General features: G+C 70.7%; 102 protein-coding genes, 1 tRNA gene, 8 pseudogenes and 1 riboswitch (1 of these 112 cut by a window edge). Of the genes and pseudogenes, 49 read left to right on the forward strand and 62 right to left on the reverse strand.

The window, feature by feature from the left end:
- Window positions 1-178: 178 nt before the first annotated feature.
- The 8 genes from shc (at window position 179) to ACGFZF_RS12160 (ending at window position 9326) form a co-directional block, all read left to right on the forward strand.
- Entirely contained in the window at window positions 179-2167 is a 1989-nt protein-coding gene (gene shc / locus ACGFZF_RS12125; protein ID WP_393553562.1) for a squalene--hopene cyclase, read from the forward strand.
- Window positions 2164-2829, forward strand: a complete 666-nt coding sequence (locus ACGFZF_RS12130; RefSeq protein ID WP_393553564.1) for a 1-hydroxy-2-methyl-2-butenyl 4-diphosphate reductase — start codon at window positions 2164-2166, stop codon at window positions 2827-2829. Before shc ends, ACGFZF_RS12130 begins: the two co-directional genes overlap by 4 nt.
- Before the next feature lie 7 nt (window positions 2830-2836).
- Complete coding sequence (gene hpnH, locus ACGFZF_RS12135) at window positions 2837-3859, forward strand: adenosyl-hopene transferase HpnH (protein WP_393553566.1); 1023 nt, start codon at window positions 2837-2839, stop codon at window positions 3857-3859.
- 4 nt (window positions 3860-3863) lie between these two features.
- Window positions 3864-5042, forward strand: a complete 1179-nt coding sequence (ispG, locus tag ACGFZF_RS12140) for a flavodoxin-dependent (E)-4-hydroxy-3-methylbut-2-enyl-diphosphate synthase (protein ID WP_393553568.1) — start codon at window positions 3864-3866, stop codon at window positions 5040-5042.
- 51 nt (window positions 5043-5093) lie between these two features.
- On the forward strand, window positions 5094-6974 hold the full coding sequence (dxs, locus tag ACGFZF_RS12145) for a 1-deoxy-D-xylulose-5-phosphate synthase (RefSeq protein WP_393553571.1): 1881 nt from the start codon (window positions 5094-5096) through the stop codon (window positions 6972-6974).
- A 13-nt stretch (window positions 6975-6987) separates the two neighbouring features.
- Window positions 6988-8421 (forward strand): aspartate aminotransferase family protein, encoded by a 1434-nt coding sequence (locus ACGFZF_RS12150; RefSeq protein ID WP_393553573.1) that lies wholly within the window; start codon window positions 6988-6990, stop codon window positions 8419-8421.
- Window positions 8422-8493: 72 nt separating this feature from the next.
- Complete coding sequence (locus tag ACGFZF_RS12155) at window positions 8494-9153, forward strand: helix-turn-helix domain-containing protein (protein ID WP_393553575.1); 660 nt, start codon at window positions 8494-8496, stop codon at window positions 9151-9153.
- A 20-nt stretch (window positions 9154-9173) separates the two neighbouring features.
- Entirely contained in the window at window positions 9174-9326 is a 153-nt protein-coding gene (locus tag ACGFZF_RS12160) for a DUF6126 family protein (protein ID WP_393553577.1), read from the forward strand.
- 30 nt (window positions 9327-9356) lie between these two features.
- Here the strand turns inward: ACGFZF_RS12160 and ACGFZF_RS12165 are convergent, their stop codons facing one another.
- Complete coding sequence (locus ACGFZF_RS12165; RefSeq protein ID WP_393553579.1) at window positions 9357-10169, reverse strand: tyrosine-protein phosphatase; 813 nt, start codon at window positions 10167-10169, stop codon at window positions 9357-9359.
- A 357-nt stretch (window positions 10170-10526) separates the two neighbouring features.
- A riboswitch (cyclic di-AMP (ydaO/yuaA leader) is annotated at window positions 10527-10714 on the forward strand.
- Window positions 10715-10718: 4 nt separating this feature from the next.
- Between ACGFZF_RS12165 and ACGFZF_RS12170 the strand changes: the two genes are divergently transcribed.
- Together ACGFZF_RS12170 and ACGFZF_RS12175 are read left to right on the forward strand one after the other, a co-directional pair.
- A complete protein-coding gene (locus ACGFZF_RS12170) occupies window positions 10719-11663 on the forward strand; it encodes a peptidoglycan DD-metalloendopeptidase family protein (protein WP_393553581.1) in 945 nt (314 codons plus the stop codon).
- 180 nt (window positions 11664-11843) lie between these two features.
- Complete coding sequence (locus ACGFZF_RS12175; protein ID WP_393553583.1) at window positions 11844-12638, forward strand: SGNH/GDSL hydrolase family protein; 795 nt, start codon at window positions 11844-11846, stop codon at window positions 12636-12638.
- Here the strand turns inward: ACGFZF_RS12175 and ACGFZF_RS12180 are convergent.
- The 7 genes from ACGFZF_RS12180 to ACGFZF_RS12210 form a co-directional block, all read right to left on the reverse strand.
- Window positions 12625-13530 (reverse strand): STM4011 family radical SAM protein, encoded by a 906-nt coding sequence (locus ACGFZF_RS12180; RefSeq protein ID WP_393553585.1) that lies wholly within the window; start codon window positions 13528-13530, stop codon window positions 12625-12627. The two genes, ACGFZF_RS12175 and ACGFZF_RS12180, sit on opposite strands and share 14 nt — an antisense overlap.
- 9 nt (window positions 13531-13539) lie before the next feature.
- Window positions 13540-14877, reverse strand: a complete 1338-nt coding sequence (locus ACGFZF_RS12185; protein ID WP_393553587.1) for an STM4012 family radical SAM protein — start codon at window positions 14875-14877, stop codon at window positions 13540-13542.
- Window positions 14874-15779, reverse strand: coding sequence for an STM4013/SEN3800 family hydrolase (locus ACGFZF_RS12190; protein ID WP_393553748.1), 906 nt, complete (start codon window positions 15777-15779; stop codon window positions 14874-14876). The genes ACGFZF_RS12185 and ACGFZF_RS12190 overlap by 4 nt, the downstream gene beginning before the upstream one ends.
- Window positions 15780-15907: 128 nt before the next feature.
- Window positions 15908-17035 carry an STM4014 family protein gene (locus ACGFZF_RS12195; protein WP_393553589.1) on the reverse strand — a complete coding sequence of 376 codons (1128 nt, stop codon included), beginning with the start codon at window positions 17033-17035 and terminating at the stop codon, window positions 15908-15910.
- Window positions 17032-17991, reverse strand: a complete 960-nt coding sequence (locus ACGFZF_RS12200; RefSeq protein ID WP_393553591.1) for an STM4015 family protein — start codon at window positions 17989-17991, stop codon at window positions 17032-17034. Before ACGFZF_RS12200 ends, ACGFZF_RS12195 begins: the two co-directional genes overlap by 4 nt.
- A gap of 661 nt (window positions 17992-18652) precedes the next feature.
- A complete protein-coding gene (locus tag ACGFZF_RS12205; protein ID WP_393553593.1) occupies window positions 18653-19309 on the reverse strand; it encodes a TetR/AcrR family transcriptional regulator in 657 nt (218 codons plus the stop codon).
- Window positions 19310-19401: 92 nt separating this feature from the next.
- Complete coding sequence (locus ACGFZF_RS12210) at window positions 19402-20580, reverse strand: Glu/Leu/Phe/Val dehydrogenase dimerization domain-containing protein (protein WP_393553595.1); 1179 nt, start codon at window positions 20578-20580, stop codon at window positions 19402-19404.
- A 92-nt stretch (window positions 20581-20672) separates the two neighbouring features.
- Between ACGFZF_RS12210 and ACGFZF_RS12215 the strand changes: the two genes are divergently transcribed.
- Window positions 20673-21905 carry an MBL fold metallo-hydrolase gene (locus ACGFZF_RS12215; RefSeq protein ID WP_393553597.1) on the forward strand — a complete coding sequence of 411 codons (1233 nt, stop codon included), beginning with the start codon at window positions 20673-20675 and terminating at the stop codon, window positions 21903-21905.
- 61 nt (window positions 21906-21966) lie between these two features.
- On the opposite strand, the gene ACGFZF_RS12220 is transcribed toward ACGFZF_RS12215, so the two are convergent.
- The 4 genes from ACGFZF_RS12220 to ACGFZF_RS12235 form a co-directional block, all read right to left on the reverse strand.
- Window positions 21967-25311, reverse strand: coding sequence for a hypothetical protein (locus ACGFZF_RS12220; protein WP_393553599.1), 3345 nt, complete (start codon window positions 25309-25311; stop codon window positions 21967-21969).
- Window positions 25308-26597 carry a hypothetical protein gene (locus ACGFZF_RS12225; protein WP_393553601.1) on the reverse strand — a complete coding sequence of 430 codons (1290 nt, stop codon included), beginning with the start codon at window positions 26595-26597 and terminating at the stop codon, window positions 25308-25310. Before ACGFZF_RS12225 ends, ACGFZF_RS12220 begins: the two co-directional genes overlap by 4 nt.
- The gene (locus ACGFZF_RS12230; RefSeq protein ID WP_393553603.1) at window positions 26594-27649 is read right to left on the reverse strand and encodes a hypothetical protein; all 1056 of its coding nucleotides are present in this window, start codon (window positions 27647-27649) and stop codon (window positions 26594-26596) included. The genes ACGFZF_RS12225 and ACGFZF_RS12230 overlap by 4 nt, the downstream gene beginning before the upstream one ends.
- 410 nt (window positions 27650-28059) lie before the next feature.
- Entirely contained in the window at window positions 28060-30456 is a 2397-nt protein-coding gene (locus ACGFZF_RS12235; protein ID WP_393553605.1) for a protein kinase, read from the reverse strand.
- A 608-nt stretch (window positions 30457-31064) separates the two neighbouring features.
- Between ACGFZF_RS12235 and ACGFZF_RS12240 the strand changes: the two genes are divergently transcribed.
- From ACGFZF_RS12240 to ACGFZF_RS12260, 5 genes are read left to right on the forward strand one after another with little or no spacing between them, the layout of a single operon-like run.
- On the forward strand, window positions 31065-32933 hold the full coding sequence (locus ACGFZF_RS12240) for a sensor histidine kinase (protein WP_393553607.1): 1869 nt from the start codon (window positions 31065-31067) through the stop codon (window positions 32931-32933).
- Between the two features lie 7 nt (window positions 32934-32940).
- Window positions 32941-33375 carry a roadblock/LC7 domain-containing protein gene (locus ACGFZF_RS12245; RefSeq protein ID WP_147976497.1) on the forward strand — a complete coding sequence of 145 codons (435 nt, stop codon included), beginning with the start codon at window positions 32941-32943 and terminating at the stop codon, window positions 33373-33375.
- A 5-nt stretch (window positions 33376-33380) separates the two neighbouring features.
- Window positions 33381-33746, forward strand: coding sequence for a DUF742 domain-containing protein (locus ACGFZF_RS12250; protein ID WP_147976650.1), 366 nt, complete (start codon window positions 33381-33383; stop codon window positions 33744-33746).
- On the forward strand, window positions 33724-34347 hold the full coding sequence (locus ACGFZF_RS12255; RefSeq protein ID WP_393553609.1) for an ATP/GTP-binding protein: 624 nt from the start codon (window positions 33724-33726) through the stop codon (window positions 34345-34347). The genes ACGFZF_RS12250 and ACGFZF_RS12255 overlap by 23 nt, the downstream gene beginning before the upstream one ends.
- Window positions 34344-34913: a GAF domain-containing protein gene (locus ACGFZF_RS12260; protein WP_356600292.1), complete on the forward strand. Its 570-nt coding sequence runs from the start codon at window positions 34344-34346 to the stop codon at window positions 34911-34913. Before ACGFZF_RS12255 ends, ACGFZF_RS12260 begins: the two co-directional genes overlap by 4 nt.
- Window positions 34914-35083: 170 nt before the next feature.
- Here the strand turns inward: ACGFZF_RS12260 and ACGFZF_RS12265 are convergent, their stop codons facing one another.
- Window positions 35084-36283, reverse strand: a complete 1200-nt coding sequence (locus ACGFZF_RS12265) for an acyl-CoA dehydrogenase family protein (RefSeq protein ID WP_393553611.1) — start codon at window positions 36281-36283, stop codon at window positions 35084-35086.
- 520 nt (window positions 36284-36803) lie between these two features.
- On the opposite strand from ACGFZF_RS12265, the gene ACGFZF_RS12270 reads away from it, so the two are divergent.
- The gene (locus ACGFZF_RS12270; RefSeq protein ID WP_393553613.1) at window positions 36804-37175 is read left to right on the forward strand and encodes an MmcQ/YjbR family DNA-binding protein; all 372 of its coding nucleotides are present in this window, start codon (window positions 36804-36806) and stop codon (window positions 37173-37175) included.
- Window positions 37176-37310: 135 nt separating this feature from the next.
- On the opposite strand, the gene ACGFZF_RS12275 is transcribed toward ACGFZF_RS12270, so the two are convergent.
- Window positions 37311-38204 carry a transketolase family protein gene (locus ACGFZF_RS12275; RefSeq protein WP_393553615.1) on the reverse strand — a complete coding sequence of 298 codons (894 nt, stop codon included), beginning with the start codon at window positions 38202-38204 and terminating at the stop codon, window positions 37311-37313.
- Window positions 38205-38238: 34 nt separating this feature from the next.
- On the reverse strand, window positions 38239-38958 hold the full coding sequence (locus ACGFZF_RS12280; protein ID WP_393553617.1) for a transketolase: 720 nt from the start codon (window positions 38956-38958) through the stop codon (window positions 38239-38241).
- A 127-nt stretch (window positions 38959-39085) separates the two neighbouring features.
- On the opposite strand from ACGFZF_RS12280, the gene ACGFZF_RS12285 reads away from it, so the two are divergent.
- Window positions 39086-39159, forward strand: a tRNA-Pro gene (locus ACGFZF_RS12285).
- Window positions 39160-39258: 99 nt separating this feature from the next.
- On the opposite strand, the gene ACGFZF_RS12290 is transcribed toward ACGFZF_RS12285, so the two are convergent.
- The gene (locus ACGFZF_RS12290) at window positions 39259-40494 is read right to left on the reverse strand and encodes a site-specific integrase (RefSeq protein WP_323183558.1); all 1236 of its coding nucleotides are present in this window, start codon (window positions 40492-40494) and stop codon (window positions 39259-39261) included.
- A gap of 1 nt (window position 40495) precedes the next feature.
- Entirely contained in the window at window positions 40496-40810 is a 315-nt protein-coding gene (locus ACGFZF_RS12295; protein WP_393553620.1) for a helix-turn-helix domain-containing protein, read from the reverse strand.
- Window positions 40811-41806: 996 nt separating this feature from the next.
- On the opposite strand from ACGFZF_RS12295, the gene ACGFZF_RS12300 reads away from it, so the two are divergent.
- Both ACGFZF_RS12300 and ACGFZF_RS12305 read left to right on the forward strand, forming a co-directional pair.
- Window positions 41807-43006 (forward strand): NAD(P)/FAD-dependent oxidoreductase, encoded by a 1200-nt coding sequence (locus ACGFZF_RS12300; protein ID WP_266353966.1) that lies wholly within the window; start codon window positions 41807-41809, stop codon window positions 43004-43006.
- A 19-nt stretch (window positions 43007-43025) separates the two neighbouring features.
- Window positions 43026-43976: a sigma-70 family RNA polymerase sigma factor gene (locus ACGFZF_RS12305; protein ID WP_252310199.1), complete on the forward strand. Its 951-nt coding sequence runs from the start codon at window positions 43026-43028 to the stop codon at window positions 43974-43976.
- 76 nt (window positions 43977-44052) lie between these two features.
- Here ACGFZF_RS12305 and ACGFZF_RS12310 read toward each other — a convergent pair whose 3' ends face one another.
- Complete coding sequence (locus ACGFZF_RS12310) at window positions 44053-45492, reverse strand: glycosyltransferase family 87 protein (protein ID WP_252310200.1); 1440 nt, start codon at window positions 45490-45492, stop codon at window positions 44053-44055.
- Between the two features lie 114 nt (window positions 45493-45606).
- Between ACGFZF_RS12310 and ACGFZF_RS12315 the strand changes: the two genes are divergently transcribed.
- The 4 genes from ACGFZF_RS12315 to ACGFZF_RS12330 all read left to right on the forward strand — a co-directional run bounded on the left by ACGFZF_RS12315 (window position 45607) and on the right by ACGFZF_RS12330 (window position 48884).
- On the forward strand, window positions 45607-46749 hold the full coding sequence (locus ACGFZF_RS12315) for a molybdopterin-dependent oxidoreductase (RefSeq protein WP_252310201.1): 1143 nt from the start codon (window positions 45607-45609) through the stop codon (window positions 46747-46749).
- Window positions 46749-47162, forward strand: coding sequence for a hypothetical protein (locus ACGFZF_RS12320; RefSeq protein ID WP_252310202.1), 414 nt, complete (start codon window positions 46749-46751; stop codon window positions 47160-47162). Before ACGFZF_RS12315 ends, ACGFZF_RS12320 begins: the two co-directional genes overlap by 1 nt.
- Before the next feature lie 72 nt (window positions 47163-47234).
- Window positions 47235-47819, forward strand: a complete 585-nt coding sequence (locus ACGFZF_RS12325; RefSeq protein WP_252310203.1) for a TetR/AcrR family transcriptional regulator — start codon at window positions 47235-47237, stop codon at window positions 47817-47819.
- Window positions 47820-47903: 84 nt separating this feature from the next.
- Entirely contained in the window at window positions 47904-48884 is a 981-nt protein-coding gene (locus ACGFZF_RS12330) for a zinc-binding dehydrogenase (protein ID WP_393553624.1), read from the forward strand.
- Window positions 48885-48997: 113 nt separating this feature from the next.
- On the opposite strand, the gene ACGFZF_RS12335 is transcribed toward ACGFZF_RS12330, so the two are convergent.
- From ACGFZF_RS12335 to ACGFZF_RS12345, 3 genes are read right to left on the reverse strand one after another with little or no spacing between them, the layout of a single operon-like run.
- Window positions 48998-49657 carry a class I SAM-dependent methyltransferase gene (locus ACGFZF_RS12335; RefSeq protein WP_393553626.1) on the reverse strand — a complete coding sequence of 220 codons (660 nt, stop codon included), beginning with the start codon at window positions 49655-49657 and terminating at the stop codon, window positions 48998-49000.
- On the reverse strand, window positions 49654-50274 hold the full coding sequence (locus ACGFZF_RS12340; protein ID WP_393553628.1) for a DUF2064 domain-containing protein: 621 nt from the start codon (window positions 50272-50274) through the stop codon (window positions 49654-49656). The genes ACGFZF_RS12335 and ACGFZF_RS12340 overlap by 4 nt, the downstream gene beginning before the upstream one ends.
- A complete protein-coding gene (locus tag ACGFZF_RS12345; RefSeq protein WP_393553630.1) occupies window positions 50271-50987 on the reverse strand; it encodes a glycosyltransferase family 2 protein in 717 nt (238 codons plus the stop codon). The genes ACGFZF_RS12340 and ACGFZF_RS12345 overlap by 4 nt, the downstream gene beginning before the upstream one ends.
- Before the next feature lie 167 nt (window positions 50988-51154).
- Between ACGFZF_RS12345 and ACGFZF_RS12350 the strand changes: the two are divergent.
- A pseudogene (locus ACGFZF_RS12350) lies at window positions 51155-51304 on the forward strand (ATP-binding protein); the annotation flags it as partial.
- A gap of 161 nt (window positions 51305-51465) precedes the next feature.
- Window positions 51466-52038, forward strand: a complete 573-nt coding sequence (locus ACGFZF_RS12355) for a dihydrofolate reductase family protein (RefSeq protein ID WP_266606521.1) — start codon at window positions 51466-51468, stop codon at window positions 52036-52038.
- 61 nt (window positions 52039-52099) lie between these two features.
- Here ACGFZF_RS12355 and ACGFZF_RS12360 read toward each other — a convergent pair whose 3' ends face one another.
- The 4 genes from ACGFZF_RS12360 to ACGFZF_RS12375 form a co-directional block, all read right to left on the reverse strand.
- A complete protein-coding gene (locus ACGFZF_RS12360) occupies window positions 52100-53164 on the reverse strand; it encodes an NAD-dependent epimerase/dehydratase family protein (protein ID WP_393553632.1) in 1065 nt (354 codons plus the stop codon).
- 125 nt (window positions 53165-53289) lie between these two features.
- Complete coding sequence (locus tag ACGFZF_RS12365) at window positions 53290-53700, reverse strand: hypothetical protein (RefSeq protein WP_328960465.1); 411 nt, start codon at window positions 53698-53700, stop codon at window positions 53290-53292.
- Window positions 53701-53705: 5 nt separating this feature from the next.
- Window positions 53706-54638, reverse strand: coding sequence for a pyridoxamine 5'-phosphate oxidase family protein (locus tag ACGFZF_RS12370; RefSeq protein ID WP_393553634.1), 933 nt, complete (start codon window positions 54636-54638; stop codon window positions 53706-53708).
- Between the two features lie 94 nt (window positions 54639-54732).
- Complete coding sequence (locus ACGFZF_RS12375) at window positions 54733-55284, reverse strand: carboxymuconolactone decarboxylase family protein (RefSeq protein ID WP_393553636.1); 552 nt, start codon at window positions 55282-55284, stop codon at window positions 54733-54735.
- Between the two features lie 155 nt (window positions 55285-55439).
- On the opposite strand from ACGFZF_RS12375, the gene ACGFZF_RS12380 reads away from it, so the two are divergent.
- Together ACGFZF_RS12380 and ACGFZF_RS12385 are read left to right on the forward strand one after the other, a co-directional pair.
- Window positions 55440-56096: an ABATE domain-containing protein gene (locus ACGFZF_RS12380; RefSeq protein ID WP_266444421.1), complete on the forward strand. Its 657-nt coding sequence runs from the start codon at window positions 55440-55442 to the stop codon at window positions 56094-56096.
- Between the two features lie 14 nt (window positions 56097-56110).
- The gene (locus ACGFZF_RS12385) at window positions 56111-56554 is read left to right on the forward strand and encodes an SRPBCC family protein (protein WP_393553639.1); all 444 of its coding nucleotides are present in this window, start codon (window positions 56111-56113) and stop codon (window positions 56552-56554) included.
- Window positions 56555-56563: 9 nt separating this feature from the next.
- On the opposite strand, the gene ACGFZF_RS12390 is transcribed toward ACGFZF_RS12385, so the two are convergent.
- The 5 genes and pseudogenes from ACGFZF_RS12390 to ACGFZF_RS12410 form a co-directional block, all read right to left on the reverse strand.
- Window positions 56564-56893: a TfoX/Sxy family protein gene (locus ACGFZF_RS12390; RefSeq protein WP_393553641.1), complete on the reverse strand. Its 330-nt coding sequence runs from the start codon at window positions 56891-56893 to the stop codon at window positions 56564-56566.
- 104 nt (window positions 56894-56997) lie between these two features.
- Complete coding sequence (locus ACGFZF_RS12395) at window positions 56998-57219, reverse strand: hypothetical protein (protein WP_266444431.1); 222 nt, start codon at window positions 57217-57219, stop codon at window positions 56998-57000.
- Between the two features lie 549 nt (window positions 57220-57768).
- The gene (locus ACGFZF_RS12400; protein WP_393553750.1) at window positions 57769-59628 is read right to left on the reverse strand and encodes a potassium channel family protein; all 1860 of its coding nucleotides are present in this window, start codon (window positions 59626-59628) and stop codon (window positions 57769-57771) included.
- A 152-nt stretch (window positions 59629-59780) separates the two neighbouring features.
- Window positions 59781-60193: pseudogene (locus ACGFZF_RS12405) on the reverse strand (flotillin family protein); the annotation flags it as partial.
- Window positions 60194-60394: 201 nt separating this feature from the next.
- On the reverse strand, window positions 60395-60691 hold the full coding sequence (locus ACGFZF_RS12410) for a hypothetical protein (RefSeq protein ID WP_266444433.1): 297 nt from the start codon (window positions 60689-60691) through the stop codon (window positions 60395-60397).
- A gap of 205 nt (window positions 60692-60896) precedes the next feature.
- On the opposite strand from ACGFZF_RS12410, the gene ACGFZF_RS12415 reads away from it, so the two are divergent.
- The 4 genes from ACGFZF_RS12415 to ACGFZF_RS12430 are packed head-to-tail and all read left to right on the forward strand — an operon-like array spanning window position 60897 to window position 64182.
- The gene (locus ACGFZF_RS12415) at window positions 60897-62171 is read left to right on the forward strand and encodes a sodium:proton antiporter (protein WP_266444435.1); all 1275 of its coding nucleotides are present in this window, start codon (window positions 60897-60899) and stop codon (window positions 62169-62171) included.
- Window positions 62158-62625, forward strand: coding sequence for a CBS domain-containing protein (locus ACGFZF_RS12420; RefSeq protein WP_266444438.1), 468 nt, complete (start codon window positions 62158-62160; stop codon window positions 62623-62625). Before ACGFZF_RS12415 ends, ACGFZF_RS12420 begins: the two co-directional genes overlap by 14 nt.
- Complete coding sequence (locus tag ACGFZF_RS12425; protein WP_393553645.1) at window positions 62622-63920, forward strand: SLC13 family permease; 1299 nt, start codon at window positions 62622-62624, stop codon at window positions 63918-63920. The genes ACGFZF_RS12420 and ACGFZF_RS12425 overlap by 4 nt, the downstream gene beginning before the upstream one ends.
- A 49-nt stretch (window positions 63921-63969) precedes the next feature.
- On the forward strand, window positions 63970-64182 hold the full coding sequence (locus ACGFZF_RS12430; RefSeq protein ID WP_327382195.1) for a hypothetical protein: 213 nt from the start codon (window positions 63970-63972) through the stop codon (window positions 64180-64182).
- Window positions 64183-64300: 118 nt separating this feature from the next.
- Here ACGFZF_RS12430 and ACGFZF_RS12435 read toward each other — a convergent pair whose 3' ends face one another.
- A complete protein-coding gene (locus ACGFZF_RS12435; RefSeq protein WP_266354108.1) occupies window positions 64301-64450 on the reverse strand; it encodes a hypothetical protein in 150 nt (49 codons plus the stop codon).
- A gap of 163 nt (window positions 64451-64613) precedes the next feature.
- On the opposite strand from ACGFZF_RS12435, the gene ACGFZF_RS12440 reads away from it, so the two are divergent.
- Window positions 64614-64997 carry a hypothetical protein gene (locus tag ACGFZF_RS12440; protein ID WP_327265437.1) on the forward strand — a complete coding sequence of 128 codons (384 nt, stop codon included), beginning with the start codon at window positions 64614-64616 and terminating at the stop codon, window positions 64995-64997.
- A gap of 77 nt (window positions 64998-65074) precedes the next feature.
- Here the strand turns inward: ACGFZF_RS12440 and ACGFZF_RS12445 are convergent.
- Window positions 65075-65224 (reverse strand): annotated as a pseudogene (locus ACGFZF_RS12445) (IS701 family transposase); the annotation flags it as partial.
- A 149-nt stretch (window positions 65225-65373) separates the two neighbouring features.
- Between ACGFZF_RS12445 and ACGFZF_RS12450 the strand changes: the two are divergent.
- Entirely contained in the window at window positions 65374-66162 is a 789-nt protein-coding gene (locus ACGFZF_RS12450; protein ID WP_024756398.1) for a class I SAM-dependent methyltransferase, read from the forward strand.
- A 145-nt stretch (window positions 66163-66307) separates the two neighbouring features.
- Window positions 66308-67563, forward strand: a pseudogene (locus ACGFZF_RS12455) (IS701 family transposase).
- A 224-nt stretch (window positions 67564-67787) separates the two neighbouring features.
- On the opposite strand, the gene ACGFZF_RS12460 reads toward ACGFZF_RS12455, so the two are convergent.
- The gene (locus ACGFZF_RS12460; protein ID WP_371593843.1) at window positions 67788-68222 is read right to left on the reverse strand and encodes a hypothetical protein; all 435 of its coding nucleotides are present in this window, start codon (window positions 68220-68222) and stop codon (window positions 67788-67790) included.
- A gap of 332 nt (window positions 68223-68554) precedes the next feature.
- Here ACGFZF_RS12460 and ACGFZF_RS12465 point away from each other — a divergent pair, with 332 nt between their 5' ends.
- Window positions 68555-69232 carry a hypothetical protein gene (locus tag ACGFZF_RS12465; RefSeq protein ID WP_371593844.1) on the forward strand — a complete coding sequence of 226 codons (678 nt, stop codon included), beginning with the start codon at window positions 68555-68557 and terminating at the stop codon, window positions 69230-69232.
- 75 nt (window positions 69233-69307) lie between these two features.
- Here the strand turns inward: ACGFZF_RS12465 and ehuA are convergent, their stop codons facing one another.
- The 8 genes from ehuA to ectA all read right to left on the reverse strand — a co-directional run bounded on the left by ehuA (window position 69308) and on the right by ectA (window position 75639).
- Window positions 69308-70069: an ectoine/hydroxyectoine ABC transporter ATP-binding protein EhuA gene (gene ehuA, locus ACGFZF_RS12470; RefSeq protein ID WP_371594664.1), complete on the reverse strand. Its 762-nt coding sequence runs from the start codon at window positions 70067-70069 to the stop codon at window positions 69308-69310.
- A 22-nt stretch (window positions 70070-70091) separates the two neighbouring features.
- Entirely contained in the window at window positions 70092-70727 is a 636-nt protein-coding gene (gene ehuD, locus ACGFZF_RS12475) for an ectoine/hydroxyectoine ABC transporter permease subunit EhuD (RefSeq protein ID WP_371593845.1), read from the reverse strand.
- Window positions 70727-71404, reverse strand: coding sequence for an ectoine/hydroxyectoine ABC transporter permease subunit EhuC (ehuC, locus tag ACGFZF_RS12480; protein ID WP_252310224.1), 678 nt, complete (start codon window positions 71402-71404; stop codon window positions 70727-70729). The genes ehuD and ehuC overlap by 1 nt, the downstream gene beginning before the upstream one ends.
- A gap of 12 nt (window positions 71405-71416) precedes the next feature.
- Window positions 71417-72334 carry an ectoine/hydroxyectoine ABC transporter substrate-binding protein EhuB gene (ehuB, locus tag ACGFZF_RS12485; RefSeq protein WP_252310225.1) on the reverse strand — a complete coding sequence of 306 codons (918 nt, stop codon included), beginning with the start codon at window positions 72332-72334 and terminating at the stop codon, window positions 71417-71419.
- 88 nt (window positions 72335-72422) lie between these two features.
- Window positions 72423-73325, reverse strand: coding sequence for an ectoine hydroxylase (gene thpD / locus ACGFZF_RS12490; RefSeq protein WP_252310226.1), 903 nt, complete (start codon window positions 73323-73325; stop codon window positions 72423-72425).
- A 29-nt stretch (window positions 73326-73354) separates the two neighbouring features.
- Window positions 73355-73759 carry an ectoine synthase gene (locus ACGFZF_RS12495; RefSeq protein ID WP_393553651.1) on the reverse strand — a complete coding sequence of 135 codons (405 nt, stop codon included), beginning with the start codon at window positions 73757-73759 and terminating at the stop codon, window positions 73355-73357.
- Window positions 73760-73805: 46 nt separating this feature from the next.
- Window positions 73806-75074 carry a diaminobutyrate--2-oxoglutarate transaminase gene (gene ectB, locus ACGFZF_RS12500; RefSeq protein ID WP_371593846.1) on the reverse strand — a complete coding sequence of 423 codons (1269 nt, stop codon included), beginning with the start codon at window positions 75072-75074 and terminating at the stop codon, window positions 73806-73808.
- Between the two features lie 79 nt (window positions 75075-75153).
- Window positions 75154-75639, reverse strand: a complete 486-nt coding sequence (gene ectA, locus ACGFZF_RS12505) for a diaminobutyrate acetyltransferase (RefSeq protein ID WP_252310642.1) — start codon at window positions 75637-75639, stop codon at window positions 75154-75156.
- A gap of 332 nt (window positions 75640-75971) precedes the next feature.
- On the opposite strand from ectA, the pseudogene ACGFZF_RS12510 reads away from it, so the two are divergent.
- Window positions 75972-76153, forward strand: a pseudogene (locus ACGFZF_RS12510) (chloride channel protein); the annotation flags it as partial.
- A gap of 153 nt (window positions 76154-76306) precedes the next feature.
- Window positions 76307-76858, forward strand: coding sequence for a MarR family winged helix-turn-helix transcriptional regulator (locus tag ACGFZF_RS12515; protein ID WP_266444465.1), 552 nt, complete (start codon window positions 76307-76309; stop codon window positions 76856-76858).
- Window positions 76859-76898: 40 nt separating this feature from the next.
- On the opposite strand, the gene ACGFZF_RS12520 is transcribed toward ACGFZF_RS12515, so the two are convergent.
- Together ACGFZF_RS12520 and ACGFZF_RS12525 are read right to left on the reverse strand one after the other, a co-directional pair.
- Window positions 76899-77147 (reverse strand): hypothetical protein, encoded by a 249-nt coding sequence (locus ACGFZF_RS12520; RefSeq protein ID WP_266444468.1) that lies wholly within the window; start codon window positions 77145-77147, stop codon window positions 76899-76901.
- A gap of 207 nt (window positions 77148-77354) precedes the next feature.
- The gene (locus ACGFZF_RS12525; RefSeq protein WP_266445569.1) at window positions 77355-78494 is read right to left on the reverse strand and encodes a PP2C family protein-serine/threonine phosphatase; all 1140 of its coding nucleotides are present in this window, start codon (window positions 78492-78494) and stop codon (window positions 77355-77357) included.
- Between the two features lie 268 nt (window positions 78495-78762).
- Between ACGFZF_RS12525 and ACGFZF_RS12530 the strand changes: the two genes are divergently transcribed.
- Complete coding sequence (locus ACGFZF_RS12530; RefSeq protein WP_327266992.1) at window positions 78763-79263, forward strand: nitroreductase family deazaflavin-dependent oxidoreductase; 501 nt, start codon at window positions 78763-78765, stop codon at window positions 79261-79263.
- A gap of 4 nt (window positions 79264-79267) precedes the next feature.
- On the opposite strand, the gene ACGFZF_RS12535 is transcribed toward ACGFZF_RS12530, so the two are convergent.
- The 3 genes and pseudogenes from ACGFZF_RS12535 to ACGFZF_RS12545 all read right to left on the reverse strand — a co-directional run bounded on the left by ACGFZF_RS12535 (window position 79268) and on the right by ACGFZF_RS12545 (window position 81374).
- Window positions 79268-79477 (reverse strand): hypothetical protein, encoded by a 210-nt coding sequence (locus ACGFZF_RS12535; RefSeq protein WP_266444474.1) that lies wholly within the window; start codon window positions 79475-79477, stop codon window positions 79268-79270.
- 477 nt (window positions 79478-79954) lie between these two features.
- A pseudogene (locus tag ACGFZF_RS12540) lies at window positions 79955-80880 on the reverse strand (PucR family transcriptional regulator); the annotation flags it as partial.
- Between the two features lie 314 nt (window positions 80881-81194).
- Window positions 81195-81374: a hypothetical protein gene (locus ACGFZF_RS12545; protein WP_266444477.1), complete on the reverse strand. Its 180-nt coding sequence runs from the start codon at window positions 81372-81374 to the stop codon at window positions 81195-81197.
- A gap of 473 nt (window positions 81375-81847) precedes the next feature.
- On the opposite strand from ACGFZF_RS12545, the gene ACGFZF_RS12550 reads away from it, so the two are divergent.
- The gene (locus ACGFZF_RS12550; RefSeq protein ID WP_252310234.1) at window positions 81848-82504 is read left to right on the forward strand and encodes a bifunctional 2-polyprenyl-6-hydroxyphenol methylase/3-demethylubiquinol 3-O-methyltransferase UbiG; all 657 of its coding nucleotides are present in this window, start codon (window positions 81848-81850) and stop codon (window positions 82502-82504) included.
- Here the strand turns inward: ACGFZF_RS12550 and ACGFZF_RS12555 are convergent.
- From ACGFZF_RS12555 to ACGFZF_RS12565, 3 genes are all read right to left on the reverse strand, one after another.
- The gene (locus tag ACGFZF_RS12555) at window positions 82474-82971 is read right to left on the reverse strand and encodes a hypothetical protein (protein WP_266444480.1); all 498 of its coding nucleotides are present in this window, start codon (window positions 82969-82971) and stop codon (window positions 82474-82476) included. The genes ACGFZF_RS12550 and ACGFZF_RS12555 overlap by 31 nt on opposite strands.
- Window positions 82968-84233 (reverse strand): molybdopterin-dependent oxidoreductase, encoded by a 1266-nt coding sequence (locus ACGFZF_RS12560; RefSeq protein ID WP_393553753.1) that lies wholly within the window; start codon window positions 84231-84233, stop codon window positions 82968-82970. Before ACGFZF_RS12560 ends, ACGFZF_RS12555 begins: the two co-directional genes overlap by 4 nt.
- Window positions 84234-84837: 604 nt before the next feature.
- Window positions 84838-85665: a DUF4142 domain-containing protein gene (locus tag ACGFZF_RS12565; RefSeq protein ID WP_327265439.1), complete on the reverse strand. Its 828-nt coding sequence runs from the start codon at window positions 85663-85665 to the stop codon at window positions 84838-84840.
- A gap of 136 nt (window positions 85666-85801) precedes the next feature.
- On the opposite strand from ACGFZF_RS12565, the gene ACGFZF_RS12570 reads away from it, so the two are divergent.
- Window positions 85802-86788, forward strand: coding sequence for a hypothetical protein (locus tag ACGFZF_RS12570; protein WP_266444485.1), 987 nt, complete (start codon window positions 85802-85804; stop codon window positions 86786-86788).
- 282 nt (window positions 86789-87070) lie between these two features.
- Here the strand turns inward: ACGFZF_RS12570 and ACGFZF_RS12575 are convergent, their stop codons facing one another.
- From ACGFZF_RS12575 to ACGFZF_RS12585, 3 genes are all read right to left on the reverse strand, one after another.
- Entirely contained in the window at window positions 87071-87580 is a 510-nt protein-coding gene (locus tag ACGFZF_RS12575) for a hypothetical protein (RefSeq protein ID WP_393553656.1), read from the reverse strand.
- The gene (locus ACGFZF_RS12580; protein WP_371593848.1) at window positions 87577-88041 is read right to left on the reverse strand and encodes a hypothetical protein; all 465 of its coding nucleotides are present in this window, start codon (window positions 88039-88041) and stop codon (window positions 87577-87579) included. Before ACGFZF_RS12580 ends, ACGFZF_RS12575 begins: the two co-directional genes overlap by 4 nt.
- 193 nt (window positions 88042-88234) lie before the next feature.
- On the reverse strand, window positions 88235-88486 hold the full coding sequence (locus ACGFZF_RS12585) for a hypothetical protein (RefSeq protein ID WP_266444494.1): 252 nt from the start codon (window positions 88484-88486) through the stop codon (window positions 88235-88237).
- A 374-nt stretch (window positions 88487-88860) separates the two neighbouring features.
- On the opposite strand from ACGFZF_RS12585, the gene ACGFZF_RS12590 reads away from it, so the two are divergent.
- Window positions 88861-89922, forward strand: a complete 1062-nt coding sequence (locus ACGFZF_RS12590) for a CdaR family transcriptional regulator (RefSeq protein WP_266444497.1) — start codon at window positions 88861-88863, stop codon at window positions 89920-89922.
- Window positions 89923-90127: 205 nt separating this feature from the next.
- On the opposite strand, the gene ACGFZF_RS12595 is transcribed toward ACGFZF_RS12590, so the two are convergent.
- Together ACGFZF_RS12595 and ACGFZF_RS12600 are read right to left on the reverse strand one after the other, a co-directional pair.
- Window positions 90128-90718: a TetR/AcrR family transcriptional regulator gene (locus ACGFZF_RS12595; RefSeq protein WP_266444499.1), complete on the reverse strand. Its 591-nt coding sequence runs from the start codon at window positions 90716-90718 to the stop codon at window positions 90128-90130.
- A gap of 34 nt (window positions 90719-90752) precedes the next feature.
- Entirely contained in the window at window positions 90753-92237 is a 1485-nt protein-coding gene (locus ACGFZF_RS12600; RefSeq protein ID WP_393553659.1) for an FAD-dependent monooxygenase, read from the reverse strand.
- A 212-nt stretch (window positions 92238-92449) separates the two neighbouring features.
- Between ACGFZF_RS12600 and ACGFZF_RS12605 the strand changes: the two genes are divergently transcribed.
- The 3 genes from ACGFZF_RS12605 to ACGFZF_RS12615 all read left to right on the forward strand — a co-directional run bounded on the left by ACGFZF_RS12605 (window position 92450) and on the right by ACGFZF_RS12615 (window position 100129).
- On the forward strand, window positions 92450-93055 hold the full coding sequence (locus tag ACGFZF_RS12605; RefSeq protein ID WP_327382182.1) for a hypothetical protein: 606 nt from the start codon (window positions 92450-92452) through the stop codon (window positions 93053-93055).
- 63 nt (window positions 93056-93118) lie between these two features.
- Window positions 93119-95164, forward strand: coding sequence for a flotillin family protein (locus tag ACGFZF_RS12610; protein WP_266444503.1), 2046 nt, complete (start codon window positions 93119-93121; stop codon window positions 95162-95164).
- Window positions 95165-95257: 93 nt separating this feature from the next.
- On the forward strand, window positions 95258-100129 hold the full coding sequence (locus ACGFZF_RS12615) for a DNA repair ATPase (protein WP_371593849.1): 4872 nt from the start codon (window positions 95258-95260) through the stop codon (window positions 100127-100129).
- 6 nt (window positions 100130-100135) lie between these two features.
- Here ACGFZF_RS12615 and ACGFZF_RS12620 read toward each other — a convergent pair whose 3' ends face one another.
- Window positions 100136-100261 (reverse strand): hypothetical protein, encoded by a 126-nt coding sequence (locus ACGFZF_RS12620; RefSeq protein ID WP_266354109.1) that lies wholly within the window; start codon window positions 100259-100261, stop codon window positions 100136-100138.
- A 191-nt stretch (window positions 100262-100452) separates the two neighbouring features.
- Window positions 100453-100845 (reverse strand): annotated as a pseudogene (locus ACGFZF_RS12625) (ion channel); the annotation flags it as partial.
- A gap of 410 nt (window positions 100846-101255) precedes the next feature.
- On the opposite strand from ACGFZF_RS12625, the gene ACGFZF_RS12630 reads away from it, so the two are divergent.
- Window positions 101256-102797, forward strand: a complete 1542-nt coding sequence (locus tag ACGFZF_RS12630; protein ID WP_371593850.1) for an alanine/glycine:cation symporter family protein — start codon at window positions 101256-101258, stop codon at window positions 102795-102797.
- A 250-nt stretch (window positions 102798-103047) separates the two neighbouring features.
- Entirely contained in the window at window positions 103048-104346 is a 1299-nt protein-coding gene (gene nhaA, locus ACGFZF_RS12635) for a Na+/H+ antiporter NhaA (protein WP_371593851.1), read from the forward strand.
- A 633-nt stretch (window positions 104347-104979) separates the two neighbouring features.
- Here nhaA and ACGFZF_RS12640 read toward each other — a convergent pair.
- From ACGFZF_RS12640 to ACGFZF_RS12665, 6 genes and pseudogenes are all read right to left on the reverse strand, one after another.
- Window positions 104980-105300 carry a hypothetical protein gene (locus tag ACGFZF_RS12640; RefSeq protein WP_266353991.1) on the reverse strand — a complete coding sequence of 107 codons (321 nt, stop codon included), beginning with the start codon at window positions 105298-105300 and terminating at the stop codon, window positions 104980-104982.
- Window positions 105301-106035: 735 nt separating this feature from the next.
- Window positions 106036-107118, reverse strand: coding sequence for an SPFH domain-containing protein (locus ACGFZF_RS12645; RefSeq protein ID WP_252310255.1), 1083 nt, complete (start codon window positions 107116-107118; stop codon window positions 106036-106038).
- A gap of 3 nt (window positions 107119-107121) precedes the next feature.
- Entirely contained in the window at window positions 107122-107553 is a 432-nt protein-coding gene (locus ACGFZF_RS12650) for an NfeD family protein (protein WP_252310256.1), read from the reverse strand.
- A 268-nt stretch (window positions 107554-107821) separates the two neighbouring features.
- Window positions 107822-108346, reverse strand: a complete 525-nt coding sequence (locus tag ACGFZF_RS12655) for an ATP-binding protein (RefSeq protein ID WP_266444519.1) — start codon at window positions 108344-108346, stop codon at window positions 107822-107824.
- 51 nt (window positions 108347-108397) lie between these two features.
- Window positions 108398-108868, reverse strand: coding sequence for a PGPGW domain-containing protein (locus tag ACGFZF_RS12660; RefSeq protein WP_371593852.1), 471 nt, complete (start codon window positions 108866-108868; stop codon window positions 108398-108400).
- 479 nt (window positions 108869-109347) lie between these two features.
- Window positions 109348-110400: pseudogene (locus ACGFZF_RS12665) on the reverse strand (HAD-IC family P-type ATPase); the annotation flags it as partial.
- Window positions 110401-110821: 421 nt separating this feature from the next.
- On the opposite strand from ACGFZF_RS12665, the gene kdpF reads away from it, so the two are divergent.
- Both kdpF and ACGFZF_RS12675 read left to right on the forward strand, forming a co-directional pair.
- Window positions 110822-110911 carry a K(+)-transporting ATPase subunit F gene (gene kdpF / locus ACGFZF_RS12670; RefSeq protein ID WP_252310259.1) on the forward strand — a complete coding sequence of 30 codons (90 nt, stop codon included), beginning with the start codon at window positions 110822-110824 and terminating at the stop codon, window positions 110909-110911.
- Between the two features lie 122 nt (window positions 110912-111033).
- Window positions 111034-111116, forward strand: partial view of a hypothetical protein gene (locus ACGFZF_RS12675; protein ID WP_266444522.1) — the start only. The gene runs 382 nt beyond the window's last position; 83 of the gene's 465 nt are visible here — the first part of the coding sequence; it begins with the start codon at window positions 111034-111036; its stop codon lies beyond the right edge, outside the window.

Genomic DNA, 111116 nt, shown 5'->3' on the forward strand with positions numbered 1-111116 from the left:
TGGTGTACTGGCCCGGGGGGGTCTGGCCCCAGCTCACCGCACTCGCCTACTTGGTCGGCGGACGCATTATATGACCCCCAACACCCTTATTTGAGTCCGCCGGCGCCGGCCGGCCCCCCCGGGCGCCGCCCGACGGCAGACCCGAAGAAGCAGAATCCGACTGCACGAAGGGGAAGCCATGACAGCGACGACCGACGGAAGCGCCGGGGCCGTGGGCCCCCGGGCGGCCTCGGCCAGCGAAACATCCGGTACCGCGCCCGCGCGGAGCGGCCTCGACGAGGCCGCGGCACGGGCCGCCGAGCGCTCCATCGCACATCTGCTCGACCGTCAGGACGCCGAAGGCTGGTGGAAGGGCGACCTGGAGACCAACGTCACCATGGACGCCGAGGACCTGCTGCTCCGCCAGTTCCTGGGCATCCTCGACGCCGAGACCACCCGCGCCGCCGCCCTGCACATCCGCGGGCGGCAGCACGAGGACGGCACCTGGTCCACGTTCCACGGCGGGCCCGGCGAGCTCTCCGCCACCGTCGAGGCCTACGTCGCGCTGCGGCTCGCCGGGGACCTCCCCGACGCCCCGCACATGGCGCGCGCCTCCGCCTGGGTCCGCGACCGCGGCGGGATCGCCTCCGCCCGGGTCTTCACCCGGATCTGGCTCGCCCTGTTCGGCTGGTGGCGCTGGGAGGACCTGCCCGAGCTGCCGCCCGAGCTGGTCTACCTGCCCAAGTGGTTCCCGCTCAACATCTACGACTTCGGCTGCTGGGCCCGGCAGACCATCGTCCCCCTCACGGTGGTCTCCGCCAAGCGGCCGGTGCGGCCCGCGCCCTTTCCGCTGGACGAGCTGCACACCGACCCGGCCCGGCCCAACCCGCCCAGGCCGCCGGCTCCCGCGACCAGCTGGGACGGCCTCTTCCAGCGCCTCGACAAGGCGATGCACCTCTACCACCGGGTCGCGCCCCGGCGGCTGCGCGAGGCCGCCATGAAGGTCGCCGCCCGCTGGATCGTCGAACGCCAGGAGAACGACGGCTGCTGGGGCGGCATCCAGCCCCCGGCCGTCTACTCGGTCATCGCCCTCCACCTGCTCGGCTACGACCTGGACCACCCGGTCATGCGCGCCGGACTGGAGTCCCTCGACCGCTTCGCCGTCTGGCGCGAGGACGGCTCCCGCATGATCGAGGCGTGTCAGTCGCCGGTCTGGGACACCTGTCTGGCCACGATCGCCCTCGCCGACGCGGGCCTGCCGCCGGACCATCCGGCCCTGGTCAAGGCAGCCGACTGGATGCTCGGCGAGGAGATCGTCAAGCGCGGCGACTGGGCCGTGCGCCGGCCCGGACTCCCGCCGGGCGGCTGGGCGTTCGAGTTCCACAACGACAACTACCCGGACATCGACGACACCGCCGAGGTGATCCTGGCGCTGCGCCGGGTGAAGCACCCCGACCCCGCCCGGGTCGAGGCCGCGATCGCCCGCGGGGGCCGCTGGAGCCTCGGCATGCAGTCGAGGAACGGGGCCTGGGGCGCCTTCGACGCCGACAACACCAGCCCCTTCCCCAACCGGCTGCCGTTCTGCGACTTCGGCGAGGTGATCGACCCGCCCTCCGCCGACGTCACCGCCCACATGGTCGAGATGCTCGCCTACGAGGGCAGGGCCCGGCACCCCCGTACCCGCAGGGGAGTCGAGTGGCTGCTCGCCGAACAGGAGCCGAACGGCGCCTGGTTCGGCCGCTGGGGCGTCAACTACGTCTACGGCACGGGCTCGGTGGTCCCGGCCCTCACCGCGGCCGGCCTGCCCGGATCGCACCCGGCGATCCGCCGGGCCGTCGCCTGGCTGGAGTCCGTGCAGAACGACGACGGAGGCTGGGGCGAGGACCTGCGCTCGTACCACGAACGGCCCTGGATCGGCCACGGGACCTCCACCGCCTCGCAGACCGCCTGGGCACTCCTCGCCCTGCTCGCGGCAGGCGAGCGCGAGTCGAAGACCGTCGAACGGGGCGTCGCCTGGCTCACCGACACCCAGCGCGAGGACGGCTCCTGGGACGAGCCCTGGTTCACGGGCACCGGATTCCCCTGGGACTTCTCCATCAACTACCACCTCTACCGGCTGGTGTTCCCGCTCACGGCGCTGGGCCGCTACGTGAACGGCGAGCCGGCCGTCTCCCGGGAGGGCGGATGAGCCGGGAGCCGGAGGCCGCGCTCTCCGCGCCGCCGCTGCTGATCGCCTGCGCGCTCGGCATCGAGCAGCTCGCCCTGCGCAGCGGCGGCCGCTCCGGGGCCTCCGGCCCGTACACCGTGGTGCGCACGGGCATGGGCCCGGACCGCGCCCGCCGGGCCGTCTCCCGGGCACTCGCCGCGGAGCCCTGGCGGGACGCCGTCGTCATCGCCTCCGGCTTCTGCGCCGGCCTCGCGCCCGGGATGCACCCCGGCGACCTCGTCGTGGCGGAGGAGACCCGCGGCGACGCGGCGGGTCCCGACGGCACCACCGTGTGCACCGGCTCGGAGCTCCTGGTCAAGGCGCTGACCCGGGCGGTCCCCGGGCGCACCGTCCACACCGGTCCGCTGGCCGGGTCCGACCACGTCGTGCGCGGTCACGAGCGGTCCGAGCTGCTGGCCACCGGCGCCCTCGCGGTCGACATGGAGTCGGCCGCCACGCTGCGCACCGCGCTGGTGACCGGACCCCGCCCGGTTGCGGCCGTCCGGGTGGTCGTGGACGCTCCAGAACATGAACTGGTCCGGATCGGCACGGTACGCGGTGGAATATCGGCTTTCCGTGTTCTTCGTGCCGTCCTTCCCGCATTCTTCGAATGGCACCGTTCTTTGCTGCTCCCCAGGAGGTGAGCGAGTTATGGCCATGCCGCTCCGTCAGTCCATCCGGGTCGGGACCTACCTCTTCGAACAGAAGCTCCGCAAGCGGGAAAAGTTCCCGTTGATCGTCGAGCTGGAGCCGCTGTTCGCCTGCAACCTCAAGTGCGAGGGCTGCGGCAAGATCCAGCACCCGGCGGGTGTGCTCAAGCAGCGCATGCCCGTCGCCCAGGCGGTCGGCGCGGTCCTGGAGTCAGGGGCGCCGATGGTCTCCATCGCGGGTGGCGAGCCCCTGATGCACCCTCAGATCCACGAGATCGTCCGGCAGTTGGTGGCCAAGCGCAAGTACGTGTTCCTCTGCACCAACGCCATGCTGCTGCGCAAGAAGCTGGAGGACTTCACCCCCTCGCCCTATTTCGCCTTCGCCGTGCACATCGACGGGCTGCGGGAGCGGCACGACGAGTCCGTCGCCAAGGAGGGCGTCTTCGACGAGGCGGTGGCCGCCATCAAGGAGGCCAAGCGGCGCGGCTTCCGGGTCACCACCAACTCGACCTTCTTCAACACCGACACCCCGCAGACCATCATCGAGGTGCTCAACTACCTCAACGACGACCTCCAGGTCGACGAGATGATGATCTCGCCCGCGTACGCCTACGAGAAGGCGCCCGACCAGGAGCACTTCCTCGGCGTCGAGCAGACCCGGGAGCTCTTCAGGAAGGCCTTCGCGGGTGGCAACCGGCGCCGCTGGCGGCTGAACCACTCGCCGCTCTTCCTGGACTTCCTGGAAGGCAAGGCCGACTTCCCGTGCACGGCGTGGGCGATCCCGAACTACTCGCTCTTCGGCTGGCAGCGCCCCTGCTATCTGATGAGCGACGGGTACGTGCCCACGTACCGCGAGCTGATCGAGGAGACCGACTGGGACAAGTACGGCCGGGGCAAGGACCCGCGCTGCGCCAACTGCATGGCGCACTGCGGCTACGAGCCCACCGCCGTCCTCGCCACGATGGGCTCGCTCAAGGAGTCCCTCCGGGCGGTCCGCGAGACCGTCTCCGGCAGCAACGGGTGACGTGATGCCCACGGGAGAACCCGCGGCCCCGGTCGCGCTGGGGCTCCCCGGGCTGCCGCCCCGGCCCGTCTCGGTGCGCCGTGTCTCACGGCGCATCCAGGTCGGGTCGGTGGCGGTGGGCGGGGACGCGCCCGTCTCGGTGCAGTCGATGACGACGACGCGTACGTCCGACATCGGTGCGACGTTGCAGCAGATCGCGGAGCTGACGGCTTCGGGGTGTCAGATCGTGCGGGTGGCGTGCCCGACGCAGGACGACGCCGACGCGTTGGCGGTGATCGCGAGGAAGTCGCAGATCCCCGTGATCGCGGACATCCACTTCCAGCCGAAGTACGTGTTCGCGGCGATCGACGCGGGGTGTGCGGCGGTGCGGGTGAATCCGGGCAACATCAAGCAGTTCGACGACAAGGTGAAGGAGATCGCGAAGGCGGCCTCCGAGGCGGGTACGCCGATCCGGATCGGTGTGAACGCCGGTTCGCTGGACGCGCGGCTGCTGAAGAAGTACGGGAAGGCGACGCCGGAGGCGCTGGTGGAGTCGGCGCTGTGGGAGGCGTCGTTGTTCGAGGAGCACGGGTTCCGTGACATCAAGATCTCGGTGAAGCACAACGATCCGGTCGTGATGGTGAACGCCTACCGTCAGCTGGCGGTGCGGTGTGATTACCCGCTGCATCTGGGTGTGACGGAGGCGGGTCCGGCGTTCCAGGGGACGATCAAGTCGGCGGTGGCGTTCGGTGCGCTGCTGGCGGAGGGGATCGGGGACACGATCCGGGTGTCGCTGTCGGCTCCGCCGGCGGAGGAGATCAAGGTCGGTATCCAGATCCTGGAGTCGTTGAACCTGCGTCAGCGGCGGTTGGAGATCGTGTCGTGTCCGTCGTGCGGGCGGGCGCAGGTGGATGTGTACAAGCTGGCCGAGGAGGTCACGGCGGGTCTCGAGGGCATGGAGGTGCCGTTGCGGGTCGCGGTGATGGGCTGTGTCGTGAACGGTCCGGGTGAGGCGCGTGAGGCGGACCTGGGTGTCGCGTCGGGCAATGGCAAGGGTCAGATCTTCGTGAAGGGCGAGGTGATCAAGACGGTTCCGGAGTCGAAGATCGTCGAGACCCTGATCGAGGAGGCGATGAAGATCGCCGAGCAGATGGAGAAGGACGGCGTGCCCTCCGGGGCGCCCGCCGTCACCGTGGGCGGCTGACGCAGCGCGCCGCCCACCGTACGCGTCCGACCGACCGAAAGGGGGCCGAGCATGACGATTCTGGAGAACATCCGGGGGCCGCGCGACCTCCGGCCGCTGTGCGGCACGGAGCTCGTCGAACTGGCCGAGGAGATCCGGCAGTTCCTGATCCACGCCGTCGCCAGGACCGGTGGCCACCTCGGCCCCAACCTCGGCGTGGTGGAACTCTCCCTCGCGCTGCACCGGGTGTTCGAGTCGCCCGCGGACCGGATCCTGTGGGACACCGGCCACCAGAGCTACGTGCACAAGCTGCTGACCGGCCGGCAGGACTTCTCCAAGCTCCGCAGCAAGGGCGGGCTCTCCGGCTACCCCTCTCAGGCGGAGTCCGAGCACGACGTCATCGAGAACTCGCACGCCTCGACCGTCCTGGGCTGGGCCGACGGCCTCGCCAAGGCCAACGAGGTCCTGCGGAAGGACGACCACGTCGTCGCGGTCATCGGCGACGGCGCGCTGACCGGCGGCATGGCCTGGGAGGCGCTGAACAACATCGCCGCGGCCAAGGACCGCCCGCTCGTCATCGTCGTCAACGACAACGAGCGCTCCTACGCCCCGACCATCGGCGGCCTCGCGGACCACCTGGCGGCCCTGCGCACCACGGACGGCTACGAGCGCGTCCTGACCTGGGGCAAGGACGTCCTGGAGCGCACCCCCGTCGTCGGCAGGCCCCTGTACGAGTCGCTGCACGGGGCGAAGAAGGGATTCAAGGACGCCTTCGCGCCGCAGGGCATGTTCGAGGACCTGGGGCTGAAGTACGTCGGCCCGATCGACGGTCACGACATCGAGGCGCTGGAGTCCGCGCTGACCCGGGCCAAGCGGTTCGGCGGCCCGGTGATCGTCCACTGCCTGACCGAGAAGGGCCGCGGCTACCAGCCCGCCCTCGCCGACGAGGCCGACCGCTTCCACGCCGTCGGTGCGATGGACCCGCTGACCTGCGAGCCGCTCGCCCCGGCCCCGGGCCCGTCCTGGACGTCCGTGTTCGGCGAGGCGATGGCCGAGATCGGGGCGGAGCGGCCCGACGTCGTCGCGATCACGGCCGCCATGCTGCACCCCGTCGGCCTCACCGCGTTCGCCGAACGCTTCCCCGACCGGGTGTGGGACGTCGGCATCGCCGAACAGCACGCCACCGTCTCGGCGGCCGGTCTGGCCACCGGCGGACTCCACCCGGTCGTCGCCGTCTACGCCACCTTCCTCAACCGCGCCTTCGACCAGCTGCTCATGGACGTGGCACTGCACCGGTGCGGCGTCACCTTCGTCCTGGACCGTGCCGGTGTCACCGGCACGGACGGCGCCTCCCACAACGGCATGTGGGACCTGTCGATCCTCCAGGTCGTCCCCGGCCTGCGGATCGCCGCCCCGCGCGACGCGGACCAGTTGCGGGCCCAGCTGCGCGAGGCCCTGGACGTGCACGACGCGCCGACCCTGCTGCGCTTCCCCAAGGAGACCGCGGGGGCGCCCGTGCCGGCCCTCGACCGGATCGGCGGCATGGACGTCCTGCTCCGCGACGAGGACCCCGCGGTCCTGCTCGTCGCCGTCGGCGTGATGGCGGACGTCTGCCTCCAGGCCGCGGACCTGCTGGCCGGCCGGGGGATCCGCTGCACCGTCGTCGATCCGCGCTGGGTCAAGCCGGTCGACGAGGCCCTCGCCCCGCTCGCCGAGCGGCACCGGCTCGTCGCGGTCGTCGAGGACAACAGCCGGACCGGCGGGGTCGGCGCCGCCGTCGGCCAGGCCCTGCGCGACGCCGGCGTCGACGTCCCGCTGCGCACCTTCGGCATCCCCGAGCAGTTCCTCGCGCACGCCAAGCGCAGCGAGGTGCTGGCCGACCTCGGGCTCACCCCGGTGGAGGTCGCCGGACGGATCAGCGCCGCCCTGGCGCACCGGAAGAACGGTCAGTGAGGGAGAGGGCCCGATGAGCGAGGAGTCAGAACCCGTGGTGAGCGAGGAGCCCGTCCCGGTGGCCGGCAAGGACTTCGACCTGACGGCCCTGCTGGCCGAGCGGGGCGCCGAGCGGTACGAGCTGCACGCCGCGTACCTGAACCACCAGCTCCCGCGGATGCTCCACACCATCGGCTTCGACAAGGTCTACGAGCGGGCCGAGGGCGCGCACTTCTGGGACTCCGAGGGCGGTGACTACCTCGACATGCTCGCCGGATTCGGCGTGATGGGCCTCGGCCGCCACCACCCCGTCGTCCGCAAGGCGCTGCACGACGTCCTCGACGCCTCGCTCGCCGATCTCACCCGCTTCGACTGCCAGCCGCTGCCCGGGCTGCTCGCCGAGCGCCTGCTCGCCCACAGCCCGCACCTGGACCGGGTCTTCTTCGGCAACAGCGGCACCGAGGCGGTGGAGACCGCCCTGAAGTTCGCCCGGTACGCCACCGGCCGGCCCAGGATCCTGTTCTGCTCCCACGCCTTCCACGGTCTGACCACCGGTTCGCTGTCGGTCAACGGTGAGAAGGGCTTCCGGGAAGGCTTCGCCCCGCTGCTGCCCGACACCGCGATCGCGCTCGGCGACCTCGACGCGCTGGAGCGGGAGCTGCGCCGGGGCGACGTGGCCGCCTTCGTCGTCGAGCCGATCCAGGGCAAGGGCGTGCACGAGTCGCCCCCCGGCTTCCTGCGCGCGGCCCAGGACCTCCTGCACCGGCACGGAGCCCTGCTGATCGCGGACGAGGTGCAGACGGGCCTCGGCAGGACCGGCGACTTCTACGCGTACCAGCACGAGGACGGGGTCGAGCCGGACCTGGTCTGCGTGGCCAAGGCGCTCTCCGGCGGCTACGTGCCGGTCGGCGCCACCCTCGGCAAGGACTGGATCTTCAAGAAGGTCTACTCGTCCATGGACCGGGTCCTCGTCCACTCGGCCAGCTTCGGGTCGAACGCGCAGGCCATGGCGGCCGGGCTCGCCGTGCTCGCGGTCATGGAGTCCGAGGGGACGGTGGCGCACGCGCGCCGGATGGGAGACCTGCTGTCCGCGAGGCTGCGCGAGCTGGTGCCCCGCTACGAGCTGCTGCACGAGATCCGCGGCCGCGGACTCATGATCGGGATCGAGTTCGGCCGGCCGTCCTCGCTCGGGCTGCGCAGCCGGTGGACGATGCTGCAGGCGGCCCGCAAGGGGCTCTTCGCCCAGATGGTCGTGGTGCCGCTGCTCCAGCGCCACCGGATCCTGACCCAGGTCTCGGGGGACCATCTGGAGGTGATCAAGCTGATCCCGCCGCTGGTCATCGACGAGGCGGACGTGGACCGCTTCGTCAGAGCCTTCACGGCGGTCATGGACGACGCCCACGGAGGCGGCGGACTGATGTGGGACTTCGGGAAGACCCTGGTCAAGCAGGCGGTGGCGCAGCGTTAGGGGACTCGATCCCGTCTTTGCCTCAGAGGCAAGAAATTTGCCTCCGAGGAAAGTTCCTGGCGGAATGGAGGCATGGAGCACCTCCACGAAGCACCGTCCTCGGACCCTGCCGAGCCGGGCACGTCCGGCGAGCCGGACGGCGTCCCGGACGCGCTTCCCGACGTGGCCCCGCAGCTGCGCGGGCTGCGCCGGCGCCGCGGGCTCACCCTGGAGGCCGCCGCGCAGCGGGCCGGCCTCTCGCCGGCCCATCTGTCCAGGCTGGAGACGGGCCGCCGGCAGCCCTCGCTGCCCATGCTGCTCGCCCTCGCCCGCATCTACGGTACGACGGTCTCCGAGCTGCTGGGGGAGGTGCCCCCCGAGCGTGATCCGATCGTCCGGGCCGGCCGCTCCGAGCCGGTCGAGGCGGACGGCTGGATCTACCACCAGGCCGGCGGCCCCGGGCGCGCCCTGCAGGCGCTCCGGGTCCACGTGCCGTACGCCACCCGCGCCGACATCGTCCGGGTCCATCCCGGCGAGGAATGGCTCCACGTCCTCGACGGCCGGGTGCGCCTCGCCCTCGGCGACGCCGTGCACGTGCTCGACCCGGGGGACAGCGCGCACTTCGACTCGCTCACCCCGCACCGCATCGGCGCCGCCACCCGCGGCGGCGCCGAGCTGCTCTTCGTCCATACCCTGATGCAGAGTCCCGCCGCCGAGCTGTGCCTCGGCGACGGGGCCCCGCATCCGCGCTGAGCCCACCGGAAGGGGCCGTCATGTCCGAAAAGTCAGCACCGATCACAGGTGAGGAGCGCGGCGAGGGCAAGTTCCCGAAGGGGCTCGTCCTGCGCCTCTTCGCCTACCTGGTGGCCGGTCACCTCTTCGCGGGCTTCCTCTATCTGCTCTTCGTGCTCGGCGGGCAGAAGTAGTCCCCCGGGCCGGTCCGCGGGGGCCTGCTCCTACTGGCCGTCGAGCAGGTGCCCGCGCAGGCGCTCGCGCGTCTCGGGGGAGAGCTTCAGGCCCTGCGAGAGGTAGTCGTCGACCGTGCCCCAGGTCAGCTCGATCGTGTCGAACGCCGCCCGGATGTACTCCAGGCGCGCGTCGAACAGGGGGCTGAGCAGCTCCATCACCTCGGGCGACATCGCGTCCGCGGAGGTGGAGCTGCGGCGCACCTTGTAGCGGCGGTGCGGGTCGTTCGACTTCAGGTAGTCCGCCTCGACGGCCTCGCGCTCGACGCCGACCGCGAGCAGCGAGATCGCGATGGAGAGGCCGGCGCGGTCCTTGCCGGCCGCGCAGTGCATCAGGGCGGGGATGCTGTCCTCGGCCATGGAATGCAGGATCCGGCTGTGCTCGGCGGTGCGCTCCACAATCATCTTCCGGTACGAATCGGACATACGGTCCGCGGCCTTGCCGTTGCCGAGCGCCTCCCGCAGCTGGTCCAGCTCGCCGCCGCTCACCAGCTTCCAGAACTCCTTGCCGTCGGCCGGATCGTTGAGCGGGATGTTCACGTTCCGTACGCCCGGGAGCTCGACGTCCGGACCTTCGACCTTGCGGTCGGCGTGGTTGCGGAAGTCGAAGACCGTGTGCAGGCCCAGCGTCGTCAGGAAGGCCGCGTCCTCCTCGGTCGCGTGCGCAAGGTGGCCGCTGCGGAAGAGCCGCCCGAACCGAACCGACCGGCCGTCCGTGGTCGGCAGGCCACCGACGTCACGGAAGTTGCGTACCCCGCTCAGCTCGGGTTCGGTCGAGGGGACCTGCGGCAGCTGCTGCGTCACGAGTGCTCCTGGGTGTCGACGATCTTTGACCGTGCGAGATCGGTTCTTGGTGCAATCATCCCGGCCGGTGGCTGATTCGCACACCCCTCGGACGGGAATGGGTGTTCTGTCCGAATTGGGATATTAGAGATAACGCGCCCTGGTTGCAGGGGAGATGAGCTGTGGCGCGTGAGCAGCGTCATAACTGTGACGGAACGTGCCTGATCGTCTTGGGCAACAGCCTTCTGGGCAAAGGGGGCCGAAGGCCCGTCATCCACGCAGGGTGACCGGAATTCCCGAAGAATTCCGGATCGGTGAATGCGGGGGGAAAGCGGTGGCTTGTTCGCGCCGACTCCGCTCGTCTACGGTCACCGCAATCCGGTCGGACCGCCGAATCCTGCCACCGTCCGGAATTCGCACCCACCCACGTGTGGCAGGAGCGGGGGACCCAGGTAGTACGCCGGTCCTTCAGGTCAGGACGGCTCGGGGTGAAGTCGCGCGAAGGCGCGACCGGACATCTCCAGTCCGAACCCGACAGCTCACCTCGCAGGCGACGGAGAGGAATTCGCCATGCCCGCGAAGGGTAAGCACCGCCGTCCCAAGGTCAACCCGATCAGCCGTGGATTCGTCGCCGCCGGCGCCGGTGGCGCCGTCGTCGCCCTGCCGCTCCTCGGTGCGACCGGAGCCCACGCCGCCGAGCAGGCCGCCCCGGTCCAGGCGCCGCAGCAGGCCGTCACCGCCGCGGCCGCCGCCCCGGCCCAGGCCCCCGCCGCGGCCCCCGCGGCCAAGGCCAAGCCCCGGACCTACTCCGTCGTCGCCGGCGACTACCTGTCCAAGATCGCCGCCGAGCACCACCTCGCGGGCGGCTGGAAGAAGCTCTACTCCGACAACCGCCAGGTCGTCGGAGGGAACCCCTCGCTGATCTTCCCGGGCATGAAGCTCACCCTCGGCGCGAAGTCGACGGCCAAGGCCCCCGCGCCCAAGGCAGCCCCGAAGGCCACCGCCAAGAAGGCGTCCGCCGAGACCCGCAGCTCCCGCAGCAGCGAGCGTCCCGCCGTCGAGTCCACGGCCCCGGCCGCGCAGAGCGCGCCGTCCACCCCGTCCACCGGCTCCGGCTGGGTCGCCCCGGTCGGCGGCGGCATCGGTACCCCGTACCGCGCCTCCGGCTCCATGTGGTCCTCCGGCTACCACACCGGCGTCGACTTCATCGCCTCCTCCGGCACCTCGGTGAAGGCCGTCGGTCCCGGCACGGTCTACTCCGCCGGCTGGAGCGGCGCCTACGGCAACGAGGTCGTCATCCAGCACGCCGACGGCACGTACTCGCAGTACGCCCACCTCTCGTCCCTCTCCGTCTCCGCCGGCCAGACCGTCGCGGGCGGCGACCAGATCGGCCTGTCCGGCTCGACCGGCAACTCCAGCGGTCCGCACCTGCACTTCGAGATGCGCACCGGGCCGAGCTACGGTTCGGACATCGACCCGCTGGCCTACCTCCGCGAGCACGGCGTCAGCATCTGATCCCCGACGCCCCGTCAGGCCCGGCACGTCACGTGCCGGGCCTCGGGCCGTCTTCCGGGTCCCGGCATCCGCCCGGTGTATTCCGGCTTGGCGCAATCTTGACCGGTGGCGTATCTCACCCGCCGTCAACCCCTCCTTACGGTCGCGTAGGTCACATCCGTAAGGGAAAGATGTGCTCCCGTGGCAGACGATTCGAGATCAACAGACGCGCACGTATTCGGGTCGTACGCGGCGATCGGTGACAGCTTCACCGAGGGCGTAGGGGACCCGGGGCCCGACGGGGCGTACGTCGGCTGGGCGGACCGATTCGCGGTCCTGCTCGCCGACCAGCTGCCGGAGCACGACGCATTCCGGTACGCCAACCTCGCCGTACGCGGCCGGCTCCTCGACCAGATCGTGGCGGAGCAGGTGCCCCGCGCGAAGGAACTCGCCCCCGACCTGGTGACCTTCTGCGCCGGCGGGAACGACATCATCCGCCCCGGTACCGACCCCGACGACGTCGCCGAGCGCTTCGAGCGGGCCGTCGCCGACCTGACCTCCGCCGTCGGCACCGTGATGGTGACCACCGGCTTCGACACCCGCGACGTCCCCGTACTGCGGCACCTGCGCGGCAAGATCGCCACCTACACGGCGCACGTCCGGTCCGTGGCCGACCGCTACGGCTGCCCTGTCCTCGACCTGTGGTCGCTCAAGTCCGTCCAGGACAGGCGGGCCTGGGACGACGACCGGCTGCACCTGTCGCCCGAGGGGCACACCCGGGTCGCGCTGCGCGCCGCCCAGGTCCTCGGCATGGACGTGCCGGCCGACCCCGACCAGCCGTGGCCGCCGCTGCCGCCGCGCGGCACGCTGGAGGTCCGCCGGGACGACATCCACTGGGCCCGGGAGTACCTGGTGCCGTGGATCGGGCGCCGGCTGCGGGGCGAGAGCTCGGGGGACCACGTCGCGGCCAAGCGCCCGGACCTCATGCCCCTCTAGGGGCATGAGGTCCGAGCGGACCCAGCGGCACCGGCGCCGGGAGCGGCGGCACGGAGGCCGGGACCCGCTCCAGGACACCGCCCGCGAACACGTCGTACAGCGGCAGCGACTCCAGGTGGACATACCCGATGTGGCAGTCGCAGACGGCCAGGGGACACGGCCGGGGGCGCAGCGCCGACCGGTACGAGCCGTCGTAGAGATTGCCGAGCTCCGTCTTCACGAAATGGCAGCGCCGCACGGTCCCGTCGCCGTCGACCGAGACCACCGACTCGCCGGTCCGGCAGGGGAGACCTGCCGAACGGTGCGGGTGGCGGCTGTACGGGAACAGGGGGTCGAGGGCCGTCCAGCCCTCGGCCTCCTCGTCGGTGTACGTGTGCCCCTCGGCCGCGTTGACCCACAGGTAGACCTGCGGCGGCAGCGCGGCGCGCAGCCGCCGGGCGTCCTCCCGGTGGCCGGGCAGCCCGACCACACCGACGCTGAACCGGGTGCCCCGGCCGGCCAGCTCCCCGCACTTCGCGACGAACCGTTCGAACGGCGTCTGGCCCGGGTGGTACGTGCACCACAGCGCCAGGGTGCCGGGGTCGGCCTCGGCCGTCCACTCGGTCCGGCAGCTCAGGTTCGTCTGGATCGCGACCCGCTCGACGTGCGGGAGCCGGGACAGCTCGACGAGCGCGCGCCGGTACCAGGACCGCACCAGTCCCTCGCCCCACGGCGTGAAGAGGATCCGCAGCCGGTCGCCGGTCCGACCCGCCGCCCAGGCCGCGAAGCGCTCCAGCGCCGCCCGGTCCGCACGCAGCTGCTCCCGGCTGTCGCGCCGCTTGGCGAAGGGGCAGTAGGGGCAGTCGTAGTCGCAGGAGGCGAGCGGGCCCCGGTAGAGGATCGTCAGGTCCATCCCGGCCGCCTACTTCGGCTCGTAGGCGGCCATCGCCGCCCGCACGGCGGGGGAGAACAGCGCCGGACCGATGCCGTCGGAGTGCGCCAGGCCCTCGGCGGACAGCCTGAGCAGCCCGTCGGGAGCCTCCGGGTCCAGCCAGCCGAGCGCCCCGAACCGACCCAGCTCCTCGGGGAAGTCCGCGTAGGGCGAGGACCCGAAGCGCTCGGTGTACTCCGCCACGGGCATCCCGGCGGCCTGGAGCAGCGACTGCAGCAGATGACGGCGGCGTGCCTCCGCCGCGTCCACCCACCGGCCCACCCGGGCCCGGCCGAAGTCCTCGGTCCGCGTGTAGGTGTCGATGATCGAACGGATCTCCCGCATGTCGACGGCGTAGTCGAAGGAGTAGTGCAGCGCCGAGGTGTACGAGCGGGCCCCGCAGCCCAGACCGATCATGCCGTCGGTCTGGCAGGCGTAGTCGTCGGCGCCCTGCGGCGGAGCGTCGGCGCGACGGAACATCCGCATCGACACCTGCTCGTAGCCCCGGTCGAGCAGATGGTCCCGGCCGTGGCGGTACAGGCGCAGCCGCTGCTCGTCCCAGTCCCGGTCGGCCTGCGGCGAGAGCCGGCCGAGCCCGGTCAGCGGGCGGACGTAGAGCGGGTACAGGTACAGCTCCTCCGGTCGCCACGCGAGCGCCGCGTCGAGCGAGTGCCGCCAGCTCTCCTCGGTCTGGCCGTCGATGCCGTAGATCAGGTCGATGTTGAGGACGGGGACGCCGCTGTCCCGGATCCGGCCGAGCGCCGCCTCGACGTCGGCGCGGCGCTGCGGGCGCACGGCGGCACGGGCCTCGGCCTCGACGAAGCTCTGCACGCCGATGCTCATGCGCGTCGCGCCGCGCTCGGCGAGGACCGCGAGCCGGTCGCCGGTCGCGGTCGCCGGGGAGGTCTCCACGGACAGCGGCACCGCGCGGAGGTCGGCTCCCATCCGCTTCTCGGCGATGTCGCAGAGGCGTTCCAGCTCACCGGCGGTCAGGAAGGTGGGCGTGCCGCCGCCGAAGGCGGCCGTGGCGAACCGGACCGGGGAGTCGTCCCCGAGTGCCTCGCGGACGGCGGCCGCCTGGCGGTCCAGGGCGTCGAGGTAGCGGGTCGAGAGCTCGTCCGGGGCGCCGATCCGGGTGAAGAGGTTGCAGAAGCCGCAGCGGACCTCGCAGAACGGGATGTGCGCGTAGAGGGACAGCGCGTCCTTCGGCTCCCCCGCCCACAGGCCGTCCAGCCGGGGCGCCGGGTCGGGCAGCCCCCGGTAGGCCGTCTTGTGGGGGTAGGCGTAGACGTAGCTCTGGTACGGGCGCGGGGCCTCGGGGTGGGTCATGCGGGGGTCCCTCCGCGCGGGCCGGCCGGCAGGGCGCCGGGCGCGGCGGTGGTCGGGGGCGCGACGGTGGCGGGCACCTCGGGCGGGGGTGTGACGGCCGGGGGGCCGTCCAGGAAGAAGTGGGCGTAGGGAACCGTCCACACCACGTCGTGGCCGAGCCGGTGCCCGGTGAAGCCGTCCTCGCCGTACGCCGTGCCGTGGTCCGAGCAGACGATCGCGAAACAGCGGCGGCGGCTGCTCATGGCGGCGAAGAGCCGGCCGATGTGCCGGTCGACGTACTCCAGCGCGGCCGCGTGGGTGGCACGGGTGTCGCCGTCCTCCCGGGTCGCGCCGGGGAGGTGGAACCAGTTGGGCTGGTGGAGCGCGGACACGTTCACGAAGAGGAACAGCCTGCGGTCGTGCGGGAGCGCGGCGACGACCTCCTCGGCCCGGTCCACCTGGGACTCGAACGAGACCGGGGACGCGACCCCGAACGAGGGCTCCCAGTGGCTCTCCTGGAACAGCCCCGGCAGGACCGCGCCGAGCGGCGGCCGCTTGTCGAAGAAACCGACGCCGCCGATGCACACCGTGCGGTAGCCGTGCGCGGCGAGACCCGAGACCAGGTCGGGGGTGTCGTGGACGAAGGTGCCGTCGGCCGTGCTCTCGCTGCCCGCGAAGCGCGCGGCGAACAGCCGGGGGTGCGGGCCCTGGGCGGCCGGTGTGGGCAGGAAGCCGGCGAAGATCGCCTGGTGGGAGGCATAGGTGAAGCTGCCCGGGGCGTGTCGCCGCTCCCACCGGCCGCCGGGCAGGTGCCGGGCCAGGTGCGGGATGCGGCCGGCCGCGGCCAGTTCGGCGGCGACGTCGTGACGCAGGGTGTCGAGGGTGACGAGGAGGAGGTCGTGGCTGCCGACGACCTCGTTCATGTCGGGCCCGCGGACCGCTTCCGCCGGGGACGCGTCGCGGCCGCCCGGACGCGGCACGGGGGGCGCCCCGGGGTCGCCCGGAGGCGCCGTGGGGCTCGCGTCGGGCTCGGGGCGGACCGTCGGGGGATTCACGTGGTGCTCGTTCCTGTGGTGCTGGGGGTCCGCAGGAGGGAGGCCACCTGCGTCGCGTACGTGTCCATGCCCTCGGCGCCGCTGCCGGGCAGGCCGGTGAGGCCGGGCAGGAGGTCGCCGAAGGCGTTGACCTCGCCGACGGCGAAGCGGCGCCAGCCGGCGGCGGGCAGCAGGTCGACCCCGACGCAGTGCGTGCCGGGGAAGGCCGCCGCGGCGCGCTCGCACACATGGAGCGCGTCGGACCAGCGGGCGCCGGCCGTCTCCACCGCCGACCGTGCCGCGTCCAGGCTGCCGCGGGCCCCGCCCAGATGGAGGTTGGTCATGGGGGAGCGGCTGGTGCGGACCACGGCGTGGGTCGCACGGCCGTCGACGACCACGACCCGCAGGTCGGCCGCACGGCCGTCCTGCGCGGCCTTCGGCAGCCAGCGCTCGATGTGCAGCCCGTCCGGTGCGAGCGCGTCGACGACGGCCGCGACCCCGCTCTCCGTCGTGTAGCGCCGCACCCGCAGGGAGTTGAAGAGGCGGCCGTCCGCGGTGCGTTCCACGGACGTGGTCGCGTGCACCCGCCCCGCGCCGTCGGTCTCGACCGCGAGCACACCCGAGGCGGAGGAGCCGTGGGCGAGCTTGACGAAGACCCGGCGAAGACCGGCGTCCGCCATCAGGGACCGGACGTCGTCCCAGCCCCGGACGGGGGGTGCGGCCGGCCCGGAGGTGGGGGAGTCCGGCACCGGGACCCCCGCTTCCCGCAGCCGTGCGTGGGCCAGGCGCTTGTCGAACAGGACCGCGAGGTCGGCGGGTTCGTCGAGCAGGACCGCCCCGGCGGCGTCCACGGTGCGGGCGAGCTCCGCCGTGGCGGCGGTGAAGGCCCGGTACCAGCGGGCCGTTCCCTCCACCCGGGTCGGGTCGTCGGTGCCGCGCAGCAGCCGGTCCACGTCGGTGTCCTCGCCGGGCGAGTCCAGCCGGACCGTCTCGCCCGGCCGGAACGCGGCGTCGCCCCGCAGGACGTCCAGCCAGGGCACCACCCGCGCCTCGGGCAGCCCGGCGGCCCGCACGGCGTCGAGGAAGAACGCGACACGGCGGTTGGCCGGGTTGCCGACGACGGCGAGGCGCGGGGCGGTGGTCATTCCGCGACCGCGACGTACCGGTAGGTCTCGCCGTCGCGGTACGACTCCGGCACCTGACGGTCGCCGACGTCGACCCGCACACCGTGCGGGGCGAGGGCGTCGACGATCCGCTCGCTCATCTCCTCGGAGAGGTAGTGGTGTGCGAGGCCGAGGTGTCCCAGGTGCGTGAGCGGCTGACCCGCGAGCAGCGCCGCCGCGCCCTCGTCGGTGAGCGTGCCCATCGACAGGTCGAGGCGTTCGAGCCGACCGACCACCGGGGCGCCCGCCACGGCGGCGGCGATCCCGTCCTGCGCGTCGCTGTTGCGCAGTCCGAGACTGCGCAGGGCGGGGAAGGCGGTGCCGGCGAGCAGCGGCCCCAGGTCGGCGGGCGTGCTGTCGCCGCCGTACTGGTCCGTGCCGAGCCAGAGTTCGAGGTTCTCCAGGGCGGGCAGGGCGCTGCCCGCGATCCCGCGCACCACGTCGGAGCCCAGCCCGCCCGACTCGACCACGAGGGTGTGCAGCGCGGTGTGCTCGATCGCCGGGAAGGCGAGGTTGCTGCCGCCCCGCACGCCGAACTCCCGCAGCCCGGGGTACGCGGCCAGCAGGGGGGTCACGTCGGACTGCTGGATCCACGAGATCTCGCAGTCCTCGAACGTCATGTCGCCGAGGAATAGCGCTTCGAGCCCGGTGAGGCGGTTGTTGGCGCCGACGAGCGCGGTGACGATCTCGGCGGAGGAGTTCTCGTACGCCTCGTCCCAGCCGCCGACCACCAGCGCACGGACCTGCCGGACGTCGACGCCGGCGAGGAAGCGGGCGAAGACCTGCTCCCACTGCTCGTCGTCCGCCTCGCAGTACGTCGGGGCGGAGACGCGCCAGGCGACGGAGGCGGCGTCCGGCAGCCCGACCGAGGAGCCGAGCTCCGGGAAGTCGAACACGGGCAGGCCGTGGAGCTCCTGCAGGTGGCTCGAAATGGTCATGAGTGCTCCAGACACCGGACGGCGTTGATCGGCTGTTGCGAGAGTTCTACCAAGCCGCACCGACACCCCCGCGCGCCGGGGCGTCCGGTGGCCCCCGGCGGCCGCGGAGACCGGGCCGGCCGCGCCTAGGGCGTGTTGCGAAAGTCCCTCCCCCTGGGCTTCGCCCGGGAGGTGCCCCCACCTGGCGACGCCTGGCACGCACTCCCCCGTAGCCCTTCGGGCACGGGAGGGGCCCCCACGCCGCGTTGTCGGGATCGCCCGAGTACGCCCCGTACGAGGGCGACCCTCCGCCTTGCGAGCGCACGCACCAGACGCCGCCGGGCCCGCCCTTCGGGCGGACGGCGCTACTTTCGCAACACGCCCTAGGGCCTGTCTTCAAAGTCCCGCCTGGCTCGCGGCGCCCGGTACCGCGCCTCGCTGCGTTGTCGAAGCGTCTGAGTACGTCCAGTACGCGGACGCTCCTCCGCCTTGCGATGCACGGCACCGGACACCGCGAGCCCGACCGGCGCTACTTTGAAGACAGGCCCTAGCACGGTCGGCGACGGGCCGCGGGCGACAGCATTCTGACGACACGTCACCTACGGAATGGGTGTCGCGGGAGCTGCGGCCGGTTCGCCGTCGACACCGGGCCGACGGGCTCGGGGTGCCGCCAGGACAGGACCTAGGCGCCTGCCGCCGCGCCGCGCGACCGGGCCGCGGCGCGGGGCTGCCCGGACCGGTCGGGGGCCGGCAGGCCCAGTTCACGGGTGAGCGCGGCGTCGGCCCACTCCAGCATCGCGGCCCGCGACAGCGAGCCCGCGTAGGAGGTCATCTGCACGGCGAGCCCGTCCAGGAACGCCGTCAGCCGCCAGGCCGCCGCCGCCGGGTCCTCGCAGGAGAACTCGCCGGCCGCCGTGCCCTCGGCGATCACCTCGGTCAGCGCCGCCTTCCACTGCTGGTCGAGGGCCCCGGCGACCTCGCGCAGCGCCGGTTCGCGCAGGGCCGCCGCCCAGCCCTCGATCCACAGCCGCCAGCCCTTGGCCTGCCCCGTGGGGGCGTACCACCGGACCGCGGCGCGCAGCCGCCGCTCCGCCGACGTGCGGCGGCCGAGCATCTTGCGCAGATGGGCCAGGTCGCCCTCGGCGGCGTAGGCGAAGGCCTCGGCGACCAGCTTCTCCTTGGTGGAGAAGTGGTAGAGCACGAGCGCGTTGCTCACGCCGAGCGCGGAGGCGACGTCGGCGATCCGCACGGCCGCGACCCCGCGGACCTCGATCTGCCGGACGGCGGCCCGGAGGAGTTCCTCCCGCCGCTCCGCCACGCTCAACCGCACTCTCGCCACGCCGTGCAGCCTACACAGATCCCTGACACGGGCATGATCATCCGGCCGGTACGGGCGGAGCCGGGCGGGATGCCGACCCGCCGGCCGGCGGATCAGTACCAGCCGTAGCGCTCCGCGATCTCCGGCAGCCGCTCCTCGACCAGCGCGTGCGCCGCCGCGCGCGGCGTGGTGCCCGCCGCCTCCGACCGGTCCAGGATCCGCCCCACCAGGGACCGCATCGCCCGCCGGACCTGCGCGAACGCCTGGTCCGCGTCGGCCTCGACGTCCCCGAAGAGCGTCCACCACCACCAGGCGTTCGTGCCGGAATTGACCACGACGTCCGGCAGGACCACGACCCCGCGCGCGGTCAGCCGCTCCTCCGCCTCCGCGAGGACCGGCATGTTCGCCGCCTCGACGATCCAGCGGGCCCGGATCCGCTCCTGCGCCTCGGTGTCGATCGCGTACGAGACCGCCGCCGGCACCAGCACCTCGGCGTCCGCCGACAGCCAGGCGTCGGCGCCCTCCTCCCGGTCCCCGGGCCGCAGCACCGAGCGGTCCACGGTCCCGTGCGCGTCGCGGGCCGCGAGCAGCGCCTCGACGTCGAGACCGTCGGGGTTCACGATCGAGCCCTTCACGTCGGCGACGGCCACCACCCGCAGGCCGGCCCGGTCCAGGAAGCGGGCCGTGGCGCCGCCCATCGTCCCGAGGCCCTGCACCGAGACCCGGGTCCCGGCGTGCGGGACGCCCGCCCGGTCCAGCGCCGTGAGCGCCGCCTCGGCGACCCCGCAGCCCCCCACCAGCTCGTCGAGCCCGATGCCGTCCACCTCCACGGCGAAGGCGTCGGCGAGCCGCCGGCGGGCCTCCTCCTCGTCGTCGAGCAGCGGGTAGACGGCCTGGATCGAGGAGACAAGCCCCGCCTCGGCCGCCGCCCGGTCGACCAGGTCCTGGGTCAGCCCGAGGTCCTCGCCGGTGGTCCAGAAGCGCTCGATGAAGGGCCGCATCGCCCGCAGGTAGCGGACCAGGACGCCGTACGCCTCGGGAGAGCGGGGATCGCAGTCGATCCCGCCCTTGGCGCCGCCGAGCGGGACGTACCGGTTCCACGGGTCGTAGTGCAGGGCCTCCTTCATGGTCATGCCCCGGGCGAGACCGGTGACCTCCTCGGCCGTGCAGCCCTCCCGCATCCGCAGCCCGCCGCTGGCCACCCCGCGGACCAGCCGGTCCACGACCAGATGGCCGCGGCGGCCGGTGACGTGGTCGGTCCAGTCGACGGACAGCAGCGGGGCGGTGCTCATGGACGTACTCCTCCGGTGACACGGGGTGCGGCTACTGAATGGCGGTTCAGTATGGCCCATCGTCCGGCCAGGAACGCCGCGGGCCGCTCATAATGGAACGACCCCGACCCTCAGGAGGTCCTGTGACCGGCACTGGATCCGACCGAACGCTGCGGGCCCGGCTGCGCGCCCTGCGGCCGGAAGCCTTCGGCGCCGACCCGACGGGCGCGCGCCTGGAGCGCATCCGCCGTTCGCCGAATTTCGCGGACGGGGTGTTCCAGAACCCCGTGTCGGCCCGGCACCGGCCTTCCGGTTCCACCGTCGAGTTCGCCAAGGTCTACTTCGAGAAGGAGGCGCGGGCGCGCCGGGCACCCCAGGGCCCGATCCCCGTGCACGCCACCACCCTCGCCGACCTGGCGAAGCCGGCTGCCTCCGGGCTGCGCATCACCTGGATGGGGCACTCCACCGTCCTGGCCGAGATCGACGGCCGCCGGGTGCTCTTCGACCCCGTGTGGGGCGAGCGCTGCTCCCCCTTCCCCTTCGTCGGCCCCAAGCGGCTGCACGCCGTGCCGGTGCCCCTCGCCGAGCTCGGCCCCGTCGACGTCGTCGTGATCTCCCACGACCACTACGACCATCTGGACCTGCCCACGATCAAGGCGCTGGCCTCGACCGACACGGTCTTCGCGGTCCCCTTGGGCGTCGGCGCCCATCTGGAGCGGTGGGGGGTGCGCGCCGACCGGCTGCGCGAGCTGGACTGGAACGAGACCGCCGAGGTCGGGGAGCTGCGCCTGACGGCGACGCCCGCCCGCCACTTCTGCGGGCGCGGCCTGCGCAACCAGCAGCACACCCTCTGGGCGTCCTGGGTCGTGGCCGGCCCCGAGCACCGGATCTACCACAGCGGCGACACCGGCTACTTCCCCGGCTTCGCCGAGATCGGCGCCGCGCACGGCCCCTTCGACGTGACCATGATCCAGATCGGCGCCTACTCCGAGTACTGGCCCGACATCCACATGACCCCGGCCGAGGGCATGCAGGCCCACCTCGACCTCCAGGGCGGGCGGTCGCACGGTGTGATGATGCCGATCCACTGGGGCACCTTCAACCTCGCGCCACACCCGTGGGGCGAGCCGGAGGAGTGGACGAAGGACGCGGCCGACGAGGCGGGGCAGGCGGCCGCCTTCCCCACCCCCGGACTGCCCTTCGAACCCTCCGGCAAGCTGCCCGCGGAGACCTGGTGGCGGACCGTGTCCCACCCGCTCACCCCCACGTGGCGGCGCGCGCAGGCGCCCCTGGACGTGACCCCCGAGGTGCGGTCCGGGTCTGCGGACCTGGACGCGGCGGTCTGAGCCGTCGGACCGGGCCCGTCCCCCTCCCCGGTAGGGGTGGCGGGCGGGCCCGGCCGCCCGGTCAGCTCCGGCAGACCGGCGCGTAGGGGACCTCCCCGCCCACGTACTGCCGCCACTCCTCCTCGGTCAGGTCACGGCCGACGACCTGACAGACCCGCTTGCGCAGATCGGTCTCCTCGAGGTTCCACAGGGCCACGTTGAAGGTCCAGTAGTTGTACGTCGCCATGATCCCGCCGTCCGCGGGGGCGTCGGCGGACAGGAACGGCGCCCCCATGGTCCACTCGTCCCGCGGGGTCATGGTGTTCAGCCCGAAGACGGCACTGCGCGATTTGCCCGACACCAGCAGCAGGCCCTGCCCCGGAATCTCCGTGAGGTCCAGGACGAACTGGAGCTCACCGTCGAAGGCCCGGCCGCGCCGCTGCAGGTCCGCGGTGAAGAAGGTGACCGCCCCCGCACCGGAGCCCACGACCACCTGGCCGTCCCGCATCACCTCGACCTTCGCGATCGCCGTCCCGCCCGTCAGCCGCCGGGTGGCCGTCACCGACATGTCGGAGGTCCGCAGGGCGACGACGGAAGGCTCGGCGACGCTTCCCTTGCTGATGACGGCGTAGAGCCGGTCCGCGCCCTCGCCGCCCCCGCCGAGCGCCGTGACGCCCGCCGCGAGCCGCCGGCTTCCCGCGCTCCGCCACGTACCGCCCGACACCGTGAAGCGCCGGACCTCGCCGTCGCTGTAGCCGGCGTAGAGATCGCGGTCGACGAAGGCCACGTGCCGCAGTCCGGCCTTCTTCGGCAGCGGCACCGGCGTCAGGCGCCGCTCGGTGAGGTTCCAGAGGGCCAGGTCGCGGCTGCGCTCCCCCTTCCTGCTGTACAGGACCGCGGCCCAGGGGCCGTTCCTGCTGGTGGCGAGTTCCCTGCTGGTGCTGTCCTTCGGCAGGGCCAGGCGGTGGTAGCGCTTCGGATCCTCCATGGTCTCCGACGTGAGGTCCTTCGCACGCGGCAGCAGGTACAGGGCCGGACCGGCGCGCAGCACGAGGTCCTGGCCCGCCCAGGCGAGCGACCCCATTCCGCCGTAGAACCGGTTCCACGCCCGTGTGGCGGCGGAATGGCCGCCGTCGTGGAGTTCGGCCACCCCGCCGTGGTGCCGCAGCACGATGCCGTCGGCCATCACGGACGGCCCTGCCTTGGGGTAGCCGTACTCCTGGGCCCGTCGCTCCGCGTTCCACCCGTAGGTGCCTCCGAGGCTGTCCGACAGCCTCGTCGCACTCAGGTGCGCCCCGTCGTCGGCGGAGGCGATCGAGACCGTCTCGTACGGGCCGCGGTCGGCGATGACGGTCTCGGGCCTGTTCGGACCGAGGGTGAGCAACTGGGCGCCGCGGGTCGCGGCGGCCGTCACCCCGCCGTCCTCCACGGCTCCGTGCAGGACGACGTCCTCGGGCGCGGTGAGCACCACGGACCGGGCGCAGGTCCTCAGGTCCACCCGGACGACCTCCCTGCCCTTGGTGAGCAGGACCGTGCCCCCGCCCGCCCGCATCGCCCGCGCGCTGCCGCGCTCGGGGCAGCGGCGCGGAGCGGCGTCCAGGTGCCGCACGTCGTAGGCGAGCAGGCCGATCGTGTCCACGTACGCCACGAGCGACCGCCTGTCCGAGGTGAACTCCAGGTGGTCGACCTTGTTGCGCTCGCTGTGCAGGGGCCCGGGGTCGGAGGGGATCGGCAGCGCGGTCCGGCTCGCGACCGACCACGACCGGTTCTTGTTCTCCACGACGGTGAGGCGCAGGTCGCTCGTCGCGAAGGCCACCCGCTGGCCGAGGGGCGACACGGCGAGGCCGTTCACGAACACCCCGGGGGCCGTCGGCTCCACGCCGCTCCCCTTCTGGTGCCACACCACGTCCCCGGACTTGGTGGACACGATGTCCACGGCACCCGTGCTGGTGGACAAGGCGCCCCAGGCCCCGTCGCGCGACAGGGCGAGCCGCTCGAACCGCCCTTCCCCGGGCCGCAGGATCCTGCGCAGCGTGGAACCCTCGCCGGCCATGGTGACGAGGGCGTCGGTCCTGTCGCCCGCCTGCCCGGCGATGTCGTCGCTGGCCATGGCCAGCAGGAGGCCCAGCCCCGGGTCCACGTTGCCGTCCTGGGCGTACGCCTCGTCCCGGACCCTGGCGGCGGTGTCGCGCAGCCTCTGGTCCTCCCGCTGGCCGTTCCAGACCAGGAGGCCCGCAGTCAGCCCCACCGCCAGCACGACGATGCCCACCGCGGAGACGCGCAGCATTCCCCGGCGGTCGCGCACGCGGCTCCGTCGGGCCGCCTCACGCCACCCGGGAACGCCGACGATCGTGGTCGACGGGGTCCGCGTGTGCTGCAGGGCCTCCCGCAGGTCGGCATCCGGCACCACGACCCGGTCGAGGTCCGCGGCGGCGGCCAGCTTGTTGCGGTAGCCGGTCACCCCGACCATCCGGCCCCCGCCGTCCAGGCCGCCGACGACGGCGGTCGAGCCGCGGAGGCGTCTGACCGTCAGCGGCCCCCGCACCCGTCGGTTCCTCCGACGCAGCTCGTCGACCAGGACCGTGAACGCCGCCGTCAGGCTGATGTCTTGGACGTGGTCCACCGGTGCGTCGACGTCGGCCAGCGACCAGAGGACCGTGCCCCGCCCTGTGCCGCGGCGCGGACGGGCGGTCCGCCAGGCGGTCTCCAGGCCGGACCGGAACCGGTCGTCCGCGCTGAACAGGAGCATCGACCACGGGTCCGGGACCAGGGCGGCCGGCAGGCCGCGCAGCGTCGCGGCCCGCAGCGTCGCCCGGATCCCGCGGTCGCCGCGGTCCAGCAGGACGTCGACGGTCGCCGACGCGCCCTTCTTCGGATCCTCCATCTGCAGGGCGAGCAGCCACACGAACAGGGTGGTCCCGTGCGGGTCGGAGCCGAGTGCCGCCACGACGGCGGACAGCCGTGTGCAGCGGGCGCACGCCGGGGCGGACCGCCGGTCGCGGTGGGCGCACGCCGGGGCGGGCCGTCCGGCGGGCCACGGCGCGTCCGCCGCCGCGCGCATGTGTGCCAGCCAGGTCAGCGCGACGGCCAGGTGGTCCGCGAGCCGGTCCTCCTCGTCGACCAGGACCAGCCCCAGCGCGGCCGCGGCCCGCACCGCGCCGGTCACCGGGCCGCAGCCGGCGTACGGCTCCTCGGCGGGGGTGGGGAGGGCGCCCGGCACCGAGCCGTAGCGCTCGGTCAGTGCGTGCAGTTCGAGGCTCCCGTGGCAGAGGGCGCGCAGGGACTCCACGTCCCGGGCGCCGATCAGCGACTGGACGAACTCCAGCAGAAGGGGCGAGCCGGTCAGCGCCCCGTACAGGGCCGACTCCTCCTCGGAGCCGCGCAGTTCCTCCGTGAGCAGGGTCCGGATGTCCTCGACGAAGGTCACGACGCTCCGCCCTCTCCGTCGAGCAGGCGGAGCGCCCGGCGCAGCGGATGCCCCGCGGGGGACAGCTCCGCGGCCGCCCGCCACACGCCGAGGCCCGCGCGATGCGTCCCCGCCAGCGAGGGCAGCAGCTCGTCGGGGGAGACACCGGACAGGCCCCACACGCCCGTCACCGCCTCCTCGGCGCGGAACTCCCCGCGCACCACGGGCACGTCGAGCGTCCCGGAGAGCCACCGCCGGCGGGCCTCCAGCGCCACCCAGTACCGGAGGGTGCCGCCGGGCGACGCCACGACGACCGGGAGGAACGCGCCCCCGTACGCGTCGAGGAGCCGTTCCCGTTCCGGCGTCGCCTCCAGGGTGAGTTCCACCGTCACCTTCAGCCGGCCGCCCGGAGTCGTCTCGGTGCGGACCGTGAACGGTCCGTCCTCCTCGCCGATCCGCTGGACCACCGTCCGGTCGGCCGTGCCCGAGGCCGACTTGGGCAGGGCGGGTTCGAGGGGGACGGCGAAGCCCGCCGGCGTCGCGCTCGTGAGCCGCTCGGCCGCCAGGACCGCCGCGTGCCGCAGGAACGGGTTGACCGTGGCCAGCCGCCGGGCGACCGCGGCGAGAGCCGCCGTCACCGGCGCGGGGAACCGTGCCGGGTCCGCGGCGCGCAGCCCGGCGCAGAGCGCCGTGCCGCCGCGCGCGGCGAGCACCGGATCGGGCTCCGTCAGCCCCTCGTACAGCTGCTCCAGCGGTCCGGTCACGCCGAGCGCCGCGGGCGTCACCCAGTGGCCGAGGTCCAGCGCCTCGGCGGACAGCGACGGCGGCGCGCCGCCGTCGAGCAGGCGGACGACCGCCGACGCCAGCTCCGTCACCGGCTCCCACGGCAGCGAGTGGAAGAGCCCGGGCGGCGGTGCGCCCTCCCGGTCCAGCCGGTGCAGCAGCAGGTAGCGGACCTCCCGGGACAGCGCGGCGAGCGCCGTCAGGTCGTCCGGACCGAAGACGGGGTGGGGCCAGGACGTCTCGGCACGGCCGATCAGCTCGGCGCCGGCCTCGCCGATGCGTAACGGCGCTCCGTGGTCGTCGAGTTCGACGTACGTGACGGCGGTGGCCGGATGGTGCAGGGCGAGCACCGACGACCGGTCCGGTCCCGCCGCCGCGGCGCGCCTGACCCAGCCCTCCGCGAAGAGCGGCAGGTCCCGGGCGTCGGCCCGTTCGTCGCCGTCGTTGATCGGGCTCGTGCCGGGGGCGGGTGGCGGGCCGAGACGGACGACCCAGTCGCTGAGGGGACGGTGCACTCCGGTCACGGCCGCACCTCCAGCAGGGTGGCGAGCAGACCGGCGGCGGCGGGGCCGAGTGCGGCGGCGACGCCGAGCTGCCGTCCCGGGTCGTGGCCGGCGAGCGCCCGGCGATGGTCCCCGGCGAGGCGTTCCCAGTCGGCCGGCGGCAGCCCGTCCCACGCCGTCGCGGGCACATGGGCGAGGCGGGCCGCCGTCGCGCCGAACTCGCAACCGGTGGTGCCGGCCCAGCGCAGCGCGAACTTCACCGCGCGCAGGATGAGCCGGGCCTGGTCGAGCCGGTCCTCGGTGGAGTGGAGCGAGCTGAGACGACGCGGCCGGGCCCGCAGGTCCGCGAGCCCCGCGCCGGTCGGGTCGACCACGGTGTGGCCGAGGGGGTCGTAGTAGAGGCTGTTCACCGTGAAGTCGCGGCAGCGGGCATCGGTCTCGAGGTCGCTGCCGCAGGCCGGGAAGCCGAAGGCGTTCGTCTTCAACGTCCGGTACTCGTAGAGCCGTTCGCCGCCCTGGGGCGGTACGGCCGAGCAGACGAGGGAGTACGGCGACACCTTGGCGCGGAACTCCAGCCCGTTGCGGCGCCGAGCCCGCTTGGACAGGTCGGTGAAGCGGCCCGGCGGGGCCGTGCCCGTGAGGTCGAGGTCGTTGACCTCGGCGGCGGACCCGGCGATCAGGTCCCGGGCGAACCCGCCGGTGAGCCAGAGCAGATGGCGCGACTCGCGCACCTCCTGGACGAGCGGGCCCGCGACCGCTCCCCATGCCGACCCCGGCAGCGCCATGGTCTCCGCGACCGTGTCGGGCAGCGTGGTGTCGAGCTCCTCGGCCCGGTGCACCCGTTCCGGATCCACCCGCTGCACCGGGGTGGCCGCGAGGGTCCGGACGGACCCGGCGTCCATCGGCACGGGCCGGTCGGGCGGTTCGGCGAGGGCCTCGTCGCCGTTCAGCAGCAGCCGGTCGCACGCGGCCTTCGGCTGCGAGGACGGGGCGTAGCCGAAACCGGCGACCGTCCCCTCCTTCGTGACGTCACCGGCCAGGACGGGGCCGGTCGTGTCCCGCTCATCCCACACAGTTCCTCCGCAACGGGACCGGACGTCGTTCGGAGGTCCGGTCCGTGCCGGTCCGACGCGGGAGGTGAGCCGACGGCGGTGGGGGGAGGGGCGGGGCCCCGGCGCCGGGCGGCAACCCAGGTCGGACGATCACCCGCGCGTCCACGGCGCGCGGCTCCCACCACCATCGGGCAAGTAGAGCAACGTAACAGAAATGCCCATCATCCGACCGAAGTTCGCCGGATACCGCCCGGGGGTGTGGGGCCTCGTGCTATGCCCGCGGAGGCCGGGCACGTACGCGACCACCGCGCACGGCCTCACGTACCCCGCACGCGCACGGAGGACGGAAGGGGTCCCGTGCGCCCGCGGGCGCACGCGCGCGGGCCCGCACGACGCGCGTGCGGGCCCGGCGAGCACGGAGTGGTGTGCCGTCAGCTCCAGTCGGGGTGGGCCTCCGAGGCCGAGCCGGTGCTGAGGGAGAAGGCACCGGTGCCGTTCGCGCGGACCACCCAGACCCAGGGGCTCGCGTACGGGCCCCGGACGAAGGACACCCAGCTGCCGTCCGGGGACCAGGACGGGTCCATCTCGTGCGCGGTCGTCTCCACCAGGGCGCGGTCGTCCGTCCCGTCGGTGGCGACGAGCCGGATGTCGCCCTGGGTGCCCTCGCCGTACTTCCCCGCCGTGTACGCGAAGGTGCGGCCGTCCGGCGACCAGACCGGGTCGAACGCCGCGTGCGGCAGCCGCGTCAGCTGCCGTGGGGCGCCGCCCGGCTTCGCCGGGTCCACGACGTGGATCTGCCAGCCGCTGCCGCCCGCCTGCATGCAGACGGCGATCTGCTTGCCGTCGGGGGACCACGCGGGGTCCTCGACCCGTCCGCTGCCGGTCGTGAGCTGCTGCGCCGCACCGTCGGCGACGTTCACCACGAACAGCTGCTGGACGCCGTCCTTCGCGCGCAGCACGGCCAGGCGCTTGCCGTCCGGGGACCAGGAGACCCGGCCCCCGGCGATGGCCGCGATCCGCCGGGTGTTCGAACCGTCGGCGTCCGCGCGCCACACGGACGCGCCGTCGGCGTCGACCCGGGTGTACGCGAACGACCGGCGGTCCGGGGACCACTGCGGGAGCATGACGCACGGCTCTCCGGTGATCAGCCGGACCGGCTTGGGGTTGCCCCGGTCGCGGCGGGAGATCGATCCGTGGCATTTCTGCGGCCAGCCCGGGGCGGTGTCCTCGCGGATCAGCACCGAGTCGGCGGGGAACGGGGCGGGGCCGGTGGCCGTCGGGGTGCCGGGGGTGCCGCCCTTGCCGTCCGACGCACCCGACCACGGCTGCCACACGAGCAGACCGACGGTGGACAGCGCGACCAGCGCGGCGCCGGCGACCAGCGCGGGCGTGCGGCGCCGGCGTACGGGCGGTGCGACGGCCGGGCCGGTCGCCCTGGTGGGTCCGGCCGTTCCCGGTCCCGCCGTTCCCGGTCCCGCCGTTCCCGGTCCCGCCGGGGTCTCGGGGGCGCCGAACACGCCGAGCGTCCCCGGGCCGGCGGCAGGCCACCCGGCACCCGGGGCGGTCACGGTCGGCGACGCGTGCCGGCCGGCCTCTTCCGCGGGATCGGCGGACGACGGCGCCGACGAGGACGCGCTCGGCGGGGTGCTCGCGTCCGGGCCGGTGCCGGTGGGCCCCGAGGGGGTCCGGGCATCCGGCGCGGACGTCGGGCTCACGGACCCGGTCCGGGGATCGACCCGGGGGGCCGCGCTCCGGGGATCGAGGGTCCGCGGATCAGCCGTCCCGTGGGTGGCGCTCTCCGGAGCGGCTCCGGCGGTGGCTCCCGGAGCGCCGGCGCCGCGAGGCGGGACCTCGGGGGCCGTCGGGCCGGAGGGCTTCGCGTTCGACGCCCCGGGTTCCGCGGCCTCCCGGTCCGTGCTCGCGGCAGGGCCGGCCCCCGGTGCCGCCGGCGCGGGTCCGGTCGCGGGCGGACGGCCCGCGTCGTGCCGCGGCAGCAGGACGGTCGCGGCGTCCGGGAGCCACCCGCCGCCGGCCGGGTGGCGGACCGTCAGCCGGCGCAGGAAGTCGCCCGGCGCGGGCCGGTCCGCCGGATCCTTGGACAGGCACTCCGCGACCAGCGTGCGCAGCTCGTCCGGGACCGCGGTCAGGTCCGGCTCCTCGTGCACGATCTTGTAGTGGCGGGCCATCGACGGACCGTCGCCGAAGGGTGAGCCGCCCGCCGCCTGGGCGAGCACCACGCCGAGGGCGAAGACGTCCACCGCGGGGGTGACCAGGCCGCTGATCAGTTGCTCGGGGGCGAGGAAGCCGGGGGTGCCCACCTGGAAGCCGGTCTGCGTCAGCACCGTCCCGTCCAGCGCGCGGGCGATACCGAAGTCGATCACCCGCGGCCCGTCCTCCGCGACGATGATGTTCGCCGGCTTGAGGTCCCGGTGGACCACCCCGGCCCGGTGGATCGACTCCAGCGCCTCCGCCAGTCCGGCGGCCAGCACCGTGAGCGTGTCGGCCGGCAGGGAGCCCACCCGGTCGAGGACCGCGGCCAGGGTCGGCCCAGGGACGAACGCCGTCACCAGCCAGGCCGGATCCCCCTCGGGGTCCGCGTCGACGACCGGGGCGGTGTGGAAGCCGCTCACCCGCTGCGCCGCGGCCACCTCGTCGGCGAACCGCCGCCGGAATCCCGGTTCGGTGCTCAGCTCGGGGCGTACGACCTTCACGGCCACCGCGCGTCCGGACGGGGAGCGGCCGAGATAGACCACCCCCATGCCGCCCTGGCCCAGCCGGTGTGTGAGCTGGTAGCGGCCGTCGCCGACCGAGGCAGGATCGCCAGGCACCAGCGGTTTCATGAGTGTGCACCCCCCGTTCCGCACCGTGAGCGGGTGCTGGCATGTCCTTACCTGGCACGGCGCCGGACAGTCAAGCCGAGCCCGCGTGCCGGGCGAATCGGGACGACGTGCCGCGCACCGGGCGGGACGGTTCGGTCCATTACGGACGGTCACGGCACCGTCGCCCCGGCTTCGACGCGAACGCGAATTCGGACACGGCCGCGGCGGCGGGGCGACCCCGCGCGCGAGGGTCGGCCGGGGCGTGCGGGATCGGGCGCGCGCCGCGGCCGGGCGGCGTCCGGCGGCGTGCCCGAAATTCCGGTCAGGGTCGGTTCCGGCGGTGGGCGGGGGCGTCCGGGGGACTCCGCCGGCTTCCGTTCCGGCCCTCGGCCGCCACACCGTCGAGTTCCGGTCGAATGTTCTCGGCCTGTCGTGCGAACGGTGATACCAGAGTGGGGCGTTCTACGGGTAAGTTTGCCAACTGCGCACCGCACCCGAACGGTTGACGACTACAGTGGGTACTTGGTGATCATCGGTAGGCTCATCACACCCACGTAAGCAGACCCCCGTCGTCCCCCCGTAGTACGCCGATTCCCGGGCACGTACCAAGGACACTCATGTCTCAACTTCGCGCACCTGCCACGCGGTCAGACCGCCGCGAGGGCGGGCGCCACGGCCGGTCAGGCGCCCGCTCCGCTCCCGGCGCCGGGGCCCCCAACCCCGCACAGCGCTCCGCTCCCCTTCCCGCGGAAGCCCGCATACGCCCCCAACTCCTGCGTACCTCCGTGCTGCCGGCCGTCGCCGTGGCACTCGGCGGCGCCGCCGCCGTCCTCTTCACCATCCGCTCCACCGGAGCCAGCCCGACGCCCGGCCTCTGGGCCGCGCTCACGGGTGCCGCGGCCCTCACGGTCGCCTCCGTGACCGCCGCGGCGCTCGGCGCCGACCGGGCCGCCAAGGCCGTGCTCGACCGCTGCAACTCCCTGCGCCGCTCCAGCGCCCGCGGACAGAGCGAGCTGCGCACGATCGTCGAGCAGCTGCGCCGGGGAGAGGGCCCGCCGGTCCGCCCCGCCACGCCGCCCCCGGCCGCGTCCGGTGACGAGTTCGACCTGCTGTCCCAGGAGCTGACCCGGTCCCACGAGGCCGCCGTCGCCGCGGTGGTACAGGCGTCCCGGCTGTCCAGCAGCGTCGGCAACGAACAGAAGGTCGAGGTGTTCGTCAACCTCGCCCGGCGTCTGCAGTCCCTCGTCCACCGCGAGATCCAGCTCCTCGACGAGCTGGAGAACGAGGTCGAGGACCCGGAGCTGCTCAAGGGCCTGTTCCACGTCGACCACCTGGCGACCCGCATCCGCCGCCACGCGGAGAACCTGGCCGTGCTCGGCGGCGCCATCTCCCGCCGCCAGTGGTCGAACCCGGTCACCATGACCGAGGTGCTGCGCTCCTCCATCGCCGAGGTCGAGCAGTACCCGCGCGTCAAGCTCGTTCCCCCGATCGACGGAACGCTCCGCGGCCACGCCGTCGCCGACGTCATCCACCTGCTCGCCGAGCTGGTCGAGAACGCCACGCTGTTCTCCGCCCCGCACACCACCGTGCTGATGCGCGCCCAGTACGTCACCGCCGGCCTCGCCATCGAGGTCGAGGACCGCGGACTGGGCATGCCGGTCACCGAGCAGAACAAGATGAACGCGCTCCTCGCCGACCCCGACCAGGTCAACGTCGCCCACCTGCTCCAGGACGGGCGCATCGGACTGTTCGTGGTCTCGGCCCTCGCGCGACGCCACGGCATCGCGGTTCGTCTGCAGTCGAACATCTACGGCGGGGTCCAGGCGGTCCTCGTCCTGCCGCAGGGGCTGCTCGGCGCCGAGCCGGACCGCCTCACCCAGAGCGAGCCCCAGACGGGCGCCGCAGCCCAGGCCCAGGCCCAGTCCCAGGTCCCCCCGGGACAGCTGCCGCCCCTCCCGGCTCAGTCGGCCCCCGCGGTCCCGGCCGCGCCGCCCGTCCCCGACACCGTGCCGGCGCCCCGGCACGCGCCCGTCCCGGCTCCCGCCCCTGCGCCCGAGCCCTATCCCGCCCACCGGCCGCTGACGTACACCACCGCGGCCCCCGCGCTCCCGCTCCAGGCGGCGGACGAGGGCCCGGCCCCCGCCGCCGTTCCCACCCCCGGACCGGCGCGCGACGGCGGCCCCTTGCCCGTACGGGGCGAGCACACCGAGCACTCCCGCACCGCAGGCGCGTACCTGCCCGCGCAGACGCCCGCCGTCCCCCCGGCTCCGCGTCCGCAGGCACCGGGCCGCCCCCTGCTCCCCAAGCGGCGTGCCCAGGAGCACCTCGTCCCCCAGCTGCGCGAGGAGCCCACGGTCCGCAAGCCCGAGGAACACGCCCTGCACGACCCCGGTCTGATGGCTGCCTTCCAGCGTGGCATCGGACTCGCAGAATCCCAGCCCCCGGCCCATGAACCGCAGCGTCCCGGCGACGCGCACAAGGAGTAGATGCACCATGGTCAGCAACTCGCCGACCGGCCATTCCTCGGATCTCGACTGGCTGCTGAGCGGTCTGGTCCAGCGGGTCCCCTACACCCGCAACGCGGTCCTGCTCTCCTCCGACGGCCTGGTCAAATCCGTCCACGGCCTCGACACCGACGCGGCCGACCACATGGCCGCCCTGGCCTCCGGGCTGTACTCGCTCGGCCGGAGCGCCGGTGCGCGGTTCGGCGACGGCGGCGAGGTCCGCCAGGTCGTCGTCGAACTCGACTCCACCCTGCTGTTCGTCTCCACCGCCGGTTCCGGCACCTGCCTGGCGGTGCTCGCCGGCCGCGAGGCGGACGCCGCCGTACTCGGCTACGAGATGGCGATGCTGGTCAAGAGCGTGCGGCCGTACCTGGTCACGCCCGCCAGACAGGCCGCCGGCGCGGCGGGCAGCACGGGGCTGTGAGCGTGATGTCCCAGGAGGGGCCCTGGCTCGACGACGCGGCCGGGCGGCTGATCCGCCCGTACACCGTGAGCGGCGGCCGGACCAAGCCCACCACCGCACTGGATCTCCTGTCGATGGTGATGGCGACGGGCTCCTCCCCGCAGGGGCACATGGGTCCCGAGCACAGTCTGGCCCTCGGGCTGTGCGACGGACCCACCTCGGTGGCGGAGGTCGCGGCGCACTTACGGCTGCCCGCGGTCGTCACCAAGGTCCTCCTCTCCGACCTCGTGGACTGCGGGGCGCTCACCGCCCGGGCGCCCCGCTTCCACGCCAATCCAACCGACCGTTCCTTGCTGGAGGCAGTGCTCGATGGCCTACGACAACGGCTCTGAGCGCCACGAGAGTTTCGCGTCCGACCCCTTCCCCACCGCGCTGAAGATCCTGGTGGCGGGCGGCTTCGGTGTCGGCAAGACCACCTTCGTGGGCGCGGTCAGCGAGATCGAACCGCTGAGCACCGAGGAGCTGCTGACCCAGGTCAGCGCGGGCACCGACAGCCTGGTGGGGGTCGAGTCCAAGACGACGACCACCGTCGCGATGGACTTCGGGCGCATCACCCTCGACGACCGCAACGTGCTCTACCTGTTCGGCACCCCGGGCCAGGAACGCTTCTGGTTCATGTGGGACGAACTCTCCGAGGGCGCCCTCGGAGCCGTCGTCCTCGCCGACACCCGCCGCCTGGAGGACTGCTTCTCGGCGGTCGACTTCTTCGAGCGCCGGGGGATCGGGTTCGTCGTCGCGGTCAACGAGTTCGACGGCGCCTACCGCTACGAGCCGGACGAGGTGCGGGCGGCGCTCGACCTCAAGCCCGAGGTGCCGGTCGTCCTGTGCGACGCCCGGATCTCCAGCGCCGGCATCCGCACCCTCCTCACCCTCGTCCAGCATCTCCTCACCACCATCCCGGCCGCCGTGCCGAGCTACGGAGCCACGACATGACCTACGACCCGACCGGTCATCTTCTGTTGACCCCCGTCGACCGGGAAGCGCCCGTCCGTGTCCAGCGGCTGCGCGAACTGGGTCTCGGGGAGCGGCCGGAGCAGGCCTTCGACGACTTCGCCCACCGCCTCGCGGAGGTGACCGGAGCCCCGTACTCCATGGTCAACTTCATCGACGAGAACCGGCAGTTCTTCGCCGGCCTGCACACCCCGGCCGGCACCCACTCGGGCAGCGACCTGGGCGCGGCTGCGGCCGGCGGCAACGTGGGCCGGTTCATGGCACGCGACCACGGCTACTGCCCGCACGTCGTGGTGCGCCGCAAGGCGCTCGTCCTGGAGGACGTCTGCGACTACCCGCGCTTCGCGGGGAACCCGGTCGTCGACGAGATCGGCATCCGCTCCTACATGGGCGCGCCGCTGATCGACCGTACCGGCGTGGCGCTCGGCACGATCTGCGTGGTCGACACCGACGTGCGGCCGTGGGGCCGGGCGGGCCTGGAGACGATCAAGACACTGGCCGCGGAGCTGGTGGAGCAGATCCACCGCCGCGAGGACGGAATGCTCTGAGCACGGTGTGAACCCGCGCGCGGGTGGCGCCCCGGAACGGCGAAGGCCGGGCCGGGGCGCGTTCTTCTTCTCGGGGACGTTCGGGAGGGGAGGGACGCGGAATCGTGCGCGCCGTTGCGCACGAGGGGTGGGGGGAACCGGTCGGCGGCCGCGTCCGCCGACGTCGGGGATCAGGCCGGGACGGGCTCTCTGCGGACCAGCTCGGAGAGCCGCTCGGACCAGCTGCCCTTGGCGGTGCCGAGGGCGACCTCGGCGAGACGCAGCAGCTGGACGTCCGAGGTGCCGGCCGGGGCGAAGATGTGGTGCGCGTCGCGCAGGTAGCGCTCGATCGGCCGGTCCGTGAAGAGCCCGGCCGCGGCGTGGATCTCCATGGCGTTGCGGCCCGAGTCGAGGGCCGACTCGACGTTGACCAGTTTGGCGTTCATCAGCTCCGCGTCGCAGGACATGCCCTGGTCGAGCAGGTGCACCGCGTGGTAGGCGGCGAGTCGTGCGGTCATCAGCCGGGACTGCATCTGGCCCAGCTTCAGCTTCACGGTGGGGAGTTCGTGGAGCGGGTTGCCGTAGCGGTGGCGCTCGGCGGCGAACCGGGTGGTGTCCTCCAGGATCGCCTGGTGGATGCCGAGGGAGACGGCGGTGAGGTTGGCCCGTCCGTACAGGACGCTGGAGGAGTAGGCGACGGCCAGTCCGTCGCCCTCGTCGCCGAGCCGGTTGGCCGCGGGGACACGGCAGTTCTCGAAGATGAGCTCGCCGAAGCTGAAGCCGTGCAGGCCCATGGCCTGCTCCTGGGGGCCGGTGCGGAACCCGGGGCGGTCGGACTCGACCAGGAAGGCCGTGAGCCCCTTCGAACCGGGGCCGGTCCGGACCACCACACCGTGCAGGTCGCCGACATGGCTGTTGCCGACGAAGACCTTGCTGCCGTTGAGGATGTAGTCGTCCCCGTCCCGGACGGCGCTCGCCGTCATCCCGAGGACATGGCCGCCGGATCCGGGTTCGGTGACGGCGATCGTCGGGAGGCAGTCGCCCGCCGCGATCGCGGGGAGCCACGTCTTGCGCTGCTCGTCACTGCCGAAGTGCACGATCTTGGCGGTGCCGAGCTGGGACGCCTGGACCATCGCGCCCATGGCGCCGCTGACCCGGGAGAGCTCTTCGATGATGATCGTCTTGGCCAGATGTCCGGCGCTCATGCCCCCGTACTCGTGGCCGATTGTCGCCCCCAGCCAGCCCTGTTCGGCGATCAGCCGGGAGAGCTCGTGATGGACCGTACGGGTCGCCTCCATCTCGGCTATCCGTGGCCGAACCTCACGCTCTGCGAAGTCCCGAACGGTCTCCCTGAGTTGATGATGCATGCGGCTGGTGAAGTAGCCGTCCATCGGAGTCCTCCCCTGCGAAACGCCTGTTCGCGCGATTGTTCGAACAGGTGGTGCATCGGCAGTGGTCCCGTCCCGAACAGGCCGACCACTTCATGGTGTTGATCTTTCGTGACCGGAGCAATATCGCCACGGAGTTTGTCCGAAACCCGAGTGGTTGACGTTTGAATCTGACTGTGTTTCGCGTGGTCTTGGCCTGGTGGGTCCTTCGAGCAGGTCATTCCACTCAGGCAGGTTTCTGCCACATGCCAACGGCAACCAGTGACCGGTCATATGGCACCGACAGCCCAGGTTTCGCCTCATAGGCCACCTCTTCATCACGGAGGAGGCATGCCGGATCTTTCGCCGGGGCCTTGGCGCCGGGAACGGCAGGGCTTCCGGCCTTTCGCGGGCGCCGGAGAGGCTGCCGGAAGGGGCGTGCGGGGGTGCGCGACAGCGTGGCGATGCGTGACAGGGAGTGACCGGCGGGCGGGTCGGCGCGCATTCCGCTTCGCGCCCCCGCGGAGCGCCGTACGGTCGGGGCATGGCCACCGCAGACGACGTACGCCGCATCGCGCTCTCGCTCCCCGGGGCGGTCGAGAAGCTCGCGTGGGGGATGCCCACCTTCCGGGCCGGCCCCGGAGGAAAGATCTTCGCCTCGCTGGACGACGACGATCAGGTGATGGGGGTGAAGTGCCCCAAGGAGGAGCGGGAGGAGCTCATCGCCGCCGAGCCCGGGAAGTTCTTCATCCGCGAAGGGCACGACGACGGTTACGCGTGGATCAGGGTCCGGCTCGGAGCCCTCGACGACGAGGCCGAACTCCGCGCCGTCCTCGCCGACTCCTGGCGCCAGGCGGCCTCGCGCCGCCTCCTCGCGGAGCACCCCGAGATCGGGGAGGCGGGGGAGGCGGGGTGAGGGGCCGCACCGTCCCCGCGTCCTGGCCGGAAGGCCACCGGCCCGACCCCGCCGGGCCGGGCCGGAAAGAGACCGTCCCGCATCCGCCACGGTGGCCTGAACGGGATTGCGGTCCCACCAGCCCGGCGAGCGCCGTCAACGGCCGAGGAAGGCCCTGATCCGCTTCCGCAGTCCCGCCGGGTCCAGACCCTGGCCGGCCAGGTGCTCCTCGATGCTGCCGTACGTGCGCAGCTCGCGGCGGGCGACACCGAGGCCCAGCACGCGGTGCGGCAGCTCCGTCAGCGCGTCGTTGGCCGCGGCGGTCGACGTGCCGGCGAGGTACGGCTCGACCAGGACGACGTCCGGGCGCGCTCCGGCGACCGCGCGACGCAGGCCGTCGGCGTCGAAGGGGCGGACCGTGTGGGCGTAGAGGACCGTGACGTCGAGGCCCTCGGTGGCCGCGAGGACGTCGTCCAGCAGGGGGCCGACGGCGACGACCACACCGTCCCCGCCCTCGCGCACCGTCGAGAAGCCCGCGGTGACGGGCCGGGGCGCGGCGTTGGACTGCGCGGAGAGCCGGACGTAGACGGAGTCGTCGCTCCGGACGGCCTGGCGCAGCAGCTCCTCCGCCTCGTCCGGGTGACCGGGTACGTGCACGGTCCAGCCGTCGAGGGTGTCGAGCAGAGCCACGTCGCCGGGCGACATGTGGGTGAAGCCGCCGGCCGGCCAGTCGTACGAGCCACCGGCGCTGACCAGCACGCCGGTCACGCCCTGGTGGCCGAAGTCCAGCTTCAGCTGCTCGAAGGGGCGCTCGACGAGGAAGCTCGCGAAGGTGTGCATCACCGGCCGCATCCCGGTCAGGGCGAGCCCGCCACCCGCCCCGATCAGCAGCTGCTCGCGGATCCCGACATTGATCACACGGTCCGGATGTCGCCGCTCGGCCTCCCGGAAGCCGTCCCTGCTGATCTCGGCGAGGACGACCGCCAGGCGGGGGTCCTCGTCGAGCAGGCGGCTGGTGGTCGCGATGAAGCGGTCGCGCATGGTGTCCATGGGAAGGGTGCTCCTCTGCTCGGTGCGGCGGGGGTCAGGCGTGCTTGGGCTCGACGCGGGCCACGACGACGTGCGGCCGGCCGGGGTGCGGGGCCGTGTAGGCGGCGTGCAGCGCGTCGTGATCGCGCCCGTCGACGGTCTGCGCCGACCAGCCGGCCGCCGCGAACCGCGCGGCGATCCCGCCCGGCCGTCCATAGGTGGCGGAACCGTTGTCGATCACCAGCGTGTGCAGCTGCTCCAGACCGGCGGGCCCCGCGTAGGCCAGCGCCTCGTGGTTGCTGCCCTCGTCCAGCTCGGCGTCCCCGATCAGCACCCACACCCGCGGATCGGTCAGCCCCTGGGCCCGCAGCCCCAGGACGCTGCCCACGGCCAGCGGGAGCCCGTGCCCGAGCGACCCGCTCCCGATCTCGGCGCCCGGCACCAGCGTCCGGTCGGGGTGGTGCCCGAGAGGCGAGTCGTACGAGCCGAACCCGCTCAGCAGCTCCTCCGGGAGGAAGCCCTTCGCCGACAGGACGGCGTAGTAGGCCATCGGCCCGTGCCCCTTCGACAGCAGGAACCGGTCCCGGGCCGGGTCGCCGAAGGTCTCGGGCGTGACCCGCAGTACGCGGTCGTACAGCACCCAGAGTGCGTCGAGGGTCGAGGTCGCGGCCGGCGAGTGCTTCTCGTCGCCGGTCATCAGCCCCATGAGGCGGGTGAGCCGGGCGAGGTCGGTGCGCGGATCGCGGAGGGCCGGGGTGTCTGCCGTGTTCGTCATGACACACACGGTGCAACCTCAAGCGAACTCGAGGTCAACCCCGGAAAGGGGTTCGTGACCACCCGGGGAAGTGCGGTATTGTTCTCATGCGCGTTCGGCCCAGGGAAACCCCAGGTCAGACGGGCATCGGGACGTGGCGCAGCTTGGTAGCGCACTTGACTGGGGGTCAAGGGGTCGCAGGTTCAAATCCTGTCGTCCCGACTTTTCGAAGTCGCAGGTCAGGGGCCGTTTCAGAGCAATCTGAAACGGCCCCTTGATCGTTTTTGGGGACCAGTTGGGGACCAATGCGCTCAGTGCGGGTCAGACGGCGGTAACGGCCGTGACTGGCAGCGAACGAGGTGCACGGAGCACCATGAGGTGCGCAGACAGCGCGGCACCAGCTGCCGTGATCTGGCCGGCGTCGGGGTGCAGGTAGCGCTGAGTGGTGGTCAGCGAGCCGTGTCCGGCGATCTTGCGCAGGACATGGAGGGGGACGCCTGCGTCGGCGAACCAGGTCAGCCCGGTGTGGCGCAGATCGTGTCGTCGAAGATGCTCGAAACCGAGCTCGGTGACGACGTTGTCCCAGTGGGTGGCGTCGCGCAGGACGGCGGTGGAGATGCGTCCGCCGCGGGGGCCGAAGAAGATCCGGGCGTCTGGGCTGTTGCCGGCGGCGAGCAGGCGTTGAGCCACCATCGGCCGTACCTCTTCGATGAGAGGTACCTTGCGGGCGCGCTTTCCCTTGGTGGCCTTGTCGACGAGCCCGCCTCGGGCGGGGGTGGTCTGCCGTCGTACGGTCCAGATCCAGGTGTCGGTGTCGATGTCCTTGACGCGGACTCCGGAGACCTCGCCGATGCGGGCTGCCGTGGACGCGGCGAAAGTGACCACGTCGCCCCAGCCCTGGTACTGGCCGTATGAGCGAGCGACCAGGGCCTTGGCGAGGGCCTGGAGGGTCTCCCAGTCGGGCAAGGCGAGCGCACGCGGGTCGTTCAGCTCGTCCTCGACCTGCTGGTACTGGCGCTGCCAGCCGCTGACTCGCGCGGGGTTGACCTTGATGAGCCCGTCTCGAACGGCCTGCTCCATGACGCGAACGAGGACGGCGATGGTGTTCTTCACGGTGGAGCGGCTGTACTCGTCAGTGATCCACCGGTAGACGGTGCGGTCCACTGCACCGTTGGTGATCATCCGAACCGGTAGATGCCCGAGGGAGGGCACTACGCGCAGACGCCAACCGGCCATATAGGGGTCGAGCGTCTTGAGCTCCAGTCCTCGAAGCGCGAGGTTCATGTTCGCGGTGCCGTAGTCGGCCAATGGCATGGTGGCAAGCGACGGGTTGATGCCGGCCTGGGCGGCCTCGACCAGGGCCGAGATCCACTCCTGGGCCTCGTCCTCGGTCTCCTTGGCTTCGGAGATGGACTTGCGGGACTTTGTCGTGGGGTCCCACCAGCGCACCCGAGCTCGGTAGGGCGAAGGCCGGTTGGGTCGGTATTCGACATCAGCGGTGAGGCGGACGCCAACCGGCACGGCCTCGACGGCGGAAGCAGGTGTCGCTATCGCCATGTCAGGCCGCCTGTTCGGGATCGACACGGCGACTGCGCAGCCAGTGTTCGACGTCAATCGCGCTGTACAGGGTGATGCGATCGGACACATGGACGAACGGCGGCCCTTGCAGGGGGTGTGCAGTGCGCCAGCGACGGAGCGTGGAGGGATCGAGGTTCAAGATGCCCGCGAGTTCGTCGGTCGTTAGCCATTTGCCGGTGACCAGGTCGGGGGAAACGTTTCGTCCGCTCTTCGCGGATTCCTGGGATGACATGGGGTCCTTGCGATGGCGCAGAACGCCGATCGGGCGAGTCGGTGCAAGAGGCAGGTTGGTCACGCTCCCCTGGGTGGAGGAATGGTGGGACGACGACCATAGAGGGAACGTTTGAAAAGTCCAGCGAAAAGCCACTGGATTCGCACACGGAGAACAACTCCCGCGGCGGTGCGGCTGGCTTAGGGGCCATCCGAGGTACCGGTTGCTCTCGAGGGTCTGTGGCTCACTGAGTGATCACTGCGCCCAACCGGACCATTCAGCCCTGAGGTGGAAGGCATCCCGTTCGGGCTGTGGCGTGGTGTTGGCTTCCTGAAAACGGTCTTGGGCGCCGTGGCGCTCCCGTAACAGAGCGGGGTTAGGGATTTCGAGATCGAAGCTGTGCCATCGGACGGCAAATACCTTTCGACTAGGGGGGGAGGGAGTGGCGCGGTGGAGCTTCGATCATCTATGCGATCCCCGGTTTCCGAAACCGGGGATCTCCAGCTATATTCCACCGTGGATCGGCCGCAAAGTCGGCTAAATTGACCAACCGTCAGTCTTGGGCGGTTGGCTGCAGGCTGATGGGTGACGTGGATCAGTTCCCTGTAGTTCGCTACTTGGGGTGATCGGCACGCATGAGGTCGGGCTCCGGCTGAATGGCCGCCCGGCGGGTCTTCGTCTGCCGCTGGTACAGCAGTTGCACCCATCCTGACCAGCGGGGACGGCCGTCCGTACGACTCGCTGGAGGGGACTGGTCCGGAAATAGTTCGGATCTTGGTTCGCGGGTTCCTGGGGCGGCGGGGCGGGGTGTGCGCCGCACATGAGCGGCGCGAGACCGTCTCCGCCCAAGGGGAGGCGTTCGGTGCACTGGCTGTCGGTCAGGACGCGCCAGGTCGTGTCGGGCGAGCTTGACGGCGGAGACGAGGGGGATCTCGGCCGGCAGGGGGACGGTGCCGGGCGCCGGCCTCATTGGGCGACATGCTTGCGATGTGTGATGCAAGCCATATGGGGTTCCTGTCAGCAATCGGGGTGCTGTTCCGCTCAAGTCACCGAGAGCAAGCGAACCGACAGGAGCATCACATGAAGCACCGCATCGTTGTTCTGGGCGCCGGCTATGCCGGGGCCTACGTGGCCGGGACCCTGGCTCGTCGGCTGTCCCCGGCGGATACCGAGATCACCGTGGTCAACGCCGAGCCGGAGTTCGTCCAGCGGCTGCGGCTGCACCAGCTCGCGGCCGGCCAGGAGATCGAGGCTCCGAAGCTCGCCGATGTCTTCGCGGGCACGGGGATACGGCTGCGCCTGGCCCGTGTCACCGCCGTCGATCCCGAGCGCCAGGTCGTCGCCGTGGCCGACGCCGACGGTGGCGGCGAGCTCGGCTACGACACGCTGCTCTACGCGCTCGGCAGCCACGTCGCCGACCACGGCGTCCCCGGCGTGGCCGAGCATGCCTTCCACGTCACCAGTCGTCCGGCGGCGCTGCGCCTGCGCGAGCGCCTGGACAGCCTGGGCGGGCGGGGCGAAGGCGGTCGTGTGCTGGTCGTCGGCGACGGGTTGACCGGCATCGAGACCGCCACCGAGATCGCCGAGTCCCGGCCCGGCCTGTCGGTGTCCCTGGTCGCGCGCGGCGAGCTGGGCGCCCCGCTCTCCGCCGGGGCACGCAGCCACCTGCGCCAGGCCTGCGACCGGCTGGGCATCACCGTCCTGGAGCACACCAGCGTCGAAGCTGTCGAAGCGACTCGGGTGCTGTGCGCCGACGGGAGCCCCCTGGCGTCTGACGCGACCGTGTGGACGGCCGGGTTCGCGGTCGACCCCATCGCCGCCGCAGCCGGGTTGGAGGTCACCGACGACGGTCGGATCGTCGTCGATCGCACCATGCGGTCGCTCTCGCACCCGAACGTCTACGCCGCCGGCGACAGCGTCTACACCATCGGCGACAACGGCCGGCCGCTGCCGATGTCCTGTGCATCGGCCGGCTTCACCGGCATGCAGGCCATGAAGGCCATCGTGGGATGCCTGACCGGCAGCAAGACGGCGAACGTCAAGCTGAGCTACCCGGGCAACCACATCAGCCTCGGGCGGCGCGACGGGATCCTGCAGATGGTCGACCATGAAGCGCAGGCAAAGCCGAAGTACATGGGCGGCCGGAAGGCCGCGCGGATCAAGGCGGGCATCCTCAAGATGTCGCTGTGGACCACCTCGCACCCGACATTCGGGCTGCCCAAGCGCAAGCACCATCTGGCCGCCGCGCCGGATGGGGCCGCCGCAAGGGTGGCCGCGTAGCCTGCCTAGGGTAATCCCCGTGGACAGCACTGACATTGACCGCTTCGACACCTGTCGGTTCGAGGCCAGCCGCAGTCGGCTGGCCTCGCTGGCGTACCGGCTGCTGGGATCCGCCGCCGACGCCGAAGACGCCGTGCAGGACGCGTTCTTGCACTGGCAGGCCGCCGACCGGCAGCGGATCAAGGTGCCGGAAGCATGGCTGACCAAGGTCGTCACCAACCTGTGCCTCGACCGGCTCCGCTCGGCACAGGCCCGCCGCGAACGCGCCGCCGGCGCCTGGCTGCCCGAACCGCTCCTCGACGGCGACCCGCTGCTCGGCCCGGCCGACACGTTCGAACAGCGCGAAACCGTCTCCCTCGCCGTGCTCACTCTCATGGAACGCCTGTCACCCTTCGAGAGGGCCGTCTACATCCTGCGCGAGGCGTTCTCCTACGGCCACGCCGAGATCGCCGAGATCCTCGACATCACCGAGTCCGCAAGCCAGCAACACCTCCACCGGGCCCGGCGCCACATCACCACGGCGCGCCGCGGCGGTGAACTCGACCCGGCAGCCGCCCGCAGGATCGTCGAGGAATTCCTCGCCGCCGCCTCCTCGGGCCGCACCGAACGGCTGGTGGCGCTGCTCACCCACGACGCCTCCGCGATCTCCGACGGCGCCGGCCTGACCAAGAAGCTGCTGCAGTACGACACTCCGGAGCGCATCGCCGCCATCGCGCGGGCCGGCTTCAAGTCCACGCCCGCGAAGCAGCGACTCGCCGGAGGGGTCTCCGAGGTCCACTTCGCGCTCGTCAATGGCGCCCCCGCCCTCCTCTTCGTGCCCGGCGGCAAGGTCGTCGGCGCGGTGACGTTCGACATCACAGACGGCAAGATCGCAACCGTGCGCGGCATCGCCGCCCCTGCCCGCCTCCTCCGCCTCGCCGACGCCTGGCGGCAGCACGAACCGGACGCGCCGCTCATCACCGAGTGGTGACCCGACGCCGACCGCGGCCAGACGCAGCACCCGCGCTGCGTTGAACCGTTCCCGGGTTCCCAGGCCGGTCGGGGGTTCAAGCCGGGTACGGATTCCGTGACGCCGTGGCCGGGGCCCCGGCCCCCCTCACCCTGGCTCGCCGCCGGACCCAGGTCATCACGAGGACGAGGGCCGCTGCTGCGCCGTACGCGATGTTGCTCAGCGACGGCTGGAAGTGGAGCGTCGGGGCGAGAACGTAGACGGCGGCGCCTGCGAGGGGGATGCCGAGCCATTCCCAGCGTCCGTCCAGGGCGACGAGTGCGATGAGGAGCAGCGCGTACCAGGAGTAGCCGGGGGTGAGGAGGACGAAGGACCAGCCGGTGACCAGTAGGGCGCCGCTCCAGGGGCGTCGCGGGTCTCCGCGCCACATCACGTACAGGGACACTGCCGCGACGATGACGAGCAGTACGGGGAAGGCCCAGGTGTCCGGCAGGACCAGGCGCAGGAGCGAGTAGCGGGATCCGGCCGAGGCGTCGTCGTAGCCCTCTTCCTCGACGTAGCCGCCGAGGTAGCCGAAGACCGAGCCGTGCGAGAGGAGGACGTACGGGAGGTAGGTGAGTACGACGAAGGCGGTGGCGGGCAGGAGGACGGCGGCCGCGTCGCGGACGCGGCGGATCCCTGACAGGGCGCCGGGGAGGACGACGGCAGGCATGAGCTTCGTGGCGATGGCGGCGCCGATCAGCACTCCGCCTGCTGCCCGCCGGGTCAGGTTCTGGGAGGCGACGAGGCCGAGGCCGGTGACCGCGAGGAGTACGCCCAGGACGTCGGCGTGGGCGTTGTTGACGGCCTCGATTGGGACGGCAGGGCACCAGGACCAGTACGCGGCTTTGCGGAGGTCGTTGCCGCGCCTTCGCAGGATCAGGAGGAGCGCGCCGGTGACGCCGAGGGAGATCAGGGCGGCGCCGATCTGGAGCGGCTTGTGGCGGGAGTCGGCGGGGGAGAGGCGGTCGACGGCGAGGAAGTACGCCTCGGCGACGGGCGGATAGATGGTGTGGACGGCGGGCCTGTTGAGGCGGGTGCAGTGGGGTGTGCTGCCGGTGTGGGGGATCGGGGCGAGGTCGGGGCCCGTGCAGGCGGCGCCGGTGGGGAAGAGCCAGGGGTCGCGGAGCCGGGCGAGCGCCGGGTCCTGCGGGGCGTGGTCGTACGGGGAGAGGCCGGCGGACTGGACGCGGCCGTCCCAGGCGTAGCGGTAGGAGTCGGTGCTGGTCCGCGGCGGCCCCATCAGCCCGGTCAGCGTGACGGCGACGGCCCCCGCGGCGATCAGCCACGCGGCGTGGCGGGCCGGGACCCGGCGCAGCGCCAGCAGCGCGACGGTGAAGAGCACCCAGCAGGCCGCGTACCACCAGAACAGGCCGACGGGGTCGCTGAAGTAGCCCCCGTACACGACGGTGCGGGCGAGGAGCGTCGTGAGTGCGGCAAGGGCGAGGGCGGTGGTCACCAGCGCGGTGCGAGGAGTGAGGGCGGTAAGGGCTTTCACCTGCGGAATCGTTCCAGGGATCGGCTCTCCCGTGGGCCGTGCCATCTCGGATGTCTGTGTTTCGTAAGGTGTTCCGCCAGCCTGCTCGGGCCTCGTCGGGGGTGTGATGGGGGCATGCGTTTCACCCTGCCCTCCGGACCGCCCGTCACCTTCAAGGCGCGCCTGCACGATGCCCGTACCGCGACCGCCATCGGCCGCTGGCTCGGCCTGGCCATGGCCGTCTGCTTCGCGACCGGTGTGCTGAGCCACTACCTCCAGCACCCGCCCGGATGGCTGGCCGATTCGCTGCCGAGCCGCCCGTACTGGGGTTACCGGCTCACCCAGGGTCTGCACGTGGCGTCCGGCATCGCGGCGATCCCGTTGCTGCTGGCGAAGCTGTGGGCGGTCTATCCGCGGCTGTTCGCCTGGCCTCCGGTGCGATCGGTCCTTCATACGCTGGAGCGGATCTCGGTGGCGATCCTGGTCGCGGCCGGACTGTTCGAGCTGTTCACCGGGCTGCTGAACACCTTCCAGTGGTACCCGTGGCCCTTCAACTTCGTTCCCGTGCACTACGCGGTCGCCTGGCTCCTGCTGGGATCGCTCCTGCTGCACGTCGCCGTGCAATGGCCGAAGATCCGCGACCACTTCACGCTCCGTTCCCCCGGAACCCTGACCCTGCCCGAGGCCGACGGGCCCGACCGCCGGCAGTTCCTCCTCGGCGTCACAGCCGCGGTCGGAGCAGTCACGCTCACCACGGTCGGACAGTCCGTCACCGCACTCGGCCCGCTGGAACTGTTCGGCCCGCGCAGCCCCGCCCACGGGGCCCAAGGGCTCCCCGTGAACCGAACGGCTGCTGCCGCGCGCGTCTCCGAGGCCTCCTTGGCCGACTGGCGGCTGACCGTGGACGGGCCGCGTCCTTACAGCCTCACGTTGGAGGAGTTGCGCGCCCTGCCGCAGCATGACGTCACCCTGCCCATCGCCTGCGTCGAGGGCTGGAGCAAGTCCGCGCACTGGACAGGGGTACGCGTAAGGGACCTGCTGGAGCGGGCGGGTGCCGGCCAGGACGCACGGGCCCGGGTGGTTTCCCTCGAAGCGGCGGGCGCCTACCGGGTGATGGAGATGGGACGCCTCTACGCGCAGGACCCGCTCACGCTGCTCGCGCTTCGGCTGAACGGTGAGGTGCTGTCCCTGGACCATGGCTACCCGGCGCGGATCATCGCCCCGAACCGGCCCGGTGTCCTGCAGACCAAGTGGGTCGGCCGACTGGAGGTGGCGTGATGAACTTTCGATACGTGATGGGCGGATCGGGGCTGGTGTGCGCGGCCTGGGGCGGGTGGCTGTTCCTCCAGCAGCCCGAGCCGTGGCGGATCGCCGCCTGGCTCGGGGGAGCGGTCGTGGTGCACGACGGGTTCGTCGCGCCCGTCGTGATGGCGATCGCCGCCCTCGTCGCGGTGGCGGGCCTGCGCCTGCACGGGGTAATGCGCGGAGCCCTGATCGTCGCGGGCTCCCTGACTGTGATCGCCCTTCCTCCGCTGCTGCGTCCGGGGGGCGTGGCCAACCCCACCGTCCTGCCGCTCGACTACCTGCGCAACTGGCTGCTCGCCCTGGCCGCCATCGCGCTGTTCACCCTCGCGTACGTCGGCGTGCGTGCCGTGGCGCGCCGTGTGGGCCGGGAGAGCCGTCGGGCCTGATCGGAGCGGTGCCGCGGAAAGCCGCCGGGTACGCGCATTGTTCTTGAATGGTCGTTCATGTATTTTCTTCTCATGCCCAGACCGCGAGAGTTCGAGCCCGACGCCGTTCTGAACGTGGCCATGCTGCGGTTCTGGGAGCGCGGGTACCGGGCGGTGTCCGTCGAGGATCTGGTGAAGGCGACCGGAGTTAAGCCCGGCAGCCTCTACAGCGCCTTCCCGGGCGGCAAGCGCGCGCTGTTCCTGAAGTCGCTGGAGCGGTACTCGCGGCTGGTGGTCCCCGAGAAGCTGGGCGAGCTGGAGGCCCCGGGCGCCTCGGTGGGCGAGATCCGCGGGTACTTCGACGGGTTGGTGCGTGATCTGCTCAGTCCCGAGGGCCGGCAGGGCTGCCTGCTCGTGAACACGGCGATCGAGAACGCGGCCGAGGATGACGAGGCGGCGGCCGTCGTCCGTGGCCACCTGGCCCGGCTGGAGCAGTGCATGACCCACGCACTGGAGAACGCGGCCCGCAGGGGGCAGGTCCGAGCCTCCCTGGACTGCGTCGGCAGCGCCAAGCTGCTGGTCGCCACCTGTCAGGGGCTGATGGTCGTCGGGAAGGCCAACCCGGACGAGGCGCTCCTGCGTGCGATCGTCGACAACGTCTTCGCCGCTCTCGCCTGACGGCGAGGCGTACGGGCCACCGCTCGCGGTGGCCCTTTTCTTCGCACCAATAGTTGAATGAGTGCTCAAGAATGGAGTCGGTACATGAAGGCCATCGTCATCTCCGCCCACGGCGGCCCCGAGGTCCTCACCCTCACCGAACTGCCCGACCCCGTGCCCGCCGACGGCGAAGTGCTGATCCGGGTCAAGGCGTTCGGCCTCAACCACGCCGAGGCCTACATGCGCAGCGGCACCTGGGGAAAGGTCGCCGCCGTCCCCGGGATCGAGTGCGCCGGACTGGTAGAGGACGATCCGTCCGGCGAACTCCCCGTCGGGACCCGGGTGGTGGCGATCCTCGGCGGCATGGGGCGGACCCGCAACGGAAGCTACGCGGAGCTGGTGACCGTACCGGCGACCAACGTGGTCGCCGTGCGCTCCTCGCTGGACTGGGCCGACCTTGCGGCGGTACCCGAGGTGTACGCGACGGCGTGGAGCGGCCTGTTCGGCAATCTGGACCTGCGGCCGGGCGAAACCGTCGTCGTGAGGGGAGCGACCTCCTCGCTCGGCCAGGCCGCGGTCAACCTGGCGGTCGACCACGGCGCGACCGTCCTCGCCACGACCAGGGACCCGCTGCGGGCGCCCCTGCTGAAGGAGCTCGGGGCTGCCGACGTACTCATCGACGACGGCGCGCTCGCCACCCAGGTCGCGGAGCGGGAGATCGGCGTCGACGCGGTGTTCGACGTCGTCGGCAACAGCGTCCTGCGTGACTCGCTGGCCCTGGTCCGGTCGTGCGGCCGGGTCTGCCAGCTCGGCTTCCTGGGCGGATTCGAGCCCGTACGCGACTTCGACCCGATCGCCGACCTCCCCAGCGGAGTCCGGCTCAGCTTCTTCGGCAGCGCCTTCGTCCTGGGCACGCCCGAATTCCCGTTCACCGACGTGCCGTTGGACGAGATATACGCCAAGGTCGAGGCCGGTGTCCTGCGGGCCCGTCCTACCCGGGTCTTCCGCTTCGACGAGATCGTCGAAGCCCATCGGGCCATGGAGGCCGGAGAAGCCCTCGGGAAGATGGTCGTTACCGTCGGCTGAACCCCCTCACCTGCGGCGGCCCGCCGAGGCGCCCTGGTCGAGGGTGAGCGCCTCAGGGGGTGGGATCCGCACTGCTGCGGATCCCACCCGGTGGTTCGCCGCTCGGCAACCGGTCAGCGCGTGAGGTGTACGAAGTGCCGGCCCGTCGTTTGCCAGGTGCCGTACGGGGTCCAGCCCGCGGACCTCGCCTCGGCGCACAGGGCGCGGGTGCCGAGCCGGGCCCACCAGAAGGAGGCTCCGCGGCCGCCGGTGCCGTCCTCGACGTACACCTCGACGCGTTCGTCGACGTCGGCGGCGGCGACCTCGACCAGCAGGGAACCACCGGGTGCGGTCAGTTCGGCGGCGCGGTGCAGCAGGGCTCCGGGGTCCCCGCCGATGCCGATGTTGCCGTCGATGAGTAGGACGGTGCCCCAGCTGCCTTCGCGGGGAAGCGGGTCGAACACCGACCGGCACAGGGCGCTGCCGCCCGCCCGCTCGGTACGGGCCACGGCCTCGGGGGTGACGTCGACACCAAGCGCCGTATGGCCGAGTCCGGCGAGGGCGGCGACCAGTCGGCCCGGTCCGCAGCCGATGTCGAGGACGTGCCCGGCACACCGGGTCAAGACGGTGTGGTCGGCCGCGTCGGGCTCGGCGCACCACCGTTCGACCTCCAGCGGCAGCAGCCAGCCGTCGCGCCGACGGAGGAACAGCGGCCCCTGCCCGGTGCGGAGGGCGACCGCGTACGGATCCGCCTGCCAGGTACGGGTGGCGGGTTCGGCGAGCTGGGCGGTCATCGGGTCACCGCGCACATGCCGTGGTGCAGGGTGGCGAAGCGCGTCCGCGGGGCTGCGGCCGCGACCTGTTCCGCGTCGGCGGGGGTGTCCACGTCGCACAGCTCGGGCAGGTCCCGTACGGAGAGCCCCGCATCGGTCAGGCGCTGCCGCTGGACCTCGCCGGTGTGTGCCACGGACATGGGGACACCGAGCAGCAGGGCGGGGTCGGGGTGGGCGAGGCCGAGGGCCCAGAACCCTCCGTCGTCGGCGGGCCCGAACCAGGCGTCCGCCCCGGTGAAGTCGAGCCCGGGCGCGAGCAGGCCGGGAGTGACCTGCGGGGTGTCCATGCCGACCAGCAGGCTCGGTCCTTCGGCCAGGGCGAACGCGGCGGCCAGTCGGACGTCCAGGCCGCCCGTGCACTGCGGGACGACCTCGATGCCGTCCGGGATCCAAGGGCCCGGATGTCCGTCGAGGACCAGGACGCGGCGCCGGGCCGGCGTGGCAAGGACCGCGGCGAGGGTGTCCTGGAGTGCGGCGAGGGCCAGGTCGGCGGCCTGCTGCGGGGTGAACTGCGTGGTCAGTCGGGTTTTCACGCGCCCGGCGACGGGTGCTTTGGCGATGACGAGGAGGGTGCTCATGCGGTGATCCCCTCGGTCGGTGCGGGGCGGGCGCCCGGTGGCTCGGCCAGGACCCTGCGCATGTCCCGTACCGCGTGCCAGGTGCCCCGCCAGGTGCCGGTGACCTTGGACTTGCCGGATCTGGGGAGGTACGGGATGTCCGTCTCGGCCACCTTCCAGCCCGCGTCGGCGGCCCGTACGACCATCTGCAGCGGGTAGCCGCTGCGCCGGTCGGTCAGCTCCAGGCCGAGCAGTGCCTCGCGGCGGGCGACCCGCATCGGTCCGAGGTCGTGGAGCCGCAGGCCGGTGCGGCGGCGCAGCATGCGGGCCAGGGCGATGTTTCCGGCACGCGCGTGCGCGGGCCAGGCGCCGCGGCCCTGCGGGCGGCGCCGGCCGAGCAGGAGGTCCGCCTCGCCGCCCGCGACCCGCTCGGCCATGGGGGCGAGCAGCCCGGGGTCCATGGAGGCGTCGCAGTCGCAGAAGCAGACCAGTTCGGCGCGTGCGGCTAGCAGTCCGGCGTGGCAGGCGGCGCCGAAGCCGCGCCGGGTCTCGTTTACGACGGTGGCGCCGAGGGAGCGGGCGATGTCGGCCGAGCCGTCGGTGGAGCCGTTGTCGACGACGATGGCCCGCCACCCGGCCGGCACCCGCGCCAAGACCCAGGGGAGGGCTTCCGCCTCGTCGAGGCACGGCAGTACGAGGTCCGCGCGGGGCGGACGACAAGCAGAAGGAGTCACCCTCCACACCGTAGGAACCGAAGGGCGGAGAAGGGCACCCGAAGACCTTACGAAACGCGGACGCCGCGTCGCGCGGAGCCAGACCCAGGTCCGCGCGGCACCGCACGGTGTCACTGTGGAGGCATGGCATCCGGCAGCGAACCCGGCCTCCGGCGAAGCTGCGGGGGCGGGGCAGTCAGGCCCGTACCCCTCCCTCGGGTGCGGGCGTGGGCCTGGCGATCGTCCGGGGCATCGTCGAGGCCCACTCCGGGCGCGCGGATGTCCACAACGTGCCCGGCGGTTGCCGCTTCGAACTGAGCCTCCCCGCACCTGCGTAGGCCGTTCCGGTCGGATCGCGGAATCGAAATCGGCGACGACCGATGAGTTCCTTCATGATCCACAGTCAGAGATCATGGTGGGTGTGTGGCAGGCGGGTATGTGCCCGGCGCGCATCGATCGAATCTGCTGAGAACCGGACACCAGATACTGAGGAACCCAGATGCGCACTTTGATCAGCACCGCCTTCATCTCCCTCGACGGCGTCGTGGAGGGCCCGGGTGGGGAGCCCGGCTACCGCAACTCCGGATGGACCTTCAAGGACGTCGAGTTCCTCCCTGAGGCATTCGAGATCAAGGGGCGGGAGCAGAAGGAAGCCGCCGCGATGCTGCTGGGACGGAGCAGTTACGAGGCGTTCAGCCCGGTGTGGCCCGACATGGCGGACTTCGCCGACTACAAGGTGATGCCGAAGTACGTCGTCTCCACCACCCTCACCGAGGACGACCTGGTGTCGAATTGGGGCGAGACCACGATCCTGCGCTCGCTCGACGAGGTCGCCGCGCTGAAGGACGCCGAGGGCGGTCCGATCATCGTCCACGGCAGCGCAGCGCTGAACCAGGGCCTCTCGGACGCGGGCCTGATCGACCGCTACCACCTGCTCGTCTTCCCGCTCCTGCTCGGAGCCGGTAAGCGTCTGTTCAGCGGCACGGACAAGGACACCCAGAAGCTGAAGCTCGTCGAGCATGAGGCCTACGCCAACGGCCTGCAGAAGATGGTCTTCGACGTCGTCCGCTGAGAAGGTCCTTTGCGCTCAACCCGCAGTGGAACCGGCCGACGACCTCGGCCGGTTCCCGGGCTCAGCCGGTCACACCGGCCGACTCGCGCTGGCCGGCCCGGGCGAACTCGGTCATGCCGTCGACGAAGCCGACCGTCGGACGCCAGCCCAGCTCCTTGCGCAGGCGGGCGGAGTCGGCGGTGATGTGCCGTACGTCGCCGAGGCGGAACTCGCCCGTCACCACCGGGGCGGGTCCGCCGTGCGCCGCGGCCAGCGCGGTGGCCATCTCGCCGACCGTGTGGGGCTCGCCGCTGCCGGCGTTGTACACGGCGAGCGCGCCCGTCTGCCGGGCATCGACCGCCTCGAGTGCCACCGCGTTGGCCGCGGCCACGTCCGTGACGTGGACGAAGTCTCTTCGCTGCGCGCCGTCCTCGTAGACCCGCGGCGCCTGGCCCCGGGCGAGCGAGGAGCGGAAGAAGGAGGCCACCCCGGCGTACGGGGTGTCGCGCGGCATGCCGGGTCCGTACACGTTGTGGTAGCGCAGCGACACCGCCCGGCCCTCCACGCACCGGGCCCAGTTCGCCGCGAGGTGCTCCTGGGCCAGCTTCGTCGTCGCGTACACGTTCCGCGGATCCGTCGGGGCGTCCTCGCCGACGAGGCCCGGCGCGAGTTCGGCTCCGCAGTCAGGGCAGCGGGGTTCGAACCGGCCCGCCGTCAGGTCCTCGGTCCGACGCGGCCCGGGGCGTACCGTTCCGTGCCGTTCGCACGTGTACCGGCCCTCCCCGTAGACCACCATCGACCCGGCGAGCACGAGCGCCCCCACACCGGCGGCCGCCATCTCCGCCAGCAGCACCGCCGTCCCGAGGTCGTTGCAGCCGACATAGTCGGGGGCGTCGGCGAAGTCCTTGCCGAGGCCGACCATGGCCGCCTGGTGGCACACCGCGTCGACGCCGCGGAGCGCGGCTCTGACCGCGTCGGCGTCCCGTACGTCGGCGCGCACGAACTCGGCGGCGGGCAGCGGCGGCGTGCCGGGGTGGGCGGCGGGGAGCAGGGCGTCGAGGACGACGGGCTCGTGCCCGCGGGCCGTGAGGGCGGAGACGATGTGGGAGCCGATGAACCCGGCCCCTCCGGTGACGAGTACGCGCATGCTCCGGACGCTACGCAGTGCGGAGCCCGTAGAGAGTCTCCCACGCGCGCACGTAAGACTTCCGTCATACGGGAGCGCCGGGAACGCCGACCGGGGCGTGACGGCCGGGGGCTTCCGGCGGGAAGTCAGTGGTGACCGAGGTGGTCGTGGTCCTTCCAGATGCCGTCGCCCGGCATGTCGAGGCGGGCGGTGAGCGGTCGGCGCCACGGGGGAGTGGAGGTGGGTTCGCCCCAGTAGTCGGTGACCCGTACGGCCCGGCCGTCGCCCAGCTCGGCGATGGTGACGTTGCGGTAGAGGCGGCCGTCGCCGTAGTCGCAGGTCCATTCCACGACGATCACGTCGCCGTCGAGGCGCAGCCGTCGTCCCACTTCGAGCGTGAGCTCGGGGAAGTTCCCCTCGACCTCACCGATGAGCTTGCTGCCGCGGACGACCTCGCCCATCTGGGGCCATTGCCGCTCGACCTCCGGGGCGAGCGGCACCCCGAGGAGGTAGGCGAGGCGGGTGCGGCCGTTCGATTCCGGTGTCGGCTCGTTCATTGCCGTCAGTCCTTCCTGTGCGGTGGGCGGCGGACCGGATGCGGCGCGTGTCGGGGTGCGCCGGAGCCGTCGACCACGCTGCTGATGTGGAAACGGACCCGGCGGCCAGTGCCGCCCTCATCGTCGTCGGAGCCATCAGGAGACCACTCCAGGACCGCGGTGCCGGACAGGTGCACGGCGTGCCCCGTGGCGAAATCGGCGAACACCAGTGCCGCGGCGCTGTCGACGGCCAGATTGCCGAGGCTGTTGAACATGTTGTTGCCCGGATAGTCGGGCCACCAGAGGCTGTCGTCCTCGACGCGGACGAAACCGGGCGGCCCACCACGGTGCGAGGCGTCGTTGCCGCGCTCCGGATGGGTGGTGCCCAGGAAGAAGGTGTCGGCCGCACGGATGAGCCGGGCCTGATCGGACGCCAAGGAGGTGGCGTACCGCACCGGGGCGCCGTCCCCGTCCCCGGCGACAGCGGGTCCGGGTTGGAGGTGACGCCGCTGGATGTACTGGGGACAGTTGCCGTACGCCTGATCGACTTGGAGCGTGAGGCCGTCCTCGTCCGCGGTGGTGAGTGTCCCGTTGACCCGCAAGCGACGGCGGGTGGCGAAGTCGATGGCCAGCAGGCCGACCGGCTGACCGGGAGGGAGCGAGTGGAGCGGGTCGGCGGTGGCGGGTGCGGTGCGTACGCGCAGAGTGGATGCCGCGATGACGTCGAGGACGCCGGGCGGTCCGGTCAGCGGTGAGATCCACAGCTGGCCGAAGTCGTCGCGCGCCGTGATCGCGGCGAGTGTGCGTTCGGCGAGGAAGCCGGCCGCCCCGCCACGCAGGTCGGGCGGGCGGAGCATGCCGGCGAGCCGGGCGGCCTCTGCGCGCACGCCGGCCTGCTGCTGTACGGCGAGCTCGCCGGGGTGGAAGACCTCGGCAGGCATTTCGTTCGATCGGTTCATGACCGTCTCCTGATCGTGGCGGGACGGATGGCCGGTGGCACGGCCTGGCGGGTGTCCCGGCCCGCCCTGCCGGGAGGGCGGGCCGGGCTCCGCGTCAGGCGACGTGCGCGTGCGGCGTGACGACGGGCCAGTCGTTCTCCACCTCGGCGAGCACGTTGAAGTAGTTCGTCAGCACGTTCAGCGCGATGTGGCCCACGACCTCACCGATCTCGGCGTCGGTGACGCCCGCGTCCCGCGCCGCCTGCACGGCGCCGTCGTCCACCGCGCCCCTGCCGCGGACGACGGCATCCGACAGGGTCAGCAGGGCGGCGGTGTGCGCATCGGATGCCTCGGCGTGGCGGGCCCGCTCGAGCTCACCGGGGTCGACCTTGGCGATGTGCTCACCGATGTAGGTGTGGGCGGACAGGCAGTACTCGCACCCGTTGAACTCGGCGGTGGCGATCGCGAGCTGCTCCCGGACGCCTGCGGGCAGGGCGCCGCCGGCCAGGGCGCCGGACAGTGCCAGGTAGCCCTTGAGCAGGGCCGGGCTGTTGGCCATCACCTTGGTCATGTTCGGGGTGAGGCCGAGGGACTTCTGTACCTGGGCGAGCAGGGGGGCCGCCGGGCCGGTCGCGGTGGCGGGGTCGATCGGGGTGAGCCTCGACATGTTCGTGGCCTTTCTGAGGGGAGACGGCGACACCGACACCATCGTTCTAATGGATGTGATGCGCTCTTGTCGTTAGAACCGTAAGCGGCTGCCTTCGCGGAAGTCAAATGGTCTGAAGCCTCTTCAACCATTAGCTGCCTGGTAGGGTGGGTCGCGTGGACAGCACAGACCCCGGTACGAGCGCACCGCTGCTCGGAGAACCGCTGCCGATCGAGCTGATGAACACGATCTGGGCCGATCGGGACGGCGTGCACGACGCGATCGCCGACCCCGACGGGGCCGTCGCATGGCTGCGGGCCGTCGGCCCCCGACTGACACCCTCCGCTCCCGCGGTCGGTGCCTGGCTCGACGCCGAACGGCCCGCCGGAGCGGGAAAGGCCGCTGCCGGGCTGCGCGGCTTGAGGGACGCATTGCGCAGGCTCGCCGCCGAGGCGACCGAGGACCCGAGGCCGGACGCGCAGTCAGCCATCGGCACCCGGGACGCCGCACTCGCGGCACTGAACGAGGCGTGCAGTGCGACGCCGGTGTGGGCGACGCTCCACTGGCCTTCGGACGGCGACCCGATCCGCATCGTGCGCACCAGCGACCTCGCGGGGCAGGCGGTGGTCGCCATGCTGGCCGGACAAGCCGTCGACCTGTTCACCGGCGACATGCGGCCGCAGCTGCGTGCCTGCCTGGCGCCGGGCTGCGTGCTCTACTTCGTGAAGCAGCACCCCCGCCGCGAATGGTGCTCGGCCGGCTGCGGCAACCGTGCCCGCGTCGCACGGCACTACCAGCGCCACCGGGTCACCAAGACCGATCCCGAGTCCTGAGCGGAGGCTCTCCGATGAAGGTCGACGTGCTGACCGAGGCCGTGATCGCCGCCCCCTGCGACAAGGTCGCCGCCTACGCGGCCGACCCCACGCACGCACCCGAGTGGTACGCGAACATCACCTCCGCCGACTGGCGGACCCCGCCACCGGTGGCGATCGGCTCCAAGGTGGCCTTCGTAGCCCGCTTCCTCGGCAGGCGGCTGGCCTACACGTACGAGATCACCGCGTACGAGCCCGGGCGCCGACTGGTGATGCGCATGGACGAAGGCCCTTTCCCCATGGAGACCACCTACACCTGGGAGCCGTACGGGGAAGGCTTGGACCGCACCCGCATGACCCTCCGTAACCGCGGCGAGCCCAGCGGATTCGCTTCCCTCGGCGCCATCGTGATGGCGGCGGCCATGCGCCGCGCCCAGCACAAGGACCTGGTGGCACTCAAGGCGCTGCTGGAGCGGTGAGCACGGATCTCACTTGGGCGGCAGCGTGTCCGCGAACGCCACTGCCCTCGTGACCCAGTGGTCCAGCACGGCATCCTCCGCCAGGGCCGGGCCGCTCACCGTCACCCAGCCGCGCATCGGGCGACCGGTGAAGTCCATGGGCCGGGCCTCCGGGCGGGCGAGAGCCTGTTCGGTCCCGTCCGGACCCACACGGGCAATGACCTCGTCGCCGGACACGCCCACGGTCATGTTGCCGTGCAGCAGGAACGCGAGACCGCCGAACATCCGTTTCTCGCTGACGGCGGGCCGCTCACCGAGCCGCTCCCGGATCCGCTGGGCCAGCCCCTCGTCGTACGTCATGCACCCACTGTCCTGTGCGGTACGGGTGCCCGCGCGCCGGGGCACCGCCGCCGATGTGCCAGTGCGGGCGGCACGCACGCGACCATGGGGAGAGGGAGCCGGCGTCACTGGAAAACGTCAGCACGCCCGGCCTGGCCGGTGACGTGCGCCGTGCCCGGTTGCGTCCTCCCCTCGAAGAGGGCGGCATCCGGCAGCCGGAAGCCCTTTACGCCGCAGGCGTCAGCCGGTTCGGTGTCATCGACCGGACCCTGCAGGCGAGAGGGCATCTTCAGCGCGTTTGTGTCCGTGCAGCCGAGGCCCTCGGCAACGTGCTGGGCGATGCTCACCGCGGCCCGCGCCAGAGCCGCCGAGTTGCTGCGGCCCGGGTGAGGTATGTCTTGAGCACCGGCACATCGGCGGGCTGTGAGGTCGGCCGGACTTCCTTGGCGCAACCTGTGGGGAGCAGCACCCATGCCTGTGTCCGGGAGACCGCTCCGGTGGCTCCGCCCACGAAATGGGAGGAGGCCGAGGCGTTCTTCCACAGGCGGGAACCGACCAGCCCGAAATCGGCCTTGTCGAAGGAGAGCTCCGTCAGGACTTCATTTCCCCCGGGCGGAGTGGACGCTGATTCCCACCGGGGCGAGCAGGTCTTGCCGGGTCTGTTCCTCCATGTTGCGGGCCTGTGACCAGGTGCGGGCCATGTCGAGGCCTTGGGTACGCACCCGCTCCGCGCGGTCCCGTCACCTTCCGTCGGTGTGTGCTGGTCCTCGGTTGCCTGGAGTACGCCTGATGAGGTCCACGGCGGGGTCCGCAGTGCCGTCGACGCACCACTGCCGCTCGCCTCAGGAGACCAGCCTTCCAGGCGGCAGTCGCAGTCGACCGTGCTCCTGGAGTCCTCAGCGGTAGCCACCACCTGGATGGTCTGTGGTGTGGGGGGCCACGTGGCCGAGGAGTTCGGCGAGACCGCGGCGGGTGGCGGCCAGGACGACACGGTCCTGCGGCCTGAGTACGTAGCCTGGGTGGAGCTCCCAGATCAGCCCGGGGTGTCGGCCGTCGTCTTCACGTGCGGAGGAGGCCAGGTCGGGCCGGCGTTCCTCGAGTGCGGTGGCGTCGATGGCGATCACCCGCCAGGCTCCAGGACGGAAGGATTCGGTGATGGTGCGGCCTTCGAGTTGTGGATGGCCTGCCACATCGACGGCGGCGAACAGCAGGACGCGGCGCTCGACGGGGATGGCGCCCAGTACCTGTCGTCCCATCATCGCTCCGGCGAAGGCGGGGGCGGCGAGGTGAGTGACGCTGCGGCTGCGGGTCAGGGCGGTGGGGTGCGCGGCTCGCAGAGTGCGGTAGACGGCTGTGGCGAAGCCGTCGTCGTACAGGCGCAGGGCCACACGAACCTCGGCGTTGATTGAGCGAGCATAGAGCGCCGCTTCGAGGTTGGTGGTGTCGGAACTGGTCAGAGCGAGCAGGGCGTGGGACCGGTGGATGCCGGCGGTCTCCAGCACGCCCTCTTCGGTGACGTCGCCGAGGACGACGGGGATGCGCAGGCGGCGGGCGAGGGCCAGTCCGCGGGCCTCGGGGTCGTTCTCGACGCACACCACAGGGATTTGCAGCTCGTGGAGCCGTACCAGTACGCGTGTCCCGATCTTGCCGAGGCCGAGCAGCACCACATGCCCGGACAGGCGGCGCGGGGGCCGCCGAAGGGCCGTCGCCGTGCGGAAGGCTCCCAGGGCTTCCAATGCGGCCGCCACCAGGACCGGCAGCAGGAGCAGGCCGACGAAGCCGGAGAGGATCTGCAGAACCTGGCGCTGCGGCGGCTCGTCCACCGCCGGATCGTTGATCGCGAAGATGTCCAGGAGGGTGATGTACGCCGCATGCAGGGGGTGTTCCCCCGTCGTCTGCCAGGAGGCCGCGGCTATGGCAGCGACGGCCGCCACGATGCCGACCAGTGACCAGCGCAGCTGCCGTGAGAAGAGCGAGCCGAACGGGAGCGCAGCGGGGCCCAGTCGGGGTGCGGCCTGCGCGGCTCCCGTGTGGGTCACCGCTTCCAGGGCCACGATGCCACGCCCTGTCGCGGCGGCCACCTCACGGTCGTCGGGCAGCAGTTGCGGGCCTTGGTCTCCGCTGAGCTCGGACCCCTCGTTGCCGGCCGGATCGCTGGTCGTCGCCGAGAGCAAGGCCAACGTGCACAGGCCGGGGTCGGCAGTCTGTCCACGCTGCGGGGGTGTGCGCTCCACCGCTCGCAGCAGCAGGCCGTCCGCCTGCACGATCTTGCTGGTGCCTGCGACTGCCGTCGCGGCGAGGGCGGGCGCGGCGGTGTCGGCGTCCGACAGCACGGTCGTCGAGGAGTCGAGTTCCCGCAGGTCGATGCCTGGTTCCGCGACGATCGCGGCTTGGTCCAGGAGTTCCTCCAGGTGTTGGCCGAGTTTACGGTTGTAGAGCCGGATGACCAGTCTCAGTCGTGGGTTGAGCCGTCGAGCGATCAGAGCGGCGCGCAGGTTGGTGGCGTCGTCTTCGTACACGAGCGCCAGGGCTGCAGCTCGGGTCACTCCTGCGGCGGCGAGCACCTCCTCTGTTGGCTCTCCCGCCTCGAGTGTGCGTCCACGTACTGCTGTCGCCTGGGCGTCGGCCATGGCTGCTCGCGCGGCCGGAATCCGTCCCAGCAGCCCGAATCGCCCTCCGCCGGCCGGTCTGCGGGCAGAGCTGGACCGAGCCTCGCCGGTGGTGGGTACGACGAGGGTGACGTGCTCCCGGTACACGTCACGCAGCTCGGCAGCGAGTCGGCGAGCGAGCCCGTCGTCGCCGCAGACGACCATCCCGACTTGCTGGTCTGTCTGTTGCTGCTGCCCGTAGGTTGAAGTCACGCCCTAAGGATGCCCTCTCGGTCACGCGGATGATCAAGGGAAGTGCTCGCGGCGATGGCGGCGGCCTCCGCGTCGCCCTCCAGGAGTCCTGCCTCGGCGATGGCGGGTGCGGCGCTGCTTCTCGCCCTCGCCGGTCAGCCGGGCCCGCTCGGCCTCGGCCTGGGCGGCGGCGATGGCCGCGAGCCGCTCGGCTTCGGCCTGCTTGACGCGGGCGACCCGGAGCGCTTCGGCTTCCTGTTCGGCTTGGTAGCGGCGGGCGTCGGCGGGCTTGCGGACGGGGGTGTCGAGCTGGCGGTCGGTCAGTGCCGACTGGCGTTCGGCGACCGCTTCCTGCTCGGCGAGGATCTGCTGCGCCGGTCGGCGTCGGCGAGGGACCTGCGGCGTTGGCCTGGGCGGTCGCCGCGTCGGTCTCGGCCTTGTTCTCGGCCTCGCGCAGGTACAGCGTCCGCTGGGGGAGCGCTTGTGGGCCGATGCCGGCATCACATGCCCAGCGACCAGCAGGGAGAGCCCGATGACCAGGAGGGGGAAGCCTGGGCCCGGAAGGATGTAGAGGCAGCACCAACCAGGGTGGCGGGAACCCCTGCCGCTACCAGGTGACAGCCAGACGGCGCTCGGTCATGTTGCGGCGCACCCATGCAGCGGTGCTGAGGCTGCCCACTGTTCAGGACACCCGCTGCGAATCGGTTTGCCGCGTGGCGCGCCCGGCTTGGATGAAGCAGATGAGGGCGGCCGTGACGGGAACGAAGCCCAGACCCGTGTAAACCAGCACGCGGGGGACGGCGTTGAGCGGCATGAGGGTGTACAGGCAGAGGAGGGCCCAGGCGTAGGGGCGGGCTGCCGGCCGTCGCCCGCGGAGGCCGCGTGGCGTCCAGCCGACGAGGATCGCCACAAAAACGGGCAGCACGAGCAGCACGACCGCTGCGAGGGCAATCGCGTGGTAGGCGGGGTTGCCGTTCATCGCTATCTCTCGGGGTCGGAAGTCCACGAAAGACGAGGCATTCATGACACGTTCATGCCGGAGTTCGGCAAAGTACGGCCTGTCGGGCTGCCGTTAGGGAGCCGTCAATGCAACGTAAGGGACGTGTAAAGTCCGCCGTGGTGTGCCGGGAAGTCTGGTCGGCGATAGGGGATAGCTCTCTCTTCGCGGATCGGAGTCTGACGTCATGGTGCTCGTCGCTGTATTCGGTGTGGCGCTGCTGGTCGCCGTGCTGCTGTCCGGGCTTGCCGCCCGCACGGTCCTCTCCACCTCGCTGCTGTTCCTGCTGGGCGGGGCTCTGGTCAGCGACGGTTTCCTCGGGCTGATCCACATTACGGCCGACAGCGAGATCGTCTCGGTCACCGCCGATCTGGCCCTGTTCGCGGTGCTGTTCACCGACGGCATGCACGTCTCGTTCCCGAAGCTGCGGCAGAACTGGAAGAACCCGGCACGGGCGCTGGGGCTGGGCATGCCGCTGGCCATGGCCGGTATGGCGCTGATCACCCACTACCTGGTGGGGCTGGACTGGACGACGTCGTTCCTCGTCGGCGCCGTGCTCGCGCCGACCGACCCGGTCTTCGCCTCGGCGATCGTGGGCCGCAAGGAAGTCCCGGCCAGGCTGCGGCAGCTGCTGAACGTGGAGAGCGGAATCAACGACGGCCTCGCGCTGCCCGTCGTCCTGCTCCTCATCGCCGCGGCCGGCCCCACTTCCGGCCAGGCGGACGCCTCCGTCGGCGAGATCGCCTTGGAGCTCGGTCTCGGCCTGGTCTTCGGCGTCGCCTTGCCCTTGGCGGTGGCGGCGCTGGTACGGCTGAGGCTGTTGGGCGCCGAGCCGAAGCTCCAGCCGTTGCTGCCGCTGGCCACCGGGATCATCCTGTACGGGCTGTGCCACCTCACTCACGCCAACCCCTACCTGGCCGCGTTCTCCGCCGGCGCCGTCCTGGCCTCCGTCTCGCCCGAGGCGAAGACGGTCTTCGAGCCGCTCGGAGAGATGCTCGCGGAGCTGGCCAAGTTCGCTGCCCTCCTCGTCTTCGGCGCCCTGCTGACCCCCGCCCTGTTCGGGGACCTGTCGGTGGGCGGGTACGTGGCCGTGGTCTTGGCGATCGTGCTGATCCGTCCCGCCTCCCTGCTGGTGTCCTTGCTGGGTGCGCGGATCGAGCGGCGGGAGAAGCTGGTCGCCGCCTGGTTCGGCCCCAAGGGCTTCGCGTCCGTCGTCTACGGCCTGCTCGTTCTCCAGGCCGGCATCCCCGAGGGTGAGAAGGCGTACACGCTGATCGCGGTCTGTATCGCCTTCTCGATCATCGCCCACTCCAGCACCGACGTACCGATCGCCCGCCTCTTCGACGTGGAAGACCTCGCAGGCATCCCGAACGACGACCACGACCACGCCCCGAAGCCGACCGACACCGTTCCCGCCCCGAGCATTGCCCCCGACCAGGAGAAGCGCCATGATCGCCCGTGATCTCGCTGAGCCCTACCCACACGTGACCACCGACGACCGGGCCGTGGACGCGGTCCGCTTGGTCGCAGAGCACAACCTTGCCGCACTCCTGGTCCTGGAATCCGACGGGGCGCCGTACGCAGTGGTGCCCGGGTCCCAGCTGGTGCGTCAGCTGCTGCCCGAGTACGTCATGGAGGACCCGCTGCTCGCGGCCGTCATCGACGACCGGCACGCCGACAGCCTCACCGAGGACCTGGCCGGCAAGACCGTCGCCCAGTGGATCCCGGGGCGTTCCTTCAAGCCGGCGTTCGTCGGCCCTGAGGCAGGGATCCTGCAGATCGCTGCGCTCATGGCGCGTACCCATGTCCCGCTGGTGGCCGTCATCGACCGGGACGACGACGGGCGTCGGTTGGTGGGGGTGGTCTCGGCCGCCTCTCTGATGCGTCACCTGCTCGACGTGGGAGGCGGGGCGTGAGCGGCTGGCAGAGCTGGGCTGCAGTCGCCGTCTTCGCGGGCGTCTACATCCTGATCATCGCCGAGTGGATCCACCGCGTCGCCGCAGCCCTCGGCGGTGCCGCTCTGATGCTGGCGATCGGGGCCACCGACGACACGTCGGCCTTCTACTCGGATGAGACCGGCATCGACTGGAACGTCATCTTCCTGCTGCTCGGCATGATGATGATCGTCGGCGTCCTCAAGCGGACCGGGCTCTTCGAGTACCTGGCGATCTGGTCGGTGAAGAAGGCCAAGGCGAAACCGTTCCGGGTGATGGCCATGCTGATCGTCATCACGGCGGTGGCCTCGGCGCTGCTGGACAACGTCACCACCGTGCTGCTGGTCGCCCCTGTGACCCTGCTGGTGTGCGACCGACTGAAGCTGTCGCCGGTGCCGTTCCTGCTCGCCGAGGTGTTCGCCTCCAACATCGGAGGCACCGCCACCCTCGTCGGCGACCCGCCCAACATCATCATCGCCAGCCGGGCCGGCCTGACCTTCAACGACTTCCTGGTCCACCTCGCGCCGCTGGCCGCGGTCCTGACCATCGTCCTCGTGCTGCTGTGTCGACTGATGTTCGCCAAGCATTTCGTCTACGACGAGAAGCGCGCCGCGGAGATCATGGAGCTGCGCGAACGCGAGGCGATCAAAGAGCCCCGGCTGCTCATTCAGGGTCTGAGCGTTCTGACCCTGGTCGTGGCCGGTTTCGTCCTGCACCCCGTGCTGCACTACGCGCCCAGCATCGTCGCCCTCCTGGGCGCCGGTCTGTTGATCGCGATCTCCAAGGTCGAGACCGGGGAGGTGCTGGGCGAGGTCGAATGGCCGACCCTCGCCTTCTTCGCCGGACTGTTCGTCATGGTCGGCGCGCTCATCGAGACCGGCGTCATCGCAGAGCTCGCGAGCTCCCTCGCGGACGTCATCGGCGGAGCCCAACTGGGCGGCACGATGCTCCTGCTGGGCGGATCGGCCGTGCTGTCGGGGATCGTCGACAACATTCCCTACGTCGCCACCATGGCCCCCATCACCAGCGAACTCGTCACCGACATGGGCGGCGACCCCGACCACATCATGTGGTGGGCCCTCGCGCTGGGCGCCGACCTCGGCGGCAACGCCACCGCCATCGGAGCCTCCGCCAACGTCGTCGTCCTCGGCATCGCCGAACGCAACCGCCACCCCATCACCTTCTGGCAGTTCACCAAATACGGCCTCGTCGTCACCGCCGTCACCATCGCCATCTCGGCCCTCTACCTGTGGCTTCGCTACTTCGCCCTGGCGTGACGAATGGCCATCCCCGACCGCACTGGCCAGGGAAGAACGGAGCCTGTACATGAATTACAACCGGCGCGCGGATGCCGTCTCCATAGTCCTGTGGTGGGGATCACTCACCCTCCTCTTCTGGGCCGGAAGGCACGTCCGCGATTCGCCCGCCGCCCTGGTGGGGTGTGCCGCGAGCGCCGCCCTCCTGATCAGCCTCGGCGAAACGGCCCACTGGCTGCGCCGCCGCATTCACCGTGCGACCCGGAGGAGCGGCACTCCCTGAGGAACGGGCCCACGCCTCGGACCCGGTGGCTGCCACGCCCTGGCTGATCTTGCTGCGGCCATGAGATTACGGGGCCCCGGCCGACGGCCGGGATCTTGTGCTCTAGCCCACGTGTGCCTCAGTGGCCGGTGAGTTCGCCCGTGAGCTTGCCGCGCAGGTCGGCGCTCGGGTCGTTGAGGCCGCTGATCTCCACCGCCTTGCCGGGCTGCTGGAGATCAGCGTGAGGCGGGCAGTGACGGGCGCTGCCACTGGCATCAAAAGGGCGCAAAGACTGCCGGTCAACGGCAATGCGCTGTCTTCCATCGGGCGAGAGGATCAAGGTACGGGGGACCAGCACCGCTCAGACGCCGAAGTGCAAGACGGCGACGGCATTCGGGCGGTGCCCGGCGAACTCGGCCGCTGGACCCCGCGTGCCAAAGGAGAGATGAAACGTGAACGCGGCCGCGATACCCGTCCCTGCCTGGTGGCTCATCGCCACAGTGACCACTGCGGTCTTCCTGATGACTCTCGTCTCGTGGATGCCGACGAAACGCATCAAAGCGAGGATGATCCTCGCGCCGGTGGGCATGGCAGCATTCGCGACCACGCGTTACTGCGCCGAGGGCATGCTGCCCGAACAGGCCCTGTCCATGTACTCGCTGGTCGTCTTGGCCTTCCCGCTGGGTTTGCTGGGTCGTCGCCAAGAGCTCGCCCGCAGTGCTGCCAACGAGGAACAAGGTGGCCTTGCCAGGGAGAGCCAGTGGTCCATTGCCATGACGGTCCAGTTCCTCGTCGCGCTGTTGGCCGCGATCAGTCTGTGGTTGTGGCTCATCTGATCCATTGGGTTCCGTGCTTGTCGACCCGCTGCTCACCGGAAAAGCTGACTTAGTACTCCAGCCGTAGATCGTGATCTTCATGGCTGGGCGGCTGCTTGCCGTCGGTAGTGGCAGTCGCGGGCGCGGGCCTGGTGTCGGCGTCGCCAGTGTGACCAGCGGAGTCGGTGCGCGAGGTCGTGGGCCCGGCTGGTCAGGGTGGTGAACAGGCGTTGGATCTCGGTGCAGGTCGGTATGGACCGAGGCCGGCCTGTGGCGTCGGCTGCACCGGGCGGTGCTGGACGAACTCGGGAACGAACGGCTCGTTGGATCTCGAAGGATGTGAGGGCCGTCGGGAGCGGCCCGGAACTGAACTGGTGCAGCACACGTCTCCCGCACCATGATCTCAAGTGAGCGCCAAGAGCACGCGATCTCCACCAAGCTGGTCTCGCCGTCCGCAGTGAGTGCGGAACCGTCGAAGACCAACGACTACAACAGCTTCGCCGAGGCGTACGCGGCCGCAAACGAAACCAACCTGGTCAATGCCTACTACGAGCGGCCCGCGATGCTGGCCCTCGCTGGAGACGTGGCCGGCCGACGGATTCTCGACGCCGGCTGCGGCTCGGGGGCCCTGTTTGCCGCGCTGCGCGACCGTGGCGCCGTTGTGAGTGGCTTCGACACGAGTGCCGGGATGCTGGAGCTGGCTCGGCGGCGGCTCGGCGACGGTGCGGACCTGCAGGTGGCGGACCTGGGCAGCCCGCTTCCTTACGCTGATGACACATTCGACGATGTAACGGCGTCCCTGGTGCTGCACTATCTGGAGGACTGGGGGCCGGCGCTGGCCGAGCTGCGACGCGTACTCAGGCCCGGCGGTCGGCTGATCGCATCTGTCGACCATCCCTTTGCCATCAACCTCATACACCGCGAGGCCGGTCGCGAGGCCGAGCACAACTACTTCGACACCACCAAATGGACCGTGGAGTGGACCATTGGCGGCCATACCGCCCTGGTGAGCAGGTGGAACAGGCCGCTGCACGCGATGATCGAGGCTTTCATCGGGGCCGGTTTCCGGATTACGGTCATCAGCGAGCCGGAGCCTGATCCCGCCGCCCGCGAGATGTTCCCCGAGGCCATCGCGGCCAAGCCGCGCTTCCTGTGCTTCCTGTTCTTCGTCCTGCAGGCCGACTAGTACTCCAGCCGTAGGTCGTGATCTTGCTGGTCGGGGCCGGTGCGGAGACGGCTGCGGCCACCGTTGATCATCGTGAGTTGTGTCGACCAACGAAGATCAGGCGGTGGCCGCAGGTCACAGCGTAGTGCCTGCCCGGTGGCGGTCGATGTTCGACCAGCTGACGGGCCGTATCGCGGGCCGGTTCGCGCGGGTCGAACCACGCCGCCACGCAAAGGCGTTGGTGCTGGGCCTGCTGGCGGACCTGCCAAGGAAGAACTGCTGGACGCTGGCCGAGCACGCGGGCGACTCCACCCCGGACGGCATGCAGCACCTGCTGCACCGCGCGAAGTGGGACGCCGACGCGGTCCGCGACGACGTACGCGCCTACGTGGTCGAGCACCTGGCCGATGACGAAGCCGTGCTGGTGGTCGACGAGACCGGCGACCTGAAGAAGGGCACCGCCACGGTCGGCGTCCAGCGCCAGTACACCGGCACGGCGGGCCGGATCGAGAACTCCCAGGTCGCCGTCTACCTCGTCTACTCCGCCGCCTGCGGGCATGCCGCGATCGACCGGGCCCTGTACGTCCCGCGCTCGTGGACCGACGACCTCGACCGCTGCCGGACCGCCGGCATCCCCGAAGACCTCACCTTCACGACCAAGCCGGTACTGGCGGCTCGGATGATCACCCGGGCCCTGGATGCGGGAACGCCCGCCCGCTGGGTCGCCGGCGACGAGGTCTACGGCGACAACCCGCACCTGCGGGCCGCGCTGGAAGACCGCCGGACCGGCTACGTCCTGGCAGTCTCCAGCACCCACCAAGTCACCACGGTGGCAGGGAGTTACCGGCCAAGGCCATCGTGGCGAAGATCCCGAAACGGGCCTGGCAGCGGCGCTCGGCCGGAGCGGGCGCCAAGGGCGAGCGGTACTACGACTGGGCCCAGGCCGACATCCACGGCCCCGCCGACCGGCCCGGGCACTGGTGGCTGCTGGTCCGCCGCAACCGGAGAAGCGGCGAACTCGCCTTCTACCGCTGCTTCTCACCCCACTCCGTCCCGCTGTCCGACCTGGTGCGGGTGGCCGGACGGCGCTGGACGGTGGAGGAGACCTTCCAGGCCGGCAAGGGCCTGGCGGGGCTGGACGAGCACCAGGTCCGCCGCTGGACCTCCTGGCACCGCTGGGTCACCCTCGCGATGCTCGCCCACGCCTTCCTCGCCGTCACCGCAGCCGCCGAACGCCGCGACCACCCCGCCCCCGACGACCTGATCCCCTTGACCTGCACCGAGATCCAACGCCTGTTCACCACCCTGACCAGCCGGGCCCACGACCTCGCGCACCGACTCCGCTGGTCACACTGGCGACGCCGACACCAGGCCCGCGCCCGCGACTGCCACTACCGACGGCAAGCAGCCGCCCAGCCATGAAGATCACGATCTACGGCTGGAGTATTAGGGACCGGCCCGGCCGGCTACTCCCTGATCGGGTCCCGGCAGGAGGAGGCAAGGCCAGTCGGGTCAGCTCCACCCGGCAGCCCCCAAACCCGCTCCCGTTCCACATCGGCATGACAGCCCCAGCCTGTGCTCGGCGGCTCTTCACTGGGGCGGAGCCTATGACACCGGCCAAACCCCAACGCACGGCATCCGGAGAGTCACGCCAGGTCTGCACGTCCCAGCCACGCAGGTTTCACCGGTACGCCGTCCTCGTCGCGCTCCACAGTCACGGTTGGCAGAGCCGGCGCCACGGGTTGCGGCTCCGGCTCCGGTTTCGGCGCCGCCGACCCGTCGCCGACCGCTTCCGCCGGTGCTGGGCGGTCGGTGTCGTCCATGAGCTCGGCGACGGAGAAGCGCGTGGCGTGAGACTGCCATGCGCCGTCGATCACCAGCAGGAATCCGTTATCGCTGCGGAACAGACGGCGGCGTTTAGGGCTCCTGGGGTGCTCCGGACTGTAAGCACGCGCCCGCTCCTCCAACTCTGCCAGAGCCGTCTCACGCGGACCCTCCACGTGCGCCATTACGTAGGCTTCGGTGTGCTTGCGCTCTCCCAAGCCCACCGTGGTCTCCAGAACGAGTCCCCACGTCGTCATGGTTCCTTCCCTCCCCTTCGATCGAGCCGAAGCTGAGCAACTGCATCCTTCGCCCTTTCCCCTGCAAGCGGCCTCGGCGCGTCGCGGCCCATCGCTGGGTCCCGCCAACCGCACGGTAGGCGCTTTCGCGTTCAGCCGTGCAGCCCTGTTGTAGGCCCCTTCAGGCTCCGGCACTTCGTGGCGATCTTCTCTGCCGGGGAACGGCAATGACGCCGCAGGCGCATCGTGCAAGGCTGTGGACCCACGGCGATGGAGGCCACTGGCGACTCCGGAACGCTGGACGCCCCCTTGCGGCTCTGGTCCCGACTGGTCCGAAAGAGACTGTCCCACCGATGCACATGAAGAATTCCACCGTCTGGTCCGTCTTCCTGTCAGCTGTGCTCACCACAACCCTGACGGGCTGCGGGGACGGAAGCGGGGCAAAGCCCGACGCCGACGCCGTGGCGGCCGCCAAGGCCGCGAACACGCGGATGCAGACCGAGTCGTTCCATTCGTCGGGGACCACTACCGCCTTCGCCGGCGGGAAGCAGGAAATGTGGTCCGACCCTGTCCAAGGTCTCCACATGGAGGTTACCGGCGCCACCTTGGGCGACATCTACTGCAAAGACGGAACCGCTTACACCAGCGCCGACCTCTTCGCCGCAGCCCTGCGTCAGCGGGGCCAGCAGATCACCGTTCCCGCGGAGCTGAGATCGGCCTACGTGACCACGAAAGCGGAAGGCGGTTGCGCGATGTATTTCAAGATCGCCGAAACCGGACGCCGGGCCAAGGGGAAGGACCGGACCGTAGGAGGCAGGCAGGCCGGAGCGGTACGAGTCGGCGATGGAAAGACCGAAGACGTCTACTTCATCGACGATGCAGAGCAGCGGCTGCTCCTGCTGGAATCGAAGCGTGACGGCAGGACGAGTACCACCACCTACGACTCGTTCGGTGAGAAGTTCACGATCTCCATGCCCGCCGCCGAGAAGACTCTGACCATGGACGCCTTCCGCTACCGCGTCACGAAGTGAGCCGGGCCCCACGGGGGTGTCGGTGCCATCAGGCCCGTCCAGGTCTCCACGAAGCGCGCCGCCGGGCAGCCCGGTTCACCGCACCGCACTCAGGAATGCCCGGGTCCGCGCGTGTGCCGGTGCTTCGAAGAGCTGCTCCGGTGGGCCGGCTTCCAGGACGCGGCCGTGGTCGAACATGAGGACCCGGTCGGAGACGTCCCGGGCGAATCCCATTTCGTGGGTCACGCACAGCATGGTGATGTCGGTGGTCCGCGCGATGTCGCGCAGGACGTCGAGGACGCCCGCGACCAGTTCCGGGTCCAGCGCCGAGGTGACCTCGTCGAGGAGCAGGACGTCCGGCCGCATGGCCAGTGCGCGGGCGATGGCGACCCGCTGCTGCTGGCCTCCGGAGAGCCGGGTCGGGTGCGCGCCGCGCTTGTCGTAGAGCCCGACCAGATCCAGGAGTTCCCGCGCCCGCTCGGCTGCCTCGTCCCGGCTCAGGCCCAGGACGTGCACGGGCGCTTCCATCACGTTCTCCAGCACCTTCATGTGAGGGAAGAGGTTGAACTGTTGGAAGACCATGCCGATCCGGCGGCGCGGCCCGGCGAGGTACTTCTCGTCGGCGGGGACCAGGGTGTTGCCGGCGCCCGCGGGCATGTGGGAGAAGGGTTTCCCGTTCACGTGGATGGTGCCTTCTGTGACCCGTTCCAGGGTCATCAGCAGGCGCAGGATGGTGGTCTTGCCCGAGCCGCTGGGCCCGATCAGGGTGACCTTCTCGCCCCGGGCGACCCGTAGGTCGAGTCCGTCGAGGACGGTCTGGATGCCGAACCGCTTGATGACGCCCGCGAAGCGGACCATGTCCACGTCCGCGGCTTGTGTTTCACCGGGCAAGGCGTTTCTCCAGTCGTCTCATCAGCACGGAGGTGGGATAGCTGGCCAGAAGGAAGACCGCGGCGGCCAGGGTGAAGGCTTCGAGATAGGCGAAGTGCACGCTGCCGTACTCGTTCGCCCGGTGGACCATCTCCTGGACGGCGATCACCGACAGGAACGGGGTCTCCTTGAACATGGAGATCACGTAGTTGCCCAGGGCGGGGAGGACGTTGCGCACCGCCTGCGGGAGGATGACGGCCCGCCACACCCGTCGCCGGGGCAGCGACAGCGCGGTGCAGGCCTCCCACTGGCCCCGGGGCACGGCGTCGATCCCCGCGCGGTACACCTCGCAGGTGTACGTCGCGTAGTGGATGCCGAGCACGGCGATGCCCAGGGTCAGCGCGTTCAGCCCGGGGACGAGGACCCAGGCGGCGAACAGCTGGATCATCAACGGCGTCGACCGGACGAAGTCTGCGATGACCCGAAGGGGCAGAGTGACCCAGCGCGTCGGCGTGCGCAGTGCCACGGCGAGCACCAGGCCCAGCAGCATCGCGACGGCCGAGCCGAGGACGGTAGCGAGCAGTGTGATCCCGAAGCCGCTCAGGACTACCGGCAGGCCCTCGCGGGCTGTTTCCCAGGACCACATCAGGAACCCCCCGGATCTTGGCCGAGCCGGGTCTTCGCCGCTGATTCGGCCGCCCTCATGAACGAGTTGAGTACGGCGGCGATGGCGTAGTAGATCACCAGGACGGCGAGATAGGCCTGGGCGGTGCTGCCCGTGAGGGACCTCAGCTGGTCCATCTCGAAGGTGAGGTCGGCGATGGTGATCAGGGACAGCAGGGGAGTGGCCTTGAGCAGCTGGATGAGCAGGTTCCCGAACGGCGGGATCATCTGCACCCAGGCCTGGGGCATCACGACCCTGATCATGCGTTGCCGCGGGCTCATCCCGAGGGCCACGGCCGCCTCCCACTGGGTCCGGGGGACAGCTTCCAGTGCGCCGCGGACCACTTCGGATCCGTAGGCGCCGAAGTTCAGCCCGAAGGCGACGACGGCGCAGGCCATGGGCTCCAGACGGAAGCCGAGCACGGGCAGGGCGAAGAACAGCCAGAACAGCTGTACGTACAGGGACGTGCCGCGGAAGAACTCGACGGTGAACCGGGACGGTCCCCGCACGAGCAGCCGGGTCGAGCGTGTCAGGAGTCCGAAGGCGAAGGCCACGATCAGCGCCACGGCCGCGCTGAGCGCGGTGGCGAGGAGGGTGACCGCCACGCCTTCGCCGACACTGGGCAGGGCGTGAACGAATTCCTCGAAGAAACCGGTCATGTGCGGTGCTCGTCAGACGGCGCAGAGGTCGACGGTGCGCAAGGTGGGTGGCGGTACCTCTCGCGCGGTGAACCCGTACTGGCCGATCAGAGCGACGTAGCGGTCCGGATCGCCGGTGATCTTCGCCAGCTCGCCGTTGAACGCGTCGCGCAGGGCCGTGGAGCCGGGCCGGAAGACCGCACCGCCGGGGCTGTACTGGGGTGTGCCGTTCAGGTCCGGCACGAACGGCTCCAGGACCTCGACCGGTGCTTCCGCGTTGGTCTTGGCGAGCCAGCGCAGCGAGATGCCCGTCAGCGCGAAGGCGTCGATCCGCCCGGCCACCAGCGCGTCGAGCCCGTCCTGCTGCTTCGCGAGGGACTTGACCGAGGATCCGCCGACACCGGCCCCCTTGGCGTACGTCGCCTCGACGGCGGCGGTCAGCACCCCCACGGTGACCCCGGTGGAAGCCACCGACTTCAGGTCGCTCAGGCCCTTGGGGTTGCCCTTGGGCACCATCAGGGCTGTCGGGGAGACGAACTCGGGCTCGGAGAAAGCGACTTTGGCGCAGCGTTCCGGGGTGATCGCCATGCCGGCGCTGACGACGTCGAAACGGTCGGCCAGCAGTCCAGGGATCAGCGCGCCGAAGTCGGTGAGTGTGGGGCGCATTTCGGCGACCCCCAGGGCGGAGAAGATCTCCCGGTGCAGGGTGGGCGCCTCGCCGGCCAGCCGGTTGCCGTCCTTGAACCCGTACGGGGCCTCGCCCGCGAATCCGATGCGGACGTACCCCTGTGCGCGGAGCTTCTCCAGCAGCTTCCCGTCGTCGGAAGGAGCTCCGGTGCCGACCTGGGTGCGGCTGCACGCGGCCACCAGACCCGGAGCCAGGACGGCGCCCCCGAGCAGCGCCGTTCGGGAGAAGAACCCTCTTCGGGACAGGGCCTTGTGCTGGGGCATCTCGTTCCTTTCGGTGGCCGGTCGAGCGGGAGCGGGGCCGGCCGGTCCGGTTCGTGCCGGACCGGCCGGCCGGATCTGGTCGGATCGGTCAGCCCACGGGGGTGAAGTCCTGCGAAGCGATGTACGCGGGGCGGCGCACCGGGGCCGCGAAGGGCTTCACGGGCCGGTTCTCGACGCTGTTGAACACCAGGAACACGTTGCTGCGGGGGTACGGCGTGATGTTGTCGCCGGACCCGTGCATCGCGTTGCAGTCGAACCAGGTGGCGGATCCGGCCTTGCCGGTGAAGAGCTTGATGCCGCAGGCCGAGGCGAACTTGGTGAGGGCCTCGTCCGACGGGGTGCCGGCGTCCTGCATCTGGAGGGACTTCTTGTAGTTGTCCTTCGGCGTCGCCCCGGCGCAGCCCAGGAAGCTCCGGTGGGAGCCGGGCATGATCATCAGCCCGCCGTTGGTGGCGTAGTTCGGGGTCAGGGCGATGGACACCGACACGGTGCGCATGTTCGGGAGGCCGTCTTCGGCGTGCCAGGTCTCGAAGTCGGAGTGCCAGTAGAAGCCGCTGGCGCCGAAACCGGGCTTGACGTTGATCCGGGACTGGTGCACGTACACCTCGGAGCCCAGGATCTGCCGCGCGCGCCCCACGATGCGCGGATCGGCCGCGAGGGCCGCGAACACCTCACTGATCCGGTGCACCTCGAAGACGGAGCGGACTTCACGGGACTTCGGCTCCACGATGGACCTGTCATCGGCGAGCGTCGAAGGGTCGCGGAGCAGTCGGTCCATCTCGGCCCGGTAGAGGTCCACTTCGTCGGGCGTGATGAGCTGGTCGACGGGCAGGAAGCCGTCGCGCTCGTAGCTCTCCATCTCGTGGGCCCACATCGGGCCGGGAGTGCCGGGCTCGGACCACACGACCGGGTCCTTGCGGCCGATGAGCACCTCCTCGGAACCCCGCGTCGGATACAGGTCGGTGACGGTGCGGGTCGATGCGTTGGTCATGGTGGTGCCTGCCTCTCCTCTCTTCGCTCTCAGCTGTCGTCGGATTCGGTGAGCGGCGGGTACACGCCGTTCTCGTCGTGGTCCTCCCGGCCGGTCACCGGCGGGTTGAAGACGCACAGGCAGCGGAATTCGCGCGTCACGCGCAGGGTGTGCCGCTCGTGGCCGTCGAGGAGGTACATGGTTCCCGGCGTGATGGTGTAGATCAGGCCCGTCTCCTCGTCCTTGAGTTCGGCCTCGCCCTCCGTGCAGACCACGGCCTCCACGTGGTTCGCATACCACATGGATGTTTCGGTGCCGGCGTACAGGACGGTCTCGTGCAGCGAGAAGCCGACGCGTTCCTTGGCCAGGACGATGCGCTTGCTCTCCCAGGTGCCGGACGCGGCCCTGACGTGGCGGTCGGTTCCCTCGATGTCCCGGAACGAGCGGACGATCATGGTGGTGCCCTTCGTGGTGCGTGCGTACGTTGTACGGGGGTGCTGGTCAGGCGGTATCGCGGACGGAGCGGGCCAAGATGTCCAGGCCCTCGTCGAGTTCGTCGGTGGTGATGGTGAGGGGCGGGAGCAGCTTCACCACCTCGCCCTCGGGGCCCGAGGTCTCGATGAGGAGACCGTGCTCGAAGGCCCTGCGGCACACTGCCGCGGCGCGTTCCGTGTGGGTGAACTCGATGCCCCACACCATTCCGCGACCGCGGTAGGTCGCCCCCAGCCAACCGTGTTCGGCACACAGTTCGCGCAGCGCGCTTTCGACGTGGCCGCCTTGGACGAGGGTTCGCTCGCGCAGGACTCCGTCGCCCCAGTACGTCTCCAGGGCCGCGGTCGCGGTGACGAAGGCCGGGTTGTTGCCGCGGAAGGTGCCGTTGTGCTCGCCGGGCTCCCACAGGTCGAGTTCGGGCTTGAACAGGCACAGTGCCATGGGCAGTCCGTACCCGCTGATCGACTTGGACAGCGTGACGATGTCGGGCGTGATGCCCGCCTCCTCGAATGAGAAGAAGTCGCCGGTCCGGCCGCAGCCCATCTGGACGTCGTCGACGATCAGGAGCATGTCGCGGCGCCTGCACAGATCCGCGAGGGCGCGGAGCCATTCCGCCCGGGCCACGTTGATGCCCCCCTCGCCCTGGATCGTCTCGACGATGACCGCCGCCGGGTGGTTGAGGCCGGAGCCCTGGTCCTCCAGCAGGCGCTCGAACCAGAGGAAGTCGGGGGTTTGGCTGCCGAGGTACTGGTCGAAGGGCATGGGAGTGCTGTGGACCAGGGGAATGCCGGCGCCGGCCCGTTTGAAGGCGTTGCCCGTGACGGCGAGAGAGCCGAGCGACATGCCGTGGAAGGCGTTGGTGAAGGACACGACGGCCTCGCGGCCCTTGGCCTTGCGGGCCAGCTTCAGGGCGGCCTCGACGGCGTTGGTGCCGGTGGGCCCCGGGAACATGACTTTGTAGGGGAGGGCGCGCGGTTCCAGGACGGTGGACCGGAAGGTCTCCAGGAAGGTTCGCTTGGCGGTCGTCGACATGTCCAGGGCGTGGGTGATGCCGTCCCGCTCGAGGTAGTCGAGGAGGGCCCGCTTGAGGACGGGGTTGTTGTGGCCGTAGTTCAGGGATCCGGCGCCCGCGAAGAAGTCCAGGTAGCTGTGGCCGTGTTCGTCGTACAGCCGGCTTCCCGTGGCGCGCTCGAAGACGACGGGCCAGGCGCGGCAGTAGCTGCGCACCTCGGACTCCACGGTCTCGAAGACGGACAGGACCGGCTCGGTCATGGTCAAGGCGATTCTCCAGTGGGTGTTCGGTGGTCTTGCGGCGGCCGGTGGCATCGGCCCGGGGCACTTGTCGAAGGGAGCGGTGTCAGAAGTGGAGCGGCCCGATGCGGTGGAGGACCTCGGCGTCGTGCCCGCTCTCGGGGAACTCGTCCGTCCTGAAGAGCACTTCGCGTGTGAGAGTGGCGCCGTGCCGTTCGGCGTACGAGGCGAACAGCCGCTCCGAAGCACGGTTCCCGGGCGAGACGGTGGCTTCCAGGTGGTCCAGTCCGTGTTCCGCCGCCACGCGGGTGGTGAGGCTGTCGAGCAGCGTCCCCGCGACTCCCAGGCCGCGGATGGATTCGTCGACGGCGATCTGCCAGACGAGCAGTGTTCCGGGAGCTTCGGGCCGGAGGTACCCGCTGACGAACCCGACGGTTCGCCCGGAGGGGTCACGGGCCACGGCGGACGTGCCGGCGAAGTCACGGCACCAGAGGAGATAGCTGTACGCCGAGTTGAGGTCGAGCGTCCCGGAATCGCGCGCGAGGCGCCAGAGCAGTGGGCCGTCCCCGGGGCGGGGGCGGTCGATGCGCATCGTGAAGGGGGTCGGAGCGGTCGGGAGGTGCTTTCTGTAACGGGCCAGTTCTGCATGAGCAGTCATGCGGGCCGAAGTTACCCAGGGATGGAGTAAATCGCATGGGCCTAGGGGGTATGTCAGATGGTTTGATTGTGATATTAGAGCGCACCTTTCGGGGGTGCAGAGGTGTGGACCGTGAGGTCATATCCGCATGAAGAATCCAGATATTTCCACCCGACCTGCGATTTTGTAACGACAATATAACGTCTTTGCTCTGTGCCACATTTTCCACCTGAACGTTATGCGTTTGTCGGCGGCCTGAGGGTTTCGTCGCTGACTGGATGGTTAGAGGTGCGGCATACGGCGAGGGTCAACACCTGCTCCCAGGGACCGCGGGGAACGCCGGGGCCTACGCGCTGGTGGGGATGGGGGCCGTGTTCGCGGGCGCTTCCCGCGCCCCCATCACGGCCGTGGTGATCCTCTTCGAGCTCACGGGTGAGTACTCGATCACCTGCCGCTGATGCTCGCCATCTCCGGGAACGGGCCTTCCGGTCCTCGACCCCGAAGACGGGCACCTGGTCGGGTGGCTCACCCGTCAGAGCGCCCAGCGGGCTCTCCACCCCGATTCGCCGAGCGGGGCGGGGCCGGGTAGGCACGGGGGAGAGCCCAAGCGGTAGAAAGAGGTATGACCGAACTACCGCACGCCGATGCGTCCCCACCGCGTGTGGATGACGCGGCCGACGTCGACGACGTGACCCGCGCCCTCCTGACGGCCTCCCGGCTCCTCGTGGCAGTCTCCGCCCGCTCGCTCGCGGCGGCCGAGGACAAGGTCACGCTCGCGCAGTTCCGCATGCTGGTGGTGCTGGCCACCCGGGGCGCGGCGAAGCTGGTGGTGCTCGCCGAAGCCCTGGGGGTCAACCCCTCGACGGCGATGCGCATGGTCGACCGCCTGATCGCGGCTGGACTGGCCGACAGGCGGCCCAACCCCGAGAACCGCCGCGAGACGATACTGACAGTGACGCCGGGCGGTCTGCGGCTGGTGGAAGAGGTCACGGCCCGGCGCAGGGAAGAGATCGCGGCCATCGCCGCCCGCATCGATCATGGCCAGCGAGCCGCCCTGGTCGACGCGCTCACCGCGTTCAACGCCGCCGGCGGGGAGCCCACCGTACGCGATGGGGATGGCTCGCTCTTTCCTCTGGGGTGGAGCGAACCGGTGCAGCGCCGGAGCGACGGGTAGGCGGCGGCTCGGGGACCGGCTCTGGCCGCCGGATCCTGCGTCAAGGGCGGCGGATCACTCCCGCGGCCAGACCGGCCGCCAGGGCAAAGCCGAGCAGGATTCCCACGGGCCAGAGCCCCGAGCCCGCCAGTCGGCTGAGCAGGGCGAGCATGACGGCGGTGACGGCGACGGCCGTGGCCGCGAGCCGGATCGTGTGCCGCGGGCGGTGTGAACGGCTGCGCTCGCCTGCTTTGAGATCGGTGACGGCGCCACGGAGCGCCAGCACGGCCACCGCGAGGGCGGCGCACAAGAGTGCCGTACCGACGGCCGTTCACCTCCTCTGCTCTCGGAGTACCTCGTACGACCAGGCCGCGCGCCAAGAAGCAGGAGGGGTGTTGACGTTAACAGGGTGGTCCACGGCGCGGTCCAGCGTAGTCAGCCACCTCGGTACGGCCATCGGACCGGAGGTTGGGATGGCCTCGCAGCGCCGAGGCCAGGGCCGGGGTGGCTCTGGCTCTCACCTGCCCTGATCGTCGCCTTCGTCGCTGGGACGGCGCTGCTCGGGCAGGCGCACCGTTGACGTCCCTGGCGAGGGTGCTCGGACTGGGTCCTGTGACGCGCTCGCATGGCGCGGCGGTTCGCCGTCTTCCTGCCGGCAGCGCAGCAGCAGCATCGCCGCGTCGTCGTGCAGAGGTCCACCGACATACGCCACCACATCCTCGCGCAGCGCATCAAGCGCGCGCTGGGGGTCGGGGTCCGACAGCAGGCCGCTCTGCTCCCCCAAGGGGTAGAAGGCGCCAAGGGAATTCCTGGCCTCCGAGACGCCGTCCGTGTAGAGGAGCAGCTGGTCTCCGGGGCCGAAACCGACGCTGTAGGGCTCGGGGGAGTCGGAGGCGGTCCAGATCAGGCCCAGCGGTGGGGCGTGCTGAGGGGGCTCCGGAAAGGCTGCGGGGCTCCCCGGCCGGACGAGCATGGCGGGCGCGTGACCATAGTTGAGGAACGCGACATCGCCCCCTTCCGTGATTTCGGCCAGCAAGGCCGTGACGAACTTCTCGCCGTCCCCTTCGCCCTCCAGGGAGCGCTGGACGGCACGCTCCACCCTGGCGCCTACGCCGCTCAGTCGGGGTTCGTCGTGTGCGGCTTCCCGGAAGGCGCCGAGCACGGTGGCGGCCGTCTCGACTGCCTCCAGACCCTTGCCCTGGACATCCCCGATGATCACCCGCACGCCTCCGGGCACTGGTACGACCTCGTAGAGGTCCCCGCCGATCCGTGCCTCGGCGACGGCCGAGGTGTAGGAGACCGCGGCGCGCAGGTGCCCGGCGCTGCGCGGCACCGGTCTCAGCAGAACCCGCTGCGCGGCCTCCGCGATCGTACGGACGCTTGCCAGCTCTCGTTCCTGGCGGGTGCGCACCACCGCGGCGGCAACCCCGGCGACGGTCACCCCTGCCACCGCTACCAGGGCGGTGTACCCGCGGCGGTTCGGGAACAGACCGTCGTAGAGCCCGAGCGCGCAGCAGAGGGCCATCGCCGCGGCCCCGATGGTGGCGGTACGGCGCCAGCTGCCCGCCAGACCGGCGAAGGCCGGCCCAAGCGACACGAGGGGCAGCAGGCCGACGCCCGGTCCCGCGGTGACGTCGGCAGCTGCGACGAGGGCCATCACCACGAAGGGGATCGCGAGCAGCGCGGGTTTCACCGGGACACTCCCGGAACGATGGACATCCACGTCGTACTCCCGGCTCCTCGTCGGCGCGGCGAACGCGGCACCCGTCCATTTCGATCGACACGGGCAGGGCGGTTGATGCGTGCTCCGCCACGTGTCACGTTTAGACTATGCAAAAGTTTGCCCGGCGAACCACATCGCTATGCCACCGCTACCCACCCGCTGTATTCCTCAGGGCGATGCGGAACTCGGGGGCCATGTGCTGATGGCGCGCCGCCGTTCCCGCCCCGAGCCACCCACAGGCTGGCGCCGCGTCGTCGCCCGGCTCCCGATCGCCTTCTACCGGATCGGCCTCGGCCCGGTTTTCGGCAAAAGGATGCTCATCCTCCAGCACACAGGACGGCTGTCCGGCCAGACCCGCGAGGTGTGCCTGGAAGTGGTGGCCCACGATGGGCTCCGGGGAAGCTGGACGGTGGCCTCGGGGTTCGGGACCGCCGCGCAGTGGTACAGGAACCTGCGCCACATCCCCAAGGTGACCATCCAGGTCGGGCGGACGTTCTACCCAGTCAATGCCCACTTCCTGACCGCAGAGGAAGGTGCCGACGTGATGGCCGCATACGCCGCCCGGCACCCGCGAGCCGCACGCGCACTATGCCGCTACCTCGGCCTGGACAATCCGGCGGACGGAACGGACCTCTTCCGGGAAGCCGGACGCAGGATCCCGTTCGTGCGTCTGGACGAGGTGCCGCCCCGCTGCTGGCGCTGAGAGCTCAGCGCTTCAGGGAACCCGAGCCCAGCATGACCAGGCCGGTCGTGAGGAAGGACAAGCCGATCGCCAGCTCCGGGAAGCCGCGGGCGGGGAGGGCGTACAGGACGACGGCGGCCACCGTGAACACGAAACCGATACCGACAGCTGTGACGGCCATGCGGAACTCGGTGACGTTCCTGCGGAACCAGGCGAGGACATTCACATCCGGCATGGGTGGTCAGCTTTCTGTCCGGGAAGAGGTGGCGCGCCGTGCACACCTGTACGACCGCATGAGACAGGCTACGGCCGCGAGGCTGAACAGCGGTGCGGCTGCGGTACAGACCATCACGACCGTTGCCGGCGCGTTCATCATGCGGGGGAGCGCGTTGAGTGGCACCAGGGCGTACAGGAAGAGTGTTGCCCACGCGTACGGCAGAGCGGTCGAACGGTCGCCGAGACGGGGAGGGACCCAGCCAGCGAAGATCGCCACCGGAAACGGGAGCAGGAGCAGGGTCGAGGCGAGCAGCGCGAGGGCGTGGTACGCCGGGTTTCCGTTCATTGGGGCCTCTCCGGTACCCGCCCAGACTAGATGGCGACGCGCCACGTTGTGAATGCCGGACACCGGCAGGACCAGACAAGTACGCACTCGTAGTGATCGCGGCATCCGTCGCCGTATCCGCTCCCCACGCTGGCTGCGCTACGCCGCAGTTCAGCCCGCGGCTGTGGGCCAGCCGAGCAGGCGGGCGCCGATCACCGCGGTCCGGAGGGCGTAGCGGTTGGACGGATCGGCAGGATCGGCCCCGGTGAGGCTCCGGATGCGCTCCAGCCGGTAGGTCAGCGCCCGCACGCTCAGCGACAGGCGGCGCGCGGCCTCGGTGGCCACGCATCCGCTGTCGAAGTAGGCGGTGAGCGTATCGATGAGGGGTTGGGCGCCGCCCCGCCCCGCGCCGTTCGCAGCGGACCGAGCGTGGTCTCCACCAGGTCGGCCGTGGCTTGCCGGTCGCGGGTCAGGACGGGGTAGACGAGCAGGTCGACGGCGTGCAGCACGGGCCCGTCGAAGCCCGTCCGCTCGGCGAGGTCGAGGGCGCCGAGGGCTTCCTCGTAGGAGTGGACGACTCCTCCGGCGCCGGGGTGGGAGCCACCGATGGCGACCTTGCCGCCGTCGGTGGCCGCGTACGCCTGCTTGGCGAAGAAGGCCAGTACGTCGGGTTGGTCCCCGGGGGCCACGCAGATCAGCCGGCCCCCCTTGGTGGCCAGAAGGATCCGTCGGCCCGGGAAGCGGGCCAGGACCGCCGTCTCGATGCCCCGGGCCACCCGGAAACCGTCGCCCTACGGCTCGGGGCCGACAGCTACGGCCACCGCATGGGCCTGAGAAAGACGAAGGCCGAAGTGCTCGGCCCGTTCAGAGAGGCGGCCGAGATCACTGCGCACGTACAGGAGGTCGTCGACGAACTCGCGGCGCGCGGCCTCTTCTTGACGGATGGCCTGTTGCTGGGCGCGCTCGTAGCCCTCGACGAAGGCGTCCACGGCCTGTTCCACCACCGCAAGCAGTCCACCGGGCGACGAGGGAACGGGCCGTACTGTCTGCACCGCCGCCAAGTGATTGCGTATCAGGCCGCGCAATGGGAGGCCGGACGGCATGCTCCCCTTCCGCGCGTGCCGTTCGGTACGTCACGCACTTCCCCCAGTCCTGACGCGCCCATGACGCTTCCTTGACGCGGGCACCGGAGTGTCACGTTCCGCGAGCGCTTCCGTCACCGGCATCAGGAGCGCGTAAAGACTGCCGGTCACCGGCAGTGTGTGTGGGCGCGGAACGCGGCAGGATCAGGGCACGGGGGAACGCACTACCGCCCGGATGCCGAACCATGGAAATGGGGGGCGGTATCCGGGCGGTAGTGCGTGGGCCTTCTTCGAGGCTGGCGCTCAGGTCGCCGAAGGGCCCTAAGAGGTCAGTGCTGCCGGGAGAAGAGCCAGACCGCGACCGAGACCGCCAGGACGAGTGCGCCCAGGGCGGGCGGCAGCAGGCCGGGGCCGGGGTGCAAGTACAGGAACGTGCCTGCTGCGGCCAGGATTGTTCCGAATGCACCCAGAGGCGACACCACCGACCCGGTGGGGGAGGGTCGGGGCATGGCGCGTCTCCTGGCAGGGAGGAACAGGGGCGGCCATGAGCTGCCCGGCCGGACAGGCATCGTTGCTCCCGTTCCGTCCAGCGTCGTACGCATTCCGGGTCGAGCGGGACGCCGTGGCCGACGTGGAGCTTCGCGGAGTCGGTTCGCCGGTTTGCCGGGGATTGAGGCCTATGAAGGAGTTGGCCACGAGGTCGCCCGCCACGAGGTCTCCGTTGTCGGCGAGGACGGAGACGGAGCCCGCGGTGCGAACCGGGCGTGGGCATGATGCGGGCCTGGAGCACGACCGTCCGTCCCAGTGGAAATGGCTGTCGAGGCTGCGCTGACAGTGAAGACCCTGCCCTGGAATGCCTGGCCAGATGGCCGGCCGAGCCCGGGCCGGCCGCGCATACCCGGCGGTTCGCGGTGAGGGGCCGTCCGGGGGAATCCGCAGTCCCGAGCGCACCACCGGCACGGCGTGCGGCGAGACATGGGGTATGACCGCTCACGAACACCGCGCCTGGAGCAGCGGCTCCTACGCGCGGGCGCTCCAGACTCCGCAGCGAGCCCTGTCCCTGTGCGACGCGCAGGGCTGGTGCCTCTCACTGGACCTGGAGCGGTGGTCCGCCCAGGCGGATGCGGGCGACGCCACGGTGCTGCAGCGGTGCGTCGGCCGGGTGCTGGACATCGGGTGCGGTGCTGGCCGGCTGGTCGAGGCACTGGCGGGACGGGGTCACCACGTCCTCGGCATCGATGTCTGTCCATCCGCCGTGATCACGACCGTGCGCCGGGGTGGCTCCGCCCTGAGCCGGTCAGTCTTCGAACCCCTCCCCGACGAGGGCCGGTGGGGGACGGCGCTGCTGATCGACGGGAACATCGGTATCGGCGGTGACCCGCAGCGGCTGCTGCGCCGGGTCCGGGACCTTGTGCGCGAGGAAGGCATCCTCCTGGTGGAGACCGCTGCCGGGGACGTGGACGAACGTCGCCGCGTCCGCATTCATGCAGGAAGCCGGCCCGTGAGCAGCGTCTTCCCGTGGGCCACGGTCGGCACTGCGGCGCTGAGCCGACACGCTGCCTCTTCGGGATGGGCCGAGGCCGAGCGCTGGAAGAGTTCCGGAGGCCGTCACTTCGTCGCGCTGCGCGCCTGCCGCTGAGCCCGGCTCCAGCGCCAGGTCCGTACGAACAGGACCGCGGCCGAGGCCGCGAACAGCGCCGCGGTGATCAGCAGCCACCTGGCCAGGAAGCCGTCCGCGGGGAGGGCGGTCGCGGCGGTGTAGTGGCCGACCTGGCGGAAGACCAGCGGCCACCAGACCAGCAGCAGGACGCCGGAGACGAACGCGGGTACGCGGACGTAGTTCACGCTTACCCGCCGCGCGGGCCGACCGTCGTCGGGGCTCGGGGTGAACAGGGCCTGTACGGCCCGGTCGGTCAGCGAGTACAGGGGGAGGAGTACGAGATCGTGCAGGAGGGCCGCCCCGACGAACCACACGGCCACGCCGACCGCGTCCCCCTCGAACAGACGCAGACCGGCGTAGAGCGCGAGGGCGAAGGAGACGAGGACGAGGAGCAGGTGCAGGGGGGAGGCGCCGTAGCGGCGCCGGAACGCGGTCGGGGCACTCATGCGGGCTCTCCGAAGGTGAGGCGGGTGACCCATTTGGTGTTGTGGACCCCCGGAGCCCCCGCGACGATGGCCCGCGCCGGGTAGCCGTGGTCGGCGGAGAGGATCGCCCCGTTGACGCGGACGGCCAGCAATGAGCGGCTGTCACGGACCTGGTGGTCGCTGAGCACGGCCGAGCGGAACGAGCCGCCACGCTGCACCGACTCGACGAGGACCTCGGGCGTGTTCACACCCATCCCGACGAGTGCGGCCAGATCGGTGAGCCGGACCCCGCCCCACCGCTGGTCGGTGGTGGACCAGCCCTCCACGCAGGCGATGGGCAGGGCCGACTCGTGCTGGGTCATCGCGAGGAGCTGCTCGTACGTCAGGTCGACCTGACGCCCCGGGCCGCGTACGGTCAGCCGCCACGCGGGGCCGACGTCGCTGGGCCGGATGCCGACCGAGGCAGCGGTCTTGTTGATCTGGAACCCGTTCGGGCCCGAACCCGGGTCCCGGCCGTGAGGGGCCAGCAGCGCGGTCCGCCGCCACCATCCGCCGATGCTCTGCCCCGCCGTGACCACCAGCAGCGCCACCGAACCGAGCCCCACCATGGCCAGGGCGCCCCGGCGGGAGATGGTCGGCGCCGCGGGTCTCGGCGCGACCAGCCCGAACGCTTCCTCGCTACCCGCCGCAGGTTCCCCGCGTCGCGGCCGTACGGCCCGCAGGGCTCTGGGCAGCCGGAAGGCCACGTGGACGACGAAGGCGCCGATGAACACCCAGGCCCCGTAGAAGTGCAGGGTGTAGAAGGAGCCGGGGAAGATGTAGTGCAGCTGGATGTTGAGGATGCCGGTGACGAACTCGAAGCCGGCGCCGCCGACCAGCAGGAGCAGCGACAGGCGGTCGAGTGCGTGGCTGATCGAGCGGATCGGTGGCCGCTCGAACAGCTTCGGGATGACCGACCACAGCTTCGCCAGCAGGACGGGCACGAGGACGATGCCCAGCGTCACGTGGACGCCCTGGGTGAGCCGGTAGAGCCAGTACGGGGAAGTCGGCCACGAGAACAGATAGAAGCCGAGCCACCCCTTGTTCGGTGTCTGGTCGTTGACCGCCGCGAGATCGGGGTTGTACGCCGCGTACGACAGCAGGCCCGTCACGAAGAGCACCGTGATCCCGAACAACAGGACCAGCCCGAAGAGCGAGGTCAGCCGCGGACCGCGCAGCGGGCTGCGCCAGAACTCCGGACGGGCCGGCCCCGCCCGCGCAGCCGAACGTACGGCCTTGCCCAGCCGCGCCAGCGGACCAGGCCTTGATGTCTCGCCGTCCGGATGCGCGGTCCCCGGAGTCTTGCCGGGCGAAGCTCCTGCCGTGGCGGGTGCATTGGCGTCCTTCGTCCCTCCGACAGCCGGGGGTGGCACGTCATCCGGCGGCTCGTGTCCGACGCCGCTCGCACCCATCGGGCACCTCCGCATAGACCCGGACCATCTCGTCTGTGAGAGATCGGTCTTCGGAGAGAACATGCCGCACCGCAGCTAACCCCGCACCGACGACACGCCAGGGCTGTTCGTTCGTGCACATTCGAATGGTCCTGCGAGTGTGCAGGGATCTCGGCATTGCGCGAGGCCCGAAAACTGACTCGGGCGTTCGCTCCATCCATCTGTGCATCCGAACGAAAGGAAAAAAGTCATACCGGGCAAGGAGGTCACTGTCGGTCGGCAAGGACCTGAGATGGCCGATCGCGCGTGCACTGCTGTCCGTGGATGCTGCCACGTACGCGGCGGGTTTGAGGCCGACCCCGTCGACTTGGGACTATTGATCGACAACTGAGGCACCCGCACGTCGCTCGGAGGCGCGATGGGAAGTCGAGAGGTCTCTCGGCGCAGGCGGTGGTCGTTACTTGGGAATGGTGGAGGCGACATCGTCCAAGATGGCGTCAGTGACGAGGCCGGTGTCCTCCAGTACATCCATGTGGTCCTGGACGGTGGTGTTGGCTTGGGCTGCGAGCCGTCGTACCACGGAGTTTTTGGTGGATGCGCGGACCTCGCCGATGGTAATGAACACCTTGCCGTGGGAAGCCCGGAGCAGGTCCACGAAGAGTTGGTCGAAGTCGCTGCCTCGGGCTTTTCGCAACTGGTCAACCCAAGCTTGCTGTTCGGCTGTCGCCAGGTCGGGGATGGGCACTTGGAGTGCCTGGGAGTCCTCGCGAACCAGTTGGTCGAGCTTGCTGTGTCCCTCGAGCAAATGCAAGCCGGCCCGTTTGATCGCTTCGCTCGATGCGTTGGTCTGGGCGAGGCGGCCGGCCGGTATCTCCCACAGTCCGGCCTGTCGGACTTTGGTGAGGAAGGTTTTGTCCAGTTCGGTGACTGCGTCGGTGCTGGCCGCCTGAGGCGCTGTCAGACCGGAGGCCGCCGTTGGGAGGTTAGCGGAGACCGACTCGTCGGCTGAGCTGTTCTTGAGCGCGAGCCATGCGGTTGCAGTGGCGATGACCGCCACGAAGGCGACTGCCGCGGCTGTCAGGCGGCCACGGCGACGACGGGACGGGGGGCGGGTGCTGCGTGCATGAGATTTCATCATGCCTCCTGGAGTGCACGACGGTTCGCCGGTGCCGGCACCGGCGCTGTGGCGCCCGGAAGTTTTGGGCACGGCCACGCTAACCTTTGCTCTAGGCAAACGAATTGATTTGGCGATGATGCGCAAAAATGGGAGGTGGGTGGCGGCCACCGGATAGCATCCCGGCCCTTCTCGCGGCCCTGCTCGGCGCGAATCCTGCATCCTCGACGGTCACGACCGAGGAAGCAACACAACGCACAAGTATCTGACCGACACCGCCAACTGACACACCCACAGGAAGGCAGCCATGCCACAGGAGACTTCCAGCCGCACGACACCAGCCAAGGCATTCATCGTGCTCGGGCTATGTCTGGCTCTGCTGGGAGGCGTCGGGGCATGGCTGCTGCTCGGCAGGGGAGCCGCTGAACCGTGCAATGGCCTGGCCGGGGACGAACGTGTGCAGAAGTCAGTGGGCGCGGCCGTTAGCCCAGGCACGAGCTGCGCAGCTCTTGCCGAGGCCATAGTGAACGCATCGGCCGGGAACGCGCCTGGCCGTCACACCCAGGCTCAGGCCCAGGCGCTGAAGGACGTCCTCGTCGTCCTCGGTTCCGAAGATCCAGCGAAACTCACCCTGGACACCGCCCTGCGTGTCCCTCTCGCCACCGCTCTGGCCGACTACGCACCCGATCTGCACGAGATGCTCGGCGGTATCGGCATCACCGACTTCCTGGCCAAGGCCGCACCCCAGGCCCCGCCGTGGCAGTCCGACGGCACCCACCACCTCACCGTCCTTCCCGACACCCTCAGGGGCATCGTCCGCGCTGTCGCGCAGGACCCCGAGGCCTACGCCTTGCTGCGCATGACGGAGACCCGGACCACGGCGCAGCGGCTAGCGGCGGTCCCCGCCGACGCTGCGAACTACAGCCTCAGCGTTCCACCGACGGAGAGCGCACGAGCACTCGGCATCCTCGATGGAATCGCCGACGCGGTCACCCACGGCAAGGACAAGAGGCAGGTACGGGTGTGGCGCACGGCTGTCGTGGACACCCTGCTGGACGGACAGGCCTCCCCCAAGAGCGCTCAGGACCCCCGGGCCGCCCATCTCACGGCGGCATGGCTTCAGAATCTGAAAAATGCCTCCCAGGAGGAGCGCTTCGACCGGCTGCGTACACAAGGTGTCGACATGGCTCGTGAGTGGGCCCAGGAACGGAAGATGGATGAACAGACCCAGCAGGGACTGCTCGCCAAAGTCGAACGCAGCGCACTCAGCGCGTACCGAGAAGTCGAGCTCTGACCGCTGGGCACCACCCATTACGGCGGCCTCTCCGGACTCCTGGGCGTACCCGTCCACATCGCAGCAGCCCTGGCTTCCTGGGCAAGTATGGCTCTCGCGGCCTCACTCGGCGGGTACCCCTACCTCTTCGCTGCCCTCGCTGCGCTCTCCGTCGTGGCCGCGTGTCTCGCCCTGGTAGCAGCAGGAGAAGGACGTATCCGGCCGCTGTCCAGGTCCGCTCCGAGCGGTAAACCAAGGTCACGTTTGCGCACGCCACACCCTGGACGATCCTGAGTAGACCTCTCAGCAGGAGCCTTCGCTTGCCTTGGCCGTGAGGTGGTGGTCCTGGCGGATGAACGGGAAGCGGCTGTTCGGATCGACTCGGGCCATGGTGACGCGTATGCAGTACTTCGTGTTGGTGTCCTCGGTCGAGATCGTGTAGCCGTGGCCATCGTCCTCGACAAAGGCCTGGGAGACGTCAAGGCCCAGGCCGGGCCCCGTACCGCTGTCCTCCACGGCGTCCCTGATCAGGGTTCCCAAGTGCATGTCGGGGCTTACGTACTGCGTGCTCCCGTTCAGGTCCTCGGCACCTTGGTGAACGGCCGTGCGTAGTTCGCCCTCGCTCCACCGGGAGCTGTTCCGGAGCCCGATCATCGCGCAGATGGCGACGATCGGCGCGATGACGATGAGCGCGAGACCCACCGGGTTGCGGTGGTTGTATACATACCGGTTCGTCCCCCATGCACTCCGCGCGAAGACGGGGTCCTCGCTCAACGGCCCTCCCTCCAGGTCGTCGGCGGTGCTCAACGTCATGGGCGTCGGCATGGGCCCTCTGTGGCGGTCGCGATCACATGATGGCGTTCGAGGGCGGCAGGGAAGGGTTTGTCGGGGTCGACCGGGGTCAGAAGCAGGCGCATGCAGAACTTCGTATCGGTGTCCTGCGTGGAGATCGTGTAACCGGCGGGGCCGTCCCCGTACACGCTCACTCCATGGCCGGGTCCCGTGCCGCTCTCCTCGATGGCGTTGCGGATCAGGTAGTCCTGGGGTGCTTCGGGGCTCGCGTACTGAGGTTTGGCGTTCAGGACGTCAGCGGCTCGGTGGACGGCCGTACGAAGCTCGCCCTCGCTCCAGTGCCAGCTGCTGTACAGCGAGTACAGAACACTGCTCGCGACGATCGGCGTGAGGACGATGAGGGCGCGGCCCAAACGGCTGCGCGGGTTGTACACGTATTGTTTGGTGCGCTCGTGCCGTACGAACACGGGCTCGGTCTTCAATGCTCCTCCCTGACGTCGTGCGAGGTGCTGATCTCCATGGGGCCGCCCTCTCTGGGAGGGTGTTCGGCTTGGCCCTTCGCGCAGAGGCTCGCCGCCTCTGGTGCACGTACACGGCGGAAGCCGGCCCTCTCGAGCGGGGCGCCACCGCAGCTGATCGGCTCCCTGGCGCGGTTCTTCACGGTTGCTTTGCGGGTCATGTGGGCCAGGGTGTCGGAGCGCTGGAAGGCGGCGGCCAGGAGTGGGTGTATGGCGGTGGGCTCCACGGCGTGTTGGCGGTCTCCGGTTTGAAGGGGCCGGCCCGGTTGACCATGAGGATCATCATCGTGGCGGTGAAGACCAGGGTGATCACGATGAGCGCCAGCCCGATGGGATTGTTGGGGTTGTAGTAGTAGCGGTTCGTCCCCCACTTGCTTCGCCTGAAGACGGGTTCGTCGTCGTAACGCATTCGCTGGGATCCCTTGTCGACTGGTTGAGCGATCTGGAGGGGGTTCGGCACGGATATCTCTGCTGTCGCCGGCGAGCCCTGTCCTGGCGAGCACACTTGGGGTGTGGACCTGAGACCGCCACCCGTGTGCCGCGCCATCAACTGTGCGAAATCCGCCACCAGCCCAGATCCTCCCCGCTTCCGCCATCCGGCATCCGGGCGGTGTTGCTCTCCTCTCGTGATCTGATCCTGCCCGTTCCGTGTGCGGCGGCGCATTGCCGGTGACCGGCAGCTTTTACGTCATCCTGATGCCGATGGCGGCGCCCCGCTCAGCGCGTGTCACCCTGGTCCCTGCGTCAAAGGCGCGTCAACAGGCGTGAGATCGGGGGAGCGACATGGCCGAGGCGGCAGCGCCAACAGAGCACGTGGTGGGGTGCGCTGAGATTCTGCTCGACGCCTGCGCCACGGGGCGTCGGCTCACCCGCGACGAGTTGGAGTCACGGAGGGCTCAGGGTGCCCGGGCGGCGGACGCGGGACTGGCGCTGCGTGGCCTGATTCGGGACCATCTGGCGGCAGCGCGGGAGGTGCATCCGCGGTTGCCGTCCGGGTCGGTGGGTCCGCTGCTGGCCGCCGTCGAACAGGCGGTGGACGCTTTCGCCGAGGGGTACGAGAGGGCGCAGCACCAGGCAGTGCGGCAGGAGGAGGCCGCGCGCCGGGAGTTCGTCGACGACCTGCTGTACGGGCGCAGTGACCTGGGCCGGCTGGCGGAGCGGGCCGAGCGGTTCGGGCTGCGGCTTTCGCAGGCCCACGCGGTGGCGGTGGCCGAGGGGTCGGAGCCGTACGGCGACGGCTACCCCGTGGCCCGCGGGATCGAGGAGACCGTCCTGGCCCGGTTCGGCAACCGGCAGATCCTTCTGACCACGAAGGACGGCAGGCTGATTTGCGTGGCTCCCGGTGACCAGCCGGACGTCCTGGCCTATTTCGCCAAGCAGGCGTACGCGGCCACGGACGGCGGACGCGTCGCGATAAGCCGGTCACACTCCGGTGCGGGCGGCGTCGTGCACGCGTACGAGGAGGCGCTCAACGCTCTCGATCTCGCGGAGCGGATGGGTCTGGAGGGGCCAGTGCTGCACTCGGCCGACCTGCTGGTCTATCCGGTCCTGACCCGGGACCGGCAGGCCATGGCCGACCTGGTGGAGAGTGTCCTCGGCCCGCTCCGGCAGGCCCGGGGCGGTGCCCAGCCGCTCTTGGACACGCTCACCGCGTACTTCGACAGCGGCTGCGTGGCGACCGAGGCGGCGCGGCGGCTTTCGCTGAGCGTGCGCGCGCTCACCTACCGGTTGGAGCGCATCCACACCCTCACCGCAGCCGACCCGGCGGATCCGCACAACCGATACACCCTGCAGACCGCGGTGATCGGCGCTCGCCTACTGGGCTGGCCGGATACGGTGGCGTGACAGCGGCCGTCGACCGAGCTGGCCATTCCCGGTCGTACGGAGGGCGAGGCACCCTGGCAGCGCCGGTCGGTAGATGACTTCGCCGACTGCGACCAGCGGGGGCGCTGCTCGCGGGCGCAGCCACCGCCGCACTCGTGGGTGCGGTGCTTCCTGGCAGCGCCGGGCCGTGCTGCACGCGGGGCACGGCCGCACGGGCTGGTACCCGTCAGGATGGGCGCAAGGCACGGAACGCCTCGTCGGCCAGGGCGGGGAGGTCGAGGGCGCCATCGCTTTGGACCCAGGCGGCGAGGGCCGTTGTCACGGCGCCGAGGGCGGCCGCCGCCACGACCCGGGTGGAGATGTCGCTCTCGGCGGGGTTGCGTGACCTGAGAGCCTCGGCGAACAGCCGCTGCGTGGCGTACTGGTTGTCCCAGGTACGGGCGCGCAGGGCCGGTGTCTCGAAGATGAGCCTGGTGCGGATGAGCAGGGCGTCCTTGCCAGTGGCGTACACCGTCTCCAGGCCCTGGCTGAGGGCGTTGCAGAGGGCGGTGAGGCTGTCCTCGTGAGGCGGTCGCTCCTCGATGAGCCGGGCGATCAGCGGGTCGTAGTCGTCGGACTCCACGACGGCTTCCTTGGTGGGGAAGTGCCGGAAGAACGTCATGTGGGAGACTCCGGCCGCGGCCGAGATCTCTTCGACGGTGGTGTTCTGGTAGCCCTGGTCCAGGAACAGGCGCAGCGCCTGTTCCTGGATCGTCCGGCGGGTCTGCGCCTTCTTCCGTTCACGCAGTCCGGGAGCCGGCGTGGGGGACGTACTCATGGGCCTGCCGCCTCCGGGCGTTCTCGGTGCTCGCTCACTGCATTGTGCCGTTCCCGAGTATGCGTGCCAGTGCCCTGTCCAGGGCGGCCGACGATGTTCCGTGCCAGGCCAGGTGGGCGTCAGGTCGTACCAGCAGGCTGTGCTGTCGGCTTCCCGGCAGGGTGAGCGCGGTCAGGCCGCCGACGCCGAGGTGCCGCAGGGCGACGGCTCCCTGGGCCGCGGGTGCCGCTCTGGGCGTGAGCATGGCCCAGCCCGTGCGCAGTTCCTCGTACAGGCGGGTGGGTGTGCCGTCCTGGCGGGTGCAGGCGAGGTCGGGTACGCGGTCGCCCGGGCGCGGGGCGGAGCCGGGGCGCTGACGGCCGGTACCGAGCGGGCCTTTGCGGTAGGTCAGGGTCAGTTGGGAGGACTTCTCCCAGAGCCGGCGTTGGACTGCGGGCCGGTTGAGCAGGGGGACGAAGACGTGATCACGCAAGGCCCGCGCCCACGTGGTCTGTCCGAGGACCACGCCGGTCATGGCGGTCGTGGATGCGAGTACCTCGCGTGCGATGGGCTTGCGTTCGGCCTCGTAGGTTTCGAGCAGGCCGTCGCCGGACCGCCCTGAGGCGACCAGGGCAAGCTTCCAGGCCAGGTTCTCCGCATCGCCGAGGCCGGTGTTCATGCCCTGGCCGCCGAAGGGGCTGTGGATGTGCGCGGCGTCGCCGGCGAGCAGGATCCTGCCCTGGCGGTATGACGAGGCGAGGCGCCGGTGAATCCGGAACGTGGAGGTCCAGAGGACCTCGCGCACGGCGGTGCCGGGAATGCCGGCCTCGTGCAGGAGCAGCTTCGTCAGCGTCTCCATCGGGTCCGCGGCGGATCCGGCCGCTGCGGGCGCCATCAGGCGCCACATGTTCTCCCCCGGAAGCGGAAACGCCCCCAGCATCGCGTCTCCGCGCAGCCAGACCGCGACCGTGTCCCTGGGGATCGGCAGACGTGCCGTGACATCGGCCAGCAGGAAGCGTTCGACGACGGGCACGCCGGGGAAACCGATCCCGGCGGCCTTGCGTACGCGGCTGTGCGCGCCGTCGCACCCCACCAGCCAGTCGGCCCGCTCCTCAGCGTCGCCAAGGCGGAGGACGACCCGGTCCGAGCCTTGGCGCACCCCCAGCAGCTCGCGGCCCCATTCGACTTCGACACCGAGTTCGGCCAGGCGGTCCCGGAGCCGGGCCTCGACCTCGGCCTGGGACATGAGCAGGCCGGGCCTGGTCACCAGCTTCGTGGGCTGTCCCACGGGGAGTCTGGCCAGGGGCCTGCCGTCCACGTACGTGGTGACGTGGGCGATGCGCACCGACCGCTCGGGCAGGTCGCCGAGCGCCCCGAGACGGTCGAGCACCTCTGCCCCGCGAGGCTGAAGGCCCAGGGCCCGCGAGGTCGGAGCCGGTCCAGGCGCCTTGTCCAGCACCCGGACGCAGACTCCCGCCGCGCGTAGTCCGCAGGCCGTCGCCAGTCCGGTCGGCCCGGCACCGGCGATCACAACGGTCATCGAGGGCATGACAGCCATCTTTCGTTAGTCACTAACTTAAGTTAGACAATAACGTCAGCTCCTGTCGCCCGCACCACCCTGCGATCGGCGTCAAAGCGGCGTAAAGACTGCCGGTGATCGGCAATGTGCGACGGGCTCCCGTCGGGGCAGGATGGGCCGAGGCCGGACGGGCCCACGCACCTGATGCCGGGTGCCTGAAGGGAGGGGGAGGCGTGGACGAGTTCATCAGGGCCGTTCTGGGCTTCCCCACCGTGCCGTTCACAGCCGCCCTGGTCGTTGTCTTCGGGTTCTGGCTGCTCGTGCTGTGCGGGGCCGCGGATCACGACGGTGTCGGTGCCGATTCCGGCAGCAGTGCTCTCGGCATCGGCGGTGTGCCCGTCACGGTGTCGGCCTCGCTGCTGATCGGCCTGGCCTGGTTCACGAGCCTCACCGGCTCCGTGCTCCTTGCCCGTACAGGGTGGCCCGGCGCGCTGGTCCATTTCCTCGGTGTCGCACTGCTGTTCGCCTCGGTCTTCCTGTCCTGGCGCGTGACCCGACACGTCGTACGGCCCCTGGCCAAGCTCTTTCCCGACGAACCCGGTCCGTCCCGGCTGGACTTCGTCGGTCTGACCTGCGTCATCCGCACGGGGCGGGTGGACGCGGTCTTCGGCCAGGCCGAGGTCGCGGCAGGGGACGGCGCCACTTCGATCGTCCAGGTACGCCAGCACGGCAGCGACCCGCTCACGCTCGGCAGCACCGCGCTGCTTTACGCGTACGACGACGCAGGCGAGTTCTTCTGGGTCGCGCCCTTCGATGCGGCGCTCGACCCGCGCGGCTGATCCGCCGCTCTTTCTCAGCCTTCCCGGGCTTCTCAGCTTCGACTTCTCACGTGGGGACTCCTCATGGATGCCATCTCTTTGGGCCTTGGCACGCTCGTCATCGTCGTTCTCGTCCTCGTGATCGCGGCTCTGCTCGTGGTGACCCGGTTGTTCCGCAAGGTCGAGCAGGGCAAGGCCCTGATCGTCTCCAAGATGCGGAAGGTCGATGTGACCTTCACCGGTCAGGTCGTGCTGCCCGTACTGCACAAGGCCGAGATCATGGACATCTCGGTGAAGACCATCGAGATCTCCCGGACCGGCCGCGACGGTCTGATCTGCAAGGACAACATCCGCGCCGACATCCGCATCTCGTTCTTCGTCCGCGTCAACAAGACCGTCGAGGACGTCATCAAGGTCGCCCAGGCCATCGGCACCCAGCGGGCCTCGGACAAGGCGACCCTGCAGGAGCTGTTCAACGCGAAGTTCTCCGAGGCGCTCAAGACGGTCGGCAAGCAGCTCGACTTCACCGACCTCTACACGATGCGCAACGAACTGCGCGACCGGATCATCCACATCATCGGCACCGATCTGAACGGCTACAGCCTGGAGGATGCGGCGATCGACTATCTGGAGCAGACCCCCCTCGCCCAGCTGGACGCCGGCAACATCCTGGATGCCCAGGGCATCCGGAAGATCACCGAGCTGACGGCCGTCGAGAGCGTGCGTACCAACGAGTTCCGCCAGCACGAGCAGAAGGAACTCACCCGCCAGAACGTCGACGCCCGCGAGGCGATCCTGGAGCTGGAGCGCCGCCAGGCGGACGCGGAGATCAAACAGCGCCGCGAGATCGAGACGGTGCGGGCGCGGGAGGAAGCGGAGACCGCGCGAGTGGTGGAGGAGGAGCGGCTGCGGGCGCAGAGCGCCTTCCTCAAGACGGAGGAGCAGCTCGGCATCCAGCGCGAGAACCAGGCTCGCGAGGTGGCCGTCGCGCAGAAGAACCGCGAGCGGGTCATCGCCATCGAGAACGAGCGGATCGAGAAGGACCGTCTGCTGGAGGTCATCGCGCGGGAGCGGGAGACGCAGCTGACAAGGATCGCCGCCGACAAGGAGGTCGAGACCGAGAAGCGGGACATCGCCGAGGTCGTGCGGGAGCGGATCGCGGTGGACCGTACGGTCGCCGAGCAGGAGGAGTCCATCAAGCGGCTGCGGACGGTGGAGGAGGCCGAGCGGGAGCGGCAGGCCGTCGTCATCGCCGCCGAGGCGCAGGCCCAGGAGAAGCTGGTCAAGGACATCAAGGCGGCGGAAGCGGCCGAGCAGGCGGCTGTGCACCGGGCGGCCGAGGAACTCACCCTCGCCGAGGCCCGCAACAAGACCGCCGATCTCGACGCACGCGCCAAGATCCGCCTCGCGGAGGGCATCCAGGCGGAGGCCGCCGCCGAGGGCCTGGCCGCGGTCGCCGTGCGGGAGAAGGAAGCGGACGCGATCGAGAAGGCCGGCCGGGCCGAGGCCGGGGCCACGACGGCGCGGCTGAAGGCGGAGGCCGACGGCGCCCGCGAGATGGCACTGGCCGAGGCGACCGCGATCGGCGAGAAGCTGAAGGCGGAGGCGGAAGGCCTGACCGAGAAGGCGGCGGCCATGGCCGCGCTCGACGAGGCCTCGCGCGGCCACGAGGAGTACCGGCTGCGGCTGGAGGCGGAGAAGGAGATCCGGCTCGCCGGGCTGGACATGCAGCGCCAGGTCGCAGAAGCCCAGGCAACCGTCCTGGCGACCGGGCTGGAAAGCGCCGACATCAGCATCATCGGCGGCGAGTCGGCGTTCTTCGACCGCATCGTCGGAGCGATGTCGATGGGCCGGGCCGTGGACGGGTTCATGGACAACTCCCAGACCGCCCAGACCCTGGCCGGGCCCTGGCTGGACGGCTCCGGCTCCTTCACGGAAGACCTCACGAAGGCACTGGGCTCGGTGTCCACGTCCGACGTGCAGAACCTGACCGTCTCGGCCCTGCTGATGAAGCTCATGCCGACCGGATCGGGGCAGCTGGACGAGCTGATGGCCAAGGCCCGGCAGCTGGGCCTGGCCGACATGCCGGTGACCGCACTCGCCGGCCTGAACGGCACCGCCAAGAGCTGACCGCCACGGGGGTGCGGTCACGTTCCGGAGCCGCCGCGGAGGGGTCGGCGGCTCCGGAAGAGCACCACTTTGCATACGAGGGAGCTGGAACACATGACCACGGCCACGGCGATGGACGCCCGTACGTCCGAGGTGCTGTCGTACGAGGTGCTGCGCGACCGGCTGGTGGCGCAGGCCGGCGAGCTGGCCCGGCGCGCGGAGGCCCTCAACACCGTCAGGATCGCCGAGTTCGGCGGAGCCGGGCTCACGCTTTCGGGCTCCGAGCGCATCCGCACCGAGCACCGTCGTGTACCCCGCGACATCGCCGCCATCGGGGACGTGCTGCTCTTCGGCTTCAACGGCGCCACCAGCCAGGGGCGGGAGATGTCCGTCGGGGACGTGCTCGCCCTGTACGACCGCGACCTGAGCCCGCTCCCCGAGGGTGCCGCGCCCGGCCTCCTCGACGACCCGGGCTTCATCCGGGAGTTCGGGGCGCTGCACCGTTACTACCAGGCCGCGCGCCTGCTCCAGCTCCGCCACGTTGACGGCAAGCTGCTGGCCGTCTTCCAGACCGGAGAGCAGGCCGAGGACATCCGCGTCCTGCGCTGGTCCCTCACCCCGTCCGGCGAGGCACGGTTCCTGGATGCCCAGGGCGAGCGCGACCACGTCTTCCCGCCCGCTCACGACGTCGAGTGGCGGGAGACCACCCGGGACGACCACGTTCTGGGCCGCCACCCTCACACCTCCATCGGCGGGCGGCTCTTCGTCTCGACGGTCGGCGGGGCGCTCACCGTCAAGACCGTCGACGACACCGAGACCGGCGAGGGGATCCACCGCGAGCCGGTCGACGAGCCGCTGCAGTCCCTCGCCGACGCCGAGATCGCCTACGCCACCGTGGGCTCGCTGATCCTGCTGCGGATCCGCCCCTACAAGGAGCAGACCAGCCGTCACTTGGTCTTCAACACCGTCACGAACACCGTTGTCCGCCTCGACGGCATCGGCCAGTCCTGCCGCCGGCTGCCGGACGACGAGGGCATCGTCTTCCCCGGCGGCTACTGCCTCGCCTCGGGCACCGTGAAGACCTTCGACACGGACACGACGGACCTGGAATTCGAGAAGGCCGTGCGCTCTCCCAACGGCGAGGACGTCCTCTTCACCTTCCACGCCCGCACAGAAGGACACGGCCTGCTGCTCTCCTACAACCTCATCCGCAAGGAGGTCGCCGCCCCCATCTCCTGCCACGGCCACGCCCTGTTCGACGACGGCGCTCTCGTCGTCCTGCGCGCCGGCGTCGCCGAGCCCGCCCGTATGCACCCCGTGCAGATCTGGCACACCCCCTACACCTCCGACACCTACGCCTCATCCTCCGGAAACGGCCCGCTCGCCCGCATCGGCAACGCCGACCTGGTGCGGGGCATCGCCGACTGCCTTTCCATCGCACGCCAAGCCACAGAGACCGAAGCCACGCACTCCGGGGCGGTGTACGAGACGCTGCTCGCCGCCTGCGTCCGGGCCGCCGACCGGTTCCCCTGGCTCGGCGACGCCGAGACCGGGGACCTGCGCGGCCCCCTCGAAGAGGTCCGGTCCACCACCGCACACGTACTGGAGGAATTCGAGAGCGTCCAGGTCCTCACCCGGCAAGCTGCCGACGCCCTCGCCGAATCCGCTCAGTCGATCGCCCGGCTGATCCGCCGTATCCGCGGCGAGGCCCCGGCCACCGCCGAGGAGTGGATCGACCGCATCACCGAACTGCGCCGGGCACAGGGTCGTTTGATCACCCTCAAGGAGATGCGGTACGCGGACACCGACGGCATCGAGGCCCTGGCCGCCAACGTGGAGGGCGACATCACCTCCACGGCCCAGCGTGCCGTCGCCTTCCTGCACCGCGAGAACGCCTTCACCGCCCATCACGCCGAGGCCGAACAGCTCACCACCGACGCCGAGGGCATCACCACCGTCGCCGAGGCCGTCCCCGTCGAGGAGCGGCTGGAGGAGCGGACCTTCGGCCTCCAGACCCTCGTCGAGGTCGTCGCGGGCCTGGACATCGGTGACGCGACCGTACGCACCACCATCCTGGAGCGGATCGCCGAGGTCCTCGGGTCCGTGAACCGGGCCCGCGCCACGCTCGGCGCCCGCCGCCGAGAACTCCTCGACCGCGAAGGGCGGGCCGAGTTCGCAGCCGAGTTCGCGCTCCTGGGCCAGGCCGTCACCGGCGCTCTGGCCGCCGCCGCCACGCCCGAGGATTGCGAGGCCCAGCTCGCCCGACTGCTCCTCCAACTGGAGAACCTGGAGTCGCGCTTCGCCGAGCACGACGGATTCCTCGCCGAGATCACCGAGAAGCGGACCGAGATCCACGACGCGTTCTCCTCGCGCCAGCAGACCCTCCGGGACGCCCGCGCCCGGCGCGCCGAAGCCCTCTCCGAGTCCGCGCGCCGGGTTCTGGAGACGGTCACCCGCCGGGCATCGGGGCTGGAGAACCTCGACGAGATCAACACATACTTCGCCTCGGACCCGATGGCGGCCAAGGTCCGCCGCACCGCCGACGAACTGCGGCAGCTCGGCGATTCGGTCAGGGCGGAGGAACTGGCGGGCCGCCTGCTGGCCGCCCGCCAGGAGGCCGGACGTGCCCTGCGCGACCGCGGCGACCTGTTCACGGACGGCGGCGACACGATCCGCCTGGGCCGCCACCGCTTCGCCGTCACCCGCCAGGCCCCCGAGCTGACCCTCGTACCGCACCAGGACGGCCTGGCCTTCGCCCTGAACGGCACCGACTACCGCCACCCGGTCACCGACCCGGAGTTCGCCGCCACCCGGCCCTACTGGGGTCGGCTGCTGCCGTCCGAGTCACCCCGGGTGTACCGGGCGGAGTACCTGGCCGCGCGGCTGCTGGCCGAGCACGGCGCCGATGCCCTCGCCGCCGCTGACCTGCCCACGCTCGTACGGCAGGCCGCCGAAGCCGCGTACGACGAGGGCTACGAGAGGGGCGTCCACGACCACGACGCCACCGCGATCCTCACCGTGCTGCTGAGGCTGCGCGAGAGCGCCGGACTGCTGCGCTACCCTCCGCGCGAGCGCGCGGCGGCCGCTCTGTTCTGGGCCCACGGCACGACGGAGGGTTTCCGTGACCACTTCGCCCGTCGCGCGGTGTCCCTGGCCAGGGCTCGCGAGACTTTCGGGCTCACCCCCGCCATCGACGGACTGCTGGTCGAACTCACCGCCGAGGTAACCCGGTTCACCGAGGAGGCCGATGTCGGCCGCGCTGCCGAATACCTCTTCGAGGAGTTGGTTTCCGGTCCCGCCGGATTCGCGGTGTCCGCCTCGGCCCGCATCCTCCTCGAGAAGTTCCACCGCAGCGTAGGGGTATCGCCGTACGAGCAGGACCTGGCCGCACTCCCCGACCCGGCCGTACGCCGGCACCTCGTCGAGGGCTGGCTCACCTCCTACGCGGCGGCCTGCGGCGAGGACATCGACGCAGGCGACATCGCCGAGGCCGCGGCCGTCGAACTGTGCCCCTCCCTGGAGCGCTACGACGTCACCGGCGAGGCCACGGCAACCGTCACCGGCCTGCTCGGCACCCATCCGCAGATCACCGGGCGCTCCCTGAACCTGAGGCTGGACGAATTCCTCTCCCGCACCACTGACTTCGCGGCCGAGGCCGTCCCGGGCTTCCGTACCTACCAGCAGCGCCGCAGCACCCTCCTCGCGTCGATGCGCACCCAGCTGCGCGTCGACGCGTACCGGCCCCGGGTCATGTCCGCCTTCGTCCGCAACCGCCTCGTCGACGAGGTCTACCTCCCCCTCATCGGCGACAGCCTCGCCAAGCAGCTGGGCGCGGCCGGGGACGCCAAGCGCACCGACAGCAGCGGCCTGCTCCTGCTCGTCTCCCCGCCCGGCTACGGCAAGACCACGCTCCTGGAGTACGTAGCCGAGCGCCTCGGGCTGCTCCTGGTCAAGGTGGACGGACCGGCCCTCGGCCACCACACGACCTCCCTCGACCCGGCCGAGGCCCCGGATGCCGCCGCCCGTCGCGAACTGGAGAAGATCGACTTTGCGCTCACCGCCGGAAACAACGTGCTGCTCTACCTGGACGACATCCAGCACACCTCGCCCGAGCTGCTCCAGAAGTTCATCCCGCTGTGCGACGCGACCCGCACCCTGGGCGGGCACGACCTGCGCGGAAATCGGTTCGCCGTCTGCATGGCCGGCAACCCGTACACCGAGTCGGGGCAACGCTTCCGCATCCCCGACATGCTCGCGAACCGAGCCGACGTCTGGAACCTCGGGGACGTACTGACCGGCAAGGAGGAGGCCTTCGCCCTCAGCTTCGTCGAGAACGCCCTCACCTCCAACCCGGTCCTCGCCCCACTCGCCGCCCGAGACCGCGCCGACCTGGAGCTGCTCGTACGCCTCGCCGCCGACGACCCCACTGCCCGACGCGACCGGCTCACCCACGCCTACGCCCCGGCCGAACTGGACCGGATCCTCGCCGTCCTGCGCCATCTGCTCACCGCCCGGCAGACGGTCCTCGCGGTCAATGACGCCTACATCGCATCCGCGGCGCAGACCGACGCGAGCCGCACCGAGCCGCCCTTCCGGCTCCAAGGCTCCTACCGCAACATGAACAAGATCGCGGCTCGCATTTCACCTGCAATGAACGACGCCGAACTGACCGCGCTGATCGACGACCACTACACATCGGAGGCCCAAACCCTCACCACCGGAGCCGAGGCCAACCTCCTCAAGCTCGCCGCCCTCCGCGGTGCCCTCACCCATGGCCAGGCGACCCGCTGGGCCGAGATCACCGCCTCGTATGTCCGCTCGCAGGCTCTCGGCGGCTCCGGCGACGACCCCCTGAGCCGGGCGGTGGCCGCACTCGGCCTGCTCGCCGACCGGGTAGCCGCCGTGGAGAACGCCATCACTCGCGCCACCGACCCCCGCCACCTGCCCATCCGCCCGAACCGCAGGCACGCGGCCCGCGAGGAGTGAGTCGCGTCAGGCATCGGAGTGGCGTCCGTGATCGTCTGCGAAGGCGACGAAGACCTGCTGCGGCCTGTCCTGGGTGTTGAGGAAGCGCTGGTCGAGGATAACGGCGAGGTCCTCCAGCGCGGTGCGGAGCACGGCGGCGGACAGCCTGACGTCGGGCGCGTCCGTGTCGATCTGCTCCGCCGTGAGATGCGTGCGCGAGAGGTGGGACAGCCTGAGTGCCGGCGCCCGCGGCTGGCCGGCGCCGGGTAGATGCCGAGTGTCCAGGAAACCGTTGCGGTCAGCAGGGAGAAGCCGACGAAGGCCTCCAGTGGGGCGAGGATCCGCAGCCATCCCTCGGTGGGCGCGATGTCACCGAGGCCGAGCGTCGAGATGTTGACCAAGGAGATGTAGAGGGCGTCCGTGAACGACGAGTGCTCGGCGGGGAGCAGAGCCCGGCGGTGTAGGTGTAGGTGAACGCCTGCGGCATGTGCGGCCAGTAGATCAGTGCCCATCCCATGACCACGGCCAGCGCCCACACCGCTACGACAGCGACCATCGCGATCGGGCCGGCCAGTCAGGACGCACGACGGCGTGAGGCCACCGAAGCGGACAGCCGCCACAGCCCCGTCATGACCAGCCTGCTCGGACCGCCGTGGTTCGTCGGATGCCGCAGCGTGTGGAAGACATCCCGCAGGACGAACAGCACCAGGGCCGCCCCGCGATGTCGACCATCCCATTCACCTGACACTCCTTTCGCCCGCCGCGGCCCTCTCACTCAATGACCTATCGGTCCGAACCGCAGCAGATCAGGCAGGCTCGTTCGCTCAGTGGAACCTCAAATCCGGATAACGATCGCATCACCAGCCCTTGGGTTTCCGGGGCGCGGGCCCTGGTGAGTGATCCACGTCACTAAAGAATCCGTAAAGAGCGTGCTAAGAATGCGCAACTCCGCTTTCGGTACCACCCCTCGCCGGATCGCGGAGTGCCGGCATGCACCGGCTCTGCACGGCCAGGGAGGTCACGGTCCGAGTCCGCGGATCGAGACGCCCAGGGTCGCCGATCGGACAACGGCGTTCGCTCCATGCCCGCCCGCACTCACACCGTCGCACCGCACTGCGCCGGTTCTGCGCCATCGAGGTAAAGCCTGATGTCACTCGACACCATCACCACCTCCGTAGACGAAGCCGTCAGCGGATTCTTCGAGCCCATCGCCAAGTGGCTCGGAGACATCGTCTTCTACTCCGTCCCCGTCGGAGGAACCCAGCTTCCGCTGATCGTCGCCTGGCTCGTGGTGGCCGGCCTGGTCTTCTCGGGCTGGTTCGGGCTGGTGCAGATACGCAAGTTCCGCCTGGCGGTGAACGTGGTGCGCGGCAAGTACGACGAGAAGGGTTCGACCGGTGAGGTCAACCACTTCCAGGCGCTGACCGCGGCCGTCTCCGGCACCGTCGGCCTCGGCAACATCGCGGGTGTGGCGGTGGCCGTCTCCATCGGTGGCCCGGGCGCCACCTTCTGGATGATCCTCTGCGGCCTGCTGGGCATGGCGACGAAGTTCGTCGAGGTCACCCTCGGCGTGAAGTACCGCGAGGTGCACGCCGACGGCACCGTCTCCGGCGGCCCGATGCACTACCTGCCCAAGGGCCTGGCCGAGCGCTTCGGCGCCCGCGGCAAGACCCTCGGCAAGGTCCTGGCGGTCCTCGCCTCGGCGATGATCCTGTTCTTCGGTCTCTTCGGCGGCAACCTCTTCCAGGTCAACCAGTCCTACGCGCAGCTGGTCTCCGTCACCGGCGGCGAGAGCGGCATGATGGGCTCCTCGGCCGGCGCCCTTTTCTTCGGCATCCTGATCGCCGCGATCGTCGGCATCGTGCTCCTCGGCGGCATCCGCTCCATCGCCTCCGTCACCAGCAAGCTCGTTCCCGCGATGGCCGGCATCTACATCGTCGCCTGCATCGTGGTCATCCTCGTCAACGTCTCCGCCGTACCGTCCGCGATCTCCACGATCATCGAGGGTGCCTTCAACCCCGAGGGTGTCGCCGGTGGTGTCCTCGGTGCGCTGATCATCGGCTTCAAGCGGGCCGCGTTCTCCAACGAGGCCGGTCTCGGCTCCGCCCCGATCGCCCACTCCGCGGTCAAGACCAAGCACCCCGCCAGCGAGGGCCTGGTCGCCCTGCTGGAGCCGTTCATCGACACGGTCGTCATCTGCACCATGACCGCCCTGACGATCGTCATCGCCAACCCGGCCAGCTGGGGCGAGGCCCGCAAGGGCGAAGGTGTCGGCGGCGTGACGATCACCTCGGACGCCTTCGGCACGGTCCTGCCCTGGTTCCCGTACATCCTCACCATCGCGGTGATGCTGTTCGCCATCTCCACGGTGCTGACCTGGGGCTACTACTGCATGAAGGCCTGGACGCACCTCTTCGGCCGCAGCAGGACCAGCGAGCTGACCTTCAAGGTCTTCTACACGTTGTTCGCTGTCGCCGGTTCGCTGCTCACCCTGCAGACCCTGATCGACATGGCTGACGCGGTGCTGTTCATGCTCGCGGTCATCAACATCATCGGCCTGTACCTGCTGGCCCCCGTGGTCAAGCGGGAACTCAACACCTTCCTCGACTTCGTCCGCCGCCGCGACGCCGGCCTGGACACCGAAGTCGACGAGGACGAAGACCAGGAGCCGGTGAAGACCACCGTCTGACCGTCCCCCCGGCGGCCCGGCTCCTGAGTGGGCTCGTACACACCTCGCGCCTTGGTGTGTACGAGCCCACTCATCTGCGTTTCAGCAGGTGAGAACCCCTCTGGTGGTATCCGGGCATCTCCCATAGGGTGTAAAGAACGCGTCAATGGGGCAGCCGAGCTGCCGGTGACGCGCGGTGTGCCGGGAAGTCTGGTCGGCGATGTAGGGGCCGTGTGCCCATTTCCAGCCGACGCCCCGGAAGGCCACTCCAATGATCGACCCGCGCCCGCGCATCGTCTTCGGACTCATGCCGTGGCCCGAACGCCAGGCCATCGCCTCCGCCCTGCGCACCGAAACGATCGGTGGCCTCGTCCTGCTGGCGGCAGCAGTCGTGGCCCTGGTCTGGGCCAACAGCCCGTGGAGCGGGGCGTACGAGGCGATACGTGACTTCCACTTCGGGATACCCGCCCTCGGGCTGGAACTGTCGGTCGGGCACTGGACCGCCGACGGGCTCCTGGCGGTCTTCTTCCTCGTCGCCGGCATCGAACTCAAGCGCGAACTCGTCGTCGGCGAGCTACGTACCCCCGCCACGGCGGCCCTCCCGGTCGTCGCCGCCGCATGCGGCATGATCGTGCCCGCCGCCCTGTACGCACTCACCGCCGGTCTGGGGGGCGGCAGCCTCGACGGCTGGGCCGTGCCGATGGCCACCGACATCGCCTTCGCACTCGCTGTCCTCGCCGTCATCTCCACCCACCTCCCCTCCGCCCTGCGTGCCTTCCTGCTCACCCTGGCCGTCGTCGACGACCTCGGCGCCATCCTCATCATCGCGATCTTCTTCACCAGCGACCTGAACTTCTGGGCGCTGGGCGGAGCCTTCGCAGGCCTGGGAGTCTTCTATCTGCTCCAGCGGCTCCGGGTCCGCGGCTGGTGGTTTTACGTACCGCTCGGTATCGCGATCTGGGCCCTGATGTACAACAGCGGCATCCACGCCACCGTCGCGGGCGTCGCCATGGGGCTCATCCTGCGGACGACCCGCGACAAGGGCGAGGAAATCTCCCCGGGGGCCCGCGTATCGCACCTGGTGCACCCGTTCTCGGCAGGCGTCGCGGTGCCGCTCTTCGCCCTCTTCGCCGCCGGCGTCAGCATCTCCGGACCCGCGCTGGCCGAAGTGTTCACCAGCCCCGAGCCCCTCGGCGTCTTCATCGGCCTCGTCGTCGGCAAGGTCCTCGGCATCTTCCTCGGCACCTACCTCGCCGCCCGCTTCACCAAGGCGGAGCTCAACCCCGACCTCGCATGGGCCGACGTCCTCGGCCTCTCCGTCCTGGCCGGGATCGGCTTCACCGTCGCCCTCCTCATCGGCGAACTGGCCTTCCCCGGCCAAGAGGTCGGTGAGCACGTCAAGGCCGCCGTCCTGATCGCCTCCCTCACCGCGGCCGTGCTCGCCGCCGTCCTGCTCCGGCGCAGGAACAAGATCTACCGGAGTCTGTACGAGGAGGAGACCCTCGACGCCGACGCCGACGGGATCCCCGACATCTACCGGCGCACCCTCACGCCCGGCTCCAACGGCTGACGCGAAGGAGAGTGCAGGCGGGCGCAGCGCTCCTTGGGCCGGCGATCGTCATCGCCGCCCTCGTGACCAGGACAGCGGTCACCGAGCTGCGAGAACCCGGGGCCGGGCGTCGAGAGCGGCGATTTCTGTGGGATCCGCGTGCGTGGGCGGCCGGGGCGATGGTGGCATGTGTTCTCGCCCTGGCCAGCTGGCGGTCGGCCGGGTCGCCGGCCCCTGCCCTGGGCGTAGCTGGCGGGGACCTTGGTCGCGTACACCAGCGGCGGACGCCCACCTTCGGACTGACTCCCGCACGACCGTTGTCGTCAGACACTTTCGGCTGCCGCCCGACGTTGAACGGCAGCACACCGCGCGCGAGCGGGCACCGTTCCCCACGGTCGGCGCGGACTGGCAGGAGCGCCGAGGGTGTCTTCCTGTCGGCTCAGCCGTGGCCGGCCCGTGAGCCCAGCATGACCAGGCCCGTGATGAGCGTGGCGAGGCCAATGACCAGTACCGGAAAACCGGGGCCCGGCAGGGCCTACAGCAAGGCGCCGGCCAGCGTCACAGGAACGCCGACGATCACGAGGACGACCGCCATACGGCGTTCCGTGAGGTTGCGTCGCACCCACCCAAGGAGCCTGCCTCCAGGCATCGCGGTCAACTCTTCGCCCGCGAGTTCACGCTGCGGGAGGTCCGTTCGGCGCGCAGGAAGCACGCTGCGGCCGCCACCACGAAACCGAAGCCCAGACCCGTGCAGGCCATGACGACGCCCGAGGGTGCGTCGATCATGCGCGGGACGGCGTTCAGCGGCATCACGGCATAGAGGCAGAGGAGGGCCCATGCGTAGGGACGAACGGCCAGCCGCCGCCCCCGGAGCCCGCGCGGCGTCCAGCCGCTGAGCACCGCCAGCGCCAGGGGGAGCACGAGCAGTGTGCCTACCGCCAGCGCGATGCCGTGGTACAGCGGATTTCCGTTCATGGACACCTCTCTGATGCGTATGCCCACGATAGACGGCCGATAAGTGACGCATTCATGCCGGGTTCCGGCAATGTATGGCAGTCCGAACTGCCGTCAGAGCCCCGTCAAGACGACGACGTAAGGGATACGTGAAGCAGCCGGTGGAGTGCCAGGAAGTCTGGGCGGCGGTCTTGGAACTCACTCACGGCTTGGTGGGCCATGGTCACCGTGCTCATCTGGGGCATCAGCTTGATTGCCGACCAACTCGCCTCCCTCTCGGCATGTGCGGTCAGCGCCGCTCTGCTGACCGGTCTCGGGGAAAGCGGCGACTGGCTCCGTAGGCGCTGGTCCTCAGCCAGGTCGGCAAGGGGGCGCCGAGAACCGTGATGGTCGGGACGAGGTGCCGGGCCAGGGACGTGATCACTGGCCGGCGCGCAGGGGGGAGCCTGCCGGGCGCTCCCGCTGCGCACATGTCGCCGGGAAGGGGCCCCTGAAGGCCTCGCTGCCGGTCCTTCCCCTGAGCAGGGCTCTGCCGGCCGGCCATCCACGCATGCCCGCGACCACGCGTGTGATCGCTGATCGCCTGGAGCGGGCAACGGCCCGCCATGCCGCTACCTGTTGGAGGAGTCACCCGGTGGAGGACACCTCGACGAGGCCGCCGAGTTGTTCGAGCGGTTGTGTTCGTACATCTCCCGTGCATGAGACCGGCGCCGGCGCATTTCGGGCGGGTCCCGTCGTGATCGACGTGAAGTGGTGTCAGTTCGGCGGACCGGGCGGCGGTGCTGCCTCGTCGCCGCGTCCACCGGCCTTGCGACGTGTTGCGAGTGCACTGGCGGCTTCGCTGTCGGCCTCTGCGGCGTCGGCGAGGGCCTCGGCAGCGGCTTCCGCCGCTTTCGCCGCGTCGTTCGCCGCCTGGACGGCGAGATCGTCCGAGGACGCCTCGCGGGTGGCGGTGGACTGGGGGAGGACCTCGTTGAAGGCGCGGGTGACGTTCTGGAGGGCGGAGGTGACCTCCCCGGGTATCACCCAGAGCGTGCTGCCCGGTGCCTGCGCGATCTGGGGGAGCGCCTGGAGGTACTGGTAGGCGAGCAGCTTGGGGTCGGGGTCGTTGCGGTGGACGGCCTGGAACACCTCGTCGATGGCTCGCGACTGCCCCTCGGCCTTGAGGATCTCGGCGGTCCGGTTGCCTTCGGCGCGTAGGACGGCGGACTGCTTGTCGCCTTCCGCGGTGAGGATCTGGGACTGGCGCTGACCCTCGGCCCCGAGGATGGCGGCCCGCTTGTCCCGCTCGGCCCGCATCTGCTTCTCCATCGCGTCCTTGATGGACTGCGGCGGGTCGATGGCCTTGATCTCCACCCGGTTGACCCTCAGCCCCCACTTGCCGGTGGCCTCGTCGAGGACACCGCGGAGCTGGTTGTTGATGGTGTCGCGCGAGGTCAGGGTTTTTTCCAGGTCCATGGAGCCGACGACGTTGCGCAGGGTGGTGACGGTCAGCTGTTCCACCGCCTGGAGGAAGTTGTTGATCTCGTAGGCGGCGGCGCGCGGGTCGGTGACCTGGAAGTAGAGGACGGTGTCGATCTCGACCACCAGGTTGTCTTCGGTGATGACCGGTTGGGGTTTGAAGGAGACGACCTGCTCGCGCAGGTCGATCACCGGGTAGACGCGGTCGATGTAGGGGATGACGACGTTGAGACCGGGCTTCAGGGTCCGGTGGTAGCGTCCGAGCCGCTCGACGTTGCGGGCGCGGGCCTGGGGGACGATCCGGACCGCCCGCACCACGGTGAAGACCGCGAGGACCGCGACGAGCAGGCCGGCTATGAGGAACGCGGAGATCTCCATGGCTCACTCCCGGGGATAGACGAGCGCGGTGGTGCCCTTGATCTCGATGACATCGACGGTCGTGCCGGGAGGGATCACCAGCGTCTCGTCGTAGGCGCGCGCCGTCCATTCCTCACCGCCGATACGGACTCTGCCACCCCACTTCGACACCTCTGATGTCACGTAGGCGGCCCCGCCGATCAGGGCGTCCACGCCGAAGCGCCCGTCCGGCGAGGAAGACAGGCGGCGAAGCGCGACCGGGCGGACGAAGACCAAGCCGACCGTCGACACGACCGCGAACACCAGAAACTGCCAGGGAAGGGGCAAGCCGGCGGCGGCGAACACGGCTGTGACCAGCGCTGCACCCCCCAGCAACCCGAGCGCGGCGGTGAGCGTGATGATCTCGACTGCGCCCAAGGCCAGAGCGGCAATCAGCCAGATCAGCCAGGAATCCATGCCTCACGCCTCCTCGTAAGCGAAGGAGAGCGACCATTGATACCTTTTGTGAGATTTTACCCATGAATTCTGCCGGGAACCGGCCGCGCAGTCCGCACGATCCTGACCCGCTTCCTGAACCTCGCCCGGGGCTTGGGCGGCGGCCGCTCCGTGACGCCGTAGCTGAGGACTGAAGCCTTGACGAGGTCCACGCCTTCGAGGAGGGCAGCCTCCTACGCAGGCGTGCGCTTCCGTCGGCCCCGATCGGAAAGGCCGCGATCTCTCATCGTCAGCCGCCTGCGGCATCCGTGGCCGGATCGTCGGTGAGCGGGAGGGAGGCAGTGATCCGTTTGCCCACGGGTTCGCGGCGGACCTGGAAGGTCCGGGCGGAGGCCATGACGATCTCGAGGCCGTGCTGTCCCACGCGGGTGGGGTCTGGAGTCAGGATCGTCGGCAGGGCCGGGTTGCTGTCCCAGACGGTCACATCCACGCAGCCGTTCCGGACTTGGAGGGTCAGCAGGCTGGGGCCGGGCGCGTATTTGCGGGTGTTGGTGACCAGCTCGCTGACGACCAGCTCCACCAGATCCAGAAAGCGGTCCGAGACCCGCAGGCCATGGACTCTCTGCACGTCGGTCAAGAAAGAGCGGGCAAGCAGCCGAGCCCCGGCAATCGGCTCACTGCCCTCGAACGCGGCAGAAAGTGACAGAGCGCGGGGGAGCGGCGTGGTGTCCGGTTCGGTCCCCTCTGCCGTCTCGTCCACGTCGGGCCGGTCTACTGCCGGGCGGCCACCTCGCCCGATCCACTGCCAGGTCATGGCTTGCAGGCTCCGGTCGACGGTCGGGTGGGGGAGAGAGCAGTGAAGGTGCTATCGGCGGCGGGCTGAGGCGGCCATGGCGAGGCCGGTGATCAGCAGGGCCAGGCCGATGATGAGAAAGGGGAATCCGGGGCCGGGCAGGATGTGCATCGCCACTCCGGCCAGGGTGAGAGGCGCGCCAACGGCCGCCAATACCTTTCCGATCTGCCGCTCCGACACGGCATGCTCCTTGCTCCGCGCTGCCGCGGATGTGGGGTCGGGAGCGTCACGGCCGGTGAGGAACGCGGTGAGTGCCCCGGCGAGAAGCGCCCAGGCGGCGGCCGCCCAGCCGAAGCGCTGACCGCCGATCAAGATGATGGCTGAGGCGACCGTCGCGCCGGCCGTCATGGCCCGGGCATTGACGGCGAATGCCCACTGCCGCCGGGCACTGCCCGGATCCCGGAGCTCGGTGAGCGCTGTCCGGATGACCAGGGCAGCGATGACGATCACCGGTGCCAACAGCGAGGTGCCGCCATCGGCCATCAGATGTGGTACCCGTCCGCGCCGACTGTCTCGGTCATGGGAGCGGTGCGCCCGGTCCGGGGTGGGACACGGAGGAGTGGCGGTCGGGGGAGGAAGTGTCACGTGGGGCGGTGGGCATCGCGGTTTGCTTTCGGCGTCGGCGAGAAGGGCGCACTGCCCTAGGGACGCCGACCAGACTTCCCGGCACACCGCGTGCCAGCTCTTGACACGTTGCTTACACCGTATCCACCGGAGGCCGGGTTGTCTGCCCCGCACCCGCCTACGAACGCTTCGATGTCAGGTCGTGATCACCCCTGGCGGGAGGCACACCACCAAGCGGCGATGGCCGACAGAACGAGTGCGCCGGCGGCGACGATCTCCGGCCGCTCACCAGGCGTCGTGTAAAGGGCGGCACCGGCGATCGTGAGGATCACTCCCATAGCGACAAGCGGTGAGACGGGACAACGCAGGCGCCCCCGGGGCCCGCTCGGCGGGTGGTCCACCCCGGGGAGCGGCACGAAGGAGGCCGCCTCCCGGTTGCCGAGGGTGATGGTGCCGGTCTTGTCGAGCAGCAGGGTGTTGACGTCGCCGGCGGCCTCGACCGCGCGCCCGCTCATCGCGACGACGTTGCGCTGGACGAGGCGGTCCATGCCGGCGATGCCGATGGCGGACAGCAGGGCGCCGATGGTGGTGGGGATCAGGGTGACGAGGAGGGCCACCAACACGGTGGTGGTCTGAGCGGCGCCCGCGCGTGCGGCCATGGGCTGGAGTCCGACGACGACCAGGATGAAGACGACGGTGAGCGCCGACAGCAGGATGTTGAGCGCGATCTCGTTCGGGGTCTTCTGCCGGGTGGCGCCCTCCACGAGGGCGATCATGCGGTCGATGAAGCTGTGCCCGGGGCGCGAGGTCACCCGTACGACGATCGAGTCGGAGAGCACGGTCGTACCGCCCGTCACGCCTGATCGGTCCCCGCCGGACTCCCGGATCACCGGGGCCGATTCGCCTGTGACGGCCGACTCGCCGACCGCTGCGGCGCCGTCGATCACATCGCCGTCGGCGGGGATCAGCTCCCCCGCCTCCACCAGGACCACATCGAGCGGCTGGAGGTCGGCCGGGGAGACGGCCTCGGTCTCGGCGTGCCGGAGGTTCAGGCCGTACGTCCAGTGACGTAGGCGCAGCGCGACGGTGTCTGTACGCGCCCGGCGCAGCGACTCGGCCTGAGCCCGGCCGCGCCCTTCGGCGACGGCCTCGGCGAAGTTGGCGAAGATCACCGTCAGCCAGAGCCAGATACTGATCACCCAGGTGAAAACGGACGGGTGAACCAGCGCCGAGAGGGTGGTCAGGGCGGACCCCACCGCCACCACGAACAGGACCGGTTTCCTGACGAGTTCACGGGGACGCAGCTTGCGCAGGGCTTCCTGGAAGGAAGCCGCCGGCTGTACGGAGTCCAGCAGGGGCCGCCTCCCTGGGCGTCTGCGGGGTGGCCGGTTGACGGGGGCCTGCGACGGGGTCCGGACGGGAGGTACCTGCCGGGTGGCGGCGGGAGGCATGGAGAGACCTATCGGTGGGATCGGCTGGGCCGGACGAGGGATGCACCGCCGGGGACCCGTCCCATAGGGCCCCTCCGGCTCGTCACGTGACGTGCGGGTCCCCTGGCGGTACAACGGGCAGGAACCTACCGCTCGTTGAGGCCATGCCGAGCATCCGGAGGCGGCAATTGGCGAGGTCTTGACGGGTGTGCGGTGACTTCCGTCAAGACTCCGTCAGTGACACGTCAACAGGTATGGATCCGCCGGCCTTGCCGGCTCGCGGAGGTGCCGGTTCCTGCGCGTCACGGGGTGCCGGCGAGTACTGGACGGTTTCCGTATGAAGTCCGACAAGACAGCGTCAGCACGGGCGCGGTCCACCCGGCGCAGGTGCATCGTCGCATTGCGGGCATCCGCCCCGCCTGGCTGAGAGAACGGATTGCAGATGGATCTGGAGAATGTCGTCGGGCTGCTCGTGGCCGTTTCCCTGCTCGCTTACCTCGTGGCAGCCCTGATCAACCCGGAGAAGTTCTGAGTCGACACTCTTCGTGGTCGTCCCGAGACGGATGAGCTGGGGTGGAGACCGTGCCCCGATACCTGGTGAGTGACCGTGTCGCACTGACGGGAGCTCCTCCTGCCCTTCCTGGTCGCGCGCTCGTGCCCTTCCGCAGCCGCCTGGCGGAGACGAGCGAAGCACTGATCCGGCTGGTGGCCGCCGCCCTGGTGGTCACCCGTGGCAC

The sequence above is a fragment of the Streptomyces sp. NPDC048338 genome, from assembly GCF_043201055.1.
GTDB lineage: Bacteria > Actinomycetota > Actinomycetes > Streptomycetales > Streptomycetaceae > Streptomyces.

What these genes read in the sequence shown, in the direction of transcription:
- shc (WP_393553562.1), top strand. Translation starts at nt 179, where the DNA reads ATGACAGCGACGACCGACGGAAGCGCCGGGGCCGTGGGCCCCCGGGCG.
- ACGFZF_RS12130 (WP_393553564.1), top strand. Translation starts at nt 2,164, where the DNA reads ATGAGCCGGGAGCCGGAGGCCGCGCTCTCCGCGCCGCCGCTGCTGATC.
- hpnH (WP_393553566.1), top strand. Translation starts at nt 2,837, where the DNA reads ATGGCCATGCCGCTCCGTCAGTCCATCCGGGTCGGGACCTACCTCTTC.
- ispG (WP_393553568.1), top strand. Translation starts at nt 3,864, where the DNA reads ATGCCCACGGGAGAACCCGCGGCCCCGGTCGCGCTGGGGCTCCCCGGG.
- dxs (WP_393553571.1), top strand. Translation starts at nt 5,094, where the DNA reads ATGACGATTCTGGAGAACATCCGGGGGCCGCGCGACCTCCGGCCGCTG.
- ACGFZF_RS12150 (WP_393553573.1), top strand. Translation starts at nt 6,988, where the DNA reads ATGAGCGAGGAGTCAGAACCCGTGGTGAGCGAGGAGCCCGTCCCGGTG.
- ACGFZF_RS12155 (WP_393553575.1), top strand. Translation starts at nt 8,494, where the DNA reads ATGGAGCACCTCCACGAAGCACCGTCCTCGGACCCTGCCGAGCCGGGC.
- ACGFZF_RS12160 (WP_393553577.1), top strand. Translation starts at nt 9,174, where the DNA reads ATGTCCGAAAAGTCAGCACCGATCACAGGTGAGGAGCGCGGCGAGGGC.
- ACGFZF_RS12170 (WP_393553581.1), top strand. Translation starts at nt 10,719, where the DNA reads ATGCCCGCGAAGGGTAAGCACCGCCGTCCCAAGGTCAACCCGATCAGC.
- ACGFZF_RS12180 (WP_393553585.1), bottom strand. Translation starts at nt 13,530, where the DNA reads ATGGACCTGACGATCCTCTACCGGGGCCCGCTCGCCTCCTGCGACTAC.
- ACGFZF_RS12185 (WP_393553587.1), bottom strand. Translation starts at nt 14,877, where the DNA reads ATGACCCACCCCGAGGCCCCGCGCCCGTACCAGAGCTACGTCTACGCC.
- ACGFZF_RS12190 (WP_393553748.1), bottom strand. Translation starts at nt 15,779, where the DNA reads ATGAACGAGGTCGTCGGCAGCCACGACCTCCTCCTCGTCACCCTCGAC.
- ACGFZF_RS12195 (WP_393553589.1), bottom strand. Translation starts at nt 17,035, where the DNA reads ATGACCACCGCCCCGCGCCTCGCCGTCGTCGGCAACCCGGCCAACCGC.
- ACGFZF_RS12200 (WP_393553591.1), bottom strand. Translation starts at nt 17,991, where the DNA reads ATGACCATTTCGAGCCACCTGCAGGAGCTCCACGGCCTGCCCGTGTTC.
- ACGFZF_RS12210 (WP_393553595.1), bottom strand. Translation starts at nt 20,580, where the DNA reads ATGAGCACCGCCCCGCTGCTGTCCGTCGACTGGACCGACCACGTCACC.
- ACGFZF_RS12215 (WP_393553597.1), top strand. Translation starts at nt 20,673, where the DNA reads ATGGAACGACCCCGACCCTCAGGAGGTCCTGTGACCGGCACTGGATCC.
- ACGFZF_RS12240 (WP_393553607.1), top strand. Translation starts at nt 31,065, where the DNA reads ATGTCTCAACTTCGCGCACCTGCCACGCGGTCAGACCGCCGCGAGGGC.
- ACGFZF_RS12245 (WP_147976497.1), top strand. Translation starts at nt 32,941, where the DNA reads ATGGTCAGCAACTCGCCGACCGGCCATTCCTCGGATCTCGACTGGCTG.
- ACGFZF_RS12250 (WP_147976650.1), top strand. Translation starts at nt 33,381, where the DNA reads ATGTCCCAGGAGGGGCCCTGGCTCGACGACGCGGCCGGGCGGCTGATC.
- ACGFZF_RS12255 (WP_393553609.1), top strand. Translation starts at nt 33,724, where the DNA reads ATGGCCTACGACAACGGCTCTGAGCGCCACGAGAGTTTCGCGTCCGAC.
- ACGFZF_RS12260 (WP_356600292.1), top strand. Translation starts at nt 34,344, where the DNA reads ATGACCTACGACCCGACCGGTCATCTTCTGTTGACCCCCGTCGACCGG.
- ACGFZF_RS12265 (WP_393553611.1), bottom strand. Translation starts at nt 36,283, where the DNA reads ATGGACGGCTACTTCACCAGCCGCATGCATCATCAACTCAGGGAGACC.
- ACGFZF_RS12270 (WP_393553613.1), top strand. Translation starts at nt 36,804, where the DNA reads ATGGCCACCGCAGACGACGTACGCCGCATCGCGCTCTCGCTCCCCGGG.
- ACGFZF_RS12275 (WP_393553615.1), bottom strand. Translation starts at nt 38,204, where the DNA reads ATGGACACCATGCGCGACCGCTTCATCGCGACCACCAGCCGCCTGCTC.
- ACGFZF_RS12280 (WP_393553617.1), bottom strand. Translation starts at nt 38,958, where the DNA reads ATGACGAACACGGCAGACACCCCGGCCCTCCGCGATCCGCGCACCGAC.
- ACGFZF_RS12290 (WP_323183558.1), bottom strand. Translation starts at nt 40,494, where the DNA reads ATGGCGATAGCGACACCTGCTTCCGCCGTCGAGGCCGTGCCGGTTGGC.
- ACGFZF_RS12300 (WP_266353966.1), top strand. Translation starts at nt 41,807, where the DNA reads ATGAAGCACCGCATCGTTGTTCTGGGCGCCGGCTATGCCGGGGCCTAC.
- ACGFZF_RS12315 (WP_252310201.1), top strand. Translation starts at nt 45,607, where the DNA reads ATGCGTTTCACCCTGCCCTCCGGACCGCCCGTCACCTTCAAGGCGCGC.
- ACGFZF_RS12320 (WP_252310202.1), top strand. Translation starts at nt 46,749, where the DNA reads ATGAACTTTCGATACGTGATGGGCGGATCGGGGCTGGTGTGCGCGGCC.
- ACGFZF_RS12325 (WP_252310203.1), top strand. Translation starts at nt 47,235, where the DNA reads ATGCCCAGACCGCGAGAGTTCGAGCCCGACGCCGTTCTGAACGTGGCC.
- ACGFZF_RS12330 (WP_393553624.1), top strand. Translation starts at nt 47,904, where the DNA reads ATGAAGGCCATCGTCATCTCCGCCCACGGCGGCCCCGAGGTCCTCACC.
- ACGFZF_RS12335 (WP_393553626.1), bottom strand. Translation starts at nt 49,657, where the DNA reads ATGACCGCCCAGCTCGCCGAACCCGCCACCCGTACCTGGCAGGCGGAT.
- ACGFZF_RS12340 (WP_393553628.1), bottom strand. Translation starts at nt 50,274, where the DNA reads ATGAGCACCCTCCTCGTCATCGCCAAAGCACCCGTCGCCGGGCGCGTG.
- ACGFZF_RS12355 (WP_266606521.1), top strand. Translation starts at nt 51,466, where the DNA reads ATGCGCACTTTGATCAGCACCGCCTTCATCTCCCTCGACGGCGTCGTG.
- ACGFZF_RS12360 (WP_393553632.1), bottom strand. Translation starts at nt 53,164, where the DNA reads ATGCGCGTACTCGTCACCGGAGGGGCCGGGTTCATCGGCTCCCACATC.
- ACGFZF_RS12365 (WP_328960465.1), bottom strand. Translation starts at nt 53,700, where the DNA reads ATGAACGAGCCGACACCGGAATCGAACGGCCGCACCCGCCTCGCCTAC.
- ACGFZF_RS12370 (WP_393553634.1), bottom strand. Translation starts at nt 54,638, where the DNA reads ATGAACCGATCGAACGAAATGCCTGCCGAGGTCTTCCACCCCGGCGAG.
- ACGFZF_RS12375 (WP_393553636.1), bottom strand. Translation starts at nt 55,284, where the DNA reads ATGTCGAGGCTCACCCCGATCGACCCCGCCACCGCGACCGGCCCGGCG.
- ACGFZF_RS12385 (WP_393553639.1), top strand. Translation starts at nt 56,111, where the DNA reads ATGAAGGTCGACGTGCTGACCGAGGCCGTGATCGCCGCCCCCTGCGAC.
- ACGFZF_RS12390 (WP_393553641.1), bottom strand. Translation starts at nt 56,893, where the DNA reads ATGACGTACGACGAGGGGCTGGCCCAGCGGATCCGGGAGCGGCTCGGT.
- ACGFZF_RS12410 (WP_266444433.1), bottom strand. Translation starts at nt 60,691, where the DNA reads ATGAACGGCAACCCCGCCTACCACGCGATTGCCCTCGCAGCGGTCGTG.
- ACGFZF_RS12415 (WP_266444435.1), top strand. Translation starts at nt 60,897, where the DNA reads ATGGTGCTCGTCGCTGTATTCGGTGTGGCGCTGCTGGTCGCCGTGCTG.
- ACGFZF_RS12420 (WP_266444438.1), top strand. Translation starts at nt 62,158, where the DNA reads ATGATCGCCCGTGATCTCGCTGAGCCCTACCCACACGTGACCACCGAC.
- ACGFZF_RS12430 (WP_327382195.1), top strand. Translation starts at nt 63,970, where the DNA reads ATGAATTACAACCGGCGCGCGGATGCCGTCTCCATAGTCCTGTGGTGG.
- ACGFZF_RS12450 (WP_024756398.1), top strand. Translation starts at nt 65,374, where the DNA reads ATGATCTCAAGTGAGCGCCAAGAGCACGCGATCTCCACCAAGCTGGTC.
- ACGFZF_RS12460 (WP_371593843.1), bottom strand. Translation starts at nt 68,222, where the DNA reads ATGACGACGTGGGGACTCGTTCTGGAGACCACGGTGGGCTTGGGAGAG.
- ACGFZF_RS12465 (WP_371593844.1), top strand. Translation starts at nt 68,555, where the DNA reads ATGCACATGAAGAATTCCACCGTCTGGTCCGTCTTCCTGTCAGCTGTG.
- ehuA (WP_371594664.1), bottom strand. Translation starts at nt 70,069, where the DNA reads ATGGTCCGCTTCGCGGGCGTCATCAAGCGGTTCGGCATCCAGACCGTC.
- ehuD (WP_371593845.1), bottom strand. Translation starts at nt 70,727, where the DNA reads ATGTGGTCCTGGGAAACAGCCCGCGAGGGCCTGCCGGTAGTCCTGAGC.
- ehuC (WP_252310224.1), bottom strand. Translation starts at nt 71,404, where the DNA reads ATGACCGGTTTCTTCGAGGAATTCGTTCACGCCCTGCCCAGTGTCGGC.
- ehuB (WP_252310225.1), bottom strand. Translation starts at nt 72,334, where the DNA reads ATGCCCCAGCACAAGGCCCTGTCCCGAAGAGGGTTCTTCTCCCGAACG.
- thpD (WP_252310226.1), bottom strand. Translation starts at nt 73,325, where the DNA reads ATGACCAACGCATCGACCCGCACCGTCACCGACCTGTATCCGACGCGG.
- ACGFZF_RS12495 (WP_393553651.1), bottom strand. Translation starts at nt 73,759, where the DNA reads ATGATCGTCCGCTCGTTCCGGGACATCGAGGGAACCGACCGCCACGTC.
- ectA (WP_252310642.1), bottom strand. Translation starts at nt 75,639, where the DNA reads ATGCGCATCGACCGCCCCCGCCCCGGGGACGGCCCACTGCTCTGGCGC.
- ACGFZF_RS12515 (WP_266444465.1), top strand. Translation starts at nt 76,307, where the DNA reads ATGACCGAACTACCGCACGCCGATGCGTCCCCACCGCGTGTGGATGAC.
- ACGFZF_RS12525 (WP_266445569.1), bottom strand. Translation starts at nt 78,494, where the DNA reads ATGGCCCTCGTCGCAGCTGCCGACGTCACCGCGGGACCGGGCGTCGGC.
- ACGFZF_RS12530 (WP_327266992.1), top strand. Translation starts at nt 78,763, where the DNA reads ATGGCGCGCCGCCGTTCCCGCCCCGAGCCACCCACAGGCTGGCGCCGC.
- ACGFZF_RS12535 (WP_266444474.1), bottom strand. Translation starts at nt 79,477, where the DNA reads ATGCCGGATGTGAATGTCCTCGCCTGGTTCCGCAGGAACGTCACCGAG.
- ACGFZF_RS12545 (WP_266444477.1), bottom strand. Translation starts at nt 81,374, where the DNA reads ATGCCCCGACCCTCCCCCACCGGGTCGGTGGTGTCGCCTCTGGGTGCA.
- ACGFZF_RS12550 (WP_252310234.1), top strand. Translation starts at nt 81,848, where the DNA reads ATGACCGCTCACGAACACCGCGCCTGGAGCAGCGGCTCCTACGCGCGG.
- ACGFZF_RS12555 (WP_266444480.1), bottom strand. Translation starts at nt 82,971, where the DNA reads ATGAGTGCCCCGACCGCGTTCCGGCGCCGCTACGGCGCCTCCCCCCTG.
- ACGFZF_RS12570 (WP_266444485.1), top strand. Translation starts at nt 85,802, where the DNA reads ATGCCACAGGAGACTTCCAGCCGCACGACACCAGCCAAGGCATTCATC.
- ACGFZF_RS12575 (WP_393553656.1), bottom strand. Translation starts at nt 87,580, where the DNA reads ATGACGTTGAGCACCGCCGACGACCTGGAGGGAGGGCCGTTGAGCGAG.
- ACGFZF_RS12585 (WP_266444494.1), bottom strand. Translation starts at nt 88,486, where the DNA reads ATGCGTTACGACGACGAACCCGTCTTCAGGCGAAGCAAGTGGGGGACG.
- ACGFZF_RS12590 (WP_266444497.1), top strand. Translation starts at nt 88,861, where the DNA reads ATGGCCGAGGCGGCAGCGCCAACAGAGCACGTGGTGGGGTGCGCTGAG.
- ACGFZF_RS12595 (WP_266444499.1), bottom strand. Translation starts at nt 90,718, where the DNA reads ATGAGTACGTCCCCCACGCCGGCTCCCGGACTGCGTGAACGGAAGAAG.
- ACGFZF_RS12600 (WP_393553659.1), bottom strand. Translation starts at nt 92,237, where the DNA reads ATGACCGTTGTGATCGCCGGTGCCGGGCCGACCGGACTGGCGACGGCC.
- ACGFZF_RS12610 (WP_266444503.1), top strand. Translation starts at nt 93,119, where the DNA reads ATGGATGCCATCTCTTTGGGCCTTGGCACGCTCGTCATCGTCGTTCTC.
- ACGFZF_RS12615 (WP_371593849.1), top strand. Translation starts at nt 95,258, where the DNA reads ATGACCACGGCCACGGCGATGGACGCCCGTACGTCCGAGGTGCTGTCG.
- ACGFZF_RS12630 (WP_371593850.1), top strand. Translation starts at nt 101,256, where the DNA reads ATGTCACTCGACACCATCACCACCTCCGTAGACGAAGCCGTCAGCGGA.
- nhaA (WP_371593851.1), top strand. Translation starts at nt 103,048, where the DNA reads ATGATCGACCCGCGCCCGCGCATCGTCTTCGGACTCATGCCGTGGCCC.
- ACGFZF_RS12640 (WP_266353991.1), bottom strand. Translation starts at nt 105,300, where the DNA reads ATGAACGGAAATCCGCTGTACCACGGCATCGCGCTGGCGGTAGGCACA.
- ACGFZF_RS12645 (WP_252310255.1), bottom strand. Translation starts at nt 107,118, where the DNA reads ATGGAGATCTCCGCGTTCCTCATAGCCGGCCTGCTCGTCGCGGTCCTC.
- ACGFZF_RS12650 (WP_252310256.1), bottom strand. Translation starts at nt 107,553, where the DNA reads ATGGATTCCTGGCTGATCTGGCTGATTGCCGCTCTGGCCTTGGGCGCA.
- ACGFZF_RS12655 (WP_266444519.1), bottom strand. Translation starts at nt 108,346, where the DNA reads ATGACCTGGCAGTGGATCGGGCGAGGTGGCCGCCCGGCAGTAGACCGG.
- ACGFZF_RS12660 (WP_371593852.1), bottom strand. Translation starts at nt 108,868, where the DNA reads ATGGCCGATGGCGGCACCTCGCTGTTGGCACCGGTGATCGTCATCGCT.
- kdpF (WP_252310259.1), top strand. Translation starts at nt 110,822, where the DNA reads ATGGATCTGGAGAATGTCGTCGGGCTGCTCGTGGCCGTTTCCCTGCTC.